Origin of the sequence: Synechococcus sp. MU1651, from assembly GCF_023630635.1 — a bacterium.
Classification (GTDB): Bacteria; Cyanobacteriota; Cyanobacteriia; order PCC-6307; family Cyanobiaceae; genus Parasynechococcus.
This window is the reverse complement of record NZ_JAKUHJ010000005.1, coordinates 1-105,881: the sequence shown is the minus strand read 5'-3', so window position 1 is coordinate 105,881 and position 105,881 is coordinate 1. Positions and strand designations below refer to the sequence as shown.

Genomic DNA, 105,881 nt, shown 5'->3' with positions numbered 1-105,881 from the left:
TATCTACATTTATTGTAAATAGCTTTTCTTTTGTGTTTTTCATTCTCCCTTTTATCCTTTTTATTGTTATTAATTGATGAGAATTCTAATTGTTGTCAATGTTGATTGGTTTTTCATCTCTCATCGTCTTCCCATCGCCGTTGCTGCCCTAGAGAATGGCCATGATGTTTTCATAGCTACAACTTTTACAACCTCTGAAAATAAATCTTTCCTTAGAGATCTTGGCTTTCAAATCTATGATTTATCTATTGATAGAAGTGGTCGTAACCCTCTAGGTTTTTTGGATACTTTTTTTCGTTGTTTTTTTATTGGGATTTTTCTTAAGCCTGATATTGTCCATCTTGTTACCATTCAGCCTGTTTTATTAGGTGGTATTGCTTTTCAGCTTGCGGGTTGTAAGCGAATAATTTATGCGATTTCAGGTTTAGGCCATGTCTTTTTAGGCAAATCAGTCCATGCTCAAGTCAGGCGATTTTTTATCGTACGCCTCTACCGTCTCGCGCTTTCCTCACGGCACCGTATTGTTCTCTTTCAGAATTCTCGTGACAAGGAACTCCTGAAATCATCTTGTAAAATTCCTGCTTCTGATTGTCGTTCTTTAGCTGGATCTGGAGTTGATTTATCTACTTTTACTTTTCATGATTTACCACCTCTACCCTTTACCATTGTTCTTGCTAGCCGATTATTGTCTTCCAAGGGCGTTTTAGAGTTTGTCCAAGCTGCACAGCAACTAAAAAAATCTAATCCCTCTCTTAGATTTCAGTTGGTTGGTAGCCCGGACAGTTCTAACCCGTTGTCAATATCTCCTCTTTTGATTGAGCAATGGGTCTCCGACGGCACTATTGAATATTTAGGTTTTCGCACTGATCTATCCACCATATTATCTAATTCCCATATTTTCTGTCTACCTTCTTATTATCCTGAAGGTTTGCCGAAAGCTATTTGCGAAGCAGCTGCTTGTGGACGTGCAGTTATAACCACAGTTGAGCCGGGATGTCGTGATGCTGTCGTTGAGGGTGTTACTGGTGTTCTTGTTCCCTCTCGTAATTCCTCTGCATTAGCTAGGGCTATAAGTGATTTAACACTTAACCCGGAAAAACTTGTGTCTATGGGGCATGCCGCTCGTAAACATGCTGAGCTTTTTTTTGATATTAAACATATTGTTGAAATGCATCTTCAATTTTATAATGAGTTATTCAACAAATCAGTTTGATGCGTATTCTCATTACTGGTGCTAACGGTTTTGTTGGTCATCGTGCTTGTCTATTATTCCATAAGCTTGGTTTCAAAGTCATTGCTTTTTCTAGGTCGGTATGTGCATTCCCTCCTGGTATTACTCCATTAGTTGCTGACTCATTTTCATCTTTAACTGTTGAACGTTTAAAGTCACTTGATATCAAATGTGTAATTCATTTAGCTGGTTTGGCTCATGTTGCCTCATCAGACTATACTAGTTCTCTTAAACTCGCTAGGCGTTGTAATGTTGATGATACTTTATTCTTGTCTCAGTTAGCCTTTAGTGCTGGTGTTAAGCGATTTATTTTTCTTAGTTCTATTAAAGTAAATGGTGATACTACTTCCGCCTCACGCCCTTTTACCTCTCAGGATATTCCTCTCCCCACAGATCCCTACGCTTTATCGAAGTTAGAGGCTGAGAATCGATTAATTGACTCCTTTTCGAACAGCTCCATGGATATAGTTATCGTACGTCCCCCTCTCATTTACGGTCCAAATTGCAAAGCAAACTTTAAATTATTAGCAAAACTTATTTCACTTAGATTGCCTTTACCATTAGCCTCTGTTATCAATAACCGCCGTAGTTTCATCTTTTTAGATAACCTAATTGATTTTTTGGCGCTTTGTTGTCATCACCCCTTGGCCCCAGGAAATGTATTTCTTGTCAGTGATTGTATTGATGTTTCTACATCATCTCTATTACGCTCTTTAGCTGCCACTATGCGCACTCCTATTCTTCTGTTTCCTTTTCCTGTTTTCTTATTATCTTTGTTCTCTTCTCTTCTTGGCCTATCTTCTCTTTATCAACGTGTTTGTGGTTCTCTTATTCTTGATCCATCCTATGCATGTACATTGCTTGATTGGAAGCCTCCCTATTCCATGCAAGAAGGACTAAGACAATCTTTCACTCCTGATCACACTTTCTGATCGATTTATGTATGTTCTCATTTCTGCAATCCTTAGTTATCTGCTTTTACGGTCGTCTATTCCTTTCTTGCGAAATTTTTTCTTAGATCTTCCCAATATTCGCAGTTCACACGTCATTGCTACTCCACGTGGTGGAGGTTTTGTTTTTGTTGTCATTAGTTTTATTTCTTCGGTTTTTTGTCTTCTTAGTGCTGATGATTCTGTTTTTGTGCGGCTCCCCTTAATTTGTTTTCCACTTGCTGTTGCAGGATTTATCGATGACCGATATAGCCTATCAGCCCTTTTACGTTTTCTCGTTCAGGTTTTTACTGCTTTTTGTTTAGTTTTACAGAGTCCTTTTGTTCAAAATATCCATTTCTCTGACCCGGTTGGCCTTTGCTTATTTCTTGGTGTTTTTCTCTTTCTTCTTGTCGCTTCGATTTCTATTATTAATTTCACTAATTTTATGGATGGGATGGATGGTTTGGTTGCCGGATGTATGATCGTTGCTATTACTTGTGCTTCTATTCTCGTTGATGTGTCCTCTCCTATTTGGATTTTAGTTGGCTCACTTGTCGGTTTCCTGTTTCTCAATTGGTCTCCTGCCATGGTTTTCATGGGTGATGTAGGAAGTACTTTTCTTGGCGCAATATTTATTGGTATTGTATTGCAGTGTCATAGTTGGTTTCACTTTTTTACTAGTTTGCTTGTTGCTACTCCCCTTTTTGCTGATTCCTTTTTTTGTCTTCTTAGACGTTTCAACGCTCGCCAGCCTATTTTCCAGGCCCATCGTCTTCATCTTTTTCAGCGCTTGCATCAGGCTGGCTGGTCACACCAATCTGTATCTTTTTCTTATATAGCAGCCTCTTTATTCTTAGCCCTTGCACTGCTCTTTGGAGGTTTGCTGTTTATTCTCCCACTTTCAGTTCTAGTTATTCTTTATGGTTTTTGGCTTGATCGTTTTGTGGCTACTCCGTTTTTACGTTAAGTAGTTACACTCCATTGCAAATTTTCTTTTTAACTTTCCCTTAGTTTTGCTTTTTGTCGGATATAGCTATTTGTTTTAACTTTCCTTATTTCTAGCTATTCGTTGACATTTTCGGCGCCATCAAACTTCTTCGGTAATGCTAGAATTTCATCAGTGAATCCTCTATCCTTAAATGAAAAGCGATCTTACTCTCTATGAAAAAAATCAGAGCTTCAATTTAATTAACTCGTATCTGCATTCCTTCAGGTATAAGGTCTTGCTCAAGCTTGCTAGATCGCTAAGTGATGAATCCTCAGAACCGCTTAAAGTTCTCGACATCGGATCTGGCACGTCTAGGTGTTACGATATATTAAAAAAGTCAGGTTTTGTTGTAGACTATCATGCTGTAGAAATTGATAGCACTCTTTCCGACGTTGCGCTGCGTTCCTTCGGGGGTAATCCCGATTTTTCGCTTCACGTCGAGAGTGTTGAGTCTTGGATTGGTAAGTTTGATGGTTTTGATTTAATCGTTGCTCATGAAAGTTTTGAGCATATACCCCCTTTAGTTGTATCCAGAGTCATCGATTCCCTTGGGAAGAGTCGTTTTGGTTGTTTGCTTGTGACTGTACCTGTTGAGATTGGTCCTTCCATATTGATTAAAAATATTGGTTCATTTTTGATGGGTTATTCAAGGTATAAAGAATATAGATGGCATGAAACCCTTAGTGCATCTTTGTACCGTTTGGATAACGTTGATCGCCATGTATTGGGTCATAAGGGTTTCGACTGGAGATGGCTGTCTCAAACTCTTAGGTTGAATTTAAAAATTATAAAAACACTTAAATCGCCTTTTCAGTTTATTCCGTCTTTTGTCTCTCCTTCTATTGGTTTCGTTTGTGTTCCCGATTCCTCTTTGATTCGCAAAATATAATTTATTTTTCTTTGTTTATAGTCTCTTTGCCTGTTTCAAATTTTTTTATTTGCTATATGTAGTCCCCCTTTGCTCTGCAATTTCTCTTATGTACTTGCTCGCCAAAGTTATTCCGCTCTTGATATTGCCCTTGTGTCTTTCTTTGGCTTTGTTGTTTTTAGGTTTGATTTTTCGATGGCGAGCACTTTCTCTTGCTGCGTTTCTTATTCTTAGTTTTTTTTCATTAGGTTTTGTTAGCCAAAGTCTCTGGCGCTGGTTGGAAGCCCCCTACAGCCGTCACTCCACCTCGGAGGCTCCGCAGGCCGATGCCGTTGTCGTTCTCAGTGTTGGTCTCCACCCTGCTCCCGGCCCGAATCGGTTGAGCGAGTGGCTTGACCCCGATCGCTTTTTGACCGGTCTTGACCTTTATCGTGCTGGTAAGGCGCCTCGCCTGTTATTCACTGGAGGTGTCAGCCCCTTTAGTCCCGGTCAGCTCCCGGAAGGCCAGCATTATCTCCAGGAAGCTGCATCCCGCGGGGTTCCATTGGCGGCAATGTCGACAACCCTCCCGGTGATCAATACAGCAGAGGAAGCAGCGGCCATTCGCCGCTTACTGCCTACAAGTAAGTCCCGTGTGCTACTGGTGACCAGTGCCTTTCATATGCGACGAGCTCAAAAACTTTTCGAGGCCCAGGGTATACAGGTGTTCCCCTTCCCGGTGGATTTCCAAGCTCGTGGTAGTTGGGCTGGTCCGCTATGGAGTGATCCCACCCAATTGATGCCTACCGCTGGTGCTCTTGCTAACAGTTCCCGCGCCTTGCGAGAACTATTAGGTCGGTTGGTGTATCGGTCCTGGTGACTTTAATCCTCAGAGCGCCGTGCTGTCTCGATCCCCTGTGCGGATCCGCACCACCGATTCCACCGGGCTGATGAAGATCTTGCCGTCGCCGATTTCGCCGGTGCGGGCGGCATCGGCGATCGACTTGACCACGTCTTCCACCCGGTCGTCCTCGACTACCACTTCGATCTTCAATTTCTGCAGGAACTCCACGGTGAACTCTGAGCCGCGATACCGCTCAACCTGGCCCTTCTGGCGCCCGAAACCCCGCACTTCGCTAACGGTCATACCGATGATGCCGGCTTCCACCAGCGCCACCTTCACGTCTTCCAGCTTGAAAGGACGAATGATCGCTTCGACCTTTTTCATGAGGGGAAGTACTGATGGTTCCCTAAGGATGGCGTGCTTACCAGAGCTGTGCGTGACCGCTGTTACAGAACGCTGCTGAAGCTCGACTTCCTAAGTTCACTCTCCAGAACAAGCCCCAAGCGTCCTTTGACCCAGACCCCCCTTTACGGCGAACGCGCCATCGCTGAATCCGAGCTGATTTGCTTCGACAACCCCCGGCCGGGGCGTCCCTATGAGGTGTCGATCGAACTCCCGGAATTCACCTGCAAGTGTCCCTTCTCCGGCTACCCCGACTTCGCGGTGCTGCACCTGATCTACCAACCCGGGCCACGGGTGGTGGAGCTCAAGGCGATCAAGCTGTATGTGAACAGCTACCGCGACCAGTCGATCTCCCATGAGGAGGTCACCAACCGCATTCTTGATGACCTGGTGGCGGTTACCGATCCGGTGTGGATGCAGCTGGAGGCGGATTTCAACCCCCGCGGCAACGTCCACACTGTGGTGCGGGTGAGCCATGGCACCCGTCAGCCCTGCTGAAGCTTTGGTTTAGGCCAGGTCCAGCCAGGCGCGAAGGGCGAGATCCAGAGCTCTGAGTCCGTCGGGGTCCAGAACGCCCACCACTGCACCAATGCTTGTGGTGGGTACCGTGAACAGTTTGTCAGCCATAAGTTGGGACGCCTTCTTCAATCCGTTCCTCGCATTGGGTGTGACCTGGATACGCACAAGCGGCGCATCCAGCAGGGTGCTGGTGAGAGGGCAGAGCGTGACGCTGGGATGACCCTGTAGCCATCGGTTGGCTTGCACCACCACGGCTGGTCTTGGTTTGCCGGAATACGCCCCTGTTGCGGCCAGGGTCACGATCAGTCCGCGCTGCAAAACCACGGCGCTCATGCTGTCCAGTCACTCCAGTCCGGCACTTGCTCGCTCCAATTTGTCTGACGGGCATGCTCGGCAATCAAGGTCGACTGCCGCAGGGCTTCGTCGTTTTGGCCGAACCGTTGCACGTATTGAGCGATGGCTTCGCGGACGCAGGCGCTGCGACTCTTCCCGATGCGTTCCGCCAATTGATCCAGTTGTTGTTCGAGTTCAGGCTCGACGCGAACACCAATGGCCATGGTCACAAGTGTTCAACGCTACGTTGAACATCCTAGCTGGCTCTGATCGATTGGGGGCGGTTGTCATCTTCAGTGCCCACCACTCGCTCCAGCAGCTCCGGCAATTCGGTGGCGAAGGCGGCGAGGTTGCGGTTGCAGAGGCCACCCACGCTGAGGGTTCCATCGGCTGCGATGGCCCACAGCTGCCGAGTGGCCACCAGGCTCAGTCCACCGCCCACCAGCAGCACCGCGAAGCCCAGATACACCAGCGGCACCCCCGGATCCCGTTTCAGCAGCAGCCCACTGGCCGGCAGCACCGCGTCCACCCGCATCGGCAAGCCCTTCACCTCAGCGGCGGGACCACCCGGTCGCAGCCGGGCCAGCTGCTGGCCGTCCGCATCGAACACCGTGGCAGGTCCCTGTTCGCTCTCCAGGCTCAGGAACACCGGTTCGGTTCCATCGGGGCGGGTCGGTAAGACGAGCCCCCAGATCTGATCGCCCAGCTCCGGATAGGTCTGCAACGGCAGCTCCAGCACGGGGCTACGCCCGATCTGCAGGCTGATCGTCGCAAGCGACCAATCCGCCTGGTAAATGGTGATGCCCCGGTGCCGCAGCGGGTGATTGACGCTGATCTCGGCATCCAAGCTTTTGTTGGGTCCCTGCAGCTGCAGAGCGGAGCGGAACTGTTCCGTTCGGCCCGCCGGATCCCGATCAATGGCGAAGCGGTCCAGGGTGATGGTCAGTTGGGTTGTGCCATCGCGATCCAGCAGATCGAGGCTGCGGCCGGGGGCCAGGAAGCGCTCCAAGCGGTTCCCCGCCAGGGCCCCCCAGGCTGCGCCAAGCATCAGCAGCACCAGGCCGGTGTGCACGAGCAGCGGCCCCACCCGGCCGATGGCGCCGCGGCGGGCCGCCAGCCGTTGCTCCTTGCGTTGCACCTGCCATCCGCTCGCCCGCAGCAGTGTCTCCAGCTGCGTCAGCCTCTGGCTGGGGTCTGGGCAGGATCGGCTCTCGGCGATGGCGAGTTTGCTCAGCTGGCGCGGGGTGCGGTAATCAATCCAGCGCCGGGCCGCCACCAGGGCCGGCCACTGACGCCGCCAGCTGCAGAGGATCAGGGCCAGCCCCAGCCAGGCCAGCAGGGCCAGGAACCAGCCGCTGGAATACACGTGATCGAGCTGCAACTGCAGCACCTGCTCACCGTGGAGCAGCCCCAACCAGGGGGTGTCGCCGTAGGCATCGATGTAGCTGGCGGGGGGATCCCCCTGGGGGATGCCGGTGCCGATGGCACTGGCCAGGGCAATCAGCAGCAGCAGCATGATCGCCAGCCGCAGATCGCTGAGCCAGGCCGCCAGGCGTTTCAGTGGGTCCATCCCGCTCGTCATCCCCATCAGCTCCAGCGGGCCAGCAGGGTGAGCAGGCCGCTGGTGAGCAGCACCACTCCACTGGCTGGCGGCACCCAGCGACTGATGCCCCTCAGGGCCAGAAGTTTGGGAATGGCGGCGGCAAAGGTGCCCGCCAGCAGCAGGGGCAGCACCTGGCCGATCCCGAAGCTGCTCAGCAGGGCCACCCCCGCCAGGGGACGACCGCTCTGGGCGATCCAGCCCAGCAGCACCGCCAACACGGGGGTGGTGCAGGGGGAGGCCGCCAGCCCAAAGGCCAGCCCTGCTGCCACCGGTGCCAGCGGCGCCGGCACCTTCTGGCGCCACTGCTCCGGATCTGGACCGCTGGGCAGCGGAATCCGCAGCACCCCAAGCAGGTTGAGCCCCATCGCCACCGCCAGGAGTGCCACCAATGTGGGGATCAGCGCCGGCACCTGCCCGTAGATCCGCCCCAGCAGCCCGCTGACGCTGCCCAGCACCACCAGGGCACCGACAATGCCGCCGCAGAAGGCGAGGCTGCGCTGCCAGGCCGGTTGGCCATCCTCAAAGCCCGCCAGGTAGGCCAGCGTCACCGGCAGCAACGACAGCGAACAGGGGCCGAGGCTGGTGAGGGCACCGCCGCCGAACACCAGCGCCAGGGTGAGCGGGCCAGGCTCTGCCAGGGCGCGCCGCAGCAGCTCTTCGCTGCTCTGGGCCAAATCGGAGAGCAGCAGCAGGTCCACAGGTGCCCTTAAGTCCCAAAAGCCTATCCAGCCAAGCCGTTGCAAAGGTCAGGCTCAATAGGAGGCGTAGCCCTTTTCTTCGATCAGGTGAGAGCCGGTGGCGGTGTTGATCTGCCGTTTCAGCGCAGCCCGCTGGTCATTGCAGCGGTACACCGAGCGCGCCAGCGCGATGAAGCGGTCGTCAAAGCATCCGTTTGCCTCTCGTTCACGGATGTCGTCTTCGATCGTCCAGAGCTGCTGGTTGATCTCAGACAGCGCCTTAACGAGTTCCGTTGGCAGTTCCATCCCACATTTTTTCAAGACACCCTCCAGCAGCGTGAGCTCCCGTTGCACGTTGACTAAGGCTTCACCGCTGAACCTGTTGGCCTTGATCTGCAGGATGATGATCTTGTCGACCAACTCCCCAACTGAAACGGGAATTTGCACCTCCATCAGCGTTGACGCAACGACCGTTGGCGCCCGTTGGATCGTCCCCCGATCAAGCCGGTGGATTCCAGGGAACAGCGGATCAGCAGGCCCAGGATCACCAGGCTCGACATCAGCGAGTTGCCGCCGTAGCTGATCAAGGGCAGTGGCAGACCGGTGGTGGGCATCGCCCCAGAGGCCACCGCGATGTTCAGGATCGACTGACCCACGAGGATCGTCGTGCAGCCGATGGCCACGAGCCGGGACTGGTTGCTTCGGCAGCGCAGGGCCACCCGCAGCCCCACCCAGGCCACCAGCATCAGGAACAGCAGCAGCAGCACTGAACCCACGAATCCAAATTCCTCGGCGAACACCGCGTAGATGAAATCGGTGCTCTGGATGGGCAGGTATTGGAGTTTCTGGGTGGAGAGGCCATAGCCCTGTCCCATCCAACCGCCCGATCCGATCGCCAGCAGGCTCTGCACCAGCTGATAGCCATCTCCCATCGGGTCGTTCCAGGGATCCAGAAACGACACCACCCGGATCCGCTGGTATTCGTTGATCAGAATGCTTGCGGTGCCCAGCAGCGATCCCGCCAGGGCGGTGCCCAACAAGCTGCGCCACCGCAGGCCGGCTCCCAGGGCCACCATCCAGAGGGTAAGTCCCATCAGGGCCGCTGTGGAGAGGTTGGGTTGCTTGAGGATGAGCAGCAGCAGCCCGCCGAAGCTCCCCAGCCAAAGCAGCTTCTGGTCGAGGCTCATGCGGTTCCAGGGGGCGAACAGGTTGGCGGCCTGCAGCACCACGAAGGGTTTCACCAGCTCCGAGGGCTGCATCTGCAGCGGACCCAGCACCAGCCAGCGGCTGGCGCCGTTCACCGTGGTGCCCATCACCAGGGTGGCGGCGATCAGCAGGCAGCCCATCCACAGCCCTGGGCCTGACCAGCGCAGCCATCGCCGCAGGTTGGTGGAGATCGTGATGCCCAGCAAACTCCAGCTGGCCAGGAGCCAGATCGCCTGCCGTTTCAGATAGAAACCGCCATCGCCCATTTCCCGTAGGGCCACCCACCAACTGGCGGACGCCAACACCACCAGCCCTGCCACACTCCAGAAGCCCGCCAGCCCCATCAACAGGCGAGCTTCTGCTGGCCAGAGCTGCCACGGCAAGGGCAGCAGCCGCTGAACCAGAGGCGACGTCTGAGTCTCTTGCTTACCCCGTCGTCTCGAAGCTCTTTGTAGGGCTGTCGCCTGACCCAAACGTTTGCTCAACCAGCATCAATGCACCATTGAGCCGTGAAATGCTTGCCTTGCCAAGGCACTGATTGAAGAGAATTGTTGGCTGGGAGTCTTTGCAGGGCTTGATGAGCAGCGGTTTCGCTTATGCAACGTTCAACCGCTCATGCTCAACTTCCCATTGCACGTGGGATCCCCAGGATTGCTGGCGCACCCAGCAGCGTCCGCCGCGGCAGTGAAGCACCTGGAAAGGCGGCAGGTCGCAGGGCTGGTTGTCGAGTCGCACAAAGCTGCCCGGCTGCAAAAGCGGCACCACCTTGGCGGGTTGGGGGCGGTGGTTGGACACGTCCCTCGACGCGAAGAGAGGCAATCCTCTTGGCAGAACAGGCTCCAGCCGCTGGATCGCCGGTTTTCTTCGGGATCGGTCTGCTTTTATGTCGCAATGGCGTCCAAACAGCGTCTTGATCTGGAACTCCTGACCCGTGGATTGGTCAGTTCACGCCAACAGGCGCAGCAATTGATTCGTGCTGGAAAGGTGCGGGATGGCGCCGGCACCCTGTTGGACAAGCCCGGAACGGAGGTGACGCCGGAGCGAGAACTGCGGGTGGAGCAGCCCCCCCGCTTCGTCTCTCGAGGGGGTGAAAAACTGTTGGCGGGCTTGAAGGCTTTCCCTGTAGTGGTGGAGGGGCGCGTCTGCCTGGATGGCGGCATCTCCACCGGCGGCTTCACCGATTGCCTGCTGCAGCATGGCGCCACCCGTGTTTATGGCGTTGATGTGGGCTATGGCCAAACGGCCTGGAGCTTGCGAACCGACGAACGGGTTGTGCTACGGGAACGCACCAACCTGCGCCATCTCCAGCCCGACGATCTCTATGGGGCCGACGACCCCTGGCCCAGTTTGGCGGTCACCGATGTGTCGTTCATTTCCCTGCGGCTGATTCTTCCGGCGTTGCGCCGGTTGTTGCGGGGGGTCGACACCGATGCTCTGGTGCTGGTGAAGCCGCAGTTTGAGGTGGGCAAGAGCCGCGTCGGCAAGGGGGGCGTGGTGCGTGACCCTGCGGCCCACCGGGATGCCATTGAATCCGTGATTGCAGCGGCGGCAGAATCGGGTTGGCAGCCCCAGGGCTTGGTGGCTTCGCCGATCACAGGGCCTGCCGGCAACCACGAGTACGTGCTCTGGTTGGGGGAGGGAGATGCCGCTGTTCTTCCGGATCTCGATGCTTTGGTGGCGCAGACCCTCCAGACTTGATGGCAAATAAAAAAGCCCGGTATTGAACCGGGCTCGGAATTCGCTTTGGAGCGGAGTTCAGTTGCCTACGTTGACCTGCTGACCCCCGGTGCAGAGCTCCACCTTGATGATGCGGCCGCCCTGCTTTTGGATGCGCTGTTGTTCAGCGAACCAGCTGTCATAGGGCACCCACTTGGTGAAGAAGGTGTTCTGCAATTCGCGCTGCGTCCGAACCTTTTCAGGGCTGGGGATGCAGGCGGTGACTTTGAACAACCGCATGGGGCTCAGTTGCCGAGACCGGAGCAGATGTAGTCGAAGTAGACACCCATTTCCTTGCCGGCATCAGCACCGACCAGTCCGGCGGTGACTTCCTTCATGGCTTGGATGGCCTGAACGGTGGCGCCGATGGGCACACCCAGGGAGTTGTAGGTCTCCTTGAGGCCGTTCAGAACACGCTCGTCGAGAATCGATGTGTCACCAGCCAACATGGCGTAGGTGGAATACCGCAGGTAGTAGTCCAGATCGCGGATGCAGGCTGCGTAGCGGCGGGTGGTGTACATGTTGCCGCCCGGACGGGTGATGTCCGAGTACAGCAGAGCTTTGGCCACGGCATCGCGGATGATGGCCGAAGCATTGGCGCTGATGGTGGCGGCAGCGCGCACGCGCAGTTCACCGCTGGCGAAATACGACTCGAGGCTGCCCATCGAAGCCGTGTCCAGGTAGAGGCCCTGGACGTCCGACTTATTGATGACGTTGGTGATGGCGTCTTGCATGGATCCGTGAGGAGGCGAGGGAGAAAATCAGCGTGCGGTTCAGGCGAGGGCGCCAACCACGTAGTCGAAGTAGGTGCCGGCTTCCTCTGCGTCGGCTCCGGTAAGGAGACCCATGGCGACGATCTTCATCTCGCGCACGGATTCAGCCAATGCTTCCAGGGGTGTGCCCAGGGAGCGGTAGAGCTCTTTAGCGCCAATCACACCGATCTCTTCGATCGGCGTGACGTCACCGGCAACGATGCCGTAGGTGACGAGGCGGAGGTAGTAATCCATGTCACGCAGACATGTGGCGGTCATCTCTTCGCCGTAGGCGTTGCCGCCGGGGGAGATGACGTCGGGACGCTTCTGGAACAGCTGACCACCAGCCTGCTTGACGATGCGCTCGCGGCTCTCGCACAGGACCTGGGCCACGCGCAGACGGCGTTGACCGCCGGTGACGAAGGCTTTGATCTGGTCGAGTTCGCCAGGGCTGAGGTAGCGGGCTTCGGCGTCCGCGTTGATGATCGAGTTGGAGACGATGCTCATGCAGTTCTGCCTCGAAACAAGCGGCCGCCCGTAGGAGACCGGTATCCGGTGAATAAGGGGTGATCCCGAGGGATCGCGTCCCAGACTAAAGGCTGGGACAGGGGGTCGAAGCGTTGGGAGTGAGACTTGTTCACATCGGTCAACACTGACCGGGGTGAGCTCGCTCCCTTGGATTCGGCTGATGCATTCTGCGCTGGCGATGGCCAGGGAAATTTGGCCAGGTAACAGTTCTTCACGGCGCGTCTGTTCTGCGGAGAAGCCTTGCCATCACTGCGATCTGTGAGATCGACACTGAGTGGTCCTGACGCACAAAAATGATCCCGATGAAGCCTTACTTCACCGGGATTGGATCACAGAAACCACCATGATTTGTGGAGGCTTTTTGTCAGCGAGATGGAGACCTGAGGATCAGATCGCGTCGCCCGTGGGTGGATTCAGGCCGGCATTGCCGCGGTAGAGCGAAGCCGTGCGCTGGATGGTGGCTTGGTTGACCCCTGATGCCGTCGCCATGCCGTCGACGCGGGGCACCGTCGTGCTGATCCGTTCCGCCAAAAGTTCAGTCACGGCAGCGCCATGACCCGCTTGAGCGCGGGTGATCAGGAAGCGGCTGGTCTCCGCTGGGGTGGTGGCCCGTCCCAGCAGAGCCAAACCTGCCGCGGACGCGGCCCGAAGGGGTGCCATCGTGGCGATTCGGTTCTGGAACGCTTCGCTCATCGCTACTTCAGCAATGAACTCGGTCAGGTCAATGTCCTGATTGCGCAGCCGTGATTCTGCGCTGATCAGACGCTCATTCCCTGTGGGAACACGGTTGAGAAGCTGCTTGTAAGTTGCATTCACAGCAGTCTGGAGCTCATCTTCGCTGCACGGCTGTTTCAGCTCCAGCGTCGCGGGTAGTCCACCCCGCAAGCGGAATCCTTCAGCGCCTTCTGTGACAAGAGCCATGCCCATGCGTGGGAGTGCTTGCCCGCTCCGCGCGTTGGAAGAAATCAGCTCAACGCTCCATGACCGGCCACCAATGCTGGTTGGCGTTGAGTTGCTGGCTCGCCGCATCGGGAAGCCAGTCCTGTTGGACGCAAGACGTTGTTGACGCACCACCGACAGCCAACTGGGCGCACCTGCGTTTCCGCTCGTCGTTGTCGTGAAGTCTTGGGTGGCTGTCTTTTGCGTGTCGGGCAGGTTGCGTGGCGTCACATCGCCACTACTGCGGAATGCCTCGGACCGCTGTGTTTCTGGACGGCTGCTGAGGGTGAGGTCAGCGGCAGCCTCAAGCTTGAGAGCACGTGACCAGCCTGGAGTTCGGCGTGCAGTCACATCACCAGGTGTGATGAAACGTTCGTAGGGGACTGTGTCGGCCCCAAAAGCTTCGCTGTAGTCCTTGCTGTCGATTAGTGCGTCCACCACGCCGTAGAAGCCCTGTCTTGCGGCTGTATCGAAGAGCGCATCGATTTCCCAGCGGCCGAAGGTGGGTCGGCCCAGCAAACGCCGATGCATCACTTCGATCGCCTTCACGATGTAGAGACCGCTCCAGTAGCGGCGTCGGAAAGCATCGGATTTGGCGACTGCCCGAACAAAATCCTTGAGAGAGATGTCTCCATTTTCGAGGCGGGCTTCATCAGAGCTCATCCGCTCTCCCGCATAGCCGCCGTTGCCGAGCACTTGCACGTAAACAGCCTTGATGACGGCTTGGGTGCTGGCCTCAGTCGTACGGACGCTGGGCTGACCACCTCGCCCTGGATTCACAGTGCCACCCGTGGCGATCTGCTGAAGTCGCATCACACGCGGACCACCCTTGCGGGGGCGGCTCTTGCGGAAACTGTCGCTGTCCAGTTGGCCAGGGCTGTTGAGGCCGTTGCTCACGAGCAATCGGCGACTGTCGTAGCCGTAGGGGGCTGGTCGGGTGGCGACTGAGGCGGTTCCGCTGGGGAAGATGGCGCCGAATTTGTTCGCCACCGGATCATTGCCACCGCCGTAGACGTGCTGGTCGGCAAAGGGCTGGCGGTAGGAGGCGTAGAGGGTGACGTACTGCGGTGCGCCATCGAACGGGGCGCTGAAGTTGAACAGCTTGCGGTTGGAGCCCCAGCCGGCACTTTCCTGAGCTTCCGTGCCGAGATCGCGCAGGTAGGGAACGGTTTCCTCTCCGAAGGCCTGGGCGTATTCCGAGGAATTCACCAGCACATCCACAAGACCCTTGAGGCCCTGGTCGCTCAGGATGGCGAACGACTTGCGGAACTCCTCAAGGGAGCTGATGCCCCGGCCGAGGAAGTGGCGGTAAGCCAGTTCCACCACGCGGCTGTTGACGAAACCGTCGTGGAACTGCTGGCGGTATTCCTTGCTGCGGCCAAGGGCGCGAACGAATTCGCGCATTGAGATTTGGCCCTGGCTGACAGCGCTGGCCTTATCGGCACAGGGGGTCTGGGAGTAGCCCTTGGCGATGTCGCGCTCAAACACCTGGCGGTAGGCGGCACGAATGATTTCTGCTTTTTCGGCTCCGGACAGACCGGGACGCATTTCAAACAGCTGGCGTCCTTCCGAGGCCAGGGCGTAGATCGCCGGCAGCTGCAGGCCCTGCTGCACTGCACTCCCCTGGCGCTGCTTCGTGCTGGGGGTGGGGATGGCCAGCTCCTGCAACAGCACGTTGAAGCAGTCGATGGTCATCTGCCGGGCCTCAGGACGATCCCGCAGCAGTTCCGCTGAAGCAGCCCGCATTTCCTGAAGAGCCACGTTGGTTGCCGCCAGGGAGCAGTTCTCAAGAAGGATGTCCCGCAGGCCGCGGGTGTTCACCGCAAGGATGCTGGGGTCTCCCGCCACCAGGGCGTAGCCCACGTAGCGCAGGAACCAACCCATGTCGCGGACCGACTTGCGCATGAAGGCCGGGCCGTACTTGGCCACGCTGATGGCGTTGAAACCGGTGGGGAGCACAACCCGCACGTCGGCATCGCCGCCGGCTCCTTCCAGCAGGCGGGTGAGGAAGTTGCCCCGCTTGGTGCTGTTGCTGTCGCCGGTGAAGGTGCGCACCGACTGCTCAAACGCGGCTTGGTCAGCAGCCAGCGGGGTGGCTTCCTGAGCTGTTGAACGCCCGGTTTCGCCTGTTGTCAGGGGCGCTTCAAGGAAGGAGAGGGGCGTTCCTCCAACAAAAATTCTGTTGGCGGCGCGGGCCACGATGGCCTCGGCGTTGGCCGCAATGATCCGGGACGCTTCGATCCGGTCCTGACCGGTTCGAAAGAAGGTCACAAGACTGTCCAGTTCCCCGTTGTCCGGGAAACGGTCCTGCTGCTCTGCCTGACGGACGCTGGAGAGCGGCAGAGTGTCGAACAGTTGGGGAGACACGCGCGGGCTGCCGCTGCTGGCGGTCACTGTCATCGACGAAAGCAAGCCGGATCGCGCCACGTTACGGCTGCCGGGATGGCGCTCCGTGGCCCCATGAACAAATGTTTGCAGGCCTTGCAGTGCTGCAGCGGATCCATGGGTCTGACGTGAAAAGCTCGCAGGCGCGAAATCAGCGCTGCATGACCCACCCCAAGCCCAGTGATGCTGCGACTCCCGTGGTGAGTGCGTTTTATGACCGCTTTCCCTTCCCGGGGGATCCACTGCAAGACGGGCCGCCACCTGGATACAACTGGCGTTGGTGTCATCGCAGCGTTCGGGCTGCCGTGTACGGATCGATCCCTGCAGGGATGGAGGCGCCGCGGATCCTCGATGCCGGGTGCGGAACCGGGGTGAGCACCGATTACCTCTGCCATCTCAACCCGGGGGCTGATGTGCTCGGGGTGGACATCAGTGATGGGGCGCTGGCGGTGGCGCGGGAACGCTGCCAGCGCTCCGGGGCGGCCGAGCAAGTGACCTCGCTGCGTCAGGAGCGGCGCAGTCTTCTTGATCTGGCCGACGAAGGGGCCTTCGACTACATCAATTCGGTGGGGGTGTTGCATCACCTGGATCAGCCGGAGGCGGGGCTGCGCTCCCTGGCGGATCGCCTGGCTCCGTCTGGTCTGCTGCATCTCTTTCTTTACGCCGATGCCGGTCGCTGGGAGATCCATCGCACCCAGAAAGCGCTGAGTCTTCTGAATGCCGGCACAGGCTCGGAGGGCCTGCATCTGGGGCGGGAACTGTTCGAGACCCTGCCTGAGGGCAATCGCCTGGCCCGTCATCACCGGGAACGCTGGGCCGTGGACTGCGCGCCTGACGCGAATTTCGCAGACATGTACCTGCACCCGCAGGAAACCAGTTACAACCTCGAGCGTCTTTTCGCGTTCATCGATACGGCGGGTCTGCATTTCGCCGGCTTCTCCAATCCGGAGGTCTGGGATCCAGCCCGCCTTCTTCAGGGAGAGCTGCTGGAGCGAGCCCAGGCCTTGCCACCGCGTCAGCAGTGGGAGCTTGTGGAGCAGCTGGATCCCGACATCAGCCACTTCGAGTTCTTTCTCTCTGCGGCACCAGTGGAGCGAGCTTGCTGGAGTGATGAGGCCCTCGGCCAGGCCAGGGGTTTCGTTCAGCCCTGCCTCTGGGGAGAACCCGATCCGATTCTTGGTCGCAACATGGAGCCCATTCAGCTCACGGATGCCGACCGCTCCCTGCTGCGGACTGTCGCTGAGCAGCCGCAACAGAGGCTGGGGGCCCTTGCGTCTCCGGATCAGATCCGCGATCTTGTGGATCGCCAGCTGCTGCTGTTGCAGGAATAACAGCAGCGAACGCGTGATAGATTCCGCGCGCCATTTCAGGCAGCGCTTGGAAGATTTTTACCGTCTTCAACGTCGCCTGCTGTTGGCCACCGTTCTGGTGTCAATCGTCACGGTTCCGATCGTGGCTCTCACCATGAATCTCTCGGTGGCCGGCAGTGTTCTTGTGGGCTCCTGCGCCGGACTTCTGTACGTTCGCTTGTTGGCTCGCAGTGTGGCCCGGCTCAGTGACCAGTCCCGTGGACTGGGGCGTTTTCAGCTCATCGTTCCAACCCTGCTTGTGGTTGGTTCGGCCAAGCTGCCTCAGCTCGATCTGCTGCCGGCCTTCCTGGGATTCCTTCTCTACAAGCCCGCCCTGATTCTTCAGCACGTCCTCGACGACCGCTGAGTCTGAGCACTTTTCTCTGCACCCATGGCTTTGTTGCCCTTACCACTCCCGTTCGCTGAACTGGAAGTGGGTCACCACCTGTACTGGCAGATCGGCGATCTGTATCTGCATGGTCAGGTGTTCCTGAGCTCCTGGATCCTGATCGGCATCCTCCTGGCTGTGGTGCTTGTCGGCACCCGCGGGATGAAGCGTGACCCGATCGGTCTGCAGAACCTGCTCGAATTCCTCTGGAATTTCATCCGCGATATCGCCCGCGACAACATCGGCGAGAAGTACTACCGCGACTGGCTGCCGTTCATCGGCACCCTGTTCTTGTTCATCTTCGTGAGCAACTGGGGCGGAGCCCTGATCCCCTGGAAGATCTTCGAACTCCCTGAGGGTGAGCTCGGCGCTCCCACCGCAGACATCAACACCACCGTGGCGATGGCTCTGTTGGTGTCACTGGCGTACTTCTATGCCGGCCTGAGCCGTAAAGGTCTGCGCTTCTTCGAGCTGTACGTGGAGCCGACCCCGATCATGCTCCCGTTCAAGATCATCGAGGAATTCACCAAGCCTCTCTCCCTCTCCTTCCGTCTGTTCGGAAACATCCTTGCCGACGAATTGGCTGTGGGCGTGCTGGTGTACCTGGTTCCGCTGATTGTGCCCCTGCCTGTGATGCTTCTGGGTCTATTCACCAGTGCCATTCAGGCTCTGATCTTCGCGACCCTGGCGTCCTTTTACATCGGTGAAGGCCTCCACGAGGCCCACTAAAAGCCGACCTCCTCTATCGCCTGAGAACGGCGATCTGCTAAACACATCCGCGCGCAGGTCCGGCATTGCACCCGGGCCCGTTCCTTCGGGAATGTCCCTGCGCGGGGGGAACCGATCCCCAAGTCCATTCCGTACAGCGCTTCCCAGCGCTTCCCCTTACACCACCCAACATGGATTCCATCACCTCCGCCGCTTCCGTTGTGGCTGCTGGCCTGGCAGTCGGCCTCGCCGCCATCGGCCCTGGTATCGGTCAGGGCACCGCGTCCGGCGGCGCTGTTGAGGGCATCGCCCGTCAGCCCGAAGCCGAAGGCAAGATCCGCGGCACCCTGCTGCTGTCCCTGGCTTTCATGGAATCGCTGACCATCTACGGCCTGGTGGTGGCTCTGGTGCTTCTGTTCGCCAACCCCTTCGCCGGCTGATCAGTGCAGGGGGATCGCTGATCCCCCTCCTGAACTTCTTGTTTCGATTCCTTCCCAGCGCACCTTTCCATGACCTGGCTTCTGCTCGCTGAAGCAGGTGTTCCGGAGGGAGGTCTTTTTGACCTCGATGCCACCCTTCCGCTGATGGCGGTTCAGGTGGTTCTCCTCACCTTCCTGCTCAATGTCCTCTTCTTCCGTCCGGTCGGCAAGGTCGTGGAAGATCGCGAGGGCTACATCTCCACCAGTCGTGCTGATGCCAAGCAGAAGCTCGCCCAGGTTCAACGCCTGGAGGCTGATCTGGCTGAACAGCTGAAAGGTGCCCGCCAGGCCGCTCAGGCCGTGATCATCGAGGCGGAACAAGAAGTTGACCGGCTTTACCGCGAAGCACTGGCCCAGGCGGAAGCTGAAGCCAACCGCACCAAAGAGGAAAGCCGTCGTGCCATCGAGGCCGAGCGTGAGTCCGCCCGAACCCAACTCAAGGGCCAGGTGGATCAGCTGAGCACCACGATCATCAACCGTTTGCTGGCCGCGTGATGTCTCTCAATTTCAATCCGCTCGAAACCAACCTGGTCAACCTGGTCATTGTGATCAGTCTCCTGGTTTGGTTCCTGCGCGGTTTCCTGGGAGGAATCCTGGAACGCCGCCGCGCCGCCATCCTTCAGGACCTGCAGGACGCAGAGTCCCGCCTGAAGACCGCCACTGAAAACCTGAGCCAGGCTCAGTCCGAGTTGGCTGCTGCCCAGCAGAAAGCCGAGAAGATTCGTGCTGATGGTCAGGCCCGCGCCGCAGGCATTCGTGCCGAAGGCGAGAAGCGCACCATCTCTGCGATGGCTGCCGTCAAGGCCGGTGCCGATGCTGATGCAGAGGCCGATGCTGCCCGGATCAAGGACACCCTCCGTCGTGAAGCTGCTCTGGCGGCAATCGACAATGTTCTTGCCCAGCTTCCGGATCGTCTCGACGCCAGTGCTCAGGCCAAGTTGATCGATTCCACCATCAAAAATCTGGAGAACGCCTGATGCCTCTCCTCAACTCTCTGGCCACCCCCTACGCCGAAGCATTGCTTCAGGTCACCGAAGCCCGAGGTGAGTCTGAAACCGTTGCCGATCAATGCAAGCAACTGCTTGAGATCTGGAACGATTCCGAAGACTTCCGCGACGCCATGGTGTCTCCGGTTCTTGAGCCGGATGCCAAAAAGCAGGCCCTCAAGGCCCTCGTGGGTGAGCAGGTCACCCCGTCCGTTCTCAACCTTCTCAAGGTCTTGGCGGATCGGCAGCGACTCCTTGCCTTCGATGCGGTGATGCTTCGCTACCTCGAGCTCTATCGCGAGCAGCAGGGCATCACCCTGGCTCAGGTCCGCTCAGCCCAGGCTCTCAGCGAAGAGCAGCAAGCGGCCCTCTCCAAGAAGGTGCAGGCCATGGCCGGCACCAACAAGGTCGACATCGACCTCAGTGTGGATCCGTCCCTAATCGGCGGTTTCGTCGTGAGTCTCGGATCTCAGGTGATCGACGCCAGCCTGTCTGGCCAGGTTCGTCGCCTCGGTCTGGCACTCGCCAAGGCGAGCTGACCTCACTTCTTCCTCCACCGCTTCTTCCCCCCCCACTCCCAGCTGGGATCACACGCCATGGTTTCCATCCGTCCCGACGAGATCAGCGCCATCCTCAAGCAGCAAATTGAGGACTACGACAAGTCGGTTTCCGTCAGCAATGTCGGCACCGTTCTCACCGTGGGCGACGGCATCGCCCGCGTTTACGGCCTGCAGCAAGCCATGGCCGGTGAGCTCCTCGAATTCGAGGACGGCACCGAAGGCATCGCCCTGAACCTCGAAGACGACAACGTCGGCGCGGTGCTGATGGGTGAGGGATACGGCATCCAGGAAGGCAGCACGGTGAAGGCCACCGGCAAGATTGCTGCTGTGCCCGTGGGTGAAGCCATGCTGGGCCGGGTGGTGAACTCCCTGGGCCGTGCCATCGACGGCAAGGGTGAAATCGCCACCAGCGAGACGCGCCTGATCGAATCCATGGCGCCCGGCATCATTCAGCGCAAGTCGGTGCATGAGCCGATGCAGACCGGCATCACCGCCATCGACGCGATGATCCCCGTCGGCCGTGGCCAGCGCGAGCTGATCATTGGTGACCGCCAGACCGGCAAGACCGCCATCGCGATCGACACGATCCTGAACCAGGCGGATCAGGACATGATCTGCGTCTACGTCGCCGTGGGTCAGAAGGCTGCTTCTGTGGCCAACGTCGTTGAAGTGCTGCGTGAGCGCGGCGCCCTCGACTACACCGTGATCGTGGCGGCCAACGCTTCCGAGCCCGCTGCGCTGCAGTACCTGGCTCCTTACACCGGCGCCTCCATTGCCGAGTACTTCATGTACAAGGGCAAGGCCACCCTGGTGATCTACGACGATCTCTCCAAGCAGGCTGCTGCCTATCGCCAGATGTCGCTCCTGCTGCGTCGTCCGCCCGGTCGTGAGGCTTACCCCGGCGACGTCTTCTACTGCCACAGCCGTCTGCTCGAGCGTGCAGCCAAGTTGTCTGACGCCATGGGCAAGGGTTCCATGACCGCCCTGCCGATCATTGAGACCCAGGCCGGTGACGTTTCGGCCTACATCCCCACCAACGTGATTTCGATCACGGATGGTCAGATCTTCCTCAGCTCTGACCTGTTCAACTCCGGTCTGCGTCCTGCGATCAACGTGGGTATCTCCGTGAGCCGGGTGGGCGGTGCTGCCCAGACCAAGGCCATCAAGAAGATTGCCGGCACCCTCAAGCTGGAGCTGGCCCAGTTCGACGAGCTGGCCGCCTTCTCCCAGTTCGCTTCTGACCTGGATGCTTCCACCCAGCAGCAGCTGGAGCGCGGCAAGCGTCTGCGTGAACTGCTCAAGCAGCCTCAGTTCAGCCCCCTGATCCTGGCTGAGCAGGTCGCCATCGTTTACGCCGGTGTGAAGGGCCTGATCGACGACGTCCCCGTCGACAAGGTTGTTGATTTCTCCCGCGAACTGCGTGAGTACCTCAAGTCCAACAAGGCTGAGTTCATCACCGAAATCCAGGAGAAGAAAGTGATGAGCCCTGAGGCTGAGGCGATCCTCAAGGACGCCATCACCGAAGTCGTGTCCACCATGGTCGCCTCCGCGGCCTGAAGGAGCTGCCGACATGGCGAATCTCAAGGAAATCCGAGACCGAATTAAGTCGGTCAAAAACACCCGCAAGATCACCGAGGCCATGCGCCTGGTGGCTGCGGCCAAGGTGCGCCGCGCCCAGGAGCAAGTGCTCCGCAGCCGTCCCTTCGCGGATCGGCTGGCCCGGATCCTGGAAAACCTCCAGTCCCGCATGGGTTTCGAAGATGCGGCATCTCCCCTGATGCAGCAGCGCAATGTGGAGACCATCACCCTGGTGGCGGTCACCGGCGATCGCGGCCTGTGTGGTGGCTACAACGCCAACATCATCAAGCGCACGGAACAGCGTTTTGCTGAACTGAAGGGGAAGGGCTTCGACGTGAAGCTGCTGCTGATCGGCACCAAAGCCATCGGCTACTTCACTCGTCGGGACTACCCGATCCAGACCACCTTCTCCGGTCTGGAACAGGTGCCCACCGCCGATGAGGCCAACACGATCTCCACGGATCTGCTGGCTGAGTTCCTGGCCGAAAGCACCGACCGCGTCGAACTGATCTTCACCAAGTTCATCAACCTGGTGAGCTGCAAGCCCGTGGTTCAGACCCTTCTGCCCTTGGATCCTCAGGACATCGCTGATCCCGAGGATGAGATCTTCCGTCTCACCACCAAGGACGGCCTTCTGACGGTGGAGCCTGGTGCAGGCCCTGCCAACACCGAGCCGAAGATTCCTTCGGACATCGTGTTTGAGCAGACCCCTGAACAGTTGCTGAATGCACTGCTTCCGCTGTATCTGCAGAACCAGATGCTGCGTTCCCTGCAGGAATCGGCAGCCTCCGAGCTGGCCAGCCGGATGACGGCCATGAACAACGCCAGCGACAACGCCAAGGAATTGGCCAAGAGCCTCACCCTTGACTACAACAAGGCCCGTCAGGCTGCGATTACCCAGGAGATCCTGGAAGTTGCAGGCGGTGCGGCCGCTGTTGGCTAACCATTTCGGTTGATCTTTTCGGTCGATCGATTCATAGACAGCCGGTCCTTCGGGGCCGGCTTTTTTGTGCTGTGTTTACGGTGAAGCGGAGCGGTTTGAGGGCCTGGGCGTGCTTCAGCTTCATCAGCTCTTCCCCACCGTCGTGGCAACGACGCAACTTCCTCTCGACCCTCTGCAGCAGGCGTCCTGTATGCAGGCTCTGCTGGAGCTTCGCGGCGAGGCCGAGGGCAACCCCAATGAAGGCTGCGCCTGGACAGGGGACCTGCATGGGGTGTGGCAGCTGCATCAACAGCAGCCCTTTCAGGCCTTGGCTCAGTTGGTGGTTCAGCAGGCCTGGATTTATCTCGATTCGCTTGGGTTTGAGCGAAGCCAAGTGGCCCTGCATCTGCAGCGTTGCTGGCCGGTGATCAGCGATTGGGATCAAGCGGTTGGCCGCCACCATCACCCCAATGCCCATCTCAGTGCTGTTCTGTACCTCACGGGTAACGGCTCGGGAGAAGAAGGCATGTTGCGGCTGCATGCGTCCGATCAACCCAATGAGTTGGTGGCGGGTTTGGCGGTGGGTTACGGCGGCCCGATTGCTGAAGGCCACCCGTTCAATCAGGCCCACTGGGATCTGGCCCCACGCCCCGGTTTACTGGTGCTGTTTCCGTCGAGCCTGCAGCACAGCGTTCTGCCCAACGACGCCCCAGACGAGCTGCGCTGTTCCATCAGTTTTGATTTCGTGCTGACAGCACCCGTGCAGGGTGGTTCGCCGGAATATCTGGCGCCCCACCCCCGCCACTGGGACTCGCTGGACGAGCCCATTGCCTGAGAGAATGCGGCGTCTTCCTTGTTGAGCCCGGCATGTCCGACGTGGCCACCTACACCGTCCGCGCCGAGTTCGAAGGCGAAACCCACAGCTTCCCCTGCCGCGCTGACCAGACGGTGCTGAATGCTGCTGAGGCCGCTGGCATCACCCTCCCCAGCTCCTGCTGCTCCGGGGTATGCACCACTTGTGCTGCGGTGATCAGCGAGGGCAGTGTTGAGCAGCCCGATGCCATGGGCGTGAAGGGTGAGCTTCAGCAGCAGGGCTACAGCCTGCTGTGCGTGGCTTTCCCGCGTGCTGATCTCACCCTCAAGGCGGGGCAAGAGGATGCGCTCTACGAAGCCCAGTTCGGTCAATACCAGAAGTGAGGCTCATCAGCCTGCAACGCCAGTTTCCTTGGCCCGCTGATGTGCCATTGGTTGAGCTGCGCAGCTGGATCCGTCAGCAGTTGGCTCACGAGGGTGATCCGCTGCGTTGGGCTCTTACCGCAGTGCACTCCAGTGCCGATGGTGCTCGCACCCTTCAAGTGGAGGCAGTGATCAACGCGTGAGCTCGGCCCCGATGCCAACGCTGATGCTGGTGCCCACGGGCATCGGTTGTGACATCGGTGGCTACGCCGGTGACGCCCTGCCGTCTGCACGCTTGCTGGCTGCAGCGAGCGGCTGCCTGATCACCCATCCCAATGTGATGAACGGGGCTTCGCTGTATTGGAGCGATTCCCGCGTGCTCTATGTGGAGGGTTATGGCCTCGATCGGTTTGCCGTGGGTGACTGGGCCCTGCGGCCGGTGCGAAGGCAACGGATCGGCTTGCTGCTGGATGCCGGTATCGAGCCTGAGCTGGCCCAGCGCCAGATTCAGGTGGCTGAGGGCTGCCGAGCCAGCCTGGGTTTGGAGATCGGTCCGGTGGTTTCCACGGATGCGCCGCTTGAGGTGACGCTTGAGTGTGGTGCCAGTGGCGCCAGCTGGGGGCGATTGGGGCGTCCTGATGCCTTGTTGCGAGCCGGTGAACGCTTGAAGCAGGCCGGGGCGACGGCGATTGCAGTGGTGGCCCGCTTCCCGGAGGATCCGGAGAGTGACGCGTTGGCGGCGTATCGACAGGGCAGTGGCGTGGATGCTCTGGCCGGTGCTGAAGCGGTGATCAGCCACCTGCTGTTGCAGCACTTGCAGATCCCCTGTGCCCACGCTCCGGCCTTGGACCCCTTGCCCCTGGATCCGCAGCTGGATCCAAGGGCGGCGGGTGAGGAGCTCGGCTACACCTTCCTGGCCTGCGTGCTGGTGGGGCTGAGCCGGGCACCGGATCTGGTGAGCGCCCCCCGGCAGCCTGGCGATCTTGATGCGACGCAATTGGGGGCGGTTGTGGTGCCCGCAGGCGCCCTGGGGGGTGAAGCGGTGCTGGCTTGTCTGGAACGGAATGTTCCGCTGATCACAGTGGAGAACCCCGCGGAGTTGTCGGTCACGGCCGATGCCCTTGGCTTGAGCCAGGGCGTTCTTCAGGCCAGCAGTTACAGCGAGGCAGCAGGGTTGGTGCTGGCGCTGCGGGAGGGATTGAGTCCGGCGTCGCTGGGCCGGCCACTGCCAGCGCTGCAACGGTTGGATTGATGCCTGGCGGTTTTGGTGGAGCCCTCGATCAGAGCCCTTGCCCCTGTGGGGGTGGTGTTTATCGCAGCTGCTGCGGGCCCCTGCATCGCGGTTATCAGCGTGCCGAAACGGCTGAACAGTTGATGCGCTCAAGATATTCAGCTTTTGCGCGTGGCGAGATCGACTATCTGCTGGCCACCCATCCCGAGCCGGATGTTCCAGCACAGCAGCGGCGTCGTTCCCTGGAGCGGAGTTGCCGGCAGACCCGTTGGCTCGGCTTGACGGTGCTGGCTGTCAGCGCCGGCGGCCCGCGGGATCTGGAGGGAACGGTGCAGTTTGAAGCCCGTTACCGCGGTGGGGTGCTGAAGGAAACCTCCCTGTTTCAGCGGCGCGACGGCGCGGGGGATGGTCCTTGGCTCTATGTGGGTGCACTCCACATGGAGGGCTAACGCAGGCAGGCCATCGGATGCCGCGGCGGCACCCCAAGTGCTTTGGCCACGCCGGGGTGGCAGACCGATCCCTGCACCGTGTTCAGGCCGGAGATGAGTTCCGGTCGTTCCGTCACCGCTTCCTCCAGGCCCCGCCCGGCGATGCCCAGGATGTACGGGAGGGTCACGCTCACCAGGGCTTCGGTGGAGGTGAACGGCACCGCACCAGGCATGTTGCCCACGGCGTAGTGCTGCACGCCGTGGATGGTCACGGTGGGATCGCGGTGGGTTGTCTCCTGGCTGGTGGCGATGCAGCCGCCTTGGTCGATGGCCACATCCACGATCACTGAACCGGGCCGCATCTGCTTCACCATCTGCTCGTCCACCAGGGTGGGGGCGCGCCCACCGGGGGTAAGCACGGCTCCGATCACCAGATCCGCCGTTGGCACCAACCGTTCCAGAAGCCCGCGGCTGCTCACCACACTCATCAAGCGACCGCGCCGGTCGGCCTCCAGGCTGCGCAACCGCTGGGGTGAGCGGTCGAGCAGCAACACCTCGGCATCCATGGCGGCGGCCGTTCGTGCGGCATTCCATCCCACGGTGCCGGCGCCAAGCACCACCACCCGGGCCGGTTGCACGCCGGTGCAGCCCCCCATCAGCACGCCGCGGCCGCCGTGGGGTTTCTCCAGCAGGTGAGCTCCAACCTGGGCCGCCAAGCGCCCCGCGATTTCGCTCATCGGTGCCAGCAACGGCAGGCTGCCGTTCTCCAGCTGCACGGTTTCGTAGGCGATGGCAGCGGTGCCTGCCTCCAGCAGAGCCTCGCCAACGCTGGGATAGGCGGCCAGGTGCAGGTAGGTGAACAGCACCATGTCCTTCCGCAGATAGACAAATTCCTCCGCCTGCGGTTCCTTCACCTTCACCACCAAATGGGCGCCCCAGGCCTCGTCGCGGCTCACCATTTGGGCACCGGCACCGGCGGCGGCGAAGGCGTCGTCACCGATTCCCGCTCCAGCCCCGGCTCCGGTTTCGATGCGCACCTCCAAGCCTTGGCTCACCAGTTCCCGCACCGCATCGGGAGTCAGCGCCACGCGCTGCTCATCGAGCTTGATCTCCTTCGGCACACCGATGCTGGCCATCGGGGCCGAGAGAACGGAGGCTGCCATGGCGGCTTCAAGGAGATCCCTTCAATCTGGCTCCGCTGCGCACAACCCGCCACATCACCAGGGTGGGATGGCTTTAGGTCGCTGCAATGGGCAACCGCCAACCGCTGCCGAAGGCCTGGGGACTCACCTTGAGCAACGGTGCTGCCTGGCGTCGCTTGAACTCGGCCCGTTTCAACAGCCGTTCCACCCGCTCCACCAGGGCGGGATCATGGCCGGCCGCCACCAGGGTTGCTCCAGAATGGCGCTCCTGGATCAGGGCTTTGAGCAGGGCGTCCAGAGCGTCGTAGTCGGGCAGGGAGTCGCTGTCTTTCTGGTTGGGCCTGAGCTCGGCGCTCGGGGGTTTGCGTCGAATCGCCTCCCCCACCAGCTCCCCGTGGGTCGGGAGTCCCAGCGCCTGGCGGCAGCCCCGGGCTGCGTCGCTGTCGAGCCAGTCGCACAGGGCAAACACGCTGGTTTTGTAGAGATCGCCAATCACCGCAAGCCCGCCGTTCATGTCGCCATAGAGGGTGCAGTACCCCACGGCCAGCTCGGATTTGTTGCCGGTGGTGAGCAGCAGTTGGCCCTGCTGGTTGGCCACGGCCATCAGCAGGGTGCCGCGAATGCGTGATTGCAGATTTTCCGCCGTCACGCCCTGGGGCGTTGCCCCGAGCGGTGCGGTGAGGGCCTGGTCGTAGCCCTCCATCAGGCCGGCGATCGGCACTGTGTTGGTCTGCAGTCCCAACCGTTCGGCCAAGGCCAAGGCGTCGTCGATGGATCCAGCCGAGCTCCAGGGGGAGGGCATCAACAGCGCTGAGACCGCCTCGTTCCCCAGGGCTGCGCTGGCGATCACGGCCACCAGCGCTGAGTCGATGCCGCCGCTTAACCCCAGCAATGCCTTGTTGAACCCGCATTTCCGGGCGTAGTCACGCACCCCAAGCACCAGGGCGCGGAACAGCCGCTCCAGGGGATCCATGGGTTGAATCTGGCCGTGGGACTGCACAGGGGTGGGATGACCGCTGTCCCAGATCGCCAGGTGCTCCTCACAGACGGGGAGCTCCAGCTGCACGGCGCCATCGGCTCCCACCACAAAACTGGCCCCGTCGAACACCAGCTCGTCGTTGCCCCCCACTTGATTGAGGTAGATCAGTGGGCAATTGAGGCGTTGCGTCGCCGCCGCCGCCAGCTGTTGGCGCAAGGCTGGCTTGGAGGCATCGAAGGGGGAAGCCGCCAGATTGATCACCAGATCCGGCTGTTCGGGGATCAGTTGATCGATGGGATCCGGTCCGTCCAGGCGCTCGCGCTGCAGGCCGTCATCCACCCAGAGGTCTTCGCAGATGGTGAGGCCCAGTCGCTTCCCGTTGGGCAGGCTGAGCAGGCAGGGGCCATCACCGGGGCGGAAGTAGCGCCGCTCATCAAAGACGTCGTAACTGGGCAGCAGCTGTTTCTGGGCAATCGGCCGCCAGCCCAGACGATTCACCAGCACCACACCGTTGTGCAGCCGTGGACTGCGGGCATCGGATGCGGGCAGCGCAGCTCCCACCAAGAGAGTGACGCTGCTGTGCAGTTGGTTCACCAGCCACTGCAGCACCGTGTCTTGCTGTTGGAGGCGGCTGGGCTCGAGCAACTGGTCCCGGGGGGGGTACCCCCAGAGGGAGAGTTCAGGGGTGAGCACCAGCTCAACAGCCTGCTCTTCTGCTCTGCGCACGGCCTCCAGAATCTGCTTCGCGTTGCCCTCGAAGTCGCCGACTACGGGGTTGAGTTGCGCAAGGGCGATGCGCATCAGCAGAGGCTCCCCGAAAGGCCATAAAGATTGTGCTGGAGCAACAGCGGCCATACCGCTTCAGGGATCTGAGCTTGATTCGGTTGCTGGCGCAGTTGCGAACTGGCGGTGGCGGGAACCTCCAGATCCAGGAGCTCCACCTGTCCGCCTAGATCGCGCAGGGCCTGCAGCGTGGCGTCCTCGAGGGGCCAACCCTTGCGGGGGGCGATGGCCAGGCGGCACTGCGGCAGCCAGCAATCGCTCTGTTTCCAGCGGGGAATCTGGCCAGCGAGATCGCTGCCCACCACAAACACCAGGTTGCGATCAGGCCAATGCTGGGCGGCCCGTTGCAAGGTGATCAAGGTGTAAGGGCTGCTTAGATGCTGGGCCAGCTCGAGACGTTCATCCTGCAGTTGCTGCACCAGCTGGCCGAGCAGCATTGCTCGCAATGCCAGGGGAGCATCGTGCTGTTTCAGGGGGTTGTCGCTGGCCCAGGTCGCCACCTGGCCGTAGCGGTTCAACAGACCCTCCAGCAGCACCTGATGGCCGCGGGTGGGTGGATCGGCGCTGGTGCCCAGCAAAGCGATGGCAGCAGCGGTCATCTCAGGGCAGCAGTAGTTGCAGATCCTGCTCCAGGGCTTTGGGCCAGCGCAACAGCCAGTGGTGCACCACGGGATCTCGTTCGGCCAGGCGGCGTAACAGCGCACCGGGTTGTCCACCGCGTCGTCGCAGCAACTGCTGGGCCACCAGACGCCCCGTTCGGCGGCTGGCATGCACCGCCAGGGCGGCCTGGGCCACGGCCACCGGGGCTGCCGGGGCCATGCTGGCGCCGCCGCTCACCGGCACCAGTAGCAGCAGGGCCTGCTTGAGGGCCGCCAGCCCCAGCTGCACCCCGCCCAACAAGGCGTTGTGGCTGGAGAGTCGGGTGAGCAGCAGCCGTGCCGCCGCTGGCGTCATCGGCAGGTTGTAGAGACGGCTGAGCTGCAGCACCAGGGCGGTGTCGCAGGCCATGCCTCCGGCCATGTCCAATTCCATTAAAGGGTTGACGGCCACGCCGGTGGCTTTGGCGGCTGCGTAACGACCGATCAGGCTCTGGGCCGTGCGGCGGTGCTGTTGCAGCCGCAGTGCTTGGCAGGCCCTCTGGAAGCGGTCGGCCTGGCGCAGCGACTGAATCGCCAACAGCAGGGTGCCTTCGTTCTCCAGCTGCCGGCAGAGCTGCTTCTGCAGATCTTGCACCTGCGGCGTCGTGATCGTGCTGCGCACCCGCCCATCGGCCTGGATCTGGGGGCTGCGGGGCGCTGCCGCTGCCGCGGTGATCGGCAGATCCACCGGCAGCCGGGCGCGGATGCTGCGCAGCAGTTCGGCACGGTCTTGCTCTGGCCAGCGGTCGCTCCGGTTTAGCACCAGCTGCAGGGGCTTGCCGCTCTCCAGCAGCGTTTGTAAGGCCTCCAGGTCGGCCCGGGTCAGGTCGCTGTCCACCACCAGCAGCACCAGATCAGCCCCCATGGCCACGCGGGAGGCCAAGCGAGCCCGCCCGGCGGCATCGATTTCATCAATGCCGGGGGTGTCCACCAGTTCCACCCTGGTCAGCCCGGCAATCTCCACGGGCCAGTCCACCGCCTGCTGATGGCGGGTGCTGCCGTGGGCGACATCCGTTGCCAGCAGTGGCCGGCGGATCAAGGCATTGATCAGGCTGGATTTGCCGACCCCCACCCGACCAAACAGAGCAATGCGCAGGCGTCGTTGCTGCAGCCGTTGCAGTTGACGATCCAGCAGCCGCAATTCACCCCCCAGCAGTCCCTGGTCCCGTGGGCTCAGCTGAAGCTGATTGCGCCAGTGCTCTAGCAGCAGCTGGCAGCGCTCAACGGTATGGGGCGGGGTGGGTTGCATCCCGCTCATGCTGCCGGCTTGCGCCACCAGCCGGCCAGCACGGCCAGCACCGATTCGGCCCCGATCACGCCGACAAAGCCACCGAATTCATCCACCACCACGCGCACACCACCGCTGTCGCGCCGGAAGCCCGTCAGCAGCCGATCGGCCCTGATCATCTCGGGCACGTATTCCACCGGTTCGCAGAGATCAACGGGTGTGAGCAGGCCGCGGTTCTCCAACAGGGCCGTGAGCACTCGCTCGCGGCTGGCCACGCCAAGCACCTTGTCCACTTGATCGCCCAGCACCACCCACCATGGGTCGTTGGTGCTCATCAGCTTGGCCCGCTGGGCTTCAATGCTGAGGCTCCCATCCAGGGTGGGCGCCGCTACCCGCGGCGTCATCAGGTCGCGGGCGGTGAGGTCGTTGAGTTGAAACACCTTGCCGATCATCGCGGCTTCATCGGCTTCGATCTCTCCCTTCTGGGAGCCCAGGCGAGCCAGCAGACGGATCTCCTCTTCGTTGGTGCTGAGTTCCGCTTCGGCGGTGATGGCCGGCAGCATCCGTTCCAGCAGCAGCACCAGCGGCCTGAGCACCAGGCCGAGCCAATGCAACAGGGGTGCGCTGGTCAGGGCCACCGGCAGGGCCAGACGGCTTCCGAGGGCTTTGGGCAGGATTTCACCCAGCAGGATCACCAGGACAGTCAGACCCACCGAGAACACCGGCAGGGCCACACCGCTGATGTTGCGCTGCTCGAACACCCAGGCGGCATAACCGCCCAGCATCAGGCTGCCGAAAATGTTGAAGCCGTTGTTGGCGATCACCAGAGCCGACAGGGTGCGCCCCAGCCGTTGACGCAACTGCGCCAGGCGCCGGGCCCCGGCCACAGGGCTTTCCCGGGCGGCCAGCTCGTGCACCCGGATTGGACTCACGGTCAACAGGGCGGCTTCCACTCCGGAACAGAGGGCCGAACCCAGCAGCACCACCAAAACCAGCAGCAACAGCACCAGGAGATCGGAGCTCATTGCCGTCTGAAACTCCTTGCATCGTAGAGGCCCTGGCCAGTTCGGCCTTGCCAACTGCCATCCTGTTCCCCTGAACGCTCTGCTGCTGTGAACGGTTTCGACTCCGGCATCCACGCGCGTCGTCGCGCCCTGTTCATGGAGCAACTCGGCGCTGCCGCCGCGGTGATTCCGGCCGCGGCATTGGCGACCCATCACGCCGACTGCGAATGGCCCTTCCGGCAGGACAGCGATTTCTTTTATCTCACCGGTTTTGATGAACCGGATGCGGTGGCTCTGCTGCTGCCGCATCGACCGGAAGGCGAGCGCTACGTGCTGTTTGTGCAGCCCAAGGACCCGGCTGCTGAGGTGTGGACCGGCTTCCGCTGGGGCACCGAAGGCGCGGTGGAGCGCTATGGGGCGGACCTGGCCCATCCGCTGGATCAGCTGAGCGAAAAACTGCCCGAGTACCTCGCCGGTGCCGAAGCCATCGCCTTCCGGGTGGGCCGCCATACATCGGTGGAATCGATGGTGCTTTCGGCCTGGGGGCGGCAACTGGACACCTATGCCCGCACGGGGACGGCGGCCCTGGGCCTGGTGGCACCAACGCCGATCCTGCATCGCCTGCGGCTACGCAAGGAGCCCCATGAGTTGGAGCGTTTGCGGGAGGCCTGCCGCATCTCCTCAGAAGCCCACGAGCTGGCCCGATCGATGACCCGTCCGGGCATGAACGAAGCCGAGGTGCAGGCGGCGATGGAGGCCCACTTCCGCAGCAACGGGGCCCGCGGTCCTGCCTACGGATCCATCGTCGCTGGTGGTGATAACGCCTGCGTGCTGCACTACACCGCCAACACGGCCCCGCTGCAGGACGGTGACCTGCTGCTGATCGATGCCGGTTGTTCGCTGGAGGATTACTACAACGGCGACATCACCCGTACCTTCCCGGTGAATGGCCGCTTCACGGCGGAACAGCGGGAGCTCTACAGCTTGGTGCTGGAGGCTCAGGAAGCTGCAGTTGCCGTTGTGGCTCCCGGCGGCACGGCGGAGGCGGTGCACGACACCGCCCTGCGAATTCTGGTGGAGGGCCTGGTGGACCTGGGCCTGCTGATCGGGGATGTGGACGGCATCATCGAGCGAGGCGACTACCGCCACCTGTACATGCACCGCACCGGCCATTGGCTTGGTCTGGATGTGCATGACGTGGGGGCCTACAGGCTCGGTGAGCAACCTGCGCCGCTGGAGCCAGGCATGGTGCTCACCGTTGAGCCCGGTCTTTACGTCAGCGATCGCCTCAGCGTGCCGGAAGGACAGCCAGAGATTGACGATCGCTGGAAAGGCATCGGCATCCGCATCGAAGACGACGTTGCCGTCACCGAGACCGGCCATGAGGTGCTCACTGCCGGCGCCCTCAAGAGCGTTGCTGCAATGGAGCGCTGATCGCCTCGATCAGCGGGGAGTTTCGCGGACCGCAGTTGCCCTTATCCCGCAGCTCCTTCCCACTGCAAGACCGCTTCAGTGGTCGTCAGCACTTGATCGGCGCCCGCCTCCCGCAGCCGTTGCTCATAGATGTCGCGCGCTGCAGCCTGCTCTGGGGTTTGCAGGTGAGGCGGTGCCACCGCCAGGCTTACGAATGGTTGTTCCGGCCAGCGTTCCCGGGCCTGGATCACGGTGTGCACATCGGCCACGGTGTCGCCGAGATAGGCCACCTGAACTCCCTCGGCACTGGCCCCCAGTGCTTTGGCCAGGCGGATCAAGCCTGTGGGGTCCGGTTTGTCGGGGGCATCTCCCATCGCGATCAGGGGCGGGTCCTGGAGCCCCAGGCGCTGCTGAAGCACGAAGCGGGCTGAGGGTGGTTCCGCTCCACTCACAAATCCCCAGCGCAACTTGCGCTTCGACAGCGTGGCGAAAAAGCTGGCGTCCACCAGAAGAGGCTCATCACCGATGAAGCCCGTCCATTGGCTGGGGTCTCCGTCCGGATCTCCGCCGAAGTAGAAACCGCTGAACACATCGATCAGCGCGGCGCGATCCGGCAGCTCAGCGCCATGGCGGCGCAGCAGTTCAAGGCTGGCTTCCCAGTCGTTGTTCCAGGCACCCTCAGCCTTCAACGCATCGATGACATCAGCACTGGGCTGCCAACCGCAGTAGTGCTGCACAGTGCATTGAAGGGCCCGTCGATAGCTGCCCGCGACATCGCGGATCACACCATCGATGTCGAACAGCAGGATGCTTGAGGATCCCAGAACGTCCAGTGGGTGAGCGGCTGGTAGGTTAGTTGTTTGTATTTCTGTCTTGAGCGCTGACACCATGACGGTCACCGAAGGCGCTGCCCCTACCGACCAGGAGGTCGCGACTCCGTCCGCCGCCGCGGCTGAAGGCGCCACCCAGGCAGCTGAAACCACTGAAAAGCCTGCAGCCAGCGAAGCCGAAGGCCGGCCTGTGCTGAAGGGCGCCGCCGCGGCTCTGGCCACGGCCACCATCGATGCTGATGGTGTTCCTTCCGGTTACACCCCCAAGGCCGATGAGGGCCGGTTCCTGCTGAAGATCCTCTGGCTTCCCGACAACGTGGCCCTTGCGGTTGATCAGATCGTTGGCGGTGGCCCCAGCCCCCTCACCTCCTACTTTTTCTGGCCCCGTGAGGATGCCTGGGAAAGCCTGAAGACCGAACTGGAAGGCAAGAGCTGGATCACCGACAACGAGCGGGTTGAAGTGCTCAACCAAGCCACTGAGGTGATCAACTACTGGCAGGAAGAGGGCAAAGGCAAGAGCCTCGACGAGGCCAAGGCCAAGTTCCCCGACGTCACCTTCTGCGGTACCGCCTGATTCCGCTTTTCAAGTTGATGATGCAAACCTGCCTTCGGGCAGGTTTTTTTATGAATCCCCGTGGCTTGGCTGGTGTTGGGATGACGAACGGACAAACGACACCACGAAAAAGGCCAGGGGCGATAACCCCTGGCCTTTTGCGACGTCATCCTTGAAACAGGGGGATGAATCAGTCGGCGGTTTTGCTGGCCTGAAGGCGAGCGCGGGCTTCATTCAGCTGTTGCTGCGCCTTGAGTTTTGCCGGTGAAGCAGGTTGGCCTTCCATGCCAGCCACCACGGTGGAGGCCTTCTGGAAAGCGGCTTCGGCGGCAGCGGCATCGATGGAGCTGCCCAGTTCGGCCTTGTTCACCAGAACGGTGACTTCATCAGCATCCACTTCGGCAAAACCACCCATCAGAGCGATGGAGTTCCAGGCACCGTTGGCACGCACCCGCAGCACACCGATGTCGATTGCGGTGAGCAGGGAGATGTGGCCGGGCAGGATGCCGAGTTGACCGGTGGTACTGGGCAGGATCACCTCGTCGGCGCTGCCATCAAAGACGTTCTGGTCTGTTGCCAGCACGCGGAGGGTGAGGGACATGAACCTTGGTTCGAAAAGAGAACGGACTGTCGAGAAACACGTGATCGGGGGTGTGAATCACACCCCCGCGGGGATCACTTGGTTTCGGCGGCGATCTTCTCGGCCTTGGCTTTCACTTCCTCGATGTTGCCCACCAGGTAGAAGGCGGCTTCGGGGAGGCTGTCCAGCTCACCGGAAAGGATCTGGTTGAAACCAGCGATGGTCTCCTCCAGCTTCACGTACTTGCCGGGCATGCCGGTGAAGATTTCAGCCACGAAGAAAGGCTGGGAGAGGAACTTCTCCACCTTGCGGGCACGGTCCACGGTGCGACGGTCGTCTTCCGACAGTTCGTCGAGACCCAGAATCGCGATGATGTCCTGCAGTTCTTTGTAGCGCTGCAGGGTGGACTGCACGGCGCGGGCGGTGCGGTAGTGCTCGTCACCCACCACAGCTGGCTGGAGCATGGTGCTGGTGGAATCCAGAGGATCCACAGCGGGGTAGATGCCCTTGGAAGCCAGGGCACGGTTCAGCACCGTGGTGGCGTCGAGGTGGGCAAAGGTGGTGGCCGGTGCGGGGTCGGTCAGGTCGTCAGCAGGCACGTAAACGGCCTGGATCGAGGTGATCGAACCTTCAACGGTGGATGCAACACGCTCCTGCAGGGCACCCACGTCGGTGCCCAGGGTGGGCTGGTATCCCACAGCGGAAGGCATGCGACCCAGCAGTGCGGAAACCTCGGAGCCGGCCTGCACGAAGCGGAAGATGTTGTCCACGAACAGCAGCACGTCCTGCTTGTTCACGTCGCGGAAGTGCTCAGCCATGGTCAGAGCGGAGAGGCCCACGCGCATCCGGGCGCCGGGGGGCTCGTTCATCTGGCCGTAGCAGAGGGCCACCTTCGACTTGGACAGGTCGTCGGCGTTGATCACGCCGGATTCCTTGAATTCCTCGTAGAGGTCGTTGCCCTCACGGGTGCGCTCACCCACACCACCGAACACAGACACACCGCCGTGCTCCTTGGCGATGTTGTTGATCAGCTCCTGGATCAGCACGGTCTTGCCCACGCCGGCGCCGCCGAACAGGCCGACCTTGCCGCCCTGGCGATAGGGAGCCAGGAGGTCGATCACCTTGATGCCGGTCTCGAACACCTTGGGCTTGGTCTCAAGCTCGGTGATGTTGGGTGCATCCCGGTGGATGGGAGCGGTGGCCGTGGTGTTGACGGGGCCCTGCTCGTCGACGGGCTCGCCCAGCACGTTGAAGATGCGGCCGAGGGTGCCTTCACCCACGGGCACGGAGATCGGTGCACCGGTGTCAACGGCTTCCATGCCGCGCACCAAACCGTCGGTGCCACTCATGGCAACGGCACGAACCCGGTGATCACCCAGAAGCTGTTGAACCTCAGCGGTCAGGGCGACGTCGTCACCTGCGGGGTTTTTCCCCTCGATGCGCAGGGCGTTATAGATCTTGGGCAGTTTCCCGGCGGGAAATTCCACGTCCAGAACCGGGCCGATCACCTGACGGATCACACCCTTGGTGCCAGCAGATGCAGGAGCAGAAGCGACCATAGGAAGGAGAGTTGCGGGAACAGGCGCTGCGCGCTCGGACCCATTCAGAGCGGCGCAACCATACCACCGCTGTGGTTGCACCCCCCTCCGGTTCGGTCACCCGCACAGCTTGGGGTATGGCCCGGGGGGTGGTCGCTTGCATACGTTGGCACTCATCGGCATCGAGTGCCAACTCGCGTCGATGCGTGGCGCATTGCGCCCTGTCCCTGCTCCTGCAAGTACCCATGGCTGCTGTTTCTCTCAGCGTCTCGACCGTTAAACCCCTCGGCGACCGCGTGTTCGTCAAGGTCTCTGAATCCGAAGAGAAGACTGCCGGCGGCATCCTTCTGCCTGACACCGCCAAAGAAAAGCCCCAGGTGGGTGAGGTGGTTCAGGTGGGCCCCGGCAAGCGCAACGACGACGGCAGCCGTCAGGCTCCCGAAGTTGGTGTGGGCGACAAGGTCCTCTACAGCAAGTACGCCGGCACCGACATCAAGCTCGGCAGCGATGAATACGTGCTGCTGTCCGAGAAGGACATCCTGGCTGTCGTCAACTGAGATCAGCCCCGCTGCATTGCGGCTTGAGTCTCAACTCAGCCTCCCTTAACCATCCTCTTCATTAGGAACCGCCTTCCATGGCAAAGCGCATCATCTACAACGAGAACGCCCGTCGCGCTCTCGAAAAAGGCATCGACATTCTCTGCGAAGCCGTTGCCGTGACCCTGGGTCCCAAGGGCCGCAACGTGGTGCTCGAGAAGAAGTTCGGTGCGCCCCAGATCATCAATGACGGCGTCACCATCGCCAAGGAGATCGAGCTCGAAGACCACATCGAGAACACCGGTGTTGCTCTGATCCGTCAGGCCGCCTCCAAAACCAACGACGCCGCAGGTGACGGCACCACCACCGCCACCGTTCTGGCCCACGCCATGGTCAAGGCGGGTCTGCGCAACGTGGCTGCCGGTGCCAACGCCATCACCCTGAAGAAGGGCATCGACAAGGCTTCCGATTTCCTGGTCAGCAAGATCAAGGAAATGGCCAAGCCCATCGCTGACAGCAATGCCATCGCTCAGGTCGGCACCATCTCCGCCGGCAACGATGAAGAAGTCGGCAAGATGATTGCCGATGCCATGGACAAGGTTGGCAAGGAAGGTGTGATTTCCCTCGAAGAGGGCAAGTCCATGGAGACCGAACTCGAGGTCACCGAGGGCATGCGTTTCGATAAGGGCTACATCTCCCCTTATTTCGCCACCGACACCGAGCGGATGGAAGCCGTCCTCGACGAGCCTTACATCCTTCTCACCGACAAGAAGATCGGTCTGGTGCAGGATCTGGTGCCCGTGCTGGAGCAAATCGCCCGCACCGGCAAGCCTCTGCTGATCATTGCTGAGGACATCGAGAAGGAAGCCCTCGCCACTCTGGTGGTGAACCGTCTGCGCGGTGTGCTGAACGTGGCCGCTGTGAAGGCTCCTGGTTTTGGTGATCGCCGCAAGGCCATGTTGGAAGACATGGCTGTGCTGACCAATGGTCAGCTGATCACCGAAGATGCCGGTCTCAAGCTGGAGAACGCCAAGCTCGAGATGCTGGGCACCGCCCGTCGCATCACCATCAACAAGGACACCACCACCATCGTTGCCGAGGGCAACGAGGCGGCTGTCGGCGCCCGCTGCGAACAGATCAAGAAGCAGATGGACGAGACCGACTCCACCTACGACAAGGAGAAGCTGCAGGAACGCCTGGCCAAGCTGGCCGGTGGCGTGGCTGTGGTGAAGGTGGGTGCGGCCACCGAAACCGAGATGAAGGACAAGAAACTCCGTCTCGAGGACGCCATCAACGCCACCAAGGCGGCTGTTGAGGAAGGCATCGTTCCTGGCGGTGGCACCACCCTGGCTCACCTGGCTCCGGCCCTGGAGCAGTGGGCAGCCTCCAGCCTGTCCGGCGAGGAACTGATCGGCGCCAACATCGTGGCTGCTGCTCTTACCGCTCCGCTGATGCGCATCGCTGAAAACGCAGGTGCCAACGGCGCTGTTGTGGCTGAGAACGTCAAGGCTCGCGCTGGTGCCGAAGGCTTCAACGCTGCCTCCGGCGAGTACGTCGACATGCTGGCTGCCGGCATCGTCGATCCCGCCAAGGTGACCCGCTCCGGTCTGCAAAATGCCGCATCCATCGCTGGCATGGTGCTCACCACCGAGTGCATAGTGGCTGATCTGCCTGAGAAGAAGGAAGCAGCTCCTGCCGGCGGCGGCATGGGCGGCGGCGACTTCGACTACTGATCGACCTTCGGGTGGTCGGGAGACCACCCGATCACCCGAACTCAAGTCATGCCAAGAGGTCCTGCGGGGCCTCTTTTTTATGTTCGGATGCTGTCTTGTAAGAACTAGTTTTTACAAGACGTGTGGTGCCTGGGGCCCGGCGTTGGTTGCCGGCCATGAAGCATATGAGGTGCGGAGAGGTGCCGGCTAACGTCTTGCTGTGTATCGATGTGTCGGGACAAATGCCCCAGCGCCCCGGAGCTTTCGCCGCCCAGTTCGCTCCAGAGACGCTGCAGCGTTTCAAAGCCCTTTGCCGACAACAAGACAAGGCCTACTCCAAGGTGTTGGAGCGTCTTGCCTTGTTGTACGTCGAAACGGATGGAGGCATTCTTTCCCCGGCCAGCACGGCTTCTGCTCCCTCACAAGGCGTGCAAAAAAGGCAAGTTCAGGTTGAATCTTTGCAAAACAAGTTGTTGGAGGATCTGTTGAAGCGGGTTGAAATCCTTGAAAAGAAGGAAACAAAAACGTTGTACGAGCTTGATCGGGTCTACAAGGAAATTGCTTTTCTGAAATCAGGGTTGCAAAGCCCTGAGTAATGTTTCTGGAATCTGAAGTCTCACGGCTTAAGTTCAAGGCCGCTAGGGCTCTCATAAATTCAGGCTGCTTGAAGAATTCTTGGTTTGTTGATCTTGTAATACCGCCTAAGTTGTGCATCAGTTTTCTTGATTCGTGCTCTATGTGCTTTCTTGTGTAACTTCTGGTCGCAAAATTGATCGGAACAGAGCGGCAAGTTGATGAACAGCATTCCAACAATCAGCTTGAAGCTGTCTTCAAAATATGTGTGCTGGAAATTGAGTTTGTGAGCGGGTTGGTTTAGTTCAACCAGCCAGCACTCAGGATCACAGCCAAGGACAAAAACAACGCCAGGCATGTCCATGTCAGACGGTTCAACGTTGCTTCGGCGCTGCTGGCGCTGCTGAACATGGAGCTGCCGCTTGCCGCCAAGCCACCCATGCCATCACCTTTGGGGCTATGCAGCAGCACCAAGACGATCAACAGAAGGCCGGTGCCGATCCAGCTCCAGGACAAAATTGAGGTGAGCATCAAACGGAAAGAGGAAGGCGAGCGGTCTTGGGGGTGGGGTCCATGTTGGACATGGGGGCAATCAGGCTTTGGCCAGTCATGGCAGCCGGTTGCGGAAGGTCAAGAATTTGCAGCAACGTCGGAGCGATATCGGCCAGCCCCCCGTTATCGCGCAGTGTGATGGCGTTGCCATGGCCAGGCAGTTTGCGCCGTTCTCCTTCGATCAGGATCGCAGGCACAGGATTGGTGGTGTGGGCTGTCCAGGCTTGGCCATCCGGACCCTTCATCAATTCGGCATTGCCGTGATCAGCCGTGATCAGCATGGTTCCGCCTTGGCGTCCCACCGCATCCAACAACCGGCCAATGCAGGCATCCACGGTTTGGATGGCTTCCTTGGCGGCCTCCATCACACCGGTGTGCCCCACCATATCGGGGTTGGCGTAGTTGATCACAATCAGCGAATAGTCCGCCTTCTCAATGGCAGAAATACAGCTGTCGGTGAGTTGCTCGGCCGACATCGCCGGTGAGAGGTCGTAGGTGGCGACCCTCGGCGATGGCACCAAGTGACGGTCTTCTCCCGCCAGTGGCTGTTCGATGCCACCGTTCATGAAGTACGTGACGTGGGGGTACTTCTCCGTTTCAGCGGTGCGGTACTGCTTCAGCCCGGCGTCTGCCACCACCTGCCCCAACAGTTGGTCGAGCGGCTCGGGGGGGAAGGCCACTTGAACGGGAAGGTCTTGTTCCACCTGGGTGAAGGTGACCACATCCAATTTCGGCGTGTGGCTGCGCTCGAAGCCCTCGAAATCGGGGAGGCAGAGCGCTTGCACGATCTGGCGGGCGCGATCGGGTCGGAAGTTGAACACCAGAACGCTGTCACCGTCTTTGATGATGCTGTTCTGAAGTCGCACCGGTTCGAGGAATTCATCGGTGATGTCCTCGGCATAGCTCTCCGCCAGCACCTGCTCTGCCGTCCGGCTGTCGACGGCGATGTGGGGATCGGTGTAGAGGTTGTAAGCCTTTTCGATCCGCTCCCAGCGCTGGTCCCGGTCCATGGCCCAGTACCGGCCACAGAGGCTGGCGAGCTGGCCAACGCCGCTTTGGCTCAGGGCCGCTTCCACCTGGCTGATGTATCCCGGTGCGCTCTGGGTCGGTGTGTCGCGACCATCGGTGATGGCATGCACGGCGACATCAGAGATGCCGCTGTCCGCTGCCCACTGGATCAGTCCACAGAGATGGTCCACGTGGCTGTGGACGCCCCCATCGGAGCAGAGGCCGAGCAGGTGCAAGGTGCCGCCTCGCCCTTGGGTGCGCTCTGCCAATTCCTTGAGTGCCTGCGTGTCGCCCAGTTGGTTGCTGCGCACCGTGTCGCTGATCCGCACCAACTCCTGGCGAATGATGCGGCCGGCTCCGATGGTGAGGTGGCCCACCTCAGAGTTACCCATCTGTTGATCGGGGAGGCCCACATGGGAGCCACTGGCCTCAATCAAGGTGTGTGGATAGGCATGCCAAAGGGCATCCATCACAGGAGTGCCGCCTTGATGAATCGCGTTGTGCTCGCTTGCGTTCCTGTAACCCCAGCCATCAAGAATGGCGAGAACGACCGGTGCCACTGTCCCGGAGCGTCCTGAACCGTTGGTAGTGCTTTTCCCCACGTTCACCCGCGACCGACGGTTCTTAAGGACTCTTGCAGAATCAACTTAACGCCACGCCAGCCCTCAAGCTGCAGTTTCAGCCAATTCCCACACCCCGCAGCGCTCAATCCTCCATGGCCGACCCTGAACGGATCGAAATTCTCTCGGAGCGTGAGCTTGGTCTAACGCTGTCGCGTTTGGCGTCGCAGGTGTTGGAGAGCGCCGAAGACAGCCGTCGGTTGATGCTGTTGGGGATCCCCACCCGCGGTGTTCAGTTGTCCAGGGTTTTGGCGCGGGAATTGGAGCGGTTGACAGGCCACGCCATCTCCCAGGGGGCCATTGATCCCACGTTCCATCGCGATGATCTGGAGCGAATCGGCACCCGTCTGCCCCAGCTCACGACTCTCCCCACCAGCATTGAGGACCGCCAGGTGATTCTGGTGGACGATGTGATCTTCACGGGGCGGACGGTGCGTGCCGCCCTGGAGGCCATGCAGAGCTGGGGGCGGCCGCAGCGGGTGATGTTGCTGGCCATGGTGGATCGAGGCCATCGGGAGCTTCCGATTCAGCCTGATTTCTGTGGTCGTGTTGTGCCGACCCGACGCAGCGAAACCATCGAGCTCCGCCTCAAGGATGTTGATGGTGAGGAGGGGGTGTTCCTCAGCCGACTCAGCCGGCAGGCTTGAGTTCGTCGGGGCGGAAATGGGCTTTATAGCGGCCGAAGGCAACGATCACAGGAAGCGTTGGGCTGATCACCCGACCCTTCCAATCATTGAGAACGTTCGCCACCTCTCCGGTCTGCCCTTTCATGTCAAAGGCCTGGCCCCGGTGTTCGGGATGGTTGAACACAACGACGGATGCCTCCACCGTCACCCTGTCGCCCGCCTGCATTGCACCTGAGTCATCCACGGGCTCATCTTGTCACGGGCTCGGGGACGAGCGTCGACAGAAACTTTCCGGTCCGTCCTCTTCGACGCGACCGCCAAGGTCGCTGCAGCCCATCGAAAAGGCCGTCCAGGGGTCCAGACCTTGGAGCAACTGATCCTCGACGGCGGCATCCAGCCGATCACCGCTGATGACGTCGGCACGCACCGCTGGGTGCTGTTGGTGTTGCTGAGCCTCATCGAGGGCCTGAATGGCACTCTCCACCTCTTGACGGGTGGCACTTGCCCGCTGCTGCCACCAGGGATGGTCGAGTTTGTTGAGGCTGTCCAAGGCCTCCCACCAGCGTTCTTGCTCCACCAGTTGAACCAGCCGACGCTGTTCCAATTGGTTGCGGTTCCAGATCTCCATCAGCGTTGCACTGAGTTGGCTGATGGAGCTGCGCGCGCTGCCTTTGAGGGGATCCAGCAACGCGAGTGCCTGCTGCAGGTCTCCCTCACGAAACAGAGCAATCGCCTGATCCATCAGAGCCTGGCGCCAGCGTTCGAGGGTCTTGCGATGGAGGGCAAGGTCGCCATGGCCCGATGCGACCAATTGTTTCTGCAGCGTGAGGGCAGCGATCGAATCGCCTTGGTCCCAGAGATGTTCGGCGTGCTTCTGGCGGCAGAGGGCCTGCTCCTCCGGTGCGCCCTCCCCCAACCAGCGCAGGGAGGCGAGTTGCTCACTGGTGCGGATGCAGGCCTCGTAGTCGTTGGCAGCGAGGGCGGTCTGCAGCCGCTTCGGCAGTTGTTGTTCCCACCAATAGGCACCTGTCGCAATCGCCAGCACCAATCCCAGGGTTCCAACACCCCAGAGCCGAAGCAGCAGTTGACGCGGTGCCGCCACGAAGGGTGGAGCTGAACTTTGGTTCTGTTTTATGGAGTGACGGCTCCCGTTCCAAGGGCCTGTGGACGGACGTCTTATCGGACAGCCCCCAGCGTTGGCTGGGACCACGTCCGACCTGAACGCAGATCGTTGATCTCCAGCTGAAGCTGCGCTTCTTGATCAATGCTCCAGCGCAGCCTCAGGCAGTCTTTGCCCTGCTCTCCGGCGGGATCCAGAGGCAGCACCAGCTCGATGCCGGGCCAAGGCTGATGGGAGACCTCCCCGGCGGTCTGCTCCTGCAGGGTCGGCAAACCATTGATGAAGACCACGCTGTGGCTCCCCTGGGGGATGGGCTCCCCCAGCACCAGCTCCAAGTTGCGCTGACCGGTGCGGCTGGCGGCCAGCACCAGCTCCAGGGGGGCGGGGCTCGGCCAGGGTTGACCGGCCACGAAGAGGGGGTGCCAGCGGTGGCTGTTGCTGCGCTGATCCCAGAAACGCAGGGAAACACCGTGTTGCAGCACATCCCGAATGGCAACCCCTGGCGTGAGTTGAAGCGCACCCAGGGCCACGGCCTCCACCGGTGGCGGGGTGAGCAAGGGCGCTGGCGCCGTGTGCTCGGAGAGCCACTGGCGCAGGAGGGGCAGCTGGGCACCGCCGCCGACGGCCACCACGCCCTCCAGATCTTCAAGGCTGCAGTTGTTGCGGCGACCGCCGGCGAGACAGCTCTCCAGCAGTTGTTCGAGGGCGTCTCCGAAGCCGCGCTCCAGCAGAAGCGCGTTGAGTTCGCTGCGCGACAGGCGGAGCTCATGCTCCTGCTCATCCACCGCCAATTCCATCAGGGGCTCGCGTTCGGCCAAGGCGGTGTCGCTCAGTCTGCATTTGAGCCGTTCGGCAGCATTGAGCAGGGGGGTGCTGGCGGGTTGATCCGGGCAACAGCGGTCCACAATCCAGCGATCGATGTCACGGCCCCCCAGGCGCAGCCCCGCCTTGCCCAGAACCTTTGCTGTGCGCAGCATCTGGCGGCTGTTGTCCCCGAGGCTGCGCCCCCCCAGCCGCAGCAATTGGGCGATCGGTGCGGCACGACCTTCCCCTCCTTCCAGAGCCACCAGGGCCAGATCCAGCGTGCTTCCGCCCAGGTCCACCACCAGCAGAGTGGAACCAGCGGGAAGCCCTGCACCCATGGCGGCTGCTGTGGGTTCATCCACCAGGGCGATCTCGGCCACCGGCAGCGTGGTGCAGGCCTGCAGCAACCAGCTGCGATACGCCCGATAGCACTCCACCGGGGCGGTCAGCACCAGCCGCTCCACCGGGAGATTGCTGGGGAGCCGGCTCCAGATCTGTTGAAGCAGCTGTTCTCCAGCCCAGCGGGCTGCGTCCTGCTCTGGGGCATCCGCTTGACCGATGCGGCCTTTGAAGTCGCGATGCAGACGGCTGTCAACGGAGTCATTGAGGCCTGACTCGAGCACTTGCCGACCAATCAGGGGGCATTGGGATGCCTCCCACACCAGGCTGGGAATTTCACCGGCCCGGCTGCAGATGGCGGGCAGGTTCAGCAGATCGGCCCTTGTGGAGGTCGGTCCCTGATAGGCCACCACCGTGGTGGTGCTGCCCAAATCGATGGCGAGTGTTCCGCCCCGTTGGTCTGAATGCTGAAGCTTTTCTTCGCCCACGCGATCTCTGACCGTGCTCTGGGCACGGTGAAGTCAGGATGAGACTAGGGGGACTGGCGGCGATGGATCGATTGCAACAGCTGATCTTCTCCTTCTACCGGGAAGATCCTGAACTGCAGGAGAGGCTGGAGCCGCTGCGGAGCTGTCGCATGCGTCGCAGCTGGGGCAGCATCCGCATCGAGTGCATCGATGATGCGCATCTCGAGGAATTGAGTGGTTTGGTCGCTGATCTGCGCTTGCCCCTGGCGGCTTTGGGGATGGGGCGCCAGATCGTGTTGCGGGTTCCAGGCTCCCGTCAGCGGGCTTACCCCATGCACGTGCCCTTTCACACCGATCAGCTGGCCTGAGACGGTCACCAATTAATCTGAACTTGTTTGATAAAGAAGCCTGTGCTTTCGGCCGGAGTGGATTCCAAGGATCTCGCCAAGCGTGGCGAAAGCTTGATTCGTCAATCAAGTAACCGCTATCTGACGACGGTGCGGATCGCCTTCCGGGCCAAGCAGCGCCGCTTCGACGACTTCGACGGTCTGCTGGAGGAGTCCAGCGTCAAGCCTGTGCAGCGGGCCATCGTGGAATTGAGCGACGAGCAAGACCAGCCCGATCTGCTGCCTGGTTGATCCATCGGCTGTGATTCAGCAGGAGGGGGACGGATGGCGGGTGTCGCACGACCCCTCCCGCGGGGAATTTTGCGTTCTTGTGGGGGGAGAGCGCTGGGCGTTTGAGTTGACCGAGCCGGAGTGGCGTGATCTGGTGGATCTTGTGGCAACCCTGGAGCAGCAGCACAGGGGTCTGGTTGACCAACTGATGCCCGAGGAATCGATCGAGCTGGAGCTGGATCGTGGCGTGTGGTGGGGATGCTTGAGCGGTGATCGCAGCCAATGGGAGTTGCGCATCCTGCTCACCCCGTTGGAGGGACGTGCGGCGCAGGGGGAGTGGCCGGCCCCAGCGGCGGCGGCGGCCGTAGCGGCCTTGAGAACGTTGTGGGAATCGCAGCATTGATTAATCCAGCTAATCGTTTTTGAGTCATTGATTTCCCCGCCCTTTCCCTGTCGCTCTGCACAGTTTTTCCACAGGCCATGGGCCGTTAACGCCGCCCTGGCGGGTTTCTGTGGAAATCCCCCGTTTGTCATTGTTTTTGCTTGACGATGGCGGCGGGCTGCGCAGTTCCGTCTAGGCCGGCGCTTCGACCAGTGCAGGAGTGGCTTTCTGGCAGGGATCTCGCTTGGAGATTCGTGAGAATGGCCCCGTGTTGGGGGTTCTTGACGGCGGCGCCGTGGTGTGGAGAACTAGTGTTCGTTTCGAAGAGAAAAGATGCTGGAAGGCCTTGAGCAAGCCGCGGCTGAGACCAGTGTTGTGAGTTTCCAATCGGAAGTGCCGCAGCCCCTCCAGCAGGCCATGACCCAGTTCATCGAAGGACATCCGAACTGGGATCAGTACCGTTTGGTTCAGGCGGCGCTTGCCGGCTTCCTGGTGCAGAACGGCCAGGCATCGCGGGAGATCACCCGGGTTTACGTCGGAAACATGTTCCGCCGGGAATCGCTGATCAATGGGGTCTGAGGCCGGCAGCAGGCCATCAGCACCAGGGCGCTGAAGGGGAGGCTGAGCAGCAGCCCCAGGGTGGCCCCGATCAGCCCCAGAAGATTGAGGCCGATCAGCATCCCCAGCAGCGCCAGCACCTTGAGCCCATTGCGGTGCACCAGCTGTCGGCTGTGGTCCATCGCCTGAAGCGCTCGGCAGCGCTCGTGCACGAGCAGGGGCAGGGCCAGGGTCTGGCTGAACAGCCAGCTCAGCAGCACCACTCCCCCCAGCAGCACGCTCAGACCTGCCAAGGCAGTGCTCCAGCGTCCGAGCGCCCAGCTCAACGACTGAATCAATCCGACGCCCCCCAGCACCAGCACCAGCTCAAGCAACACCAGGGTGAAGGCCTGGCGCAGCAGCTGTCTCCAGCTCTGTTGGGGGCGGTCGTCGCGTCGGTCTGGGAGCAGGCCATCCGTCAGTTGCAGCAGGCCCAGGAGAGGCAGCAGAGGAAGCACCAGGCTGATCAACACTGAGAGGTCCCCTAGCCGATTGAGCCATGGGGATCCCGCCAGGCGCAGGTCGTGGCCGATCACTGCAGGGCCGCTGGCACTGATCAACACCAGCGCCGCCAAGCCAACACAGCGCCAGGGCCCCCGGCTGAAGCCGATCCAGGCCCGTGGCAGCAGCGTGACCAGTGGGATTTCAGTGGAGCTGGCCAAGCCGTGAAAGGAGGTCGTTGGCGGTATCGGTGGGGACCGGAAGGATCGAGAGCCTGTTGCCGCGTTTGATCACGGGCAGCTGCTCTTCGCTGTAGAGCTCCCGCAGCTGGTCGAGGCTGAGCAGGGCGTCGAATTCGCCGAGGAATCGCAGGCGTGCGCAGTCCCAGCGTGGTTTCTCGGGGCTTGATTTGGGGTCGTAGTACTTGGCCGTGGGATCAAATTGCGTCGGGTCCACCAGGCCGGTCTCCATCACTTCCATCAGCCCGATGATCCCGGGGGGCTTGCAATTGGAGTGATAAAAAAATGCTTGGTCTCCCACCTTCATGCTGCGCATGAAATTGCGGGCCTGGTAGTTGCGAATGCCGTCCCACAGCGTGGTGCCCTCGCGCCGCAGATCATCGATCCCGTAGGCGTCGGGTTCGCTTTTCATCAACCAGAAGGCCACGTCGCAAGGCTTGTTTCACACCATCATCGGACCGTTAGGCCCAGATGCATCCCATTGCGTTCGTTTGGTCTCAGGCGACGTCCAGCAGGGGGGTGATCAGGGTGCGGAAGTGGTCTCCTCTGGCCTCGAAATCCCTGTATTGATCAAAGCTGGCGCAGGCCGGTGACAGCAGCAGCGATGAGGCTTGATGCCGCTGTACGGCCGTTTCAGCCAGGTTTACAGCGCTCTCGAGCTCCGGGCACTGCAGCAGTTCGCCGGGGTATCCAGCCGTTTTGGCCAGGCTGGCCAGCTCATCGGCCCCCGCACCGAACAGGATCAGGCTGCAGGCCTTGGTGCGCAGCTGCTCGAGCCAGCCACTGGCATCGCCCTGTTTGGTCTGCCCCCCGGCCAGCACCACGACGGGCCCCTGCACGGCCCGCAAGCCAACCTCGGCTGCGTCGTAATTGGTGGCTTTGCTGTCGTTGAACACGCTGGCTCCTGCCAACGTGCCCAGCTGCTCAAGCCGGTGCGGTACGCCCGGAAATGTGCGCAAGGCGTCGGCGATTTGCTGGGGGGAGAGGCCGACCTCGAGGGCGGCAGCGGTCACCAGCAACAGGTTTTGGCGGTTGTGGCAGCCCGGCATCGCCAGGGCATCAGCCGCAAACAAGCGGGTGGTGGTGTTGCGCACCATGCCCTCGTCATCAATCCAGAGGTCGGCGGGCTGGTTGTCCGGATGCGCGCCCTCACTGCTCACCCAGGTGCCGCGGTCCCAGCTGCTGCGTTGCTGGCGCAGGTCTGGATCATCGGCATTGAACAGGGCGCACGCCGAGCGTTCGAGCAGCCCGCGTTTGATGGCCCGGTAGGCCTCCAGGCTGCCGTGGCGCTCGAGATGGTCTGGGGTCAGCGTGGTCCAGATGCCGATCTTGGGGGCTACGGCGGGCGCCGCCTCAATCTGGTAGCTGCTCAGTTCCATCACGAGCCAATCCGGCCGCGGTGTGGCCCCTGAGCCGATCTGGCAGGCCAGTTCAGCGGCGGAGAGGCCCATGTTTCCTCCCATCGGTGCCGTGAGGCCTGAGGCCTCCAACACGTGGCTGAGCAGATGGGTGACCGTGGTTTTGCCGTTGGTTCCTGTGATGCCGATCCAGGGGATCTGTTGAAGGGCATCCCAGGCCAGATCGATCTCGCCGCGCACCTGGATGCCCTCGGATCGCAGCTCAACCAGGGTTGGATGATCCCAGGGGATGCCGGGGCCGATCACCACAGCGTCCAGGTTGTCGCGCCAGGCGTCAAAGCTCTCCAGGGTCAGGGGCTGCCCCAGCACCACCTGAATGCCCTCTTCGGCGAGGGTTTTCGAGGTGTGTTGGAGGGCTTCGTTATCGCCCCGTTCGAACACAACAACATCGCGATTCTGCTGCTTGAGTAGACGCGAAGCCCCCAAACCTGAGCGACCCAAGCCAACGACAATCGTGCGTGTCATCGCGAGGTCTGAAGTTCGAAAACGCAGTCCCAACAGGGAAAGTGGGCGATACTGGATTTGAACCAGTGACTCCTACAATGTCAATGTAGTGCTCTACCCCTGAGCTAATCGCCCGACATCGATCGTTTTGAAATCTCGTGATTTCATCGACCGAGGCGAACAGTAGCAGTTGGTGGGCAGCTCAACTCAACTGCGGCGCAGTTCAACGCGCCAGCGCTCCCGTTTGGTGCGCGTGAGCGACAGCACCTCCACCGAGCCGCGATCCTGCAGCTGCAGCCGGTCGCCCACCACCAGTTCACGGCTGGCTTGACGCACGTTGCCCCAGTTGAGCCGAAGGCGCCCGGCTTTGACGTGGGTGACGATCTTGGCGCGGGACAGCCCGAATCCAGCCGATGCAATCGCATCCAGGCGACAGGAGGCCTCCACCGTCTGCAGGGTGCGGACGCTGCGTTGCACAGGCTGCTGCAACTGCTCCACAGGACGGGATTCGCAGCGAATCTCCGCCGCGCGCACGGCCCCCAGGCGGCCATGCAGGGCTTCGGCAGCACTGGGGGTGCAGATCCCTTGCCCGCCGCGATCGCCGCGCACCCAGAGATCGCCGATGTTGTCGGCGTCGACGCCCATGGCCTTCAACGCTTCGCGCAGGTCCTCGGGGGAAAGGGGGTCGAAGAGGAAATTGCCTTCAATCAGCAGGCCTTGAACCGGGGCCGCTGGATCAGGGCTGTCGTCGCGACGGTGGCAGAGCAGCCGTTGGCGTTCGGCCCCTTGATAGCCGCCATCACTGATCCAGGTCAATTCACTGAGGCTGCCCAGGCGAGCTAAGGCTTCCTCCCGCAGCGGTGCGCTGAGAAAGGGACTCCAGGCCGGTTGCCAGGTGCGCAACACCTGCTCCGCGAGATCGACCAGCACCGTCAGCCCTTCCTGGTTCTGGGCCCCCGCCAGCAGCTCCTCCCGGGGCAGCATCACAGGTCGTCGAGGCGAACCACCTGCTGCGGCCGCGACTTTTGAATCACCTGCCAGGGGGCCTCAATGCCATTGGGTGTTTCCAGCAGCACCAGCCAGCGACCTTCGTCGCGGCGGTTGCGCAGGATCCGCACGCCTGCATCGTTGTCTGAATCCACGCTGGCGGCTGCGGCGTAGCTCCCCATCAGGCCGGAGCCCATGCCCAGCAGGCCGCCGATCAGGGTTTCACCCCAGGGGCCAAAGCTGGCGAAGGTGGTGAGGGTGGTGATCTTGGTGAAGGTGACGCCTGCCAGGAAACCGAAGGGCATCAGCCAGCGGGCCATGCCCCGCTGGCGCTGTTGGCGCGTGAGGTTGGGGTTCAGCAGGGCGACCTTGTCGATGGCATCCCCATCGGGGGGGATCGTCAGACACTTCAGCAGCGGCAGATCGGTGTCCCGGAGCCGCTGGGTCAGGCCTTCCGCCGCAGGGGCATCGGCCATCACCATCACACAGACGGGCATGGGGCATTCAGATCCAATGCGCTGAATTCTGAACCCTGTGCTTCGAACTGGAGGGGGTGGTGGATGTCGATCTCTACAGTTCACCACGGCAGTTCTGCGCCTTTCGATGACGAAAGTTCTTGTCTCCGATCCGATCGACCAGGCCGGGATCGACATCCTTGGCCAAGTGGCGCAGGTGGATCAGCGCACCGGCCTCTCGGAGGAGGAGCTGATCGGGATCATCAGTGAGTACGACGGATTGATGATCCGCTCCGGCACCCAGGTGACCGCAGCGGTGATCGCCGCGGCGAGCCGGCTCAAGATCATCGGCCGCGCCGGCGTCGGCGTCGACAACGTTGATGTGCCTGCGGCCACCCAGCGGGGTGTGCTGGTGGTGAACTCGCCGGAGGGCAACACCATCGCTGCAGCGGAGCACGCTCTGGCGATGATGCTGACCCTCTCGCGGCACATTCCTCAGGCCCATGGCGGCATGCGGGCTGGCAAGTGGGACCGCAAGAAATACGTCGGCAACGAGCTCTACAAGAAGACTTTGGGGGTGGTCGGTCTCGGCAAGATCGGATCCCACGTCGCTCGGGTTGCCCAGGCGATGGGAATGGAGGTGATCGCCTACGACCCCTTCATTGCCGCTGACCGGGCTCAACGGATGCAGGTGAAGCTGCTGGAGCTGGATGAGCTGTTCCGCACCGCCGATTACGTCACCCTGCACATCCCGCGCACCAAGGACACCGAGAACCTGGTGAATGCGGAGCTGCTACGCACGATGAAGCCCACGGCGCGGATCGTGAACTGTGCCCGCGGCGGCGTGGTGGATGAGGCGGCGATCGCTGAAGCCATCAACAACGGTGTGATTGCCGGTGCGGGCCTGGATGTGTACGCCAGTGAGCCCCTGGCGGAAGACTCCCCCCTGCGGGCGGTGGAGCGTGGTCTGGTGCTGACGCCCCACCTCGGTGCATCGACGGAAGAGGCCCAGGAGAATGTGGCGATCGATGTGGCAGAGCAGATCCGTGATGTGCTGCTGGGTCTGCCGGCCCGCAGTGCGGTCAATATTCCCGGCCTCAGCGCCGAGATCATGGAGCGGCTCAAGCCCCATCTCCAGCTCGCTGAGACGGTCGGTCTGCTCGTCAGTCAGCTGGCTGGCGGTCATGTGAAGGAGATGGAACTGCGCCTGCAAGGTGAATTCGCCAGCCATCCCTCCCAGCCTCTGGTGATTGCTGCCCTGAAGGGTCTGCTCAGTGCTGGCCTGGGTGACAGCATCAACTTCGTGAATGCCTCGCTCGAGGCCAAGGCCCGCGGCATTCAGGTGCTGGAGGTGAAAGATGAGAGCAGCCGCGACTTCGCCGGAGGCTCATTGCAAATCACCACCCGTGGTGATCAGGGCAGCCGCAGCGTCACCGGTGCCGTCTTTGCCGATGGCGATCTGCGCATCACCAGCATCGATGCCTTCCCGGTGAATGTGACCCCGAGCAGCCACATGCTGTTCACACGGCACCGGGACATGCCCGGAATCATTGGTCACCTGGGCTCTCTGCTGGGCGAACACAACGTCAACATCGCCTCCATGCAGGTGGGCCGCAAAATCGTGCGCGGCGATGCGGTGATGGTGCTCAGCATCGATGATCCGATCCCAGCAGATCTGCTGCAGACGATCACGGCCATCGATGGCATCCAGGAAGCACACCCGGTCACGCTCTGATGTGGTGGCGTCTCACACTCCCGTGTCCTCCGGAGCTGGAGGAGTCGCTGGTGTGGAAACTGACGGATCTGGGGCTGCATCGCCATGCGGTGCACCATGCGCCGGAAACGCCTGATCGCAAGACGCTGTTGGTCTGGCTCCCGAAACCGGAGTGGCCGGAGCCTCAGCGGCAGGAGCTGGTCGCCAGCCTGCAGCCGCTGGCGGAGCCCTTTGGACTCAGCCTGCCCGACGGGCACTGGGACGATGTGGCCGACGAGGATTGGAGCCTCAGCTGGAAACAGCATTGGCAGGCCGATCCTGTCGGTACGGGGCTGTTGATCCTGCCGGCCTGGCTGGAGGTACCGCCGGAGCATGCCGATCGGCTGGTGATCAAGATGGACCCCGGCAGTGCCTTCGGCACCGGAAGTCACCCCACCACCCGGCTCTGCCTGGAGGCGTTGGAACAGTCGCCTCCGCTTGGGGCGCTTGTGGCCGATCTGGGCTGCGGCAGCGGGGTGCTGGGCCTCGCTGCGCTGGGTCTGGGGGCGGAGTCGGTGGTGGCCGCAGATACCGATTCCCTGGCGGTGCGTGCCACAACGGACAACCGCGGCCTCAACGACCGATCGGAGGCTGAGCTTCAGGTGGCTCTCGGTTCTGTGGAGACCCTGAGCGAGCTGCTCGCGCCCCGCCGCGCTGATCTGCTGCTCTGCAACATCCTGGCTCCGGTGATTGAAGCCCTCTCCCCGGGTTTCGAGGGGCTGCTTCAGCCCGATGGGCGCGCTCTGCTCAGTGGGCTCCTGGTGGATCAGGCACCGCGCCTGAAGGAGGTTCTCGGGGGCTTGGGCTGGTTGGTCACCGCTGAGGCGGCACAGGGCCGCTGGGGGCTGCTGGAGATCCGCCGCCGCTAGGCCTGGCCCTATAAGCCAGGCTTATCAGAGTGGGGTCTCCGATTGGTCCTCCTCCCCAGTGGCCCCGGAATCGTCAGGTTGAGCACCTATTTGAAGTAAAAATGTGGCGTTCTGCAGGACCGTGTTTTCCGGAACCCTGTACGCATTCATCAATCATGGCTTCTTACAAGGTCACCCTGGTCTCCGAGAGCGAAGGTCTGAACAAGACCATCGAAGTGCCCGACGACCAGTACATCCTCGACGCTGCTGAAGAGCAGGGCATCGACCTCCCCTACTCCTGCCGCGCTGGCGCTTGCTCCACCTGCGCCGGCAAGATCACCGCTGGCACCGTCGACCAGTCCGACCAGAGCTTCCTGGACGACGACCAGATCGAAGCTGGTTTCGTGCTGACCTGCGTCGCCTACCCCACCAGCGACTGCACCATCAAGACCCACGCCGAAGAAGAGCTCTATTGAGCCTCTGTCCTTCAACTGGACGTGTCCTCAACCACTCCTTCGGGGGTGGTTTTTTTTGGTCTGGTCGTCTTCCATGCGTGTCCCTTGTCTTCTCCTGCCGTGAGCCGCCCCGAAGTCGACGATCTTCTGGAGCCCGGCAGCGTTCACACCAGCCCCGGCGGTCAGTACAGCTTCCGCGTCATCGGGCCCTGTTGCCGGTTGTTTGATCGCGAAGAACTGCCCTGGCCCTGCTGTCGTCTGGCCTGGCGCAGCAAGGAGCCGAGCTGGCGACGGATCGGACGGCGGTTTGTGCCCGACCTGGCGGCCCGGCGTTGCCCCTCCTACGCCGTGGAACTGCTGCAGCCTGGAGGACGACCCACACCCACCGTGCTGACCCTGTTCTCCGTTCGTTTCAGCCGGGATCTGCAGGAGTGGTGGTACAGCCGCCATCCCAGCTCCATGGCCCCTGAGCAGGTGAGCCCCCAACAAAAAGCCCCGACGACCTGAGGCCGCCGGGGACAAACGATTTTGATTGGAGTTGATCGGCAGAAGCTGATCAGAAGTAGATCTTGCCGCCACCCCAGGCACTGCCCTGGACTTTGGGCGACACCAGGATGTAGCCAGCCATCAGGCGCAGATCCTCATCATCGAGATCGCGCATGGCGGGGTAGAGCTCAGCGTCGCGCATGCTCGGGTGCAGGTCAGCAATGCTGTACTCACCGTCGTAGGAGGTGGGGTCCTTCATGTAGTCGACCAGGGCCTCAACGTTGTCGCGGGCCGGGGTGGCCAGGGCCAGGGTCTCAGGATCCAAGCCCACGTTGTGGTTGGTCTTGGTGATGCCGCCGGCGTGGCAGGTGCCGCAGCTGGTGTTGAACACCTTGCGGCCAGCATCTATTTCACGATCGCTGAAGGTCACCTCTGTGCCGGAGGGATCTGCCGGAACCGTCAGGGTCTCAGCGTCCCACTGGGCCGCCTGAGCCGGAGAGATAACGGCCAAACCGATCAGCACCGGGATGAGGACCAGAAGGCCCTTCAGGGACCGTCGCAAGGAAGAGAACACAGAGGCCATGAAGGTAAGGGGGTGTGACGCATTCACCGCACCAAGCTCTTGTATCACGGGGAAGTGACCCTCTGTGGCCGGATCACGAACTGTTGCAGCGTGGTTTGACGTCAATGCTGAGGAAGTCCTTGGCCAGCAGCGTGTTGGGGAAGATCGCCTTGGCCTCGTTCAACAGGTCTTGGGGCGTTACCGGGTTGCCCGGCACGTAGCGCGGGCTGAGGTGGGTGAGCACCAGCTGCCCCACACCCGCTTCGGCGGCCGTCTGGGCAGCCATGGTGCTGGTGGAGTGCTGTTTCTGGAACGCCATCTCCGCCTCGCCATGGGCAAAGGTGGATTCATGGATCAGCAGATCCGCGCCGCGGGCAAGCTCGACGGCCGCCTCGCAGAACACGGTGTCGGTGCAATAGACGACGCTCACGCCGGGCCGTTCCTCACCGCAGAGGCTGGTGCCGTCGATGCTGCGACCGTCCTCCAGGGTCACCGTTTCACCCCGCTTCAACTGGGCGTACACGGGGCCGGGCGGGATGTTCAGTTCCCGTGCTTTCTCAATGTCGAAGCGACCGGCCAGGGGCTTCTGTTCGATGCGATAGGCGTAGGCCGGCACTCGGTGGGTGAGCGGGCTGCAGCGCACCGTGAAGTCGTCGTCCTCGAACAGCAGCGTGCCCTGCTCTGCTGCATCCCGGACCCTGTGGACAGCGAGGGGATAGCCGATCCGGGTGGAGCTGGTGCGCAACACACCATTGAGGTAACTCTCCAGCGGGTCCGGCCCGTAGAGATCCACCCCTGCGGCGCTGCTGCCGGCGAGCCCGAGGCTGGCGAGCAGACCAGGCAGGCCGAACACGTGGTCGCCATGCATGTGGGTGATGAACACCCTGCGCAGCTGCGAGAGCCGCAGATCACTGCGTAAAAACTGATGTTGGGTTCCCTCGCCGCAGTCGAACAGCCACATCTCCGAGCGCTGCGGCAAGCGCAGAGCCACGGCTGAAACGTTGCGGGCCCGGGTGGGTACCCCAGAACTCGTACCGAGAAATGTGACCTGCAAGGCCGATGCTCCTCAGGACTCATGCTGCCATCTGGCTGAACCCAGGAACAGGCGGCACACTGGGGCGCCTGTTGATCTCCAGCGTGCGCCGCGCCTCCGTTGCCGTCGGTCTGGTGCTCGTCGCTGTGATCGCTCCATCACCGGTGGCGCTGGCCCGCGGCCGCGAGCCGCAGATGCGCGTGCTGCTGCAGGAGAGCAACCGGGTCAGCCTGCGCTCCGATGGTGCACTGCCGCTGCGGGTGCAGGGACTCCCCGGCGGCGAGCGACGGCCACAGCGGCTGCAGCTCAGCCTTCAAGGGGCCCGCCTGAGCGCCACTGTGGATGGCCGATCGATGCGGCTGGCCCCCAGCACCCTGGTGACGGTGCAGAACAACGATCCACGGGGCATCTGGTTGGGAGGGCGTCGCTACCGGGGTGTGCTGCGCGTCAGCGGCCGCGGCGGCACCTTGCGGGTGGTCAACAGCCTGGGCGTTGAGACCTATCTCGCCAGTGTTGTCGGCAGCGAAATGCCCCACCGCTGGCCCCTGGCTGCCCTGCAGGCCCAGGCCGTGGCCGCGCGCACCTATGCCTTGAAACAACGCAGCCGCGGTGGTGCCTGGGATGTGAAGGCCACGGTGGCGAGTCAGGTGTACCGCGGCGTGGAGTCGGAAACGCCGAGCACACGCAAGGCGGTGGCGAGCACCCGTTCGCTGGTGCTCGTGCACGGCGGTCGCCTGATCGATGCCGTCTTCCACAGCAGTTCTGGCGGGGTGACCGAGGCGAGTGGGATGGTCTGGCGCCGCCAGCATCCCTATCTGGTAAGCGTCCCCGATCACGATCAGCACAGCCCGGTGCACCGCTGGGAACAATGGTTTGATTCGGCTGGGCTGCGTCAGCGGCTGCCCGAAACCGGTGGGCTCCAGGACGTTGAGGTGCTGAGTCGTTCCGCCAGCGGACGGGTGCGTGAGGCCCGCTTGCGCGGGCCCCGCGGATCGCTCGTGCTCAGCGGCGGCGAGCTGCGCAAGCGGTTGGGACTCAAAAGCACTCTGGTGAACTTTGAGATGGTGGCGGGGGGGCAGCGTTCTCCCGTGGAGCTTCCGGTGCGGCGGGTGACTGCAACCGCTCGCCCGGGCTCCCGCATTAATCGGATCACCGCATCGGCGGCTCGCCAGCGGGGAGCACGGCCGCCCCTGTTGGTGGCCCCTCCTCCGGTGCTGGTCAGCAAGACGTCGGTGCGTCGTTGGTCCGCTGGCGGACTCCAGCTGCTGGTGAAGGGCCAGGGCTATGGCCATGGCGTTGGTATGAGTCAGTGGGGAGCCCATGGTCTGGCGGAGCAGGGGGCTCACTTCCGCTCGATTCTTCGGCACTACTACCGGGGGGCTGAGGTTGTTCCCTACCAGCCGCACCACGACCCATCGCTGGCACTGAAGCCCCCAACGAAGCCACTCTGGAGAGACATGCCGGTTTCGCCCATTGGCACGGTTTCCCTGTCGTCTGCAACGCCATTCCAGTGACACGGATCTCTGCGCTGTGCTGGCGGCCCATCTGGAGCGTCATCTGCGCAGTTGGCAGGGGCCTGATCCCCTGAAGCCCTTGGGCCTCGCCACGGGACGCACGATGGAGCCGCTTTATCGCACCCTGGTGGAACGGCTGCTGTCGTGGTCTGCCGATGAGCTGGAAGCCCTGCGGGCCCGATGGTGCAGCTTCAATCTGGACGAATACCTCGGACTTTCGGCGGACGATCCCCGGGGCTACAGGGCCTACATGACCCACCACCTCGCTGCACCCCTGGGCTTGCCCGCCTCAGCGGTGCATCTGCCCGACAGCACTGCCGCTGATGGAGCGGTTGCCGCGCGCCGCTACGGCGAGCAGCTCAGCGGCTGCGGGGGTATCGGCCTGCAGATTCTGGGGCTCGGCAGCAATGGTCATGTGGGTTTCAACGAGCCGCCTTGTCCCCCTTATCAGCACTGCCATGAGGTGGAGCTGACCCCTGCAACCCGGCAGCAGAATTCGGTGCTCTTCGATGGTTGCGTTGAGGCTGTGCCGCAGCGGGCTATCACCCTGGGCTTGTGGGAGATCCTCGAGGCTGCGGAGATTCATCTGGTGGTGACCGGCGCCGCCAAGGCCGGCATCCTCAAGCGGTTGTTGGACTTAACGGAGCCGGATCCTGCGCTGCCCGCCAGCTGGCTGCTGACCCATCCCAATGTCTGGCTCTGGTGCGATGCAGCGGCTTTAGCTTGAACAGCCGAGAGCAGCGGCGATGAGCATCGACCCCGTGGAACGGCGCCTTGAGCAGAGCTTTGAGGCGGAACGCTGGACGCGCTTCATTCAGGACTGTCAGGACCTTGAGCAGTTGCGCGAGACGGCCCTGGCGTTGGTGCAGCAGCTGGCCCAGCAGAAGGCGGCCAGTGCCTGGATGGCCACCCGGGCCTCGGAATCGGAAAACGCCAAGTTGGAGATGCTGGCGCGGATGATCCGTCAGCAACCCGATGGCAAGGAGGAGAAGGCGACTGAGTCCCCCTGAGGTGGCCCCAGCCGCCGGCTTGGTCGGGTGTCAGTGTTCCTTTTGCCAGCGGCTCAGGTGTGCGGGCGAGAACTTGTGGCCGTGTTTGGCCCCGACCTTGACCACGCAGGAGTTGTCCTTGCCGCAGCGCTGCACCTCATCGCGGATCGAGTCGTTGCTCTGCACCCGCGACATGAACGTCTCCAGCTGTTTCATGGACATGGCGATCCTCCAGAAGGGATGTCTTCGGCCTAGCGCTGGGGTCGATCGGGGCTCAGGGCCTCAAGCTTTGGTGCGGATTTGCTGACGACAAACTTCAAGGAGGCGTCAGTCGAGCTCCAGTCCGTCGGCGAGATCGAGGTTGGCGCTGACGCTGCGCACATCGTCGAGCCCGTCGAGGGCATCCAGCAGCTTGAGGCAGCTGCGGGCGGTGTCGGGATCGATGACAGAAACGCTGGTCTGGGCGGACCAGTGATGGCCCCATTCCCGCACATTCCAGTCAGCCCGTCGCAAGCCGTCCTGAAGGCTCTCCAAGACCTCAAAGGGGCCGTGCACCATCACTGATTCGTCCAACAGCTCATAGCCATCGGCCTCCAGCTCCAGGAGGCTTTCCAGCAACCGTTCCTCGTCGTCGGGGCCGGCGTTGAGGATCACTTCGCTGCGGTGTTCAAACAGGTAGGCCACGCAGCCGTTTTCCCCCAGATTTCCGCCGTTCTTGCTGAAGGCCAGCCGCAGATCCGCCGCGGTGCGGTTGCGGTTGTCCGTGAGCGCTTCCACCAGCACCGCCATGCCGCCGGGGCCGTAGCCCTCGTAGCGCACCTCCTCGAGTTGGGCTCCATCACCGGCCTGACCTGACCCCTTGGCGATGGCCCGCTCGATGTTGGAGGCGGGCACCCCAGCGGCACGGGCTTTGCTGATGGCCGTCCGCAACTGAAAATTCCCGGCGGGATCGGCTCCGGCACGGGCCGCAACCATGATTTCCCGCCCCAGCCGGGTGAACACCGCACCACGTTTGGCGTCGACGACGGCCTTGGTGCGTTTGATCTGGGACCATTTGCTGTGGCCAGCCATCGCGTCAGGGCAGGGCGGGATGCGCTCGGAGAGTACTGAGCGACCGGTTGGTTTCAGCCTGCTGCATCGAAGACCACCTTGGGTCGCAGCAGACCTTCGCTCTCGCGGTGGCCGATGCCGGCCATGCTTCCATCCGCATTGCACACCACCACCGCCTCTCCAGGCCCTGGATCCATCGCGATGCGTCGGCCGCAGCGCCAGTCGATCTGCTCGGCTTCGCTGAGATCACGCCGGGGCAGAGCCCCCAGGGCCAGCAGCGGCGAGAGGGGATCGGGCGGCACAGCGTCTCGCTCCGGCAGGGGATGGGCCTGATGCGCATGGAACCCCAGCGCTTGGGTGCGGCGCAGGGAGGCCAGACAACCTCCGCAGCCGATGCGGTCCCCCAGATCCCTGGCGATCGAGCGGATGTAGGTGCCGGCGGAACAGTGCACCTCGATGCTCAGCTGCCCCAGGGCCGCATTCCAATCCAACAGCTCCAGTCGGTGCACGGTGACGGCCCGTGGCGGCAGATCCATGGCTTCACCGCGCCGTGCCCTGGCATGGGCCCGTTCGCCATCCACATGGACGGCGGAGACCTGCGGAGGACGTTGTTCAATCGCGCCCCGGAACGCCTCCAGGCTGCTGTTGAGCTCGGCTTCACGAAGGGATGGCCAGGCCTGCTGCTCCAGCAGCTCTCCTTCCAGATCGTCGCTGCTGGTGCGCCGGCCCAGCTGAATCACCCCGGTGTAGGTCTTCTCCCCGGGGAGGTAGGGCAGCAATCGGGTCGCCGGCCCTAGGGCAATGGGGAGAACCCCGGTGACGGCAGGATCAAGGGTGCCGCCATGGCCCACGCGCTTGAGGCCATAGCTGCGGCGCAGGCGGCTGACGCAGGCGTGGGAGGTGAGGCCTGCGGGCTTGTCGATCACCACGAAGCCGAAGGGGCCGTTCACCGGGGCTGGAGCGGGGTGCCCTGACTGTTGCATTCCGCCGGCTGCGTAGGTTGGCCGCTCTCTGATGCCCATCCATGCCCCAGCTCCGCAGCAGCACGGACGTGGACGTCTCCGCTTTCCTGGCGGACGGTTTGGGCATCAAGCAACACCTCAGTCGCTACCTCGACCTGACGCTGGATCAGCTTGAGCAGCGTCTGCCCAGCAGCACCGACGACCTGGCGGATCTGCATCCCGGTGCGTTCCGGCCGGAGGACGCCACCGCCTTCTATGAGGACACGGTGGGCACGGGACACCTGCTGGAGCTGGCGGCCTGGCACCTCTCCAGTGCCGACTATATCGCCGACACGCTGCGGCTGCAGGGCATGGCGGTGCAGGGCCAGGTGCTGGATTTCGGCGGTGGCATCGGCACCCACGCCCTATCAGCGGCGGCGCTGCCGGAGGTCGATCACGTCTGGTTTGTCGATCTCAATCCCCACAACCAGGCTTTTGTTCAGCAACGGGCGCAAAGCCTGGGGTTGGCGGACAAACTCTCGGTGCATCGCGACCTCAGCAGCACAGGTGATGTGCGTTTCGACGCTGTGGTCTGCCTCGATGTGCTGGAACACCTGCCGGATCCCTCGGCGCAGTTGCTGGAGTTTCACCAGCGGATGGCCCCCGGCGCCATCGCGCTTCTGAACTGGTACTTCTTCAAAGGCCATCAGGGCGAGTACCCCTTCCATTTCGATGATCCGGCCCTGGTGGATGGGTTTTTCCGCACTCTGCAGGCTCAATTCCTCGAGGTGTTTCACCCCCTGTTGATCACGGCCCGGCTGTACCGGCGTTCCTGAGGCTCCGGCAACACAAGCTTTCAACAAAAAAGCCCCGGTGCCAGCTGGCACCGGGGCTTTGGATTGACGTTGGCCTTGAAACTCAGACCGCTGCAGTGATGTTGATGCGCTTGCGGTTGCGCAGGCCGCGGCGGATCGATTCGAACTTCACGATGCCATCAGTTAGGGCAAACAGGGTGTCGTCCTTGCCTTTGCCGACATTGACGCCGGGCAGAACGGAGGTGCCGCGCTGGCGGATCAGGATGGAACCGGCGGTGACGGTTTCGCCGCCGTAGGCCTTCACACCAAGGCGTTTGGCGTTCGAGTCGCGGCCGTTACGGGTTGAGCCTGTGCCTTTTTTATGTGCCATGAGAAGAGATGCTGGTGGGGCGGTTGATGGAGCGGAGGGGGGGACGTCAGCTGATGGCCTTGCCGCCCACGGAGATGGACTCAACCATCACCCGGGTGAGTTCCTGCCGGTGACCATTCTTGCGGCGGGTTTTCTTTTTGGGGCGCATCTTGTAAACGATCACCTTGGGTCCGCGGCGATGGGCCATCACCTTCAGGGAGACGGTCGCGTCCTTGACGTAGGGCTGGCCGAGGGTGGTGCCCTTGCCGTCCTTCACCAGGAGAACGTTCTCAAGCTTGATGGTGTCATCCACCTCAGCTTGAAGCCGATCGATGTCGTAGTAGCGGTTGGGCTGCAGCCAGATCTGGGTGCCCGACGCCTCAACGATGGCGTAGGTACCGCTCTGTTCCGTGGCTGGTTTGGTGTCGGCCATAAGGTGAAAAGACGCGTTCAGGCTCGGCGAACCGATTCAGGCCTGAGCCGCAATCGAAAGACAAACAAAGATCTTCGTCTCTGACGCGCCCCATCGTCAAGATTCAGATACCTCGACGCTGCGGATGCCCGGATGGCCAGGCCGGCCCTCACTGTTGCTCTCGTGTTGGCTAGTCCAGCCTTGGTGGAAGCCTGCCGCCCCTGGCTGCCGGCCAACCGTTACGAGTCTGTTGTTCTGACGGTTGATCCTGGGGAGACCCTGGCGGCTGTTCTCGGACCCCGGCAGGACGACTTTGACGCTGTGGTGCTCGAACAGAGCCTGCTCGATGCTGATGCAAAGGAGCAACTGCTGGCATCGGGTCTGCTTTTCCCCGCCGTGATCGTAGGGGAGGTGAAGGGGCAGGTGGATTACCACCCCGAGGAGCTGCATCTGCCCGACGACCAACTGGCCCAGCTGGGATACAACGTTGACGCAGCCATTTCGCGTTTTCTGCGCCAGGGTCGTGCCGATGGACGCACGGACGAAAGCAGCTCCTCCTCCCGTGCCGTCAGCAACCTCTCCGATCGCCTGCAGGAGCGACTCGGCTACCTAGGGGTCTTCTACAAACGGGATCCATCGCGCTTCCTGGGCAGCCTGCCCCCCGAGGAGCGCCGGGATCTGCTGCTGTCGCTTCAACGCACCTATCGGGACCTGCTGGCGAGTTATTTCAGCGATCCGGCCGCGGCCAATCAGGCCTTGGAAAGCTTCGTGAACACCGCTTTCTTCAGTGATCTGCCGATCACCCGCACCGTTGAGATCCACGTGGATCTCATCGATGAATTCTGGAAACAACTGAGTCTGGAGGGCCACAAACATGACTTTCTTCAGGATTACCGCCTTGCGCTTCTTGATGTGATGGCGCATCTGTGTGAGATGTACCGGCGCTCCATTCCGCCGGACCTTCCCCTGTCGGGCACGGCTTCCAGCCGTGTACGTCGCCCGACGGATCAGCTCGATGCCTCGGAGGAGTCGTCATGAGTCCCCGCAAGACCTACATCCTCAAGCTTTACGTGGCGGGCAACACGCCCAATTCAATGAGGGCGTTGAAAACGCTGCGCAACATCCTCGAGACCGAATTCCGGGGGGTGTATGCCCTCAAGGTGATTGATGTGCTCAAAAATCCCCAACTGGCGGAGGAAGACAAGATCCTGGCAACGCCGACGTTGTCCAAGATTCTTCCCCCGCCGGTGCGCCGCATCATCGGTGACCTCTCCGATCGCGAGCGGGTGCTGATCGGTCTGGATCTGCTTTACGACGAGCTGTCGGATACGTCGCTCAGTTCGAGCTTGATCGATGCGGTCGATGAGGAGACCGACACGACGATTTCTTCAGATCCTTAAGCGACATGGTGCGCTCCAGCTCGGTTCATCTCCTGCTCACTACGGTCAAGTCATAGGTGGTTGCCATGCAGTTCCCTCCGACCAGCGGTCAGCCTCAGATGCAGGTTCAAAAGCTCCCGACAGGGATCGAGGGCTTTGATGATGTGTGCCAGGGCGGCCTGCCTATCGGCCGCAGCACGCTGATCAGCGGCACGTCCGGCACCGGCAAGACGGTGTTTTCGCTGCACTTCCTCCACAACGGCATCAAGCAGTTCGACGAACCCGGAATTTTCGTCACCTTCGAGGAATCACCCCTCGACATCCTGCGCAACGCCGCCAGTTTCGGTTGGAACCTGCAGGAGATGGTTGAGCAGGACAAGCTCTTCATCCTCGATGCCTCACCGGATCCGGACGGCCAGGACGTGGCCGGCAGTTTTGATCTCTCCGGTTTGATCGAGCGGATCAACTACGCCATCCGCAAATACAAGGCCAAGCGGGTCGCCATCGACTCGATCACGGCGGTGTTCCAGCAGTACGACGCTGTGTTCGTGGTGCGCCGTGAGATCTTTCGGCTGATTGCAAGGCTCAAGGAAATTGGCGTCACCACGGTGATGACCACCGAACGGATCGACGAGTACGGCCCAATTGCCCGCTACGGCGTTGAGGAATTCGTCTCCGACAACGTGGTGATTCTGCGCAACGTGCTCGAGGGAGAGCGGCGTCGGCGCACCCTTGAGATTCTCAAGCTGCGGGGCACCACCCACATGAAGGGCGAGTTCCCCTTCACCATGGGAACCCACGGCATCAGCATCTTCCCGCTCGGGGCCATGCGCCTCACCCAGCGCTCCTCCAACGTTCGGGTCAGTTCCGGCGTGCCGCGCCTGGACGACATGTGCGGCGGAGGTTTCTTCAAGGACTCAATCATCCTCGCCACCGGCGCCACCGGAACGGGCAAGACGATGCTCGTCTCCAAATTCATCGAAGACGCCTGCCGCAACAAGGAACGCGCGATCCTGTTTGCCTATGAGGAATCGCGGGCTCAGCTGCTGCGCAACGGCACCAGCTGGGGCATCGACTTCGAGCAGATGGAGCAGGACGGGCTGCTCAAGATCATTTGCGCCTATCCCGAATCAACAGGCCTTGAGGATCACCTGCAGATCATCAAGACGGAGATCAGCCAGTTCAAACCGTCGCGGATGGCGATCGATTCCCTCTCCGCCCTGGCGCGCGGTGTGAGCCACAACGCCTTCCGTCAGTTCGTGATCGGGGTGACCGGTTACGCCAAGCAGGAGGAAATCGCCGGCTTCTTCACGAACACCTCCGAGGAGTTCATGGGCAGCCATTCGATCACCGACTCCCACATCTCCACGATCACCGACACGATCCTGCTGCTGCAGTACGTGGAGATCCGCGGGGAGATGGCCCGCGCCTTGAATGTGTTCAAGATGCGCGGTTCATGGCACGACAAGGGCATCCGCGAATTTGTGATCACGGGCAATGGTCCTCAGATCAAGGATTCCTTCTCCAACTTCGAGCGGATTATTTCCGGTGTTCCCCATCGGGTCACCACCGATGAGCGCAGCGAGTTGTCGCGCATCGCCCGCGGCGTCTCCACCGAGGACTGATCTAAAGCTCGACGGCCTCGGCGATGGCGTTGCGGCTGCGCCGTTCCGCCTGCAGTTGCAGCTCATCCTTGTCGGCCTCCGCCAGGGGCAGCTCGAACCAGAAGGTGGTGCCCACCTCGGGCTCGCTCACCATTTGCACTTGAGCACCGTGCTTCTCAAGGATGCCGCGCACAATCGAAAGACCCAGTCCGGTGCCCACTTCCGTGTGAACTGCATTCTCGACCCGGAAGAAGCGATCGAAGATGCGTTCCTGATCGGAACTACTGATGCCACAACCTGTGTCGGCAATCTCCACCCTCAGCTTGGGCAGCGGTGAGGTGAGAGCGCAGGTTGGACCGTCACTGCCGGTGATCGCGGTTCCCTCCACAGAACAGGTGTCGGGCCAGGGATAGGCCCTCAGCGCCAGGGGGCCACCGGGACGGCTGAACTTGAGGGCATTGCCCATCAGGTTGTCGAGCACCTGGAGCAGCAGGTCCCAGTTGCCCAGCACGTCAGGCAGATCTTCGGGAACATCCAGCACCAGTTCCACCTGGCGATCCTCAGCATTCAGCCGATAGGTGCGCAGGGTCTGCTCCATGGCCGGGCGCATGCTGATCGGTTCGAACTGCAGCGTCCGGCCCGACTCCAGCCGGGAGAGGTCCAGCACATCGTTCACCAGCCGGGTGAGTCGATCGGTTTCATCGTTGGCGACCCCGAGAAACTCCTTCTGTTCATCGGGGCTGAGCTGATCGCCGAGGTCGTGCAGGGTTTCGACGTAGCTCTTGATGTTGAACAGCGGCGTGCGCAGTTCATGGGAGACGTTGCTGATGAAGCGGCTCTGGGCTGCATTCAGCTCCACCTCGCGGGTGAGGTCTTGGATGGTGACGGCGATGCCCTTGAGGGTTTCACCGCTGGCATCACGCACCGCTTGCAGAACGATGCGCAGGGTGCGGGCCGGTTCCCCCACGCTGCAGCGCAGGTCTTCACTGTCAGACCCGCCACCGAGCAGAGCATCGAGGGGACTGTGCAGCTCGATGGCCAGCAGTTCCGGTAGTTCCTCCACCAGTTCCTGGCCTTCCAGGCTGCGCCCTTCCCAGCGGAACAGACGCCGCGCTGTGGGATTGGCCAGCACGATGCGGCCGTCGGCATCCAGCAGCATGGCGCCATCGGCCATGGTGGCGATCAACGACTGCTGCTTCACCTGGGCGGCGGTGAGCTCCTCGATGTTGGCCTCGTCATAGGCCTCGAGCTGGGAGGCCATGGCATTGAAGCCCGTGAGCAGTTCCCCCAATTCCCCACCCACCGGCAGGTCAACTCGGGTGCCGAAATTGCCGGAGGCAACGGAGCGCACCCCCCGCAGCAGCTCCTTCACCGGGCGGGTGATCGTGAGGGCGTTGAACACCGCGCCCAGGATCACCAGCACCCAGATCGAGATGAACACCGCCACGGTCACCTCCCGGGTGAGGGCTGCGCTGGCCAGGGCGGTCTCATTCGGGTTCACCCCAAGGCCGAGAACGCCGTAGTACTGACCCCCCCGGATCAGGGGGACGAACACATCGGTGACGGCACCCTGGGGCGTGAGGTGTTGCCGCACCAGGGGGTTCTGGGGGCGTCGACGCAGCTCCTCGGGCAGCTCCAGTCGTCGGTTGAGACGAAGCTCTCCATCGCCACTGCTGGGGGTTCCGCTGATCGGGATCCCCAGGTAAACGACGCCTTCGGGGTCGGCGAAGAAGATGTAGCGGACGCTGCGGCTGGAGCGCCAAAACTTTTCGGCCACGTTGGCCAGCTCACGGTCCTGGCCCTGCGCCACCAGCTCAGTGACATTGCCGGCCAGCAGCAGGCCCAGGTCCCGGGCGTAGCGCGTGTCGTTCATCACGGCATCGCGCTGAATTCCGTTCAGCGCGAAGAAGGTGATGCCCGTCATCATCAGGCTCACCACCAGGGTGGCAATCGCCAGCAGCTTGGTTTGAAGGGTGAATTCCGCCCACCAGGCTGTGATCCGGTCCCAGAGGTTCTGGTCGTCCCCCGGCGGCTTGCCATTGGGGGGAAGCGCCCAATCAGCGATTGCTGCTCCGCTGCCGCTGCTCATCCGCCCGAGCGCACCTGATGGCCGATGTCTCGACGGTAAGTGATTCCGGCGTAATCCAGCTGGTTGAGGCCGTTGTAGGCCCCGGCAAAGGCGGCATCGAAGTCATCCCCTTGGGCGACGACGGCCAGCACCCGGCCCCCTGCGGTGAGCAGTTCGCCGGAGCTGTCGCGGCAGGTGCCGGCATGAAACAGCTGATGGTTGGGGCTGGGGGGGAGGTCGATGCGAATCGCATCGCCTTTGCGGGGAGCTGCCGGGTAGCCCTCAGCGGCCGCCACAACGCAGGCACTGCAGCGTTCGGCGATGCTCAGCTGCGGGGCCAGATCGAGGCGTCCCAGGGCACATGCCTGTAGCACGGCGCCGAGCTCAGGGCCGAGCAGGGGCATCAAGGTCTGGCATTCGGGATCGCCGAAGCGACAGTTGAACTCGATCACCTGGGGCCCATCGGCCGTGATCATCAGACCGGCGTAGATCACACCGCGGTAATCGATGCCCCGTTGGCGCAGGGCCTTCAAGGTGGGCTCGAGCACGATGCGGCGCACCTCCTCGAGGCCCTCAGCATCCAGAAGCGGGGCGGGGGCATAGGCGCCCATGCCGCCGGTGTTGGGTCCGCGATCACCGTCCTTGAGCCGTTTGTGGTCCTGCGCCGGGGGCAACAGCACCATTCGCTCCCCATCGCAGAGGCCGAACACCGACACTTCAGGGCCCTCCATCCGCTCCTCCAGCACCAGCTGGCAGCCGGCGGCACCGAAACGCCCTTCAAAGGCTTCGCGGATGGCGGTTTCCGATTCCTCCACGTTGTCGGCCACCGTGACGCCCTTGCCGGCGGCCAAGCCATCGGCTTTGACCACCAGAGGCCGTTGCACCTCCTGCAACACCGCCAGGGCCTCGGCTTCACTGGTCACCGCCCAGTGGCCAGCGGTGGGGACCCCCGCCTCCTGCATCAGCTGCTTGGCCCAGGCTTTGCTCGCCTCCAGTTGGGCCCCCTCCGCTCCCGGGCCGAACACGGCAAAGCCCGCATCGCGCAGGGCATCGGCAACACCAGCGGCCAGCGGCGCTTCCGGACCCACCACCACCAGGTCGACGCAGTTCTGCTGGCACAGCGCGATCAACCCAGCGCTGTCGGTTTCACCCACCGCCATGGCGCTGCCTTCCGTACCGCCGTTGCCAGGGGTGATCCAGACCGTTTCCAGGCCCGGACAACGGCCCAGGGCCCAGGCCAGGGCCTGTTCCCTGCCGCCGCCACCGACGACGAGGGCACGTTGGAGGGCGGGCAGCGTGGTGGGACGGGTGGACGACATGGCCATGGTTGCGGGAGGAACGGTTTGGGCCTCGTAGGTTTTCCTTTGTAGACCGCAGCCCGCCATGGGGACTCCCCTTTTCCCCTTCGCCCTCACCCTTCTGGCTGCTGTCACGGCAGCCCCGGATCCGCAGGTGATGCGCGAGGAACGCTTTCAGAGCGTTCTCGCTGAGATGGATCTGGCCGCGGCGGAGCAGGCTTGTCTCAACCCCCGCATCGCCAACTCCGACGGCCGTCGCCAGGCCTTGCGTGATCGGCTGCTGGAGCTGCATCCGGTGATCGATTCCTTGGAGCTGGTGCTGGCGAACGCCGAAGCCCTGATGAGCTGCGGTGCCCCCGAAGCTGCAGCCGTGGTGCTCAACCGCTACATCCCCCGCGTTGGCGATGAACGGAGTCAGTGGTTGTTGTTGCGCTGGCGTGCTGCTGCAGCGGCCCTGGATCACCGCCAGGCGGCTTTGGCGCTGCGCCGTTTGGTGGATGGCAATCTGCAAACCCTGGATGCGCCTCTGTTCCCTGGAAAGCCGTTGTCGGATCAGGGCAATGGGCTCGATCAGTTGGCTTTGCATGAAGCGGCTCTGGGCCACAACGCTGTGGCTGTGGAGCTGCAGCTGTTGGGCGATCTTACGGGCGTTCAGGGGGCGAAACGACTGGCGCGGGCGGCGCAATGGCTCGATGCCGATCAGTTCGAGCAGGCCGATCAGCTGCTGGAAACCGCCTTGGACCAAGCCGCGGCAGCGGAGGCCTGGGGACTGGCCATGGACCTGCTGCACCAACAGCTGCACCTGCAGTTGGCGGCTGGGGGCGATGGCGTGCGGCCGCGGCAGCGGATCCAACGGCTGGCCACTGTTCTTGATGACCGTTATGCGCTCCAGAAACTGCAGCCGGAGGCCGAACCCGATCCCCTGCTGCGTTCACCGCGGGATCCCGGAGGCCATGCTGATGTAAGACCATCAGCCGTTGCACCGTCGCCATGACGCCCGATCACGGAGAGCTGCTTTACGAAGGCAAGGCCAAGCGGGTGTTCGCCAGCACGGATCCCGACCGGGTGCTGGTGGAGTTCAAGAACGACGCCACCGCCTTCAATGCCCAGAAGAAAGCCCAGCTGGACGACAAAGGTCGGCTGAACTGCCAGATCTCAGCACGCCTGTTCGAGCTGCTGGAGCGTGAGGGGGTGACGACCCATTACTGCGGTCTGGCTGGGGAGACCTGGATGCTGGTGCGTCGGGTGGAGATCATTCCCCTTGAGGTGGTGCTGCGCAACATCGCCACCGGGTCGCTGTGCCGTCAGACGCCGATCGCGGAGGGCACAGCCATCGAACCCCCCCTGCTGGATCTTTATTACAAGGACGATTCCCTGGGCGATCCGCTGCTCACTGAGGCGCGCGTGCAGCTGCTTGGTGTGGCAGACCCAGCACGACTATCAGCGATTGAACAATTGGCCCGCCGAGTGAATGCCGTGCTCCTGCCGTTCTTTGAGGGGCTTGATCTGCAACTGGTGGATTTCAAGCTGGAGTTAGGGCTGGCTTCGGATGGAACACTCCTGCTCGCCGACGAGATCAGCCCTGACACCTGCCGGATCTGGGATCGCCGCAACAGCAATGCCGAGGACCGGATTTTGGACAAGGACCGTTTCCGTAAGGATCTCGGTGGGGTGATGGAGGCCTACGGGGAGGTCCTTAAACGGGTCCAAGGCAGCTGTCCCAACCCTTGCAACTGCCTGTAAGGTCTGCGCATCCTATGTGGCTTCGGCCCAGCCTGCGTCTCGATGACCTGCCGTTCGTCCCGCCGCTCCTCGGTTGCTGTTCGTGGCACGGTTCTGGGTCTGATGCTGGGAATTCCCCTGGTAGCCCCACCTGTGATGGCGCAGGAGGCCATGCCTGGGAGCCAAGCCGCTGAGGGGCAAGAGGTTGTGGTGGGCGACACCGTTGGTGAAGACACCATGGCGAAACAGCCGCGGGTGCTGATCTCCGAGGTGCTGATCGAGGGCATCGAGGGCCACCCGGAAGAGGAACGACTTCAGATCTCCACCTACGACGCCATGCAGGTGCGTCCGGGGATGCGTGTGACCCGCGAGGAGCTGCAGAACGATCTGAATGGCATTCAGGCCACAGGTTGGTTCTCGGATGTGCGGATCGTTCCTCAGAATGGACCGCTCGGGGTTCAAGTGGTTGTTCAGGTGCAGCCCTTCCCTCCGCTGAGTGCCGTGGAGATCAAAGGTGACGAGGAGAATCTCCTCTCGGATGAGCTGATTGAGGAGACGTTTGCCTCCGATTACGGCCGCACGCTGAACCTCAACGATCTGCAGCAGCGGATGAAGGCCCTGCAGACCTCCGTGGCCGGTCAGGGTTATTCCCTGGCGCGGGTGTCCGGTCCGGAGCGGGTCAGCCCTGAGGGAGTGGTCACGCTGAAACTGCTTCAGGGCAGTGTGTCTGGCGTTGAGGTGCAATTCCTCACCCAAGATGGTGATGACACCGATGAGAATGGCAACTCCATTCGCGGCAAAACCAGGGAATGGGTGATCACCCGAGAGGTTTCGATTCAGCCTGGTGATCCGTTCAACCGCAACCAGCTGGAGCGGGACATCAAACGGTTGTACGGCACCCAGCTGTTCAGTGATGTGAAGGTCACCCTGAGGCCTGTGCCCGAAGAACCCGGCAATGTGGTGATCGTGCTGGGCATCGTTGAGCAGTCCACCGGCCAGCTTTCCGGAGGCCTTGGCTACAGCCAAAGCCAGGGTGTGTTCGGCCAGGTGCAATTACAGGAGACCAACCTCCTCGGAAGAGCTTGGAATCTGTCCACGAACATCACCTATGGCCAGTACGGCGGCCTCGCCAACCTCAGCTTCAGGGATCCCTGGATCTATGGCGACAAGCACCGCACCAGCTTCCGCACGTCGGTGTTCCTGAGCCAGCAGGTGCCACAGGTGTTCCAGAGCGATGACAACGGTTACATCCGCACAGCGAAGGACTACGTCGACAACGGCTCCAACAAGGCTTATGAGACAGGCCGCAAATATGGATTCACCGATGGAAACAAGGCGCCGGACGACGTCAACAAAGCTGATAGCGAGTACCCCAACCGCAGTTGGTATGACTACGAGGGCGACACGGTGGTGCTGCGCAGGACCGGTGGCAGCTTCTCTTTCTCCCGCCCTTTAAACGGAGGCAATCCTTACAAGGACAGCAAGTGGAATGTGCTGGCCGGCATGTCCTTTGCTGAGGTCCGTCCAGTCAACTTCTCAGGAAGTACTCGGCCTTACGGCGTCTCCACCAACAACCGTAAGAATGGAGTGGTTGACGGCGATGACGTGATTTGCGTGGCGTACAACTGCGCCGACAGCAACACCCTTATGGGAGTACGTGTCGCCACCACTTACAACAACTTCAACAACCCTCGGAACCCCACCAGCGGCAACTTCTTTACGGCTGGTACCGAGCAGTTCCTCGGCATCAACAACGACTCCCCCACCTTCAACCGGTTGCGGGCGAGTTACACCCAGTTCTTCCCCGTGGACTGGCTGAAGATCCACAAGGGTTGCCGGCCCAAGGCCGGTGAACAGGCCGATTGCCCGCAGGCCATCGGTGTGCAGATCAAGGGTGGTCTCTTGATGGGTGAAGCGCCCCCGTACGAGGCGTTCTGCATGGGCGGATCCAACTCGATTCGCGGTTGGTACGACTGTGATCTTGCGGTTGCAAAGGCTTTCAGTGAACTCACGCTCGAGTACCGCTTCCCGCTGATCAGCATCTTTTCCGGTGAAGTGTTCATGGACGCCGGCACCGATTTCGGTACCCAGAAAGATGTGCCCGGCAAGCCCGGTTTGCTGTTGGACAAGAGCGGCTCCGGTGTTTCCGTGGGTACCGGCGTGATCGTCACCACCCCAGTGGGTCCGCTGCGTGTGGAAGTGGCCAGTAAGGACTTCAGCTCCGACTGGCGGTTCAACCTGGGCGTGGGCTGGAAGTTCTAGTGACCAGCTGGCCCCAGGACTACTCCGCTGGTTGGACACTGGCGGAGCAAACATCACGCGCTGGCGTTGGCCTCCACAGTGGAGCTGAGGCCACGGTGGAGCTTCGGCCGACGGATCAGCCGGGGTTCCACATGCGTTTGCCGGGGATGGAGCAGCCGATCCAGCTGCGGCCGGATCAGGTGCGCGACAGCCCGTTGTGCACCACCTTGGATCTGGGTTCCAGCAAGGTGGCCACCGTCGAACATCTGCTGGCCGCCCTGGCCGGTTGTGGGCTCAGCCATGTGGAGATTGGCCTGAACGGCCATGAAGTTCCGCTGCTGGATGGCTCAGCCCTGGGTTGGGTGGAGGCGATCGCCAGTGTTGGGTTGGTGCCGGCGGCCACCCCGCGGCCGGCTCCACCGAAGTTGGAGCAACCCCTGCTGCGCACTCGCGGCAACAGTGTGATCACCGCCACTCCGGCCGATTGCTTTGGCGTTGTGGGGATCATTGACTTCCCGCAGGCGGCCATTGGGCGACAGCAATTCGCCCTGGAGCTCACGCCCCAACGCTTCGTCGATGAGATCGCTCCAGCACGCACCTTTGGCTTCCGGGAGCAGGTGGAGCAGCTGCGCGCTGCGGGATTGATCCAGGGCGGAGCTCTGGACAATGCCCTGGTCTGTGACGGTGATCAGTGGATGAATCCACCGCTGCGGTTCGAGGATGAACCAGTGCGCCATAAGCTCTTGGACCTAATCGGCGACCTGGCCCTCGTCGGTTTTCCCCAGGCACAGGTTCTTGTGTACAAGGGATCCCATGGTCTTCACACCGATCTCGCAGCCGCTTTGTGACTGAATCCACCACCCCAAACGTCGTGCTCACCAGCGAGCAGATCGCCGGTTTGCTCCCGCACCGTTACCCCTTCGCGCTGGTGGATCGGGTCATCGCCCATGAGCCCGGGGTTTCGGCCACGGCGATCAAGAACGTGACCATGAACGAGCCCCAGTTCCAGGGGCATTTCCCCGAGCGTCCCCTGATGCCAGGGGTGCTGATTGTGGAGGCGATGGCGCAGGTGGGTGGTCTGATCGTGACCCAGATGCCCGATCTGCCGAAGGGACTGTTCGTTTTCGCCGGGATTGACGGGGTACGCTTCCGGCGCCCTGTGGTTCCTGGAGATCAGCTGGTGATCCGCTGTGAACTGCTCAGCCTCAAGCGCAAACGTTTCGGCAAGGTGAAGGCGGAGGCCACGGTGGACGGCGATCTGGCCTGCTCCGGGGAATTGATGTTCTCCCTGGTGGACTGAGCGGGATGTCGCAGCAAACGGCGTCACAGCAAATCCACCCCACGGCGGTGGTGGACCCGAAGGCCGAGCTGGCCTCCGGCGTGGTCATCGGCCCGGGTGCGGTGGTCGGCCCTGAGGTGGTGATCGGAGAAAACACCTGGATCGGTCCCCATGCCGTGTTGGATGGTCGGCTGACCCTGGGCCGTGACAACAAGGTGTACCCGGGCGCCTGCCTTGGGCTTCCGCCGCAGGATCTCAAGTACCGCGGTGCCAACACCGAGGTGTTGATCGGTGATGGAAACACGCTGCGGGAATGCGTGACGATCAACCGCGCCACCGAAGAGGGCGAGGTGACCCGCATCGGCAACGGCAACCTGCTGATGGCCTACTGCCATCTGGGCCACAACTGCGATCTCGGCAACAACATCGTGATGTCCAATGCCATTCAGGTGGCGGGCCACGTGGTGATCGAAGACCGTGCGGTGGTGGGTGGCTGTCTGGGCATTCACCAGTTCGTTCACATCGGTGGGATGGCGATGGTGGGCGGGATGACCCGCGTTGACCGGGATGTTCCCCCCTATTGCCTGGTGGAAGGCCATCCGGGCCGGGTGCGGGGGTTAAACCGCGTGGGCCTGCGGCGCAGTGGCCTGGCTGCCAACCATGACGGCGCTGAATTCAAGCAGCTTCAGGAGATCTGGACCCTGATGTATCGCTCTGACCTGGTGATTGCCGATGCGCTGCAGCAGGCCCGCAGCCAGCCCTTGCTGCCGGCGGCTGAGCACTTCTGCCGGTTCCTTGAAGCCTCCACGGGTCAGGGCCGACGGGGGCCGATGCCGGTGCAGGGCCGCTGATGGTTCGGCTGCTGATCAGCACCGGGGAGGTCTCCGGTGATCTGCAGGGCAGCCTGTTGATTCGCGCCTTGCGGTTGGAGGCGGAACGGCGGGGGCTTGAGCTGGAGGTGCTGGCCCTGGGTGGCCCGCGCATGGAGGCGGCGGGTGCGGTGTTGATCGCTGACACCGCGCCGATGGGAGCAATCGGCCTTTGGGAGGCCGTTCCGTTGATTCTTCCCACGCTGCGGCTGCAGGCCCGGGTGGATGCGCTGTTGGAGGAACAGCCTCTTGATGGGGTGGTGCTGATCGACTACGTCGGGGCCAACGTGCGCTTGGGCACACGGCTGCGGCGCCAGCAGCCTGAGCTGCCGATCACGTATTACATCGCTCCCCAGGAGTGGGCTTGGCGCTTTGGCGATGGCAGCACCACCCGTCTGCTGGACTTCACCGACAGGATCCTGGCGATCTTCCCGGCAGAGGCCGAGTTCTATGCCGCCCGCGGTGCGGATGTGAGCTGGGTGGGCCATCCCCTGCTGGACAGCTTCCAGAACCTGCCCGATCGCGCCAGTGCCCGCCGCCAACTGGGTTTGGATCCTGAAGCGCCGGTGTTGTTGCTGCTGCCGGCCTCGCGCCCCCAGGAGTTGCGTTATCTGATGCGCCCTTTGGCCCAGGCGGCAGCCCTGTTGCAGCAACGCCACCCTGATCTTCAGGTGCTCCTGCCCGCTGGACTTTCCCAGTTCGAAGCCCCCCTGGCGGCAGCGCTGCAGGAAGCCGGTGTGCGCCACGCCCGGGTGATTCCCGCTGCTGAAGCGGATGAGTTGAAGACCACCTTCTGTTCGGCGGCGGATCTCGCCTTGGGCAAATCCGGCACGGTGAATCTGGAGCTGGCCCTGCAGGGGGTTCCCCAGGTGGTGGGGTACCGCGTGAGCCGACTGACGGCCTGGGTTGCCCGCCATGTGTTGCGCTTCCAGGTGGATCACATCTCGCCAGTGAATCTGTTGCTCAAGCAGCGGTTGGTGCCGGAGCTGCTCCAGGACGAACTCACGGCCGAAGCTCTGGTGGAGAGGGCGCTTCCTCTGCTGACTGACACCCCAGAGCGCCAGGCCATGCTGGAGGGGTACGCACGGCTGCGGACCACCCTGGGTGCTCCTGGGGTCACCGAGCGGGCGGCCAAGGCCATCTTTGATCAGGTGATCGGATGAAGCGAACCCTGCTGCTGCTGTTCATCTGCCTGATGTTGCTCAGCTGGCCCCAGCGCGCCATGGCTGAGTTGCAGACGGCGGTTTTTGCCGGTGGCTGTTTCTGGTGCATGGAGCACGACCTGGAGCATCTGCCCGGGGTGCGTGATGCCGTGAGCGGCTACAGCGGCGGGCAGTTGGAGCGCCCCACCTACCGGCAGGTGAGCAGTGAGACGACGGGGCATCAGGAAGCGGTGCAGGTGCGCTTTGATCCGGATCAGATCAGCTACGCGGAGCTGTTGCGTAGCTACTGGCGCAATGTGGACCCCCTCGATGGCGGCGGCCAGTTCTGCGACCGCGGTGATTCCTACCGGCCGGTGATTTTCACGGCTGATGACGCCCAGGCTCAGGCGGCTGAGGCCAGTGCGGCGGCGGCGGCCCGTGAGCTCGGACAACCCCGGTCTGCTTTGAAGGTGGAGCTCCGTCAAGCGACTCGCTTCTGGCCCGCCGAGGGGTACCACCAGAACTACGCGGAGAACAACGCCGTCAAATACAACTTCTACCGGTTCAGCTGCGGTCGCGACCGCAGGCTCGACAGCGTCTGGGGCGACAACGCTCGCTCCGGTAACGCCTGGGGGAAGTAGGGCTGCCGCAGCCTCATTCCTCGGCAGAGCGTCCGCGGATGCGCGCACGGTCGCTCAGCCTGATGATCACCCGCGTGATCGGCCACGCGAGGGCGACGCCCAACAGGATCGAGAGCAGCGACTCCACAGCACAGCACTTGAGGACACCGGCAGTTGCCGGATGCTCCTCAATATGCCGATCTGATCAAGGAATGCGTCGGGACTGTTGCGATCAGTCGCTTGCTTTGGCGTCCTTGTCCTTCTCTATTGCTGGCTGTGTCGTGGCCTGAGGCTTGGATGCCGCCTTGCAGGCCAGGGAGGCTTCCAGGCGCTGCAGCTGCGCTTCGCGCAGGGCATCGGAAATGCTGAGAGTGCGGTCAGTCATCGATTGGCGTTCTCGACGGCGGCAGGCTCAGGGCCTTGTGCGATCGAAAGGGGGCCTACGGGTCTGAAGTCTGTCGAAACCTAGACGCCCACGGGTCAACGTCCAGGGAGCAAAAGTGCTTACGTCAGTGTCTGGAAACACGTTTGTGCTTCAACGCCAGCGGGATTGACGGCTTGCCAAACCTGCATCGCCATGGCTATCAGTACAGGTGTACTGATTCCTGGGTGGCTTATGTCGGTTGATCACGGTGATCTCGCGGTGAAGGCGGAGGCTCCCTTTCTCCACGTCCGCCCAGGGCACTTTGTGATTGTTGCTGGAGACCAGCTCGATCAAGGGGATTGGTGGATGGGGCAGGTGCTCTTCTGCGAGGGAAGTGCTCGCCACCCCAGGCTTCCGTCTCTGTTTCAGGTGGCTGACGTGGATACGGGCCTCATCAAATGGATCAATGCCGATGCGGTCTCTGATGTGATCTGGTCGATGGGTGGATGGCCCATCAGTGCGCCTGTCTCTTCCGGCTGTTGATCGAGTAGGGGCTTTGATTAAGGGGCGGTGTGTATTCGCACGAACGACACGGGCTTGACGGCTGTCTTATAAGTGGTTTGTAGCGGTTGCTACAAAACGTTCACCCCCTCTTGAGGGGGCGCAGATGCTCCAAGCCATGGAACGGGGACTTGGATTTCTTCGAGGAACATCCAATGACTGCACTTCTCTATCGAGGCCACGCCTACGCAACAGCTCCAGCCACTCCCAAGGCCTGCGTTGAATTGACCTACCGCCGCGAGCACTACAACACCTGCCGCCAGGAACTTATTGGCGAAAGCCGCCGCACCCTCGCCTACCGGGGCGTCACCTACACCAAGTAGCCCGAAGCACCCGTTGGTTCCTGCCCCTGCCCTTGAAAGGGGGCAGGGGGCTTTTGTTGGGCAGTCGGATGGGGGCAAGCCACGGTCCAAGGGAGATCCCGGCATCCTGTGGGCGAGCTAGTCAGCATTCGCCGATGGGATCGGATCTCACCGCCATCGTGATCTCCTCGGTGTTTCTTGGGGTGGGGTTTGTGATTGCCAAGTTCTTCCCAGAAGCCGCGTTGTTGGCGGCGGTGTTCCTGGTGGGGTTGGCGATTCTCAACGTCGCCCTTGTTCTTGTGGCCTGATGCCCAAAAAAAGAGGGGGGTGTTCCCTAAGCACCCCGCTCGACGCGTTGCCCCTTCACCGAAAGAAGCCCCCGCAGGATGGCCTGGGCTCCCGTGGCTGATCGTCGCCATCACGACAAAAAGGCCCTGCTGTGAGGGAGTCAAGAAAAAGGGGCCGGGCTCTGCGGGCGCCCTCGCTGCGTTGACAGGGGCCGCACCATGAACATGTTCACTATGAACTTTTTTCATGGCAAACGTCCGCGAGATGGTCAACACCCATCTGCCCGTCGCGCTCAAGCTGATCAACAGCGCCGCCCTGGTTGCGATCGCGCTTTCAACCCTCTGCGCTGCTGGCTCTCTGCGTGAGATGTCTGGCAGGTCTGCTGCTCCAGCGGCTGTCACTGAAGCCAACTGAGCCCGATGAAATGGAGCGATACCCCGTATCGCTCCAGGGGATTTCTCCGGCCGTTACTTGATCAAATCTGGTCGAATTCCTTAAGAAACCAACATCCAACCTGTTGAAAAGATTAAGCGCGGCAACCTGATTGATTCAGCAAGTTCTCAGTGAACAGACGGGTTTCCGGCCATCGACGAAGCTTTAGCCAATGCTTACGATCACGCTGTGAGAGGAGGGTTGTATGTATCTGCTGACCATTAAGGATGGTCTTGGCACCCGTCATATCGGTCCCTACGCGTCGCCGAAGCACGCATCGGATGATCTTGATCGGGTGTTGGAAACCTGCTCCGAGCGAGCACGGTGGCAGATTCATGCATTGGAAACCCCAGAGCGCTCTCTCGAATTGCAGGCGGTTGCCTCCTGACGTGGTGTTTCGTCCTGATTGGCTGTTTTGATCTGACCCTGCGCCCTGATCAGTTCTGACGTCGCCCTGGAAAGCCTCGGGTCAGTCCGCTGTCGACCATCAGGCCGATGCCAGCGTTGATGCAGATCAGGCTGAGGGTTCCGTACCAGAACCAGGGGCCTGCGTCCTTGCCCAGCATCTGAACCACCTTGCGGCTCACCGCCTCGCCGAATAGGCAGAGGCCCACCGGGAGCAGCAGCACCCCCAGCTGGGCCTTGATGTACCAGCGCACCGGGGAGCGGCTCATGACTGGGCCAGCACCCAGTTCACCAGGGTGCGCACGCCGTAGCCGGTGGCACCAGCGGGATTGACCCCTTTGCCCTTGTCACTCCACACCGGGCCGGCGATGTCGATGTGGGCCCAGGCGGTGTCTTTGGCCACGAACTCCTTGAGGAACAGGGCCGCTGTGATCGAACCACCGGGCCGCGGGCCGGTGTTCTTCATGTCGGCCAGCAACGACTTCAATCCATCCCGGTAGGACTGCTGCAGTGGCATGCGCCAGAGCCCTTCGCCGCCCGTCTGAGCAGCGGCGTCGAGGGCTTCCGCCAGATCGTCATTGTTGGACCAGAGACCGGCCATCTCATCCCCCAGAGCGATGACGCAGGCTCCGGTGAGGGTGGCCAGATCCACCACGGCATCTGGCTTCTGCTCACAGGCGTAGAGCAGCGCATCGGCGAGGGTGAGCCGGCCTTCGGCGTCGGTGTTGTTGATCTCAATCGTCATGCCGTTGGCGGCGGTGACGATGTCACCGGGGTGGACGGCGGAGCCGTTCACCATGTTTTCGCAGGAGGCCACCACCATGTGCACCTCAACGCCGGCCGGCTTGAGTTCGGCAATGCTGCGCATGGCACCGATCACAGCGGCACTGCCGCCCATGTCGAACTTCATCATGTCGATCTGGGCCGCCCCTACCTTGAGGTTGTACCCGCCGGAATCGAAGGTGAGGCCTTTGCCCACCAGGGCAATGCGGCGTTTCACCTCGCCCTCGGGGCGATAGATCAGGTGGATGAACTTGGGGGGTAGATCGGAGCCCTGGCTCACCGCCAGGAAGGCCCCCATGCCCTTGGCTTCGCAGTCGCTGCGCTCGAGCACCTTGAGTTCAAGGCCATGGTCCTTGGCGATGCCGGCGGCCGTGTCGGCGAGGGCCGCCGGGGTGACCACGTTCGGAGGGGCCGCCACCAGCTCCCGGGCCAGTTCCACACCGGCGCAGGTGGCATTGACGGCCGCAAAGCCGCTTTCGGCGGCGGGGCTGAGGTCGATCAGCTCTAGGGCCTCGGGGATCCGGCGCGGGTCCGGCTCCTTGCGGAAGCGCTGGTCTTTGTAAAGGCAGAGCCGCACCGCTTCAGCACAGATGCGGGCGGCTTCTGTGGCATCGGTTCCCGCCCAGGGCAGGTGCAGGCCGAGGCTGCCCTCACAACCGATGGCGGCCTTGGCGGCCCGGGCGGCGGCGCCGCGCAGGCGCTCGGCATCGATTCCATCGCTCTCGCCCAGGCCCAGCACCACCAGGCGCTGCGGGCCCCCACCCAGGGGCGTGATCACCAGTTGGTCCCCGGGCTTGCCTTTGAACTCCTGCTGCTTGAGGGCCTCGGTGATGCCGGCAAAGCGTTGTTCCAGGACCGTTGCCGTGGCATCGACATCGCCCTGGGGCAGCCCCACCGCAAGCACATCGCCGTTCCACTCCTGCAAACCGGCGGAGGACAGGGAGAAGCGCATGGGTGGACGCGTCAACAAAGGATGAGCGTAGCGATCCTGTGCGACGCCCTCGGCCCTCAGAGCTCTGCGGTGAAGGGGGTGGCCCAGCGCTGGCGGGTTTCCTTGTTGAAAGGCGGCCACCAGCGTTGGATCAGCTGCTGCTCCAGGGCCCGCCGGGCGCGGGTGGCCTTGGGCACATCACAACTGAAGCGGATGCTCAGCTGGGCGCTCAGCTCACAGCGCTGCAGGGCTTCGCCGTAGGCGGCGAGGTAGGCCTTGCAGTCGTGATCGCCTTTCCAGCGGCGCTCGGCGGCCAGGGTTTCGCCCACATACAGCAGAAGCGGCTGCTCCAGCTGGGCTGGCCTGTCCATCACCAGATAAATCGCTGCTCCGCGGTGGGACGGTTCCGGCCAGCGCCAGAAACTCATCGCCAGGGGGGTCAGGGCCAGTGGATCGATGGCCGCAGCGGCGTCATCGGGGCTGCCACCGAACAGATCCCCCTGGGCCGTGCTGGCGCTTTCGCCGCGGAACAGCGGTGCCTGATGGGCATGCAGCCGCTGTTGCCAGGCGAGCAGCTGCTCCCGTTGCAGGGGCAGGTCGGGCCCGTTGTTGAAGGCCAGCGCACCGGTGGAGAACAGATCCCCCTGCATCAGGGCAGCGGCAGGCTGGGCCCGGCGCGGCGGCTGCCGAAACTCACCCGGCCGATCAGGGCTTCCACGCTGCTGGCGGGCAGGCAGAGCCGCTCCTGCAGATCGGCCAGATCCTTGAAACCGGCGCGGCGGCGTTCGCGCATCAGGTTGGCCAGCCGTTGTTCCGGCCAGCCCAGCAGCGCCAGCTGATCGGCGCTGGCGTTGTTGAGATCGAGGGGAGCGGCCTGGGGCTGCGGTGGGGCATCGCCGTGCCACTGGAAGAGGAGATGGGGGGTCCAGAGCCTGGCCAGATCGCTCGGCAGTTCGAGCAGCCGGAACAGATCATCGGAACTGGCGAATTGCACCCCACCCCGCTGCAGCCGCACCAGCAGATCGGCTGTGTCCTGGCTGCAGCCGGGCAGTTGCAGCCACTGATCGCGGCTGGCCCGGTTCACATCCATCACCCAAGCCGACGGCTCGGGCAAGGTTGGTAAAGGTTGCGCTGGGGCCGGCCGGGGTGGTGCTGGCAGCTGTCCGGTGGCCTGCAGCACCCGCCTGGCCAGGGGATCCAACCAGTGGCTGCGGGGCATGCTGCTCAGCAGAGATGGGCTGACCTTAACGAGGGTGCAGGGGCTGCGTCAGCGCAACTGGCGCATCTGGTTGTTCTGGCACCGAGCGGGTTCCTTCAAGTCGAGGGGGTCCAGCGGGGAATCGGCAGCGGTGGATCCACCAGGTTGCGCTTAAAGGCGATCAGCACCGCCTGGGTGCGGCTTTTGGCATCGAGTTTGCGCAGCAGCCCGGTGACGCAGTGCTTGGTGGTTTCGATCGAGAGGTGCAGCTGATCGGCAATCTCCTGATTGCTGAGGCCCTTGCAGAGCCCGCGCAGCACGTCTTCCTCCCGCAGGCTCAGCACGTCGCTGAGGGGATGGGCGGCGCCTTTGGGGCCACGGTCGTGGTTGGCCACGCCGGCAATCACCGGATCCATGTGGCTGCCATCGCTCTCCATGGCGCGCAGCACGCTGAGCAGGCCGCCGTTGCCGATGCGCTCATAGCTACAGAGCCCTTCGCATTGCGCCTTGGCAGCGGCGTGAATCGTGCTGAGCAACGGGCGCTGAATCAACATCAGGCAGCGCAGGGAGGGCTGCTGGACCTTGGCGGCCGCCACCAGGCAGGGGCCGGTGCCGCGCTCGAGCTGGTCGCTGCAGATCAGCAGATCAGCGGCTGTGTTGCGAAGGCAGGCGAGGACTTCTGTTTCGGTGCTGGCGGCCCCCACCAGGGAGCCGATGCCATCAAGGCTGTGCACAAGGCCGCTGATTAAGACGCGATCGGCGGAGGCCACCACGATGCGGCGGCCCTCCAACAGGTGCCGATGGCGCTGGGGAAGCTCACGCATCGCGCCGAGCTGAGCGGTGAAGTTCACATCCTGGAGGCGGCCCGAAACTCACCATGAATTCGGATGCCACCAAAGGGTGGTGCGGGTCAGCAAGACCGTACAAAACCTTTCTGTGAACGGCCATCAAAGGTGCGGCGATCACCCCCGTTGCCCCTGGCGAATCCTTGGCAGACTTTGCCGAAGCATTGAGCAACGCCGACGATGGCCTTCTTCGATTCCGACATCGTTCAGGACGAAGCCAAGCGCCTGTTCGGCGATTACCAGCAGCTGATGCAGCTGGGCAGTGAGTACGGCAAGTTCGACCGGGAGGGCAAGAAGAAGTTCATTGAGACGATGGAAGAGCTGATGGGCCGCTACCGCGTGTTCATGAAGCGCTTTGAACTCTCGGAGGATTTCCAGGCCAAGCTCACGGTTGAGCAGCTGCGCACCCAGCTCAGCCAGTTCGGCATCACCCCCGAGCAGATGTTTGATCAGATGAACTCCACCCTTGAGCGGATGAAGGCGCAGATCGAGCAGCCGCCTTCTAGCTGAGCCAAGACTCGTACGATCGCCAGCGCTCGCTCATTGCGCCTCCCCATGCCGGACTCCATCCCGTCGTTGCCGGATTGGCTGTCGCGGGGCATGGCCGACCTGTTCCCGGCCGGGGATCCCAGTGATGCGGATCAGGCCCTGGCGGCCCGGTTGGCCCAGGCCGAAAAAGAAGGCCGGCCGCTGCGGGTGAAGCTGGGCATCGACCCCACCGGCAGCAACATCCATCTGGGCCACAGCATCCTCTTCCGCAAATTGCGGGCCTTCCAGGACGCGGGCCACACGGCGGTGCTGATCATCGGCGATTTCACGGCGCGGATTGGTGATCCCACCGGCAAGAGCGCCACGCGGGTGCAGCTGAGCAAGGAGCAGGTGGCCGCCAACGCCTCCACCTATCTGCGCCAGTTGGGACAAGACCAGCCGAAGGAGACGGCGCTGCTCGATTTCGAAACCCCGGGCCGCCTGGAGGTGCGATACAACTCCGAGTGGCTGGAGGGCATGGACCTGCCGGCGGTGATCGGTCTGCTCGGCACCGGCACCGTGGGTCAGATGCTGGCCAAGGACGACTTCTCCAAGCGCTACGGCAGCGGCACGCCGATCGCGCTGCATGAATTTCTCTACCCGTTGCTGCAGGGCTACGACTCGGTGGCGGTGAATGCGGATGTGGAGCTGGGCGGCACCGATCAGAAGTTCAACGTGGCCATGGGCCGCGACCTGCAGCGCCACTTCAACAAGGGCACCCAGTTTGGGCTCTTGCTGCCGATCTTGGTGGGTCTGGACGGGGTGCAGAAGATGAGCAAGAGCCTCGGCAACGTGGTGGGGTTGGAGGAGGATCCGCTCTCGATGTACTCCAAGCTGGAGAAGGTCGGCGATGCGGCGATCGACGACTACGTCACCTTGCTGACCGATTTGGATCTGGCGTCGTTGCCGGAGAACCCGCGCGAGAAGCAGAAGGCGATGGCTCTGGCGGTGACCGCCAGCCGCCATGGCTTCGAAGCAGCCCAGAAGGCCCAGAGCGATGCCGCCACCCTGGTGGGGGGCAGCGGTGATGCCGGCGCTGATGTGCCCGAGGCGTCGCTGGCGGAGGTGAATTTCCCGGCCAAGGCCTTTTATCTGTTCAGTGCTGTGGGAATCTGCGCCAGCAGCAGCGAAGCCCGCCGCCAGATCAAGGGCGGTGCAGCGCGCCTGGAAGGCGAGAAGATCACCGACCCCAACCAGGAGTTCGCTTCAGCGGCGGAGCTGGAGGGCAAGGTGTTGCAATTGGGCAAGAAAACCTTCCGTCGTTTGGTGGGCTGATGACCTTGCATCCCGCTGACACCGCCGATCGGATCATCGTGGCCCTCGATGGCATGGCGCCCGAACAGGCGCTGGCCTTTGCCGCCCAGGTGGACGGGCTGCGCTGGGTGAAGGTGGGACTGGAGCTGTTCGTACAGGCGGGTCCTGAAGTGGTGGCCCAGCTGCGCGAGCAGGGGCTGCGGGTGTTTCTCGACCTCAAATTTCACGACATCCCGGCCACGATGGCCGGTGCTTGCCGGCGGGCGGCGGCGCTGGGGGCCGAACTGATCACGGTGCACGCCTGCGCCGGCAGCGAAGCACTCAAGGCGGCTCAGGCTGCGGCAATGGAAGGGGCCCAAGGGGCTGGCCAGCCCGTACCAACGTTGCTGGCGGTGACGGTGCTCACCAGTTGGGAGGAGCAGCGATTGCAACGGGAACTCGCCATTGCCCAGGGCATCGCCGAACGGGTGCAGGCGTTGGCGCAGCTGTCGGCGACTGCCGGCATCGGCGGGTGTGTGTGTTCACCCCTGGAGGCCGCGGCATTGCGGGCGCAGCACCCCGAACCCTTTGCCTTGGTCACCCCGGGCATTCGCCCCAAAGGTGCTGCCGTGGGTGATCAGGCCCGGGTGATGGGGCCGGCTGAAGCGATTGCCGCCGGTGCCAGCCAGCTGGTGATCGGCCGCCCGATCACCAAGGCCGACGACCCCAGTGCAGCATTTGCCGCCTGTTGCGCAGAGCTCATCGGCTGATCGCTCCCGGTGGCAGTGCTCAAGACTTCTGTCCGATCTTGGGTTCAGTGCCCGCCAGCAGCCGCTCGATGTTGCTGCGATGGCGCCAGAGCACCATCAGGCTGGCCACAAGCGAAACCACCACGTAGGCGCTGCTGCCGCCGGAGAGCAGCATCAACAGCGGCAGTCCGATGGCGGCCACCACGCTGGAGAGCGAAACGATCCGGAAGATCGAGATCACGGCCATGAACAGGCCAAAACAGGCCAGCCCCACCGGCCAGGCCAATCCCAAAAACATGCCCAGGCCGGTGGCCACCGCCTTGCCGCCCTTCCAACCCAGCCACACCGGCCAGATGTGACCCGCCAACGCCGCCAGGCCCGCCAGCACCTGCAGCCAGTCGCTGAGGCCAAAGCTTTTCGCCAGCAGCACCGCCAGGGCGCCTTTGCCCACATCAATCAGGAACACCACCAGGGCTGGGCCCTTGCCCACATTGCGCAGCACGTTGGTGGCGCCGGTGCTGCCGGAGCCGCAGTCGCGCAGGTCGATGCCCTTGAGCCAGCGGCCGGCGAGGTAACCGCTGGGGATGGCTCCCAGCAGGTAGCCGATGGCCAGTAGCAGCAGGGCGGTGAGGATCACAGGAACGTGCGTGGTTGCGAGATCGCGACTGAATCGAAGCACGGCGCGGGGCGGTTTGCTCGCCTACTCCTTTGAATTAGTCGACTAAGCTGGTTGAGTGAAGGAGAGGTGTGATGAAGCGGGTCAACATGCACGAGGCCAAAACCCATCTCTCTCGCTTGGTGGAGGAGGCGGCAGCTGGTCAGGCGTTTGTGATCTGCAAGGCCGGTAAGCCCATGGTGCGTGTCACTCCTCTGTCTCAGTCCGGTGATCCGGACCCGGTGGCCTCTCGGTTGGGGCTTCTTAGGGGACAGGTTTCGGTGCCGGACGACTTCGATCGCATCGGCCAAGAAGTGATTGCCGACTTGTTTGAAGGAGTCGCCGAGCGCTGATGCAGTTGTTGTTGGATACCCACCTGTTGGTGTGGGCCATGGGGGAGCCCGAGCGTCTGGATCCAGCACTGGTTCACTTGCTGGAAGACCCAATGAACACACCAGTGTTCAGTGTGGCGAGCCTTTGGGAATTGGTGATCAAGCGTGGCCTGGATCGGCCCGACTTTCGGCTGGAGCCCCCTTTGCTGCGTCAGGCTCTGTTGGAGGCTGGCTGGCGTGAGTTGCCGGTGGAGGCGCACCACGTTTTGGTCGTGGGGCAGTTGCCGGCGCTTCACCGTGATCCCTTCGATCGCCTGTTGCTGGCCCAGGCGCAGGCTGATGGCCTGCTGTTGATCACAGCCGATCAGCAGCTTGCGCAATACCCCGGTCCCGTGCGCCGGATGGGCTGATCACCTACAGCAAATCGTCGTCATCGAGGCGTTCACCCGGTCCGGCCGCGAAGGCCAGCCAGAGGGGGAACTGCAGCACAGGGATGTCGACGCTGCGCTCGGCCGCATCGATCAAGATCAACGGCACTTCGCCCCGCTCTTCCAGCCGGTCGGCCCGCTCCACCAGGGCTTCCGGGCGTTCGAACAGCACGATGCCGCTGCTGGGGCCGAAGTCTTCCCGGCCCAGGCCGAGGGCGTCCTGGAGGCCGCGCCGCCATTCGCCGAGCCGTTCGGGGCCGCCGGCCAGCACCAGGCACTGGAACTGATCGCCGTAGAGCTCACCGATCACGGCGATCAGGGCCGCGCTCACCAGGATGTTGCGCGGCCGGGTGCCGCGGCTGGGCTGGGCGCCCCGTCCGCCTTGATTGAAGAACCAGTCCTCCAGCAGGGCGGTGTCGCGGGCATCGATGCTGCGCCGCAGGTTCCAGGGGTCGGCGTAGACGTCGGGCTGTTTGAGGAAGCGCTCCAGGGTCTTGCGGATCAGCTCTTCGTCGGGGCGGAAGGTGTCGGCCACCGCGGGAGGCGGAGTGCTGTCACCGGGCTTGTCCGGCACCGCTGCGTTGTCTGCCGCCTGATCGAGGGGGGAGGGCTGCACCACCATCGGCTGCACCACCAGCTCCAGGTTTTCCACGCTCTGCACCAGGTCCTGCAGGGCGCCGCCCAGGTACTCCTGGAAGCCCTTCACGCGGCGGGCGATGGCATCCGATTGGCCGGCGAAGTTGGCCTTCAGCTCGGTTTCGAGTTGCTGCTTGCGGGAGCTGAGGGCGTTGATCTCAGCCTCCAGGGCATCGCGGCGGTCCTGCAGATCCTTGAGGGCCAGCTCCATCACGGGATTGGCTTCTGCAGCGGCGGGCTCGGTGCTGGTGGCACTGGCGGGTTCCGTGCTGGTGTCGCCGCTGGTTTCCGCTGGGGCCTGCTCCGGTTCAGGCGCCTGGGGGGTCAGGTCGGTGTCGTCGGGCATTGCGTCAGCTGCCGTGCTCTCCATCCCTCCATTCCAGCCGACCAGACCGCAGAAAAACAGGTGGGACCTGGGTTCTTATTGATTTGGTGCGATATCGAGAGAATATCGTTTCAAAATCGTGTAAATATCGTGCCTACGGTTGAAGGCTGGCTTTGGCGAAGGCCAGCACGTGCTCCGCAACGCTGCGTGCTTCTTCGCTGTCCTGCTCGTCAAAGCGATCAGCCGGGGCTTCGCTGTCGCTCGGATAGCGGGTCTCGCTGTTCATTCGGCTGAGTGCTTTGAGCCGCAGCTCGCGCAGGGGTTGCACATCCAGCCCTGCTGATTCGAGGCTGTCAACCAAGCGTTCCAAGGCGTGGCTGTAGGGCGGCAGTGAGCCCAGCGAAATCAACAACGCCTTGAGGGCTTTTTCGGCCGCCTGGCCGTAGTGGTAACAGGCCTGGCTGTGAAAGCCCTGCTCCGCCGTGAGTTCAGCCACGGCCCAATCGCTGTTGGCCTGGCGCATCCAGGCGTCAACACGGGGGGTCATGCTGCGCTCAGGCGAACGGCATCGCGTCCGATGGCGCGCCAGTAGGGGTCATTCCCGTTCCGCCGCTCCTGCCATTCCTGCTCCGTGAGGGCCAATACGTCATCGGCCATCCCATGCCGCAGCACCGCATCCGCCAGGCCGCTGGCTTGATCGCGGTTCGAAGCCACGGCCAGCACATCCACATCCGAAAAACCGTCCCAGTCGCCCCGCGCCCAGGACCCGAACAGCCAGAGGCTGCCGCCAGGTTGCTCGCCCAGCACAAGATTGGCCTGCTGCTGCAGCGCGCTGAGCCGCTCGGCCTGCTTGCGGCGGCGGATGTCGGCAACCCTGATGGCCATGCTCCGACGCTATGGGCAGATCGCCCTTGCTGCAAGCGTTCAGTCAGCGCTGGTGGCTGGCACTTCCAGCGCCCCCACCCGCAGTTCCAGCTGTTCCCGCAGCTCATTGGGGCTGAACAGGATCGGCAGGAAGTGAATGCTCTGGGTTTCGCGGAAATAAAACAGGCCCGGCAGCCAGGGGGCGAACAGCCGCCAGCTCAGCCATTGCTCGTAGGGGAAACGCCGCAGTTCGCGGCTGTTCTGCCACACGATCAGAGCGTCTTCCTTGAATTCCAAGCGCAGGCTGGCGCTCTGGATCAGCAGAAACAGGCCGAACAGCACCACCACCAAAGTGGGCCAGGGCGAAAGCGGCAGTGGCAGCAGCGCCAGGCCAAGGGCCACCACCAGCAGCGGCAGTCGCACGTCCGGCTTGAGGGTGACGGGGGCGGGGGTTGAACTCATGCTCCGAACAGCACCTGGGTGAGAACGACATCCATCAAGGCCACCAGGATCAGGATCATCACCACAGCGCCGGTGGTGCTGGTGCCCACTTCCTTGGGACCGCCGCGGGTGGTCAGGCCCCAGCCGCAGGCCACCGTCGCGATGATCAGCCCGAACACCAGGGCTTTCACCAGCATGAACGGCAGGTCCAGCGGGTTCATCCAGGTGCGCACCGAGGTCCAGAACACCGCCGGCGGGATGTTGTAGAGGGCCGTGCTGGTGAGTTGGCCCGACCACACCGCCACGAAGAAGAAGAAGAAGCACTGCACCGGTGCCATCACCACCATCGCGATCATCCGCGGCACCACCAGGTACTCCACAGGGTCGGTGCGCAGCATCGTGATCGCGTCGATCTGTTCGGTCACCTTCATCGTCCCCAGCTGGGCGGCGTAGGCGGTGGCTACCTTGCCGGCCAGCAGGCAGGAGGTGAGCAGGGGGGCGATCTCCCGTGCCAGGCCGATCGCCAGGATGCCGCCCACCGTTGATCCCGCCCCCTGGCGGGTGAGTTCTGCGGCCACCTGAATGTTGAACACCGAGCCGGCGGCCACCGAGATGATCAGCACGATCAGCAGGCTGCCCGGGCCGGCCTCCAGCATTTGCTCAAACAGCTCGCCCCGATCAATCCGGCCGCGCAGCGTGGCCGCCACGGCCTGGCCTCCAATCAGCAGGCTCGTGCCCAGGCGTTTGATCGAACGGGGCGTGTTCATCCGGCGGCCTTCTGCAGGTGGGCTCCACGCTCGGGCCAGCCTCGCATCACCACAAGGCCAAGCAGCACAAGGATGGCGGGAATCAGACCCATGCAGAGGCGGATCGCCAGCAGGGCTGAATCCGGCTGTTCGATGAAACTCAGTGCTCCGCTGCAGTTGCCCCCCTTGGCGGAGATGTAGCCGGTGAGCGAGAGCAGGCTGCCGAACACCGACATGGTCAGGCCGATGATCAGCTTCTGGCCGAACACCATCCAGGCGGTGTAGAGCCCGGCGGGTTTGCTCGGATCAGCGTCGATCGCATCGGGCAGCAGCGACCAGGGGATCAGATAGGCCGTCGCCGCTCCCACCCCCACCAGGGCGATCAGCCCCACCAGCGGCAGCCACTGCAGCGGGCCGGGATCCGCCGCTAGGGGCGGGAACAGCATTGAGATCAGGCAGGCGCTGATCCACAGCCCCGCGCCCCAGCGCAGGGTGGCGACGCGGCCGATGCGGTTGCTGAGGTTGCTCCAGAGCTGAAGCCCCAGCAGGGCGGCAATCTGGAAGGGCAGCAGGATCCAGGTGGAGAGGTTGGCGGGCACATGCACCACCTGCACCAGCCAGATCAGGGCCACCACCTGCATCAGTTGCAGGCCGAACCAGAGCAGCAGATACAACCCCAGAACCTGGCGGAAACGGGGGTTGGCCATCACCCGCTTCAGCTGCTGCATCGGCGGCTCGTTGTTGGGCACCGGCCGTTGGGCCCGCTTGGCGTAGGGGGCCAGGCCCCAGCAGCAGAGCAGCGTGGTGGTGGCGGCGATGCTGCCGGTGATTCGGCCCATGGCCAGATAACCCCCACCTCCGTCGGTGAGCACCACCGAAGCCACGATCAGTCCGCTCAGACCCGCCAGGATTGATCCGGTGAACCGCGCCGCATTCAGGCGGGTGCGAATGGCGGTGTCCGGCGTGAGTTCGGTGCTGAGGGCCGCGTAGGGCAGGTTGACGCTGGTGTAGGCGGTCATCAGCAACACCGCCATCACCGCGTAATACGTGGTGCGCTGCAGCGTGTCGCCCGGGGGCACCCACCACATCGCCGTCAGGCTGATGCCCAGCGGCAAGGCTGCGGTCAGCATCCAGGGCAGGCGCGGGCCCCAGCGGCTGCGGGTGTGATCGCTGAGCCAGCCGATCAGCGGATCGTTCAGCGCGTCCCACACCTTGCTCACCGTGAGCAGAGAGCCGGCGATGAAGGCCGGCAGTCCAGCAGCACAGATGAAAAAGGGAAAGAGATAGAAGCCCAGCTGGGTGGCGGCAAGTCCGGTGCCGGCGTCGCCCAGGCCGTAGGCCAGCATCAGCCTGCGGCGGGATCCCTGGAGGGATGCGTCGGTCGGTGTCACGCGGAGGCTTCGGGCAGGCGGATTGCCATAATGAATGCGTGCTCACGACACCACCAGCCCCAGAGGCAGTGGTTCGTTTGTACTACGCGGGTGTTGTGTAATGGTAAGACCTCAGCCTTCCAAGCTGATGACACGGGTTCGATTCCCGTCACCCGCTCTGATCACAACCGCAGGCCTGAGGTTTCCTCCTCGGCGAGCAGCAGCACGAAGCTCCGGCTCTGCAAGGGAATCTCAACGCCGCTGAAGCTGGCTGGCTCGGCTGGGAAATCCTTAGGGCTGGGCAAAGAGGTGTCGATAACCCGTTTCCAGGGGGAGGCCGGAACCGGCAACTCAAAGCTGAGGCTTTCCTTGTAGGCGTTGAAGCCCATCCACAGCAGCGCCCCGCGGCTGCCGCGGTGGAGGCTGGTGGCTGTCGTGCGGCTCCAGGCTGCCCAGTCGGGTTTGGCCAGGTTCACCCCGTGCCATTGACGCCAGATATCGCTGCGCTGCTCCGATGGTTGTTCCGCTGATTTGCGGTTGCTTTCCCGTGGCGGCACCAAGGGATTGAACAGTTGCGGCAAGGACTGGCGCAGCCGCAGCAGCCGCTGCAGAAATTGCTTCAGCTCCAGGTCGCACTGGTCTTCATTCCAGACCATCCAGCCCAGGGGGCTGTTCTGGCACCAGCTGTTGTTGTTGCCCCCTTGGCTGCGGCCCACTTCATCGCCCATCAGCAGCATCGGCACGCCACGGGCCAGCAGCAGCGAGCTGAGCAGGTTGCGTTGCTGACGCCGCCGCAGGCTTTGCACCAGGGGGTTGCTGCTGGGGCCTTCGATGCCGTGGTTCCAGCTGTTGTTGTGGTTCTCGCCGTCGCGGTTGTCTTCGCCGTTGGCCAGGTTGTGCTTGCGGTTGTAGCTCACCAGATCCGCCAGGGTGAAGCCGTCGTGGGCGGTGATGAAGTTCACCGAACGCCCCAGGGCCACGGGCTTGCCGTCATAGAGATCGGGACTGCCCTTGAACCGCTGGGCCAGGCTCCAGGTGCTGTGGTCGTCCCCTTTCCAGAAGCGCCGCACCCCGTCGCGGAAATGGCCGTTCCAGGTCCCGATCCGCTTGGCGGGGAAGTCGTCCAGCCGATAAAGACCGCCGCAGTCCCACGGTTCGCTCACCAATTTGAGATCACTCAGCTGCGGGTCGGCCTCCATTGCCGCGAACAGGGGCGGCTTATTCAGGGGTTTGAGCTGGTCGCCGCGGCTCAGGGCAATGCCCAGATCGAAGCGGAAGCCATCCACCCCCAGTTCCAGGGCCCAGCAGCGCATCGACTCGAGGATCAGCTGGGTGCTGATTGGCGCATTGGCGGCGATCGAGTTGCCGCATCCGCTCACATCCTGATAGTCGCCGTCCTCGTTTTGGTGGTAGTAGACGTTGTCGGCGCAACCCCGCCAGCTCAGGGTGGGGCCATGGCGGTTGCCCTCGGTGGTGTGGTTGTAGACCACATCCAGCAGCACTTCGATGCCGGCGTCGTGGCAGGCGGCCACTAGTTGGCGCACCTCATGGCGGGCCTGCAACGGATCGCTACTGCTGCAGTAGCCGTGGTGGGGTGTGAACCAGCTCAGGGGGCTGTACCCCCACACGTTGTCGCGCCCCGGGGGGGCATCGGCCGGGTCGAAGCAGAACACCGGCAACAGCTCCACCGCCGTGATGCCCAGCTCCTTGAGGTAGGGCAACTTCTCGATCAAGCCCAGGTAGGTGCCGCGGTGTTCCACGGCGACCCCGGCATCCTCACGGCGGGTGAAGCCCCCCACATGCAGCTCGTAGATCACCGTTCGTTGCCAGCTGTGGCGCGGGCGCGGATGGGCCTGAAAATCGAACAGATCCCGTTCGCACACCACCGCCTTGAGGCAGGCGTGGGCGTTGGGTGAGGGGCCGGTGGCCAGCACCCGGTCGTAGGCGTCCCAGCCACTGATGGCACGGGCGGCGGGGTCCAGCAGCACCTTGGAGGGCTGGAAGCCATGGCCCCCCGGCGCCAGCGGCCCGAAGACCCGGTAGCCGTAACAGCAGCCTTCGCCGACCCCCTCCACTTCCACGTGCCAGTAGTCGCCCGAGCGGTGGCGTCGACCGTCCAGTTCGATCACCCGCTCCGGGCTGCGATCGTTGCCGTTGTTGTAGAGCACCAATTCAATGCGGTCCGCCCCGGGGGCCGCCAGCACAAAGTTCACACCTCGACTGGTGAGGCTGCTGCCCAGGGGCCAGGGAGAACCGGGGTGAATGCCACTCAAGGCCCGTTGGGGCATCTCGACTTCAAACTAGTGGTTTGGTCCGTTGTTTTGAACCAATGGCGATGACCACCACACTTGAGGCCGGCCGGCCGCCGCAGCAGCTGCGTGACGACCTCTGGTTGTTCCCGCCCAACCGCGACAGCCAGGGCGGCAGCTCCTGGTGGCTGGATCTGGATCCCGAGCCCGTGCTGGTGGACTGCCCGCCGTTGACGGAGGCCAGCCTCACGGCTCTGCGCCAGCTGGCGGGAACCCGCAGCCCGAGGATCCTGCTCACCAGCCGAGAAGGCCATGGGCGCTTGCGTCGCGTTCAGGAGCGCCTGGGATGGCCGGTGCTGGTGCAGGAACAGGAGGCCTATCTCCTGCCCAATGTGGAGCCGTTGGAGACCTTTGCCGAGGAACACACCACGGTGAGTGGTTTGCGGCTGTTGTGGACGCCGGGGCCGACGCCGGGGAGCTGTGTGGTGTTCGCCCCGGCACCAAATGAACTGTTGTTCTGCGGGCGTTTGCTGACGCCATGGGCTCCGGGTCAGCTCGCGCCGATGCGCCATGCCCGCACATTCCACTGGCCCAGACAGCTGAACAGCTTGGCCAGGCTCAGGGATTGGATTCCTTCAGATGCCAGTCCCCAACTGCTTTCTGGGGCTGCGCTTGGTGCCTTGCGTGGGGAGCGGCTCGTGCCCTTCAGCGGTTGGAGCGATGCGGCGGACAACAGCTAAAGCGTTGCGGCACAACACGTTTCGCTTGCAGCAACCGGTTGCTCTCCATACGATTGGGCCGCTTGGGGAAGGCAGCGGCGAGCCCACGACGCCGTATCTGAGCCGTCTCCCGCCCCCCGACTCTCTCTAACCAATGAACAAAGCTGATCTGGTGAATCTGGTTGCTGCTCGCACCGAGCTCACCAAGACCGACGTTTCCATGGTTGTCGACGCCGCCATCGACACGATCATCGACTCCGTGGTGGAAGGCAAGAAAGTGTCCATCCTCGGTTTCGGTTCCTTTGAGCCCCGTGAGCGTTCCGCCCGTCAGGGTCTGAACCCCAAGACCGGCGAGAAGATCGCGATTCCCGCCAAGCGCGTTCCCGCCTTCACCGCCGGCAAGATGTTCAAGGATCGCGTTCAGGGCTGATCAGCGCCTCAACCTCGTTCTCCGGGCGGCCCAGTGGGTCGCCTTTTTTGATGGCTGTTCAGATGAAGGAACTTCCGGAGCATCTGCAACAGCATCTGGAGCGGGGGCGAGCCTTGGCTGCCGCCGGTGGCTACCGCGGCCGTTTCGCCCCATCTCCCACGGGGGTGCTCCACCTCGGCAACCTGCAAACGGCTCTGCTCTCGTGGTTGGCGGCCCGTCAGGCCGGTGGGGCCTGGTTGCTGCGCATCGATGACCTCGATACGCCGCGTAACCGCGCCGGTGCCATCGAAGAGATCCAAAGCGATTTGCGCTGGCTGGGCCTGGAATGGGATGGGCCGGTGCTGCTCCAGAGCGAACGGCGTGGCATCTACTACTCCTGGTTGTCGTGGTTACGCCGATCCGGATGGTTGTTCGCCTGTCGCTGCTCCCGAAGGCAGCTTGCCGGTCAGCCGAATTACCCCGGCTTCTGCCGGACCGCTGGGCACCACTGGGGCTGGCAGCAGCAGCGGCTCCCCAGTTGGCGCCTGCGGGTGGCTGATGACGATCCCCACGGCAGTGGCGATGTGGTGGTGCGGCGAGCCGATGGCTTCATCGCCTACCAGCTCGCCACCGTGATCGACGAACTCAGCTTCGGCATCACCGATGTGGTGCGTGGTGCTGATCTGCGCGAGGCCCTACCAGCCCAGCGCAGTGTCTTTGCGGCCCTGGGTGAATCACCGCCCCAGTTCCGGCATGGGCCGCTGCTTTGTGATGCCAGCGGCCAGAAACTGTCCAAGCGTGAGGCCAGTTCCGGCCTGGAACCGCTCCGTGCCGCGGGGCTCGATGCGGCTGCGGTGATTGGTCGCTTGGCCTCAGGCCTGCAGCTGCTGGATCCTGGTGCGCGCCTGAGTGCAACAGAGTTGCTCGAACACTTGACGCAGCAAGAGATCGATGCAGTGATTTCTTAAGGAACACTTCGGGATCAGCGGCAGGTTTTCCACCCACACTGAATCCATCGTCTGATCCTTGGGATCATGTGCACGTGCACCGTCTGTGGTGGCAGTGGGATGCAGCGGGTGTCGGGGGACCGCTTCCGCACCTGCATCGTCTGTCTGGGGACCGGTCAGATCAGTTCAGCGGTGCAGTCGGCACCGTTGAACCACCAGCCCATCAACACCCCAGGTCTGGCCAAACTCAGTTGTCCGACCCGGCCCCTGGCTTGATCCTCAGCCCAGGGGAGTCTTCTGATCGTTCTGGATCACGAAGTAGGTGGCCGTCGCCACAACGATCAACAGCGGCACCGCGGTGAACAGCAGCAGGGCAATGGCGGTCCAGTCGGTGTACACGGCGGGGCGATGGGTCGAAGTTCAGGCATCATCTCAGCAAATCGCCCCCCTGAGCCCTGCTCGCGCGCTCCGTCACAGTCCTGCTGCTCCTCGCCATGGCGGCCCCTGTGGTGCGTGCGTCGCCCTTGGCAGCCTTTCAGGCCCGAGCCAGGCGCTGCTTGGAGGGCCGTCAGCCTCAGCTCTGTGAACAGGCCTTGATCGAGGCGGAGGCCCTGCAGCAACAGGCGTCAGCCCGCAGTGCCTATCCCTGCCAGACCCTGTTGTTGGGGGTTCAGGCGGATCTGGTGATGCAGCAGCTGCGGGCGGGCCGTGGCGCCGAGGCCATTGCTGATCTGCAGGCGGCGACCCGCGGCTGCGCTGGGCTCTGACCCATCCTGTTATTGGCCGACGATCACTGGCGGCGTGCTGCCCCCACGAATGGGCGGAACCACCTTTGTTTTCCCGTCCCACTTGTCGAGGAACAGCTTGTAGAGAACGCTGTCATTGAGCGAACGGGTCAAGGTCTGAAATTTCAGGGCCTCTTGCTCGGCGATCTGAACCTCTGTTTTGGCACGCAGAAGTTGCTGTTGCGCGATTTGCTTCTGCTCGATGGCCGCTCGGTATTCCTCAGCAATCTTGAGGCCCGTGATGTCCAGGCCTTTGACGGCCACATAGTCGAATTTGCTCAGCTCATTGGAGACGCTTTCTTGCACAAGGCTGGAAATGTTGTTCCAGTCGGTGGCGATGGTGTCGAGTTCATACTTCGAGAACACTGATTTCAGTGATTTCAGCAGGGATGGCTGAATCACCCTGGCGTAAATCGCAGAGTCATCGGTGGCAATCGTGCTGTAGATCCTGGGGGCTTCTCCGGGCTTGACCGCATATTTCACCGTTGCAGTGGCTTCGATCACCTGCAGGTCTTTGGTAAGTGTTGAGAATTTTTCGGGGATGACCTGCGTTCTGACGCTGAAATTATGGGTCGACTGAATGAATGGAATTTTGAGGTTTAAACCTGGTTCTCTTGGGGTGTTGGAGACTTTCCCAAGGGTGGTGACCACGCCAACTTCACCAGCGGGAACAACGAACACACTGGAGAGCAGAGCAATGCCTCCAATGAAAACCGTGGTCACGCCCACCACGGTTTTGGTGATCTGCTCCGGCTGGGGGTTGGATTGCATGCTTTTGGCTTGCGTAGATCCTTAAAACGGTAGTGATTTGTTGTGGGTTATTGGCAAAAAATTTCTGATGATCTCTGGCCTGACGCAGCAGCGATTGTGGTCTTTTTGCTCAGTCAGCTTCTGCGTTCCCGGTGCATCCAGCTGATCCAGTCGGCGGAAATCTCCTGGGGACAGACCGCCTCGCATTCGAGGTTGCTGCTGCAGCTGCCGAAGCCCTCGGCCTCCATCTGGCGTTGCATGGCGTCAGCGCGGCTGGCCCGTTCCGGTTGCCCCTGCGGCAGTTGCCCCAAGTGCGCCAGCTTGGCGGCCACGAACAGGCTTGCCGAGGCATTGCGGCAACTGGCGACGCAGGCGCCACAACCGATGCAGGTTGCCGTGCTGAGGGCGCTTGTGGCCTGCTCCCGGCCCACGGGCAGGGCGTTGCCATCGGGGGCCTGGCCGGTGCCCGTTGAGCAGTAGCCGCCGGCGGCGATCAGCCGGTCAAAGGCGGAGCGGTCCACCATCAGATCCTGGATCGGAGGAAAGGCCTTGGCGCGCCATGGATCCAGGGTCAGCACCGCACCATCGTTGAACTCCCGCAGGTAGAGCTGGCATACGGAGGTGGCAGCTCGAGGGCCATGGGCCTGGCCGTTCACCAGGAAGCCGCAGCTGCCGCAGATGCCTTCGCGGCAGTCGTGCTCGAAGCTCACCGGCCGTTCCACGGCGCTGATCAGTTGTTCGTTGAGCTGATCGAGGGCCTCCAGCAGGGAGAGGTTGGGGGAGACGTTCTCCAGCTGATGGCTCTGGTAACCACCGGGTTGATCGGCGCTGCGCTGGCGCCAGATGCGCAGGGTGAGTTTCATTTGTAGCTCCGGGTGCTGGGTTGCAGCGCGGTGAACTGCAGCGGTTCGCTGTGGCGGATCGGCTCACCGTTGGTGTTGTGCTCCCAGGCGGCGATGTGGGCGAAGTTCACGTCATCCCGTCGGGCTTCGCCCTCGTCACTTTGGTGTTCCTCGCGGAAGTGGGCCCCGCACGACTCCTCCCGGGCTAGGGCATCCCGCAGCATCAGCTGGGCCAGCCCGAAGAAGTCTTTAACCCGCAGCGCTTTCTCCAGCTCGGCATTGGGGCCGCTGGCTTCGCCGGGCACCCGCACTTCGGCCTCGAACCGCTCCTCCAGCGCCTTCACCTGTTCCAGCCCCTCCCGTAGACCATCGGCATGGCGGCTGATGCCGCAGCGGTCGATCATCACGCTGCCCAGCTCGCGATGGAAGCTGTCCACCGAGGTGCTGCCTGCGCTGTTGATCAATTGGCTGATGCGGCGGCGGGTGCTCTCCAAGGCCTCGCGGCACGCCGGGTGATCGGTGGCTACATCCTGCACCGAGTTGCCCGCCAGCCAGGCCGTGACCGTGGACGGCGCAATGAAGTAGCCATCGGCGAGCCCTTGCATCAAGGCGCTGGCGCCCAGGCGGTTGGCGCCATGTTCGGAGTAGTTCGCCTCCCCCAGAACAAACAGGCCGGGGATGGAACTCATCAGGTGGTAGTCCACCCAGAGGCCACCCATTGTGTAGTGCGGTGCGGGATAGATGCGCATCGGCTTCTTGTACGGGTCATCGCCGCTGATGCGCTCGTACATCGTCATCAAGTTGCCATAGCGGGCGGCAATGGCGTCTTTGCCTTCAGCTCTGATGGCATCGGTGAGGTCGAGGTAAACCGAGCGCCCCCCTGGACCAACCCCCCGCCCCGCGTTGCAGAGTTCTCTGGCCCGCCTGGAGGCGACGTCCCGTGGCGTCATGTTGCCGTAGGTGGGATAGAGCCTTTCGAGGAAGTAGTCGCGTTCCTCTTCCGGTATCGCATCGGGTTGGCGCGTCTCGCCGGGGTTCTTGGGCAGCCAGACCCGCCCGTCGTTGCGCAGGCTTTCGCTCATCAGCGTCAGCTTGCTCTGGAAGGCATCGCCACTGGGGATGCAGGTGGGATGGATCTGGGTGAAGCAGGGATTGGCGAACAGCGCCCCTTTGCGGTGGGCCCTCCAGATCGCACTGGTGTTCGACTTCAGTGCGTTGGTGGAGAGGAAGTAGACGTTGCTGTAACCGCCGGTGCAGAGCAGAACGGTGCGGGCGGTGTGCACCTCCAGCTCACCACTCAGCAGATGGCGCGCTACCACACCACGGGCGACCCCATCCACGGTGATCAGCTCGAGCACGTCCCGGCGGGTGAGCAGTTGAACTCGGCCCAGCTCCACCTGGCGCATCAAGGCCTGGTAGGCGCCATAAAGCAATTGCTGGCCGGTCTGCCCCCGGGCATAAAAGGTGCGGCTCACCAGGGCCCCGCCAAAACTGCGGGTGGCCAGGCTGCCGCCGTATTCGCGTGCGAACGGCACCCCCTGGGCCACGCATTGATCGATGATGCCGCTGCTGATTTCCGCCAGCCGCTGGCAGCCCGCTTCCCGGGCGCGGAAGTCGCCCCCTTTGAGGGTGTCGGCGAACAGGCGGCTGACGCTGTCGCCATCCACCGCCACAGAACGTGCGGCATTGATGCCCCCCTGGGCCGCCACCGAATGGGCACGTCGCGGGCTGTCGTGAAAGCTGAGCACCGTGACCCGGTAGCCCTGTTGCGCCAGAGTCGCTGCGGCGGAAGCGCCCGCCAGGCCAGTGCCCACCACGAGCACGTCCATCTGCCCTTTGCGCAGAGGGCTGATCAGCGGCAGTCCTTCGCGGGTCCGTCGCCAGGCATCGGCGAGCGGCCCGGCGGGAATCCTGGGATCAGGCAGGCCCTTTGTCATGCCAACCCTCCGAGGGCCAGTCCCAGGCTGATCAGCAGGAAGCCTCCTCCGATTCCCGATGCCAAGAGCCGACCTCCCCAGCGGATGCTGGGGCCGTTGGCGGGATTAAGCAGACCCAGGTTGCGGTGGGCTGCTTCCGCGCCGTGGAGCAGATGCAGGCCAATGGCCAGGCTGCCGGCGGCATAAACCACCAAGCTGATCGGCCGGTGCAGCACCTGCTGCAGCAGCTCCCGCTCCAGCCCATCGCTCGGGCGTGGCCAGCGCAGTTGTTGCAGATGCAGGGCCAGAAATCCAAGGGTGATCACACCGGCTGCCATCTTGCTGCGGCTGGCCAGAGCGTCCAGCGGACGACCGCGACGGCTACGCAGCGCCGCTGTGTTTCCAGCACCTCGATTCCGCAGCGTTTTGGCGATGGTGCAGCTCAGATGCATGGCTGCGGTGGCGGCCAGGCCGACCTCCAACACTGGCAGCCATGGCTGGTGATGCAGGGCCGTGGCGTAGTGCTCGAACTGCACCGGTGCGATCAGCGCGGGCAACAAACCGGCCAGATGAACCACCAGAAACAGCACCAGCAGCAACCCGCTGATGGCCGAGCCAATGCGCATCAAGGTTGGATCCTGCATGAACCCCAGGCCACAGGATTTCGGCTGGGACGAAACCTGCGATCGACGCGTTGTTTCGACATCAGGGTCGTCATTGATTCCTAGTCCAATCGTATTCAGATCGTGGAAAAGGCTGGTTTCGTGCTGGTCGCCGTCGTTCAACCTTGTCATCGTGGGGAGGTTGTGAACGCTGGCTGGCGTGAGGCTGAGGTCCCGTCGTTGGCTATGGCGGCTTGTCTGGGTTGCTCTGGCCTGCGCGTTCAGCCTGTCGATGGCGCAGTTGGGATGGAGCGCCAAGGCCGATTTCGACCCGAGGCCCGCTCCGATCGACTGGGGGTCGGCTCCGGTGGAGCGGGTGGAACCAGCAGGGCCGCCGCTTCGGATCGGCGCCTACGTCACCAACATCAGCGATATCGATCTCCTGCAGGACCAGTTCTCTGTGGAGATGTTGCTCTGGACCACCTGGGCTGGTGATCCGCAGGCCGATCCCAGTGATCAGCTGATGATCCTCAACGGGATCTACGACGGCGACATTCAGCGGTTTGAGCGGGTGAGCCACGAGTAAACCGCGGCCGGCGCATGGAACCTCTACCGGGTGTGTTCGGCCGTGGTCAAACGTTGGCGGCTGCAGCGCTATCCCTTTGACGATCAGATGCTGCATGTCCAGATCGGTCTGGCGGATCCACTGGCTGCAGTGAATCTGGATGTTGCCGATCCCGATCCATTTGCCGTGTCTCCCGGTCTGGTGCTCCCGGGCTGGACGCTCGAGCAGCCCGGTGCCTATGCCTCGAGCGTCAGCTTGATGAGTGAGCTTGGGCGCCCCCTCGCTGATGGAGAGGTGATTCGTCGTCAACCGGCCGTGTCGCTGGATCTGCTGATCCGGCGCCGCAGCCTCCTCTAGGTGGCGCCGGATTTTCTCGGCTACATGCTCGCCATCGGTTTGTGCTGCATGAGTTTGCTGATTACCCACAGCCGGGATGATCTGATCCTGGCGGCCGTGGTGTCAGCGGGGGGCAATTTCGTCTACATCGCTGGGAAGCTGCCGGTCACAGCCATGGCGGGCTTCATCGGCAATCTGCAGCTGATCATTTTCCTGGGGATTTTGTATGTGGTGGCGGCTGATGAGTTGATTGACAGCCATCTGATTGTTCTCAACGAGCGCGTTTCCCAGGTGATGCGCGTGTTGCTCTTGCCCAGCTATGTGGGCATCACGCTGCTCGCCATATTCATGATCATTCCGTGACTGAACCATCCCGCACCGAGATGATGGAGTCGCAGGCCAAGGGGCTTGGGGCTCTTTTGACGTCGTTATTGACGCTGGTCCTCCTGTCTCTGGGAGCCCTGTTGATTCAGCCCCGGTTGTCGGAACGCCGCCAGCTGTTGCCCGATCGCTATGTCCTGACGGCGGATGAAGTTGCAGCACTGCCGCAGGGCACGCTTCCCGTGGTGTTGGATCGACGCCTCGGTCAGGATCAGAACGACTTTCGCTTTCGCTTGCTGAAGCTGGTGCTGGAGCGCAGCGGCACACCATTTGCCCTGGGTTTCAGCGCTGCCGTTCAGCCGCAGGATGAGGCGATTGCAGCGCTCGCGGAAGGGCAGAAGGCGGGTCGGCGGAACCCCTTGCGACTCTCGGTTGGTGTGTACGGTGCCGGCCCTGAGTTGAACCGTCGTCTGCGGGCGGTGCCCATTCCGGTGACAGGTGGACTCCTCGGGCTGCGGGCGGGATGGACCAATCAGGCATCCCTGGCCGAACTGCAAACGATCCGCAGCCTTCAGAACCTCCAACGCCTCGTTTTGGTGCAAGGACTGGGCTGGAGCGATGTTGAAATTTTCGATCGTGCTGGGTTGCGCACCTACACCGCCCGGTCGGAAAAATTGCTGCGCTTGGTGAATGACAACCGGGTGCAGTTGTTTCCCCGCGGTGTGGCGGAACTTGAAGCGGAGGCTTCCGTGGTGAGGTCGTTGTACCCGCAGATGCTGCTGGATCCCCATCTGTTAATTGTTTATCCCTTTGCGGGTTTCTTCTATGTGGCTCCAGAGAACACGGAGCTGGCAGCCGCGATTCAGACCGGTTTTGAACGGGTGATCGCCGATGGCTCGTACCAGCGCCTTGTTGAAGAAGCGATCATGACGCCCTGGTTAAGGCGCCAGCTCAAACTGCGGTCGCGAAGGATCCTGGTGCTTCAGAATCCTGAGGGGGCTGACGTGTTGACTGATGTCAATCCAGCGCACTGGATTGTTCCCTGGAATGATCTTCTCAGTGGAAGGATCACCAGCGGGAATGGTCTCTGCTCGTCTTCGGGATTGAAGCGGCTATGTGTTAATTAGGCGCGCATTGGATCCGGCTGATTCAATGCACCACTGCTTAAAAAGCCGATGACCTGACTTGAACAGGCGACCCACGCTTTACGAAAGCGTTGCTCTACCGGCTGAGCTACATCGGCGTCACAAGCAATTTAACATTTGCTCTGAATCCAACTTGGACGTTTGCCCGATAATCCCCGCCCCAAATCTGGCCTGGATCCCGCCCTGCGGGAACGGTTGCTGAAGGAATCAAAGACCCCGTGGCGTGGGCTCAGACGGCTCGTCTGGTTCGCTCTCTTTGCCTCTGCTGGACTCGGCCTGTTCACGATGGCTTTCCGTGCTTCCGCCGGCGACACCGTCGATCTGGCTGACTTCGGCATCCAGGGGGGTGCTCTCCTGCTCTTCTCCGGGCTGCTCTGGTTCGACCGCAACAGAGGCAGCAGCAGCGACACTTGATTCGTCGGCGTCAACCGCACTGATGTCTTCAGAGTTGTCGTCTTCAGCGTCGTCGTCTTCCGACATGTTGTCTTGAGCCTCTGCATCGACGGGTTCCAGCGCTTCGGGCTCGACGTCATCGGACTCTTCAGCCGTCGCGGCGTTGATGGCTGAACTTTCGCCGTCTGGCTCTTGGTTGTCTGGTGCTTCGTCATCTGGCTCTTCGTTGTCAGGGCTGATGACGGAGGCGCTGATGTCTTCCGTGCTGTCGTCCGGCTCCGGCGTGGTGTCTTCCATGTCTTCTGCGTCCATGGCCTCATCGGCGTCCTGATCGGGTGTTGGAGCAGCCTCTTCAGCGTCATCAGACGACTCGTCGTCAGCTTGAGCCTCGGCAACGACGGGCTCAGGAGCGGCTTCGGGATCAGCTTCGTCAGACACTGCAGCCGTCGCCGGATTGTCGGCTGAACTTTCCCCGTCGGGTGATTCGTTGTCAGTGCTGGATTGATCCGTAGTGGCTTGATCCGTACTGGCTTGATCCGTGCTGTCGTCCGTCTCCGACGCGGTTTCTTCTACCCCGATGGCCTGGTCGGGCTCTTGCTGGATCGGCTCCACCACAGGCTCCGGCCACTCCAGGCCAGAGAGGTTGAGCAACTGCAGGCCCAGGCTGGTGCGTTGCGTTGCCACAGCATCAGCACGAAAAGCCGAATCGGCAGGGGCAACGGTTGCTGGTGATCCAAGCAATAGCGCTGCGGCTTGAATCAGCTGCTGCACCTGCCAGACCATCAAGGCCAACAATGGGCTGACCAGCAACAGGGTGACCAGACGGGATTGTCCCGACACCGGGGAAAATTCACTCGCCAGCACCGCTGAATCGTCCATCCACCAGAGGACGGGCAGCAGGATCACTGCGGCGATCACCACAGCGGCGCGGCTGCTCAAGCCGCCTTGGGATGCACTGATGCGGAGTTGATCGCTGTTGCGGCTGGCCAGCGGCTGACGCACGAACAGCAGCGAGCCCCAGTCGGCGGGCCGTCGCCACAACGCGACGGCTGGGGCCAGGACCCCCACCCCCCAGATCAGAAATCGCTCCACACCGGGAACAGGACCCGGATCCGCGCCGGCCAGAACCAGGCGGATCAGCAGCAGCTCCAGTGGAATGGCTCCAAGGGCCAGGCACTGAAGCCAGAGCAGGGGCTCGCTGCGGGGCTGCACGATCGCTTGCGGGGTCAGGTGGTGAGTTTGCGGCGTTGGGTAACCATCTTGAAGGCTTCAATGCGATCGCCCTCTTCCCAGTTGGCGAACCGATCGGTGCCGACACCACATTCGAAGCCCGTGGCCACTTCCTTGACGTCGTCCTTGTTGCGACGCAGGGAGTCGAGGTCGCCCTCGTAGACCACCTGTTTTCCGCGGTGCACCCGCACCCGGCAGTTGCGATGCAGCTTGCCGGTGGTGACATAACAGCCGGCCACGGCGCTCTTGCCGATGGTGAAGACGGCGCGCACCTCGGCTTCGCCCAGGGCTTCCTCCACCAGTTCCGGCTCCAGCAGACCTTCCATCGCCAACTGGATGTCTTCCAGCAGCTTGTAGATCACGTCGTAGTCGCGTACATCCACCCCGGTGGCATCCGCCGCTTTCTTGGCGCCGGAGGCCATGGAGGTGTTGAAGCCCACGATCACCGCGCCGGAGGCGGCGGCCAGGTCGACGTCGGTTTCGGTGATCTCGCCAGGTGCCGACAGCAGCACCCGCACCTGCACCTCATCCTTGGGCAGCTGCTCGAGCGATCCGAGGATGGCTTCCACGGAGCCTTGAACGTCGGCCTTGAGAATTAGGTTGAGTTCCTTTAGCTCGCCGTCATTGGCCTGGCCGGACATGGCCGTGAGCGAGACGCGTCGTGACGCCATCTGCTGAGCAAGACGGGTGGCACGGGCATCGGAGGCGCGATCGCCCACCACGGCCCGGGCTGATTTCTCGTCGGGGTACACCTCGAACTCGTCACCGGCGGTGGGCACCTCGCTGAAGCCCAGGGCCTCCACAGCAAAGGAGGGGCCCGCTTCCTTGAGGCGTTGACGGTTGTCGTCCACCATGGCGCGCACCTTGCCCAGCACCGGACCAGCGGCGACGACGTCGCCGGTCTTGAGGGTGCCGTTCTGCACCAGCAGCGTGGCCACGGGGCCTTTGGCCTTATCGAGGTGGGCCTCGATCACGGTGCCGCGGGCCAGACGATCCGGGTTGGCCTGCAGGTCTTCCACTTCGGTGACCAGCAGCAGCATCTCCAGGAGCTTGTCGATGTTTTCGCCCTTGATGGCGCTCACGGGCACCATCACCACATCGCCGCCCCAGTCTTCCGCCAGCAGGTTTTGCTCAGACAGCTCTTGCTTCACCCGCTCGGGCGATGAACCTTCCTTGTCGATCTTGTTGATCGCCACCACGATCGGCACTTCAGCGGCCCGGGCGTGGCTGATGGCTTCCAGGGTCTGGGGGCGGACGCCGTCGTCAGCGGCCACCACCAGCACAGCCACGTCGGTCACCTTGGTGCCGCGGGCTCGCATGGCCGTGAAGGCTTCGTGGCCCGGAGTGTCCAGGAAGGTGAGCTTGCGCTGCTCGTTGTTGTGCTCGATCTCAACCTGATACGCACCGATGTGCTGGGTGATGCCGCCGGCCTCACCCGCAGCGACGCGGGCCTGACGGATGGCATCCAGCAGGCTGGTTTTGCCGTGGTCGACGTGGCCCATGACGGTGACCACGGGCGGACGTCGGATCAGGTGAGCCTTGTCGGCCTCTTCGATCATTTCGACGGTCTTCTTGGCCGCCTCCTCCACGTCGTCCTGCAGCACCGGCACACCGAATTCGTCGGCAACGGCCTCGATCGTGGGCATGTCCAGGGTCTGGGTGACCGTGGCGATGATCCCTTTGAAGAAAAGGGATTTGATGATCTCTGAGCTTTCGACGCTCAGCATGTCCGCCAGTTCCTGCACCGTGAGGTTGTCCTCCGGCACAACGATCATTTCGGGCCGCACCTGCTTGGCTTCCCGGGCTGCCCGCAGCTCCATGGCACGCCGGCGCTGACGCTGGCGGGCGGTTTCCTTCTTGCGCTTGCGCATTGCCGCCACCGGCTTGGGTGCGGTGCGCTGCTGCGACTTGGGCTTGGCGGGACGAGCCAGGCTCGCCGAGAGAACCATGTTCTCCTGTTCGCCGGCGAAGCCGCCGGTCTGTGCCGCCAGGGAATCATCGTTTTCACCGATGATGTGCACCTTCTGGCGCTGCTTCTGCGGCGAGCGGCTGCGCAGAGCATCGAGCCGTGCGCTGTCATCCCAGTCGGGACGGCCTGGCCGCCGCTGGCCACCAGGGCCACCAGGACGGAAGCTGGGACGGCGGGGCGCCGAGGGGGCATTCGGACGCGCCACGGGCGGTGTGGCCGTTCCTGGACCTGCACCGGCTTTGGTGGGTGCATCCGGACGGCGGGGTGCCGGCGCTGCTGGCCTGCCGACAGGCTTCTGCAGCTGCATGAGCTCACCGGGAGCCACCGGTTTGCGCATTCCAGCGGGCATGCTGGGACGTCCAGGAGCTCCCGGACGGGTGGGCGCACCAGGACGGCTGCTACCTGTGCTGCTGCCGTCGCGACGAATCGGCTTGCCGACCAGTTCCAGGGTGTTGCCGCTGCGGGGGGGCATCCCGGGGCGACCTTGTCGGGTGGGGGCTCCTGGACGGCTTGGACCGCCCTGGCG

At 62.4% G+C, this 105,881-nt stretch carries 129 protein-coding genes, 3 tRNA genes and 1 pseudogene; 71 read left to right on the top strand and 62 right to left on the bottom strand.

The genetic code is table 11. The features are described from left to right. Window positions 1–76 precede the first annotated feature (76 nt). The 5 genes from NCN05_RS06625 to NCN05_RS06605 all read left to right on the top strand — a co-directional run bounded on the left by NCN05_RS06625 (window position 77) and on the right by NCN05_RS06605 (window position 4,878). Complete coding sequence (locus tag NCN05_RS06625) at window positions 77–1,213, top strand: glycosyltransferase family 4 protein (protein WP_250397476.1); 1,137 nt, start codon at window positions 77–79, stop codon at window positions 1,211–1,213. After that, the gene (locus NCN05_RS06620) at window positions 1,213–2,163 is read left to right on the top strand and encodes an NAD-dependent epimerase/dehydratase family protein (RefSeq protein WP_250397475.1); all 951 of its coding nucleotides are present in this window, start codon (window positions 1,213–1,215) and stop codon (window positions 2,161–2,163) included. Before NCN05_RS06625 ends, NCN05_RS06620 begins: the two co-directional genes overlap by 1 nt. Window positions 2,164–2,230: 67 nt before the next feature. Continuing rightward, window positions 2,231–3,130, top strand: coding sequence for an MraY family glycosyltransferase (locus NCN05_RS06615; RefSeq protein ID WP_250397474.1), 900 nt, complete (start codon window positions 2,231–2,233; stop codon window positions 3,128–3,130). Between the two features lie 172 nt (window positions 3,131–3,302). After that, a complete protein-coding gene (locus NCN05_RS06610) occupies window positions 3,303–4,040 on the top strand; it encodes a class I SAM-dependent methyltransferase (protein WP_250397473.1) in 738 nt (245 codons plus the stop codon). Window positions 4,041–4,128: 88 nt separating this feature from the next. Next, window positions 4,129–4,878 (top strand): YdcF family protein, encoded by a 750-nt coding sequence (locus NCN05_RS06605; protein WP_250397472.1) that lies wholly within the window; start codon window positions 4,129–4,131, stop codon window positions 4,876–4,878. A 9-nt stretch (window positions 4,879–4,887) separates the two neighbouring features. Here NCN05_RS06605 and NCN05_RS06600 read toward each other — a convergent pair whose 3' ends face one another. Next, entirely contained in the window at window positions 4,888–5,226 is a 339-nt protein-coding gene (locus NCN05_RS06600; RefSeq protein ID WP_186541119.1) for a P-II family nitrogen regulator, read from the bottom strand. A gap of 126 nt (window positions 5,227–5,352) precedes the next feature. On the opposite strand from NCN05_RS06600, the gene queF reads away from it, so the two are divergent. Further along, a complete protein-coding gene (gene queF / locus NCN05_RS06595) occupies window positions 5,353–5,742 on the top strand; it encodes a preQ(1) synthase (protein ID WP_250397471.1) in 390 nt (129 codons plus the stop codon). Window positions 5,743–5,751: 9 nt separating this feature from the next. On the opposite strand, the gene NCN05_RS06590 is transcribed toward queF, so the two are convergent. The 7 genes from NCN05_RS06590 to NCN05_RS06560 all read right to left on the bottom strand — a co-directional run bounded on the left by NCN05_RS06590 (window position 5,752) and on the right by NCN05_RS06560 (window position 10,377). Beyond that, window positions 5,752–6,096 (bottom strand): type II toxin-antitoxin system PemK/MazF family toxin, encoded by a 345-nt coding sequence (locus NCN05_RS06590; RefSeq protein ID WP_250397470.1) that lies wholly within the window; start codon window positions 6,094–6,096, stop codon window positions 5,752–5,754. Continuing rightward, window positions 6,093–6,320 carry a ribbon-helix-helix protein, CopG family gene (locus NCN05_RS06585; RefSeq protein ID WP_250397469.1) on the bottom strand — a complete coding sequence of 76 codons (228 nt, stop codon included), beginning with the start codon at window positions 6,318–6,320 and terminating at the stop codon, window positions 6,093–6,095. Before NCN05_RS06585 ends, NCN05_RS06590 begins: the two co-directional genes overlap by 4 nt. A gap of 32 nt (window positions 6,321–6,352) precedes the next feature. Then, complete coding sequence (locus NCN05_RS06580; protein ID WP_250397485.1) at window positions 6,353–7,678, bottom strand: cytochrome c biogenesis ResB family protein; 1,326 nt, start codon at window positions 7,676–7,678, stop codon at window positions 6,353–6,355. 5 nt (window positions 7,679–7,683) lie between these two features. Further along, entirely contained in the window at window positions 7,684–8,397 is a 714-nt protein-coding gene (locus tag NCN05_RS06575; protein ID WP_250397468.1) for a cytochrome c biogenesis CcdA family protein, read from the bottom strand. A 54-nt stretch (window positions 8,398–8,451) separates the two neighbouring features. Further along, window positions 8,452–8,829, bottom strand: a complete 378-nt coding sequence (locus NCN05_RS06570) for a DUF6165 family protein (RefSeq protein WP_250397467.1) — start codon at window positions 8,827–8,829, stop codon at window positions 8,452–8,454. Further along, window positions 8,829–10,067, bottom strand: coding sequence for an FtsW/RodA/SpoVE family cell cycle protein (locus NCN05_RS06565; protein WP_502988804.1), 1,239 nt, complete (start codon window positions 10,065–10,067; stop codon window positions 8,829–8,831). The genes NCN05_RS06570 and NCN05_RS06565 overlap by 1 nt, the downstream gene beginning before the upstream one ends. Before the next feature lie 109 nt (window positions 10,068–10,176). Then, window positions 10,177–10,377 carry a hypothetical protein gene (locus tag NCN05_RS06560; RefSeq protein WP_114989513.1) on the bottom strand — a complete coding sequence of 67 codons (201 nt, stop codon included), beginning with the start codon at window positions 10,375–10,377 and terminating at the stop codon, window positions 10,177–10,179. A 96-nt stretch (window positions 10,378–10,473) separates the two neighbouring features. Here NCN05_RS06560 and NCN05_RS06555 point away from each other — a divergent pair, with 96 nt between their 5' ends. Then, the gene (locus NCN05_RS06555) at window positions 10,474–11,280 is read left to right on the top strand and encodes a TlyA family RNA methyltransferase (RefSeq protein ID WP_250397466.1); all 807 of its coding nucleotides are present in this window, start codon (window positions 10,474–10,476) and stop codon (window positions 11,278–11,280) included. Window positions 11,281–11,337: 57 nt separating this feature from the next. Here NCN05_RS06555 and NCN05_RS06550 read toward each other — a convergent pair whose 3' ends face one another. From NCN05_RS06550 to NCN05_RS06535, 4 genes are all read right to left on the bottom strand, one after another. After that, a complete protein-coding gene (locus NCN05_RS06550) occupies window positions 11,338–11,538 on the bottom strand; it encodes a phycobilisome linker polypeptide (protein WP_006851140.1) in 201 nt (66 codons plus the stop codon). A 5-nt stretch (window positions 11,539–11,543) separates the two neighbouring features. Next, on the bottom strand, window positions 11,544–12,032 hold the full coding sequence (apcB, locus tag NCN05_RS06545) for an allophycocyanin subunit beta (protein ID WP_250397465.1): 489 nt from the start codon (window positions 12,030–12,032) through the stop codon (window positions 11,544–11,546). A gap of 39 nt (window positions 12,033–12,071) precedes the next feature. Beyond that, entirely contained in the window at window positions 12,072–12,557 is a 486-nt protein-coding gene (gene apcA, locus NCN05_RS06540) for an allophycocyanin subunit alpha (protein ID WP_006849995.1), read from the bottom strand. Between the two features lie 408 nt (window positions 12,558–12,965). After that, window positions 12,966–15,917, bottom strand: coding sequence for a phycobilisome rod-core linker polypeptide (locus NCN05_RS06535; RefSeq protein ID WP_250397464.1), 2,952 nt, complete (start codon window positions 15,915–15,917; stop codon window positions 12,966–12,968). A gap of 146 nt (window positions 15,918–16,063) precedes the next feature. Between NCN05_RS06535 and NCN05_RS06530 the strand changes: the two genes are divergently transcribed. From NCN05_RS06530 to NCN05_RS06465, 14 genes are all read left to right on the top strand, one after another. After that, a complete protein-coding gene (locus tag NCN05_RS06530; protein ID WP_250397463.1) occupies window positions 16,064–17,233 on the top strand; it encodes a class I SAM-dependent methyltransferase in 1,170 nt (389 codons plus the stop codon). Between the two features lie 46 nt (window positions 17,234–17,279). Further along, window positions 17,280–17,618 (top strand): hypothetical protein, encoded by a 339-nt coding sequence (locus tag NCN05_RS06525; RefSeq protein ID WP_250397462.1) that lies wholly within the window; start codon window positions 17,280–17,282, stop codon window positions 17,616–17,618. Between the two features lie 24 nt (window positions 17,619–17,642). After that, window positions 17,643–18,368, top strand: a complete 726-nt coding sequence (gene atpB, locus NCN05_RS06520; protein WP_006852023.1) for a F0F1 ATP synthase subunit A — start codon at window positions 17,643–17,645, stop codon at window positions 18,366–18,368. Between the two features lie 170 nt (window positions 18,369–18,538). Continuing rightward, entirely contained in the window at window positions 18,539–18,787 is a 249-nt protein-coding gene (gene atpE / locus NCN05_RS06515) for an ATP synthase F0 subunit C (protein ID WP_006851467.1), read from the top strand. A gap of 69 nt (window positions 18,788–18,856) precedes the next feature. Then, window positions 18,857–19,321, top strand: coding sequence for a F0F1 ATP synthase subunit B' (locus NCN05_RS06510; protein WP_250397461.1), 465 nt, complete (start codon window positions 18,857–18,859; stop codon window positions 19,319–19,321). Beyond that, window positions 19,321–19,803, top strand: coding sequence for a F0F1 ATP synthase subunit B (locus NCN05_RS06505; protein ID WP_250397460.1), 483 nt, complete (start codon window positions 19,321–19,323; stop codon window positions 19,801–19,803). The genes NCN05_RS06510 and NCN05_RS06505 overlap by 1 nt, the downstream gene beginning before the upstream one ends. Next, window positions 19,803–20,351, top strand: a complete 549-nt coding sequence (gene atpH / locus NCN05_RS06500) for an ATP synthase F1 subunit delta (RefSeq protein WP_250397459.1) — start codon at window positions 19,803–19,805, stop codon at window positions 20,349–20,351. The genes NCN05_RS06505 and atpH overlap by 1 nt, the downstream gene beginning before the upstream one ends. A 57-nt stretch (window positions 20,352–20,408) precedes the next feature. Continuing rightward, window positions 20,409–21,929 (top strand): F0F1 ATP synthase subunit alpha, encoded by a 1,521-nt coding sequence (atpA, locus tag NCN05_RS06495; protein ID WP_114989504.1) that lies wholly within the window; start codon window positions 20,409–20,411, stop codon window positions 21,927–21,929. A gap of 13 nt (window positions 21,930–21,942) precedes the next feature. Beyond that, window positions 21,943–22,893, top strand: coding sequence for a F0F1 ATP synthase subunit gamma (locus NCN05_RS06490; RefSeq protein WP_250397458.1), 951 nt, complete (start codon window positions 21,943–21,945; stop codon window positions 22,891–22,893). 103 nt (window positions 22,894–22,996) lie between these two features. After that, window positions 22,997–23,707 carry a TIGR02466 family protein gene (locus tag NCN05_RS06485; RefSeq protein ID WP_250397483.1) on the top strand — a complete coding sequence of 237 codons (711 nt, stop codon included), beginning with the start codon at window positions 22,997–22,999 and terminating at the stop codon, window positions 23,705–23,707. 32 nt (window positions 23,708–23,739) lie between these two features. Beyond that, on the top strand, window positions 23,740–24,069 hold the full coding sequence (locus NCN05_RS06480) for a 2Fe-2S iron-sulfur cluster-binding protein (protein ID WP_114989502.1): 330 nt from the start codon (window positions 23,740–23,742) through the stop codon (window positions 24,067–24,069). Further along, a complete protein-coding gene (locus NCN05_RS06475; RefSeq protein WP_250397457.1) occupies window positions 24,066–24,251 on the top strand; it encodes a DUF8621 family protein in 186 nt (61 codons plus the stop codon). Before NCN05_RS06480 ends, NCN05_RS06475 begins: the two co-directional genes overlap by 4 nt. Further along, a complete protein-coding gene (locus NCN05_RS06470; RefSeq protein ID WP_250397456.1) occupies window positions 24,248–25,300 on the top strand; it encodes a DUF3326 domain-containing protein in 1,053 nt (350 codons plus the stop codon). The genes NCN05_RS06475 and NCN05_RS06470 overlap by 4 nt, the downstream gene beginning before the upstream one ends. After that, window positions 25,300–25,728 carry a YchJ family protein gene (locus tag NCN05_RS06465; RefSeq protein ID WP_250397455.1) on the top strand — a complete coding sequence of 143 codons (429 nt, stop codon included), beginning with the start codon at window positions 25,300–25,302 and terminating at the stop codon, window positions 25,726–25,728. The genes NCN05_RS06470 and NCN05_RS06465 overlap by 1 nt, the downstream gene beginning before the upstream one ends. On the opposite strand, the gene ald is transcribed toward NCN05_RS06465, so the two are convergent. The 5 genes from ald to NCN05_RS06440 all read right to left on the bottom strand — a co-directional run bounded on the left by ald (window position 25,725) and on the right by NCN05_RS06440 (window position 31,502). Beyond that, window positions 25,725–26,870, bottom strand: coding sequence for an alanine dehydrogenase (gene ald / locus NCN05_RS06460; RefSeq protein WP_250397454.1), 1,146 nt, complete (start codon window positions 26,868–26,870; stop codon window positions 25,725–25,727). The two genes, NCN05_RS06465 and ald, sit on opposite strands and share 4 nt — an antisense overlap. Window positions 26,871–26,943: 73 nt before the next feature. Next, complete coding sequence (locus NCN05_RS06455; RefSeq protein WP_250397453.1) at window positions 26,944–28,629, bottom strand: NAD+ synthase; 1,686 nt, start codon at window positions 28,627–28,629, stop codon at window positions 26,944–26,946. Beyond that, on the bottom strand, window positions 28,629–29,210 hold the full coding sequence (locus tag NCN05_RS06450) for a nicotinate-nucleotide adenylyltransferase (RefSeq protein ID WP_250397452.1): 582 nt from the start codon (window positions 29,208–29,210) through the stop codon (window positions 28,629–28,631). Before NCN05_RS06450 ends, NCN05_RS06455 begins: the two co-directional genes overlap by 1 nt. 1 nt (window position 29,211) lies before the next feature. Then, a complete protein-coding gene (locus NCN05_RS06445; RefSeq protein WP_250397482.1) occupies window positions 29,212–30,507 on the bottom strand; it encodes a GTP-binding protein in 1,296 nt (431 codons plus the stop codon). Continuing rightward, on the bottom strand, window positions 30,504–31,502 hold the full coding sequence (locus NCN05_RS06440) for a CNNM domain-containing protein (RefSeq protein ID WP_250397451.1): 999 nt from the start codon (window positions 31,500–31,502) through the stop codon (window positions 30,504–30,506). Before NCN05_RS06440 ends, NCN05_RS06445 begins: the two co-directional genes overlap by 4 nt. Window positions 31,503–31,589: 87 nt before the next feature. Here NCN05_RS06440 and NCN05_RS06435 point away from each other — a divergent pair, with 87 nt between their 5' ends. After that, window positions 31,590–32,915, top strand: coding sequence for an aminopeptidase P N-terminal domain-containing protein (locus NCN05_RS06435; RefSeq protein ID WP_115161664.1), 1,326 nt, complete (start codon window positions 31,590–31,592; stop codon window positions 32,913–32,915). A gap of 41 nt (window positions 32,916–32,956) precedes the next feature. Here the strand turns inward: NCN05_RS06435 and NCN05_RS06430 are convergent, their stop codons facing one another. Next, window positions 32,957–33,784, bottom strand: a complete 828-nt coding sequence (locus tag NCN05_RS06430; protein WP_502988805.1) for a TIGR01548 family HAD-type hydrolase — start codon at window positions 33,782–33,784, stop codon at window positions 32,957–32,959. On the opposite strand from NCN05_RS06430, the gene NCN05_RS06425 reads away from it, so the two are divergent. Then, on the top strand, window positions 33,783–34,298 hold the full coding sequence (locus tag NCN05_RS06425; RefSeq protein ID WP_250397449.1) for a 30S ribosomal protein PSRP-3: 516 nt from the start codon (window positions 33,783–33,785) through the stop codon (window positions 34,296–34,298). The two genes, NCN05_RS06430 and NCN05_RS06425, sit on opposite strands and share 2 nt — an antisense overlap. A 169-nt stretch (window positions 34,299–34,467) precedes the next feature. On the opposite strand, the gene atpC is transcribed toward NCN05_RS06425, so the two are convergent. Both atpC and atpD read right to left on the bottom strand, forming a co-directional pair. Beyond that, window positions 34,468–34,878 (bottom strand): ATP synthase F1 subunit epsilon, encoded by a 411-nt coding sequence (atpC, locus tag NCN05_RS06420; RefSeq protein ID WP_250397448.1) that lies wholly within the window; start codon window positions 34,876–34,878, stop codon window positions 34,468–34,470. A 74-nt stretch (window positions 34,879–34,952) separates the two neighbouring features. Continuing rightward, window positions 34,953–36,416, bottom strand: coding sequence for a F0F1 ATP synthase subunit beta (atpD, locus tag NCN05_RS06415; protein ID WP_115010090.1), 1,464 nt, complete (start codon window positions 36,414–36,416; stop codon window positions 34,953–34,955). A 224-nt stretch (window positions 36,417–36,640) separates the two neighbouring features. Here atpD and groES point away from each other — a divergent pair, with 224 nt between their 5' ends. The 3 genes from groES to NCN05_RS06400 all read left to right on the top strand — a co-directional run bounded on the left by groES (window position 36,641) and on the right by NCN05_RS06400 (window position 39,239). Further along, window positions 36,641–36,952, top strand: coding sequence for a co-chaperone GroES (gene groES / locus NCN05_RS06410; protein ID WP_006850452.1), 312 nt, complete (start codon window positions 36,641–36,643; stop codon window positions 36,950–36,952). Between the two features lie 77 nt (window positions 36,953–37,029). Further along, window positions 37,030–38,664 carry a chaperonin GroEL gene (gene groL / locus NCN05_RS06405; protein ID WP_006851861.1) on the top strand — a complete coding sequence of 545 codons (1,635 nt, stop codon included), beginning with the start codon at window positions 37,030–37,032 and terminating at the stop codon, window positions 38,662–38,664. 221 nt (window positions 38,665–38,885) lie between these two features. Then, a complete protein-coding gene (locus tag NCN05_RS06400) occupies window positions 38,886–39,239 on the top strand; it encodes a hypothetical protein (protein ID WP_250397447.1) in 354 nt (117 codons plus the stop codon). A 59-nt stretch (window positions 39,240–39,298) separates the two neighbouring features. Here NCN05_RS06400 and NCN05_RS06395 read toward each other — a convergent pair whose 3' ends face one another. Genes NCN05_RS06395 through gpmI form a run of 3 tightly spaced genes read right to left on the bottom strand, consistent with a single transcriptional unit; the run spans window position 39,299 to window position 41,384 of the window. Further along, entirely contained in the window at window positions 39,299–39,574 is a 276-nt protein-coding gene (locus tag NCN05_RS06395) for a hypothetical protein (protein ID WP_250397446.1), read from the bottom strand. Beyond that, on the bottom strand, window positions 39,517–39,747 hold the full coding sequence (gene secG / locus NCN05_RS06390; protein WP_006849683.1) for a preprotein translocase subunit SecG: 231 nt from the start codon (window positions 39,745–39,747) through the stop codon (window positions 39,517–39,519). The genes NCN05_RS06395 and secG overlap by 58 nt, the downstream gene beginning before the upstream one ends. Then, the gene (gene gpmI, locus NCN05_RS06385) at window positions 39,747–41,384 is read right to left on the bottom strand and encodes a 2,3-bisphosphoglycerate-independent phosphoglycerate mutase (RefSeq protein WP_250397445.1); all 1,638 of its coding nucleotides are present in this window, start codon (window positions 41,382–41,384) and stop codon (window positions 39,747–39,749) included. The genes secG and gpmI overlap by 1 nt, the downstream gene beginning before the upstream one ends. Before the next feature lie 107 nt (window positions 41,385–41,491). On the opposite strand from gpmI, the gene pyrR reads away from it, so the two are divergent. Then, a complete protein-coding gene (gene pyrR / locus NCN05_RS06380; protein ID WP_250397481.1) occupies window positions 41,492–42,043 on the top strand; it encodes a bifunctional pyr operon transcriptional regulator/uracil phosphoribosyltransferase PyrR in 552 nt (183 codons plus the stop codon). Here pyrR and NCN05_RS06375 read toward each other — a convergent pair. From NCN05_RS06375 to NCN05_RS06365, 3 genes are all read right to left on the bottom strand, one after another. Next, window positions 42,027–42,248, bottom strand: a complete 222-nt coding sequence (locus NCN05_RS06375) for a ferredoxin-thioredoxin reductase variable chain (protein ID WP_250397480.1) — start codon at window positions 42,246–42,248, stop codon at window positions 42,027–42,029. The two genes, pyrR and NCN05_RS06375, sit on opposite strands and share 17 nt — an antisense overlap. Window positions 42,249–42,278: 30 nt before the next feature. Then, window positions 42,279–43,124, bottom strand: coding sequence for a hypothetical protein (locus NCN05_RS06370; protein WP_250397444.1), 846 nt, complete (start codon window positions 43,122–43,124; stop codon window positions 42,279–42,281). Window positions 43,125–43,198: 74 nt separating this feature from the next. Beyond that, entirely contained in the window at window positions 43,199–44,773 is a 1,575-nt protein-coding gene (locus NCN05_RS06365) for an Hsp70 family protein (RefSeq protein ID WP_250397443.1), read from the bottom strand. 62 nt (window positions 44,774–44,835) lie between these two features. Between NCN05_RS06365 and NCN05_RS06360 the strand changes: the two genes are divergently transcribed. The 4 genes from NCN05_RS06360 (at window position 44,836) to NCN05_RS06345 (ending at window position 46,330) form a co-directional block, all read left to right on the top strand. Beyond that, window positions 44,836–45,120 carry a hypothetical protein gene (locus NCN05_RS06360; RefSeq protein WP_114989486.1) on the top strand — a complete coding sequence of 95 codons (285 nt, stop codon included), beginning with the start codon at window positions 44,836–44,838 and terminating at the stop codon, window positions 45,118–45,120. A gap of 42 nt (window positions 45,121–45,162) precedes the next feature. Then, window positions 45,163–45,390, top strand: coding sequence for a DNA-directed RNA polymerase subunit omega (locus NCN05_RS06355; RefSeq protein ID WP_025362489.1), 228 nt, complete (start codon window positions 45,163–45,165; stop codon window positions 45,388–45,390). 10 nt (window positions 45,391–45,400) lie between these two features. Next, complete coding sequence (locus tag NCN05_RS06350; RefSeq protein WP_250397442.1) at window positions 45,401–45,772, top strand: DUF1818 family protein; 372 nt, start codon at window positions 45,401–45,403, stop codon at window positions 45,770–45,772. A 312-nt stretch (window positions 45,773–46,084) separates the two neighbouring features. After that, complete coding sequence (locus tag NCN05_RS06345; protein WP_250397441.1) at window positions 46,085–46,330, top strand: DUF2811 domain-containing protein; 246 nt, start codon at window positions 46,085–46,087, stop codon at window positions 46,328–46,330. Here the strand turns inward: NCN05_RS06345 and NCN05_RS06340 are convergent. The 6 genes from NCN05_RS06340 to NCN05_RS06315 all read right to left on the bottom strand — a co-directional run bounded on the left by NCN05_RS06340 (window position 46,282) and on the right by NCN05_RS06315 (window position 50,374). Beyond that, complete coding sequence (locus tag NCN05_RS06340) at window positions 46,282–47,010, bottom strand: hypothetical protein (protein WP_250397440.1); 729 nt, start codon at window positions 47,008–47,010, stop codon at window positions 46,282–46,284. The genes NCN05_RS06345 and NCN05_RS06340 overlap by 49 nt on opposite strands. After that, window positions 46,994–47,440: an EVE domain-containing protein gene (locus NCN05_RS06335; RefSeq protein WP_250397439.1), complete on the bottom strand. Its 447-nt coding sequence runs from the start codon at window positions 47,438–47,440 to the stop codon at window positions 46,994–46,996. Before NCN05_RS06335 ends, NCN05_RS06340 begins: the two co-directional genes overlap by 17 nt. Before the next feature lie 85 nt (window positions 47,441–47,525). Beyond that, window positions 47,526–48,911 carry a UDP-N-acetylmuramoyl-L-alanine--D-glutamate ligase gene (gene murD, locus NCN05_RS06330; protein ID WP_250397438.1) on the bottom strand — a complete coding sequence of 462 codons (1,386 nt, stop codon included), beginning with the start codon at window positions 48,909–48,911 and terminating at the stop codon, window positions 47,526–47,528. Window positions 48,912–48,953: 42 nt separating this feature from the next. Then, window positions 48,954–49,025: transfer RNA gene (locus NCN05_RS06325), tRNA-Val, on the bottom strand. A gap of 72 nt (window positions 49,026–49,097) precedes the next feature. Beyond that, complete coding sequence (locus NCN05_RS06320) at window positions 49,098–49,874, bottom strand: photosystem II electron transport protein, Sll1252 family (RefSeq protein WP_250397437.1); 777 nt, start codon at window positions 49,872–49,874, stop codon at window positions 49,098–49,100. Next, window positions 49,874–50,374, bottom strand: a complete 501-nt coding sequence (locus tag NCN05_RS06315) for a hypothetical protein (protein ID WP_114989480.1) — start codon at window positions 50,372–50,374, stop codon at window positions 49,874–49,876. The genes NCN05_RS06320 and NCN05_RS06315 overlap by 1 nt, the downstream gene beginning before the upstream one ends. A 106-nt stretch (window positions 50,375–50,480) precedes the next feature. Here NCN05_RS06315 and serA point away from each other — a divergent pair, with 106 nt between their 5' ends. The 4 genes from serA (at window position 50,481) to NCN05_RS06295 (ending at window position 53,895) form a co-directional block, all read left to right on the top strand. Next, window positions 50,481–52,067, top strand: coding sequence for a phosphoglycerate dehydrogenase (gene serA / locus NCN05_RS06310; protein WP_250397436.1), 1,587 nt, complete (start codon window positions 50,481–50,483; stop codon window positions 52,065–52,067). Beyond that, window positions 52,067–52,954 carry a 50S ribosomal protein L11 methyltransferase gene (gene prmA / locus NCN05_RS06305; RefSeq protein ID WP_250397435.1) on the top strand — a complete coding sequence of 296 codons (888 nt, stop codon included), beginning with the start codon at window positions 52,067–52,069 and terminating at the stop codon, window positions 52,952–52,954. Before serA ends, prmA begins: the two co-directional genes overlap by 1 nt. Before the next feature lie 155 nt (window positions 52,955–53,109). Continuing rightward, window positions 53,110–53,409, top strand: a complete 300-nt coding sequence (locus tag NCN05_RS06300) for a ferredoxin (RefSeq protein ID WP_006043345.1) — start codon at window positions 53,110–53,112, stop codon at window positions 53,407–53,409. Between the two features lie 99 nt (window positions 53,410–53,508). After that, window positions 53,509–53,895, top strand: a complete 387-nt coding sequence (locus tag NCN05_RS06295; protein ID WP_115010139.1) for a DUF8632 family protein — start codon at window positions 53,509–53,511, stop codon at window positions 53,893–53,895. Window positions 53,896–53,944: 49 nt separating this feature from the next. On the opposite strand, the gene psbV is transcribed toward NCN05_RS06295, so the two are convergent. Both psbV and rnz read right to left on the bottom strand, forming a co-directional pair. Beyond that, complete coding sequence (gene psbV, locus NCN05_RS06290; protein WP_222929014.1) at window positions 53,945–54,457, bottom strand: photosystem II cytochrome c-550; 513 nt, start codon at window positions 54,455–54,457, stop codon at window positions 53,945–53,947. A 73-nt stretch (window positions 54,458–54,530) separates the two neighbouring features. Then, window positions 54,531–55,490, bottom strand: coding sequence for a ribonuclease Z (gene rnz, locus NCN05_RS06285; protein WP_250397434.1), 960 nt, complete (start codon window positions 55,488–55,490; stop codon window positions 54,531–54,533). Between the two features lie 5 nt (window positions 55,491–55,495). Between rnz and NCN05_RS06280 the strand changes: the two genes are divergently transcribed. From NCN05_RS06280 to NCN05_RS06270, 3 genes are read left to right on the top strand one after another with little or no spacing between them, the layout of a single operon-like run. Further along, window positions 55,496–56,983, top strand: coding sequence for a SpoIID/LytB domain-containing protein (locus NCN05_RS06280; protein WP_250397433.1), 1,488 nt, complete (start codon window positions 55,496–55,498; stop codon window positions 56,981–56,983). Continuing rightward, complete coding sequence (locus NCN05_RS06275; protein ID WP_250397432.1) at window positions 56,943–57,710, top strand: glucosamine-6-phosphate deaminase; 768 nt, start codon at window positions 56,943–56,945, stop codon at window positions 57,708–57,710. The genes NCN05_RS06280 and NCN05_RS06275 overlap by 41 nt, the downstream gene beginning before the upstream one ends. A 19-nt stretch (window positions 57,711–57,729) precedes the next feature. Continuing rightward, window positions 57,730–57,993 carry a hypothetical protein gene (locus NCN05_RS06270; RefSeq protein ID WP_250397431.1) on the top strand — a complete coding sequence of 88 codons (264 nt, stop codon included), beginning with the start codon at window positions 57,730–57,732 and terminating at the stop codon, window positions 57,991–57,993. A 30-nt stretch (window positions 57,994–58,023) separates the two neighbouring features. On the opposite strand, the gene NCN05_RS06265 is transcribed toward NCN05_RS06270, so the two are convergent. From NCN05_RS06265 to truB, 3 genes are all read right to left on the bottom strand, one after another. Beyond that, complete coding sequence (locus NCN05_RS06265) at window positions 58,024–58,194, bottom strand: Nif11 family protein (RefSeq protein WP_071823080.1); 171 nt, start codon at window positions 58,192–58,194, stop codon at window positions 58,024–58,026. A gap of 105 nt (window positions 58,195–58,299) precedes the next feature. Beyond that, entirely contained in the window at window positions 58,300–59,043 is a 744-nt protein-coding gene (locus NCN05_RS06260; RefSeq protein WP_250397430.1) for a YebC/PmpR family DNA-binding transcriptional regulator, read from the bottom strand. A 53-nt stretch (window positions 59,044–59,096) separates the two neighbouring features. Beyond that, window positions 59,097–60,005, bottom strand: a complete 909-nt coding sequence (gene truB, locus NCN05_RS06255; RefSeq protein ID WP_250397429.1) for a tRNA pseudouridine(55) synthase TruB — start codon at window positions 60,003–60,005, stop codon at window positions 59,097–59,099. A 41-nt stretch (window positions 60,006–60,046) separates the two neighbouring features. On the opposite strand from truB, the gene NCN05_RS06250 reads away from it, so the two are divergent. Then, window positions 60,047–60,799 (top strand): class I SAM-dependent methyltransferase, encoded by a 753-nt coding sequence (locus NCN05_RS06250; protein WP_186541035.1) that lies wholly within the window; start codon window positions 60,047–60,049, stop codon window positions 60,797–60,799. Between the two features lie 82 nt (window positions 60,800–60,881). Here the strand turns inward: NCN05_RS06250 and rpmA are convergent, their stop codons facing one another. Both rpmA and rplU read right to left on the bottom strand, forming a co-directional pair. After that, entirely contained in the window at window positions 60,882–61,148 is a 267-nt protein-coding gene (rpmA, locus tag NCN05_RS06245) for a 50S ribosomal protein L27 (protein ID WP_114989469.1), read from the bottom strand. Window positions 61,149–61,194: 46 nt separating this feature from the next. Beyond that, on the bottom strand, window positions 61,195–61,560 hold the full coding sequence (rplU, locus tag NCN05_RS06240; protein WP_250397428.1) for a 50S ribosomal protein L21: 366 nt from the start codon (window positions 61,558–61,560) through the stop codon (window positions 61,195–61,197). Window positions 61,561–61,692: 132 nt separating this feature from the next. On the opposite strand from rplU, the gene NCN05_RS06235 reads away from it, so the two are divergent. The 3 genes from NCN05_RS06235 (at window position 61,693) to kaiC (ending at window position 64,543) form a co-directional block, all read left to right on the top strand. After that, a complete protein-coding gene (locus NCN05_RS06235; protein ID WP_250397427.1) occupies window positions 61,693–62,577 on the top strand; it encodes a circadian clock protein KaiA in 885 nt (294 codons plus the stop codon). After that, window positions 62,574–62,939, top strand: a complete 366-nt coding sequence (gene kaiB / locus NCN05_RS06230; protein ID WP_114989467.1) for a circadian clock protein KaiB — start codon at window positions 62,574–62,576, stop codon at window positions 62,937–62,939. Before NCN05_RS06235 ends, kaiB begins: the two co-directional genes overlap by 4 nt. Window positions 62,940–63,004: 65 nt before the next feature. Then, a complete protein-coding gene (gene kaiC / locus NCN05_RS06225; protein ID WP_011365071.1) occupies window positions 63,005–64,543 on the top strand; it encodes a circadian clock protein KaiC in 1,539 nt (512 codons plus the stop codon). A gap of 1 nt (window position 64,544) precedes the next feature. Here kaiC and NCN05_RS06220 read toward each other — a convergent pair whose 3' ends face one another. Then, window positions 64,545–66,611, bottom strand: coding sequence for an ATP-binding protein (locus NCN05_RS06220; protein ID WP_250397426.1), 2,067 nt, complete (start codon window positions 66,609–66,611; stop codon window positions 64,545–64,547). Next, window positions 66,608–67,915: a phosphoribosylamine--glycine ligase gene (gene purD / locus NCN05_RS06215; RefSeq protein WP_250397425.1), complete on the bottom strand. Its 1,308-nt coding sequence runs from the start codon at window positions 67,913–67,915 to the stop codon at window positions 66,608–66,610. Before purD ends, NCN05_RS06220 begins: the two co-directional genes overlap by 4 nt. Window positions 67,916–67,973: 58 nt before the next feature. Here purD and NCN05_RS06210 point away from each other — a divergent pair, with 58 nt between their 5' ends. The 8 genes from NCN05_RS06210 to msrA are packed head-to-tail and all read left to right on the top strand — an operon-like array spanning window position 67,974 to window position 75,782. Beyond that, entirely contained in the window at window positions 67,974–68,882 is a 909-nt protein-coding gene (locus tag NCN05_RS06210; protein WP_250397424.1) for a hypothetical protein, read from the top strand. After that, a complete protein-coding gene (gene purC, locus NCN05_RS06205; protein ID WP_250397423.1) occupies window positions 68,879–69,631 on the top strand; it encodes a phosphoribosylaminoimidazolesuccinocarboxamide synthase in 753 nt (250 codons plus the stop codon). Before NCN05_RS06210 ends, purC begins: the two co-directional genes overlap by 4 nt. A gap of 42 nt (window positions 69,632–69,673) precedes the next feature. Next, window positions 69,674–71,872, top strand: a complete 2,199-nt coding sequence (locus NCN05_RS06200) for a BamA/OMP85 family outer membrane protein (protein WP_250397422.1) — start codon at window positions 69,674–69,676, stop codon at window positions 71,870–71,872. Continuing rightward, complete coding sequence (gene lpxC / locus NCN05_RS06195) at window positions 71,872–72,699, top strand: UDP-3-O-acyl-N-acetylglucosamine deacetylase (RefSeq protein WP_250397421.1); 828 nt, start codon at window positions 71,872–71,874, stop codon at window positions 72,697–72,699. The genes NCN05_RS06200 and lpxC overlap by 1 nt, the downstream gene beginning before the upstream one ends. After that, on the top strand, window positions 72,696–73,151 hold the full coding sequence (fabZ, locus tag NCN05_RS06190) for a 3-hydroxyacyl-ACP dehydratase FabZ (protein ID WP_114989460.1): 456 nt from the start codon (window positions 72,696–72,698) through the stop codon (window positions 73,149–73,151). Before lpxC ends, fabZ begins: the two co-directional genes overlap by 4 nt. Window positions 73,152–73,156: 5 nt before the next feature. Then, window positions 73,157–73,981 (top strand): acyl-ACP--UDP-N-acetylglucosamine O-acyltransferase, encoded by an 825-nt coding sequence (gene lpxA, locus NCN05_RS06185; protein WP_250397420.1) that lies wholly within the window; start codon window positions 73,157–73,159, stop codon window positions 73,979–73,981. Next, the gene (gene lpxB, locus NCN05_RS06180) at window positions 73,981–75,162 is read left to right on the top strand and encodes a lipid-A-disaccharide synthase (protein ID WP_250397419.1); all 1,182 of its coding nucleotides are present in this window, start codon (window positions 73,981–73,983) and stop codon (window positions 75,160–75,162) included. Before lpxA ends, lpxB begins: the two co-directional genes overlap by 1 nt. Next, window positions 75,159–75,782 (top strand): peptide-methionine (S)-S-oxide reductase MsrA, encoded by a 624-nt coding sequence (gene msrA / locus NCN05_RS06175; protein WP_250397418.1) that lies wholly within the window; start codon window positions 75,159–75,161, stop codon window positions 75,780–75,782. Before lpxB ends, msrA begins: the two co-directional genes overlap by 4 nt. A 211-nt stretch (window positions 75,783–75,993) precedes the next feature. On the opposite strand, the gene NCN05_RS06170 is transcribed toward msrA, so the two are convergent. Then, the gene (locus NCN05_RS06170) at window positions 75,994–76,146 is read right to left on the bottom strand and encodes a hypothetical protein (RefSeq protein ID WP_250397417.1); all 153 of its coding nucleotides are present in this window, start codon (window positions 76,144–76,146) and stop codon (window positions 75,994–75,996) included. 231 nt (window positions 76,147–76,377) lie between these two features. Here NCN05_RS06170 and NCN05_RS06165 point away from each other — a divergent pair, with 231 nt between their 5' ends. The 5 genes from NCN05_RS06165 (at window position 76,378) to NCN05_RS06145 (ending at window position 78,096) form a co-directional block, all read left to right on the top strand. Beyond that, entirely contained in the window at window positions 76,378–76,668 is a 291-nt protein-coding gene (locus NCN05_RS06165) for a DUF3104 domain-containing protein (protein ID WP_250397416.1), read from the top strand. 173 nt (window positions 76,669–76,841) lie between these two features. After that, on the top strand, window positions 76,842–77,009 hold the full coding sequence (locus tag NCN05_RS06160; RefSeq protein ID WP_250397415.1) for a DUF4278 domain-containing protein: 168 nt from the start codon (window positions 76,842–76,844) through the stop codon (window positions 77,007–77,009). A 134-nt stretch (window positions 77,010–77,143) separates the two neighbouring features. Continuing rightward, window positions 77,144–77,296, top strand: coding sequence for a hypothetical protein (locus NCN05_RS06155; protein ID WP_170950490.1), 153 nt, complete (start codon window positions 77,144–77,146; stop codon window positions 77,294–77,296). 226 nt (window positions 77,297–77,522) lie between these two features. Beyond that, on the top strand, window positions 77,523–77,690 hold the full coding sequence (locus tag NCN05_RS06150) for a hypothetical protein (protein ID WP_170950489.1): 168 nt from the start codon (window positions 77,523–77,525) through the stop codon (window positions 77,688–77,690). A gap of 223 nt (window positions 77,691–77,913) precedes the next feature. Next, window positions 77,914–78,096, top strand: a complete 183-nt coding sequence (locus tag NCN05_RS06145) for a hypothetical protein (protein ID WP_250397414.1) — start codon at window positions 77,914–77,916, stop codon at window positions 78,094–78,096. A 49-nt stretch (window positions 78,097–78,145) separates the two neighbouring features. On the opposite strand, the gene NCN05_RS06140 is transcribed toward NCN05_RS06145, so the two are convergent. The 5 genes from NCN05_RS06140 to NCN05_RS06120 form a co-directional block, all read right to left on the bottom strand. Further along, complete coding sequence (locus NCN05_RS06140; protein ID WP_250397413.1) at window positions 78,146–78,382, bottom strand: hypothetical protein; 237 nt, start codon at window positions 78,380–78,382, stop codon at window positions 78,146–78,148. Next, window positions 78,379–79,848, bottom strand: a complete 1,470-nt coding sequence (locus NCN05_RS06135; protein WP_250397479.1) for a leucyl aminopeptidase — start codon at window positions 79,846–79,848, stop codon at window positions 78,379–78,381. Before NCN05_RS06135 ends, NCN05_RS06140 begins: the two co-directional genes overlap by 4 nt. A 56-nt stretch (window positions 79,849–79,904) precedes the next feature. Then, a complete protein-coding gene (locus tag NCN05_RS06130; RefSeq protein ID WP_250397412.1) occupies window positions 79,905–80,477 on the bottom strand; it encodes a GIY-YIG nuclease family protein in 573 nt (190 codons plus the stop codon). Beyond that, window positions 80,477–81,046: a ComEA family DNA-binding protein gene (locus tag NCN05_RS06125; RefSeq protein WP_250397411.1), complete on the bottom strand. Its 570-nt coding sequence runs from the start codon at window positions 81,044–81,046 to the stop codon at window positions 80,477–80,479. Before NCN05_RS06125 ends, NCN05_RS06130 begins: the two co-directional genes overlap by 1 nt. Window positions 81,047–81,141: 95 nt before the next feature. Beyond that, window positions 81,142–81,849 carry a helix-turn-helix transcriptional regulator gene (locus NCN05_RS06120; RefSeq protein ID WP_250397410.1) on the bottom strand — a complete coding sequence of 236 codons (708 nt, stop codon included), beginning with the start codon at window positions 81,847–81,849 and terminating at the stop codon, window positions 81,142–81,144. Window positions 81,850–82,050: 201 nt separating this feature from the next. Here NCN05_RS06120 and NCN05_RS06115 point away from each other — a divergent pair, with 201 nt between their 5' ends. Genes NCN05_RS06115 through pyrF form a run of 3 tightly spaced genes read left to right on the top strand, consistent with a single transcriptional unit; the run spans window position 82,051 to window position 84,401 of the window. Further along, entirely contained in the window at window positions 82,051–82,380 is a 330-nt protein-coding gene (locus NCN05_RS06115) for a DUF1825 family protein (RefSeq protein ID WP_115010055.1), read from the top strand. Between the two features lie 45 nt (window positions 82,381–82,425). Further along, entirely contained in the window at window positions 82,426–83,673 is a 1,248-nt protein-coding gene (gene tyrS, locus NCN05_RS06110) for a tyrosine--tRNA ligase (RefSeq protein WP_250397409.1), read from the top strand. Then, window positions 83,673–84,401, top strand: a complete 729-nt coding sequence (gene pyrF, locus NCN05_RS06105) for an orotidine-5'-phosphate decarboxylase (RefSeq protein WP_250397408.1) — start codon at window positions 83,673–83,675, stop codon at window positions 84,399–84,401. The genes tyrS and pyrF overlap by 1 nt, the downstream gene beginning before the upstream one ends. Before the next feature lie 19 nt (window positions 84,402–84,420). Here the strand turns inward: pyrF and plsY are convergent, their stop codons facing one another. Beyond that, window positions 84,421–85,017, bottom strand: coding sequence for a glycerol-3-phosphate 1-O-acyltransferase PlsY (gene plsY, locus NCN05_RS06100; protein ID WP_250397407.1), 597 nt, complete (start codon window positions 85,015–85,017; stop codon window positions 84,421–84,423). 113 nt (window positions 85,018–85,130) lie between these two features. Here plsY and NCN05_RS06095 point away from each other — a divergent pair, with 113 nt between their 5' ends. Together NCN05_RS06095 and NCN05_RS06090 are read left to right on the top strand one after the other, a co-directional pair. Continuing rightward, complete coding sequence (locus NCN05_RS06095; protein ID WP_250397406.1) at window positions 85,131–85,388, top strand: type II toxin-antitoxin system Phd/YefM family antitoxin; 258 nt, start codon at window positions 85,131–85,133, stop codon at window positions 85,386–85,388. Beyond that, window positions 85,388–85,777 carry a type II toxin-antitoxin system VapC family toxin gene (locus NCN05_RS06090; protein WP_250397405.1) on the top strand — a complete coding sequence of 130 codons (390 nt, stop codon included), beginning with the start codon at window positions 85,388–85,390 and terminating at the stop codon, window positions 85,775–85,777. The genes NCN05_RS06095 and NCN05_RS06090 overlap by 1 nt, the downstream gene beginning before the upstream one ends. Before the next feature lie 4 nt (window positions 85,778–85,781). Here NCN05_RS06090 and NCN05_RS06085 read toward each other — a convergent pair whose 3' ends face one another. The 6 genes from NCN05_RS06085 to NCN05_RS06060 form a co-directional block, all read right to left on the bottom strand. After that, window positions 85,782–86,801, bottom strand: coding sequence for a DUF3086 domain-containing protein (locus NCN05_RS06085; RefSeq protein WP_250397404.1), 1,020 nt, complete (start codon window positions 86,799–86,801; stop codon window positions 85,782–85,784). 109 nt (window positions 86,802–86,910) lie between these two features. Continuing rightward, window positions 86,911–87,303 carry a HEPN domain-containing protein gene (locus tag NCN05_RS06080; RefSeq protein ID WP_250397403.1) on the bottom strand — a complete coding sequence of 131 codons (393 nt, stop codon included), beginning with the start codon at window positions 87,301–87,303 and terminating at the stop codon, window positions 86,911–86,913. After that, window positions 87,300–87,641, bottom strand: a complete 342-nt coding sequence (locus NCN05_RS06075) for a nucleotidyltransferase domain-containing protein (protein WP_250397402.1) — start codon at window positions 87,639–87,641, stop codon at window positions 87,300–87,302. Before NCN05_RS06075 ends, NCN05_RS06080 begins: the two co-directional genes overlap by 4 nt. A 39-nt stretch (window positions 87,642–87,680) precedes the next feature. After that, window positions 87,681–88,082, bottom strand: a complete 402-nt coding sequence (locus NCN05_RS06070) for a DUF3119 family protein (RefSeq protein WP_250397401.1) — start codon at window positions 88,080–88,082, stop codon at window positions 87,681–87,683. Beyond that, complete coding sequence (locus NCN05_RS06065; protein WP_250397400.1) at window positions 88,079–88,828, bottom strand: MlaE family ABC transporter permease; 750 nt, start codon at window positions 88,826–88,828, stop codon at window positions 88,079–88,081. Before NCN05_RS06065 ends, NCN05_RS06070 begins: the two co-directional genes overlap by 4 nt. Next, window positions 88,825–90,153, bottom strand: coding sequence for an MFS transporter (locus tag NCN05_RS06060; RefSeq protein WP_250397478.1), 1,329 nt, complete (start codon window positions 90,151–90,153; stop codon window positions 88,825–88,827). Before NCN05_RS06060 ends, NCN05_RS06065 begins: the two co-directional genes overlap by 4 nt. 131 nt (window positions 90,154–90,284) lie before the next feature. Between NCN05_RS06060 and NCN05_RS06055 the strand changes: the two genes are divergently transcribed. Next, window positions 90,285–90,355: transfer RNA gene (locus NCN05_RS06055), tRNA-Gly, on the top strand. 4 nt (window positions 90,356–90,359) lie between these two features. Here the strand turns inward: NCN05_RS06055 and NCN05_RS06050 are convergent. Then, window positions 90,360–92,465 (bottom strand): glycogen debranching protein, encoded by a 2,106-nt coding sequence (locus NCN05_RS06050; protein WP_250397399.1) that lies wholly within the window; start codon window positions 92,463–92,465, stop codon window positions 90,360–90,362. Between the two features lie 41 nt (window positions 92,466–92,506). On the opposite strand from NCN05_RS06050, the gene NCN05_RS06045 reads away from it, so the two are divergent. The 5 genes from NCN05_RS06045 to NCN05_RS06025 all read left to right on the top strand — a co-directional run bounded on the left by NCN05_RS06045 (window position 92,507) and on the right by NCN05_RS06025 (window position 95,268). Continuing rightward, the gene (locus NCN05_RS06045) at window positions 92,507–93,166 is read left to right on the top strand and encodes an MBL fold metallo-hydrolase (protein WP_250397398.1); all 660 of its coding nucleotides are present in this window, start codon (window positions 92,507–92,509) and stop codon (window positions 93,164–93,166) included. A 133-nt stretch (window positions 93,167–93,299) separates the two neighbouring features. Next, window positions 93,300–93,575, top strand: a complete 276-nt coding sequence (locus NCN05_RS06040) for an HU family DNA-binding protein (RefSeq protein ID WP_006850925.1) — start codon at window positions 93,300–93,302, stop codon at window positions 93,573–93,575. 62 nt (window positions 93,576–93,637) lie between these two features. Then, window positions 93,638–94,522, top strand: coding sequence for a tRNA glutamyl-Q(34) synthetase GluQRS (gene gluQRS / locus NCN05_RS06035; protein WP_250397397.1), 885 nt, complete (start codon window positions 93,638–93,640; stop codon window positions 94,520–94,522). 66 nt (window positions 94,523–94,588) lie between these two features. Then, window positions 94,589–94,777 (top strand): hypothetical protein, encoded by a 189-nt coding sequence (locus NCN05_RS06030; RefSeq protein WP_115080922.1) that lies wholly within the window; start codon window positions 94,589–94,591, stop codon window positions 94,775–94,777. Window positions 94,778–94,995: 218 nt separating this feature from the next. Next, a complete protein-coding gene (locus NCN05_RS06025; RefSeq protein ID WP_244272885.1) occupies window positions 94,996–95,268 on the top strand; it encodes a hypothetical protein in 273 nt (90 codons plus the stop codon). A gap of 9 nt (window positions 95,269–95,277) precedes the next feature. Here NCN05_RS06025 and NCN05_RS06020 read toward each other — a convergent pair whose 3' ends face one another. From NCN05_RS06020 to NCN05_RS06005, 4 genes are all read right to left on the bottom strand, one after another. Then, window positions 95,278–96,057 (bottom strand): prohibitin family protein, encoded by a 780-nt coding sequence (locus NCN05_RS06020; protein ID WP_250397396.1) that lies wholly within the window; start codon window positions 96,055–96,057, stop codon window positions 95,278–95,280. A gap of 113 nt (window positions 96,058–96,170) precedes the next feature. Next, window positions 96,171–96,899 carry a succinate dehydrogenase/fumarate reductase iron-sulfur subunit gene (locus NCN05_RS06015; RefSeq protein WP_250397395.1) on the bottom strand — a complete coding sequence of 243 codons (729 nt, stop codon included), beginning with the start codon at window positions 96,897–96,899 and terminating at the stop codon, window positions 96,171–96,173. Further along, window positions 96,896–98,815: a fumarate reductase/succinate dehydrogenase flavoprotein subunit gene (locus NCN05_RS06010; protein ID WP_250397394.1), complete on the bottom strand. Its 1,920-nt coding sequence runs from the start codon at window positions 98,813–98,815 to the stop codon at window positions 96,896–96,898. Before NCN05_RS06010 ends, NCN05_RS06015 begins: the two co-directional genes overlap by 4 nt. Beyond that, a complete protein-coding gene (locus tag NCN05_RS06005; protein WP_250397393.1) occupies window positions 98,812–99,438 on the bottom strand; it encodes a succinate dehydrogenase cytochrome b subunit in 627 nt (208 codons plus the stop codon). The genes NCN05_RS06010 and NCN05_RS06005 overlap by 4 nt, the downstream gene beginning before the upstream one ends. A gap of 178 nt (window positions 99,439–99,616) precedes the next feature. Here NCN05_RS06005 and NCN05_RS06000 point away from each other — a divergent pair, with 178 nt between their 5' ends. Genes NCN05_RS06000 through NCN05_RS05985 form a run of 4 tightly spaced genes read left to right on the top strand, consistent with a single transcriptional unit; the run spans window position 99,617 to window position 101,745 of the window. Then, window positions 99,617–99,982, top strand: a complete 366-nt coding sequence (locus NCN05_RS06000) for a hypothetical protein (protein WP_250397392.1) — start codon at window positions 99,617–99,619, stop codon at window positions 99,980–99,982. A gap of 42 nt (window positions 99,983–100,024) precedes the next feature. Next, a complete protein-coding gene (locus NCN05_RS05995) occupies window positions 100,025–100,318 on the top strand; it encodes a hypothetical protein (protein WP_250397391.1) in 294 nt (97 codons plus the stop codon). Continuing rightward, the gene (locus NCN05_RS05990) at window positions 100,319–100,660 is read left to right on the top strand and encodes a hypothetical protein (protein ID WP_250397390.1); all 342 of its coding nucleotides are present in this window, start codon (window positions 100,319–100,321) and stop codon (window positions 100,658–100,660) included. Further along, a complete protein-coding gene (locus NCN05_RS05985; protein ID WP_250397389.1) occupies window positions 100,657–101,745 on the top strand; it encodes a transporter substrate-binding domain-containing protein in 1,089 nt (362 codons plus the stop codon). The genes NCN05_RS05990 and NCN05_RS05985 overlap by 4 nt, the downstream gene beginning before the upstream one ends. Before the next feature lie 43 nt (window positions 101,746–101,788). Here the strand turns inward: NCN05_RS05985 and NCN05_RS05980 are convergent. After that, window positions 101,789–101,861 (bottom strand) — tRNA-Thr (locus NCN05_RS05980). Between the two features lie 43 nt (window positions 101,862–101,904). Here NCN05_RS05980 and NCN05_RS05975 point away from each other — a divergent pair. Beyond that, on the top strand, window positions 101,905–102,177 hold the full coding sequence (locus NCN05_RS05975) for a DUF3493 domain-containing protein (RefSeq protein ID WP_502988803.1): 273 nt from the start codon (window positions 101,905–101,907) through the stop codon (window positions 102,175–102,177). A 630-nt stretch (window positions 102,178–102,807) separates the two neighbouring features. Here the strand turns inward: NCN05_RS05975 and NCN05_RS05970 are convergent. Together NCN05_RS05970 and infB are read right to left on the bottom strand one after the other, a co-directional pair. Continuing rightward, window positions 102,808–103,368, bottom strand: a pseudogene (locus NCN05_RS05970) (low-complexity tail membrane protein); the annotation flags it as partial. Between the two features lie 14 nt (window positions 103,369–103,382). After that, window positions 103,383–105,881 (bottom strand): translation initiation factor IF-2 (gene infB / locus NCN05_RS05965; protein WP_250397388.1); only part of this gene is annotated, 2,499 nt, incomplete at its 5' end.

Excerpts from the sequence above, each read along its gene's own strand:
- NCN05_RS06550 (WP_006851140.1), bottom strand. The coding sequence starts at position 11,538 with ATGCGGTTGTTCAAAGTCACCGCCTGCATCCCCAGCCCTGAAAAGGTT.
- NCN05_RS06605 (WP_250397472.1), top strand. The coding sequence starts at position 4,129 with ATGTACTTGCTCGCCAAAGTTATTCCGCTCTTGATATTGCCCTTGTGT.
- NCN05_RS06585 (WP_250397469.1), bottom strand. The coding sequence starts at position 6,320 with ATGGCCATTGGTGTTCGCGTCGAGCCTGAACTCGAACAACAACTGGAT.
- NCN05_RS06450 (WP_250397452.1), bottom strand. The coding sequence starts at position 29,210 with ATGACCGCTGCTGCCATCGCTTTGCTGGGCACCAGCGCCGATCCACCC.
- NCN05_RS06140 (WP_250397413.1), bottom strand. The coding sequence starts at position 78,382 with ATGAGCCGCTCCCCGGTGCGCTGGTACATCAAGGCCCAGCTGGGGGTG.
- secG (WP_006849683.1), bottom strand. The coding sequence starts at position 39,747 with ATGCTCACCTCAATTTTGTCCTGGAGCTGGATCGGCACCGGCCTTCTG.
- NCN05_RS06260 (WP_250397430.1), bottom strand. The coding sequence starts at position 59,043 with ATGGCTGGCCACAGCAAATGGTCCCAGATCAAACGCACCAAGGCCGTC.
- NCN05_RS06430 (WP_502988805.1), bottom strand. The coding sequence starts at position 33,784 with ATGGTGTCAGCGCTCAAGACAGAAATACAAACAACTAACCTACCAGCC.
- psbV (WP_222929014.1), bottom strand. The coding sequence starts at position 54,457 with ATGGCCTCTGTGTTCTCTTCCTTGCGACGGTCCCTGAAGGGCCTTCTG.
- NCN05_RS06535 (WP_250397464.1), bottom strand. The coding sequence starts at position 15,917 with ATGACAGTGACCGCCAGCAGCGGCAGCCCGCGCGTGTCTCCCCAACTG.
- prmA (WP_250397435.1), top strand. The coding sequence starts at position 52,067 with ATGTGGTGGCGTCTCACACTCCCGTGTCCTCCGGAGCTGGAGGAGTCG.
- NCN05_RS06345 (WP_250397441.1), top strand. The coding sequence starts at position 46,085 with ATGCTGGAAGGCCTTGAGCAAGCCGCGGCTGAGACCAGTGTTGTGAGT.
- pyrR (WP_250397481.1), top strand. The coding sequence starts at position 41,492 with ATGGCCGACCCTGAACGGATCGAAATTCTCTCGGAGCGTGAGCTTGGT.
- pyrF (WP_250397408.1), top strand. The coding sequence starts at position 83,673 with ATGACCTTGCATCCCGCTGACACCGCCGATCGGATCATCGTGGCCCTC.
- gluQRS (WP_250397397.1), top strand. The coding sequence starts at position 93,638 with ATGAAGGAACTTCCGGAGCATCTGCAACAGCATCTGGAGCGGGGGCGA.
- NCN05_RS06570 (WP_250397467.1), bottom strand. The coding sequence starts at position 8,829 with ATGGAGGTGCAAATTCCCGTTTCAGTTGGGGAGTTGGTCGACAAGATC.
- NCN05_RS06040 (WP_006850925.1), top strand. The coding sequence starts at position 93,300 with ATGAACAAAGCTGATCTGGTGAATCTGGTTGCTGCTCGCACCGAGCTC.
- rpmA (WP_114989469.1), bottom strand. The coding sequence starts at position 61,148 with ATGGCACATAAAAAAGGCACAGGCTCAACCCGTAACGGCCGCGACTCG.
- NCN05_RS06125 (WP_250397411.1), bottom strand. The coding sequence starts at position 81,046 with ATGCCCCGCAGCCACTGGTTGGATCCCCTGGCCAGGCGGGTGCTGCAG.
- rplU (WP_250397428.1), bottom strand. The coding sequence starts at position 61,560 with ATGGCCGACACCAAACCAGCCACGGAACAGAGCGGTACCTACGCCATC.
- NCN05_RS06150 (WP_170950489.1), top strand. The coding sequence starts at position 77,523 with ATGGCAAACGTCCGCGAGATGGTCAACACCCATCTGCCCGTCGCGCTC.
- NCN05_RS06160 (WP_250397415.1), top strand. The coding sequence starts at position 76,842 with ATGACTGCACTTCTCTATCGAGGCCACGCCTACGCAACAGCTCCAGCC.
- NCN05_RS06085 (WP_250397404.1), bottom strand. The coding sequence starts at position 86,801 with ATGGAGAGCACGGCAGCTGACGCAATGCCCGACGACACCGACCTGACC.
- NCN05_RS06165 (WP_250397416.1), top strand. The coding sequence starts at position 76,378 with ATGTCGGTTGATCACGGTGATCTCGCGGTGAAGGCGGAGGCTCCCTTT.
- purD (WP_250397425.1), bottom strand. The coding sequence starts at position 67,915 with ATGGCCATGTCGTCCACCCGTCCCACCACGCTGCCCGCCCTCCAACGT.
- NCN05_RS06170 (WP_250397417.1), bottom strand. The coding sequence starts at position 76,146 with ATGACTGACCGCACTCTCAGCATTTCCGATGCCCTGCGCGAAGCGCAG.
- NCN05_RS06070 (WP_250397401.1), bottom strand. The coding sequence starts at position 88,082 with ATGAGTTCAACCCCCGCCCCCGTCACCCTCAAGCCGGACGTGCGACTG.
- apcB (WP_250397465.1), bottom strand. The coding sequence starts at position 12,032 with ATGCAAGACGCCATCACCAACGTCATCAATAAGTCGGACGTCCAGGGC.
- atpA (WP_114989504.1), top strand. The coding sequence starts at position 20,409 with ATGGTTTCCATCCGTCCCGACGAGATCAGCGCCATCCTCAAGCAGCAA.
- NCN05_RS06395 (WP_250397446.1), bottom strand. The coding sequence starts at position 39,574 with ATGCCTGGCGTTGTTTTTGTCCTTGGCTGTGATCCTGAGTGCTGGCTG.
- ald (WP_250397454.1), bottom strand. The coding sequence starts at position 26,870 with ATGGCAGCCTCCGTTCTCTCGGCCCCGATGGCCAGCATCGGTGTGCCG.
- NCN05_RS06095 (WP_250397406.1), top strand. The coding sequence starts at position 85,131 with ATGAAGCGGGTCAACATGCACGAGGCCAAAACCCATCTCTCTCGCTTG.
- NCN05_RS06060 (WP_250397478.1), bottom strand. The coding sequence starts at position 90,153 with ATGCTGGCCTACGGCCTGGGCGACGCCGGCACCGGACTTGCCGCCACC.
- NCN05_RS06335 (WP_250397439.1), bottom strand. The coding sequence starts at position 47,440 with ATGAAAAGCGAACCCGACGCCTACGGGATCGATGATCTGCGGCGCGAG.
- atpC (WP_250397448.1), bottom strand. The coding sequence starts at position 34,878 with ATGTCCCTCACCCTCCGCGTGCTGGCAACAGACCAGAACGTCTTTGAT.
- serA (WP_250397436.1), top strand. The coding sequence starts at position 50,481 with ATGACGAAAGTTCTTGTCTCCGATCCGATCGACCAGGCCGGGATCGAC.
- NCN05_RS06620 (WP_250397475.1), top strand. The coding sequence starts at position 1,213 with ATGCGTATTCTCATTACTGGTGCTAACGGTTTTGTTGGTCATCGTGCT.
- NCN05_RS06010 (WP_250397394.1), bottom strand. The coding sequence starts at position 98,815 with ATGACAAAGGGCCTGCCTGATCCCAGGATTCCCGCCGGGCCGCTCGCC.
- NCN05_RS06235 (WP_250397427.1), top strand. The coding sequence starts at position 61,693 with ATGGCCAGGCCGGCCCTCACTGTTGCTCTCGTGTTGGCTAGTCCAGCC.
- NCN05_RS06090 (WP_250397405.1), top strand. The coding sequence starts at position 85,388 with ATGCAGTTGTTGTTGGATACCCACCTGTTGGTGTGGGCCATGGGGGAG.
- NCN05_RS06510 (WP_250397461.1), top strand. The coding sequence starts at position 18,857 with ATGACCTGGCTTCTGCTCGCTGAAGCAGGTGTTCCGGAGGGAGGTCTT.
- kaiB (WP_114989467.1), top strand. The coding sequence starts at position 62,574 with ATGAGTCCCCGCAAGACCTACATCCTCAAGCTTTACGTGGCGGGCAAC.
- NCN05_RS06270 (WP_250397431.1), top strand. The coding sequence starts at position 57,730 with ATGAGCATCGACCCCGTGGAACGGCGCCTTGAGCAGAGCTTTGAGGCG.
- NCN05_RS06005 (WP_250397393.1), bottom strand. The coding sequence starts at position 99,438 with ATGCAGGATCCAACCTTGATGCGCATTGGCTCGGCCATCAGCGGGTTG.
- NCN05_RS06375 (WP_250397480.1), bottom strand. The coding sequence starts at position 42,248 with ATGCAGGCGGGCGACAGGGTGACGGTGGAGGCATCCGTCGTTGTGTTC.
- NCN05_RS06080 (WP_250397403.1), bottom strand. The coding sequence starts at position 87,303 with ATGACCCCCCGTGTTGACGCCTGGATGCGCCAGGCCAACAGCGATTGG.
- NCN05_RS06600 (WP_186541119.1), bottom strand. The coding sequence starts at position 5,226 with ATGAAAAAGGTCGAAGCGATCATTCGTCCTTTCAAGCTGGAAGACGTG.
- NCN05_RS06050 (WP_250397399.1), bottom strand. The coding sequence starts at position 92,465 with ATGCCCCAACGGGCCTTGAGTGGCATTCACCCCGGTTCTCCCTGGCCC.
- NCN05_RS06030 (WP_115080922.1), top strand. The coding sequence starts at position 94,589 with ATGTGCACGTGCACCGTCTGTGGTGGCAGTGGGATGCAGCGGGTGTCG.
- NCN05_RS06625 (WP_250397476.1), top strand. The coding sequence starts at position 77 with ATGAGAATTCTAATTGTTGTCAATGTTGATTGGTTTTTCATCTCTCAT.
- NCN05_RS06400 (WP_250397447.1), top strand. The coding sequence starts at position 38,886 with ATGCCCCAGCGCCCCGGAGCTTTCGCCGCCCAGTTCGCTCCAGAGACG.
- NCN05_RS06065 (WP_250397400.1), bottom strand. The coding sequence starts at position 88,828 with ATGAACACGCCCCGTTCGATCAAACGCCTGGGCACGAGCCTGCTGATT.
- NCN05_RS06130 (WP_250397412.1), bottom strand. The coding sequence starts at position 80,477 with ATGCAGGGGGATCTGTTCTCCACCGGTGCGCTGGCCTTCAACAACGGG.
- NCN05_RS06360 (WP_114989486.1), top strand. The coding sequence starts at position 44,836 with ATGGATCGATTGCAACAGCTGATCTTCTCCTTCTACCGGGAAGATCCT.
- NCN05_RS06020 (WP_250397396.1), bottom strand. The coding sequence starts at position 96,057 with ATGCAATCCAACCCCCAGCCGGAGCAGATCACCAAAACCGTGGTGGGC.
- lpxB (WP_250397419.1), top strand. The coding sequence starts at position 73,981 with ATGGTTCGGCTGCTGATCAGCACCGGGGAGGTCTCCGGTGATCTGCAG.
- purC (WP_250397423.1), top strand. The coding sequence starts at position 68,879 with ATGACGCCCGATCACGGAGAGCTGCTTTACGAAGGCAAGGCCAAGCGG.
- NCN05_RS06015 (WP_250397395.1), bottom strand. The coding sequence starts at position 96,899 with ATGAAACTCACCCTGCGCATCTGGCGCCAGCGCAGCGCCGATCAACCC.
- apcA (WP_006849995.1), bottom strand. The coding sequence starts at position 12,557 with ATGAGCATCGTCTCCAACTCGATCATCAACGCGGACGCCGAAGCCCGC.
- NCN05_RS06480 (WP_114989502.1), top strand. The coding sequence starts at position 23,740 with ATGTCCGACGTGGCCACCTACACCGTCCGCGCCGAGTTCGAAGGCGAA.
- NCN05_RS06580 (WP_250397485.1), bottom strand. The coding sequence starts at position 7,678 with ATGACGAGCGGGATGGACCCACTGAAACGCCTGGCGGCCTGGCTCAGC.
- NCN05_RS06315 (WP_114989480.1), bottom strand. The coding sequence starts at position 50,374 with ATGCCCGTCTGTGTGATGGTGATGGCCGATGCCCCTGCGGCGGAAGGC.
- NCN05_RS06300 (WP_006043345.1), top strand. The coding sequence starts at position 53,110 with ATGGCTTCTTACAAGGTCACCCTGGTCTCCGAGAGCGAAGGTCTGAAC.
- NCN05_RS06145 (WP_250397414.1), top strand. The coding sequence starts at position 77,914 with ATGTATCTGCTGACCATTAAGGATGGTCTTGGCACCCGTCATATCGGT.
- NCN05_RS06250 (WP_186541035.1), top strand. The coding sequence starts at position 60,047 with ATGCCCCAGCTCCGCAGCAGCACGGACGTGGACGTCTCCGCTTTCCTG.
- NCN05_RS06210 (WP_250397424.1), top strand. The coding sequence starts at position 67,974 with ATGGGGACTCCCCTTTTCCCCTTCGCCCTCACCCTTCTGGCTGCTGTC.
- atpE (WP_006851467.1), top strand. The coding sequence starts at position 18,539 with ATGGATTCCATCACCTCCGCCGCTTCCGTTGTGGCTGCTGGCCTGGCA.
- NCN05_RS06455 (WP_250397453.1), bottom strand. The coding sequence starts at position 28,629 with ATGCGCATCGCCCTTGCGCAACTCAACCCCGTAGTCGGCGACTTCGAG.
- NCN05_RS06555 (WP_250397466.1), top strand. The coding sequence starts at position 10,474 with ATGGCGTCCAAACAGCGTCTTGATCTGGAACTCCTGACCCGTGGATTG.
- atpB (WP_006852023.1), top strand. The coding sequence starts at position 17,643 with ATGGCTTTGTTGCCCTTACCACTCCCGTTCGCTGAACTGGAAGTGGGT.
- NCN05_RS06465 (WP_250397455.1), top strand. The coding sequence starts at position 25,300 with ATGCCTGGCGGTTTTGGTGGAGCCCTCGATCAGAGCCCTTGCCCCTGT.
- NCN05_RS06120 (WP_250397410.1), bottom strand. The coding sequence starts at position 81,849 with ATGCGTGAGCTTCCCCAGCGCCATCGGCACCTGTTGGAGGGCCGCCGC.
- NCN05_RS06590 (WP_250397470.1), bottom strand. The coding sequence starts at position 6,096 with ATGAGCGCCGTGGTTTTGCAGCGCGGACTGATCGTGACCCTGGCCGCA.
- truB (WP_250397429.1), bottom strand. The coding sequence starts at position 60,005 with ATGCAACAGTCAGGGCACCCCGCTCCAGCCCCGGTGAACGGCCCCTTC.
- NCN05_RS06610 (WP_250397473.1), top strand. The coding sequence starts at position 3,303 with ATGAAAAGCGATCTTACTCTCTATGAAAAAAATCAGAGCTTCAATTTA.
- NCN05_RS06320 (WP_250397437.1), bottom strand. The coding sequence starts at position 49,874 with ATGCTGCCCCGGGAGGAGCTGCTGGCGGGGGCCCAGAACCAGGAAGGG.
- msrA (WP_250397418.1), top strand. The coding sequence starts at position 75,159 with ATGAAGCGAACCCTGCTGCTGCTGTTCATCTGCCTGATGTTGCTCAGC.
- atpD (WP_115010090.1), bottom strand. The coding sequence starts at position 36,416 with ATGGTCGCTTCTGCTCCTGCATCTGCTGGCACCAAGGGTGTGATCCGT.
- NCN05_RS06445 (WP_250397482.1), bottom strand. The coding sequence starts at position 30,507 with ATGAGCGGGATGCAACCCACCCCGCCCCATACCGTTGAGCGCTGCCAG.
- NCN05_RS06265 (WP_071823080.1), bottom strand. The coding sequence starts at position 58,194 with ATGTCCATGAAACAGCTGGAGACGTTCATGTCGCGGGTGCAGAGCAAC.
- tyrS (WP_250397409.1), top strand. The coding sequence starts at position 82,426 with ATGCCGGACTCCATCCCGTCGTTGCCGGATTGGCTGTCGCGGGGCATG.
- NCN05_RS06200 (WP_250397422.1), top strand. The coding sequence starts at position 69,674 with ATGACCTGCCGTTCGTCCCGCCGCTCCTCGGTTGCTGTTCGTGGCACG.
- NCN05_RS06025 (WP_244272885.1), top strand. The coding sequence starts at position 94,996 with ATGGCGGCCCCTGTGGTGCGTGCGTCGCCCTTGGCAGCCTTTCAGGCC.
- NCN05_RS06115 (WP_115010055.1), top strand. The coding sequence starts at position 82,051 with ATGGCCTTCTTCGATTCCGACATCGTTCAGGACGAAGCCAAGCGCCTG.
- atpH (WP_250397459.1), top strand. The coding sequence starts at position 19,803 with ATGCCTCTCCTCAACTCTCTGGCCACCCCCTACGCCGAAGCATTGCTT.
- NCN05_RS06490 (WP_250397458.1), top strand. The coding sequence starts at position 21,943 with ATGGCGAATCTCAAGGAAATCCGAGACCGAATTAAGTCGGTCAAAAAC.
- NCN05_RS06530 (WP_250397463.1), top strand. The coding sequence starts at position 16,064 with ATGACCCACCCCAAGCCCAGTGATGCTGCGACTCCCGTGGTGAGTGCG.
- groES (WP_006850452.1), top strand. The coding sequence starts at position 36,641 with ATGGCTGCTGTTTCTCTCAGCGTCTCGACCGTTAAACCCCTCGGCGAC.
- groL (WP_006851861.1), top strand. The coding sequence starts at position 37,030 with ATGGCAAAGCGCATCATCTACAACGAGAACGCCCGTCGCGCTCTCGAA.
- NCN05_RS06425 (WP_250397449.1), top strand. The coding sequence starts at position 33,783 with ATGACGGTCACCGAAGGCGCTGCCCCTACCGACCAGGAGGTCGCGACT.
- NCN05_RS06045 (WP_250397398.1), top strand. The coding sequence starts at position 92,507 with ATGGCGATGACCACCACACTTGAGGCCGGCCGGCCGCCGCAGCAGCTG.
- kaiC (WP_011365071.1), top strand. The coding sequence starts at position 63,005 with ATGCAGTTCCCTCCGACCAGCGGTCAGCCTCAGATGCAGGTTCAAAAG.
- murD (WP_250397438.1), bottom strand. The coding sequence starts at position 48,911 with ATGACACGCACGATTGTCGTTGGCTTGGGTCGCTCAGGTTTGGGGGCT.
- NCN05_RS06440 (WP_250397451.1), bottom strand. The coding sequence starts at position 31,502 with ATGAGCTCCGATCTCCTGGTGCTGTTGCTGCTGGTTTTGGTGGTGCTG.
- NCN05_RS06135 (WP_250397479.1), bottom strand. The coding sequence starts at position 79,848 with ATGCGCTTCTCCCTGTCCTCCGCCGGTTTGCAGGAGTGGAACGGCGAT.
- NCN05_RS06280 (WP_250397433.1), top strand. The coding sequence starts at position 55,496 with ATGCTCCTCAGGACTCATGCTGCCATCTGGCTGAACCCAGGAACAGGC.
- NCN05_RS06505 (WP_250397460.1), top strand. The coding sequence starts at position 19,321 with ATGTCTCTCAATTTCAATCCGCTCGAAACCAACCTGGTCAACCTGGTC.
- NCN05_RS06155 (WP_170950490.1), top strand. The coding sequence starts at position 77,144 with ATGGGATCGGATCTCACCGCCATCGTGATCTCCTCGGTGTTTCTTGGG.
- NCN05_RS06220 (WP_250397426.1), bottom strand. The coding sequence starts at position 66,611 with ATGAGCAGCGGCAGCGGAGCAGCAATCGCTGATTGGGCGCTTCCCCCC.
- lpxA (WP_250397420.1), top strand. The coding sequence starts at position 73,157 with ATGTCGCAGCAAACGGCGTCACAGCAAATCCACCCCACGGCGGTGGTG.
- NCN05_RS06075 (WP_250397402.1), bottom strand. The coding sequence starts at position 87,641 with ATGGCCATCAGGGTTGCCGACATCCGCCGCCGCAAGCAGGCCGAGCGG.